We start from the raw sequence: 115,343 nt of genomic DNA on the forward strand, positions 1-115,343 counted from the left end.
ACACAGGTGAATCTCAGCCAGAGAGCTTCGAGGTTGACACAGTAGCACCTGAATTAACCATCGATGAGCTTAAGCCAACAAACGATACTACTCCTGAAATTACTGGTAACACAGAACCAGGAGCGATAGTTGATGTTGTGATCAAAGACAAAGACGGTGAAATTGTCTCTGAAGGTAAAGCAGAAGTTGATCCAGAAGGTAACTGGACGTATACACCGACTGAAGAATTACCAGAAGGTCATTACGATATTGAAGTAACTCCAACTGATAAAGCGGGTAACAAAGGTGATACTTCTAAAGAACAGTTAGAAGTTGATACAACACCTCCTTCTGACATTACTATTGATCCAATTGGTGGTGATGATTTCGAATCGAATGATCCTCAACCGGAAATTACAGGAACAGGTGAGAAAGGTTCGCTAGTGGATATCGTGATCACTGGTCCAGATGGCTTCGAAGAGAAGGCAACTGTTGAAGTTGGAGAAGATGGTAAATGGTCGTATAAGCCAGAAGCTGAGTTGGAAGAAGGTGACTACAAAATCGAAGCTACTCCTAAGGATGAAGCTGGAAACGTAGGTAATCCAACTGAACAAGATTTTGTAATCGACTTGACACCACCAGATATCGATATTGATCCGTGGGAAGATGATAATGATCCTTGGTTAGATATCGATCCTTGGGATGATGAAGAAGCTGCATGGGACGTGAGTGAAGCTGCATCTGTACAGGCAGTATCATTAGTTGCTGAGCCTCAAATTGCTGCATTCTCTGCTTTCGCTGCACGCTCACTATTCGTAGCTGAACCAGTATTAAAAGCAGCTCAAGTAACGGCGGTTGATCCAAGTATTAATTATACTAATGATCCACAACGTACGATTAGTGGTAATACAGTAAATAATCCTAAAGAGGTTGCTGTAGAGATTAAAGATGCTAACGGTGCTGTGGTATCTAGTGGTTTAGCAGTTTTGTCTGCAGGCCGTTGGAGTTATAAACCATCAGAACCTTTAGCAGATGGTATATATACACTTGTAGCCACTGCACGTGATGCTGCTGGTAATACTAGCCGTACAGTTTCTTTAAAATTTGGTGTAGATACACTTTCACCTGATTTGTCAGTTGAAGAGTTATATCCTACAAACGATACTACTCCAGCAATTTCTGGTTCAACTGAACAATATTCTAAAGTTCAAGTCGTGATTAAAGATAAGAATGGAAATACTGTTGTAGATGCACCAGCTTCTGTAGATAGCTCAGGCAATTGGACATTTACACCGCCAAGAGATTTAGCGGATGGAAATTACACAGTTGAAGTAACATCTACTGATTTAGCTAAGAACAAAAAAACTGAAACTCAGCAATTAACAGTTGATACTCAAGCTCCTGATGCTGTGATTATTAATCCAATTACAGATCCAAGTGACTTGAAACCAGTATTAACAGGTAAAGCTGAAGCGAATACTACTGTCGAATTAGTGATTAAGGACTCTACAGGTCGAATTATTGATTCTGCACTTGTTCCTGCTGATCAAAATGGTAATTGGACATATCCAATCAACAATAATTTACCAGAAGGTACAATTATCGTTGAAGCTAAAGCGATTGATGAAGCTGGAAATGTCGGTCCTTCATCAAGCATCGGCTTCGATTTGGATGTAACTCCTCCAGATGCTCCAACGGCAACATTTAATGCAGATGGTTCATTAGTAACAGGTACTGCACAAGCTTTATCAACTGTTAAAGTAAAAGATGCAAACAACAACGTGATTGGTACAACCACTGCGGATAACAATGGAAACTACTCAATTAAGTTGATACCAAGTTTGAATGATGGACAAAATGTATCTGTGACCGCTTCTGACGTAGCAGGTGAATCTGCACCACGTCAAGTGACTGCACCAAACATTCCGTTGGATGCCATTGATAATGTTGCTAAAGCTGGTATCGAGTACGAGTATCCTGTTACAGAGAAATTCATTAAAGATGCGATTTCATATAACTGGTTGATTGGCTTCCTCGGAATTACGCTTGGTAAAACGAGTGGTGCTACAGAGTTTACAATCGGTGCTAATAAAACAGCTGACGTACAGCTTCAAGTGAAGTCTGCATCTTGGGCAACATTGTTTGACTCTGTGAAGATTAACCTTTACAAGCAAGATAGTTCAGGTAAATGGGTGCTGATTGCGAACGACAAGTCTTCTGGTTTATTTGACTTTATTGGAATTTTTGGTGAGTACGCACATATCAACTTAGATGATTTATCTACTGGTAAATATCGTATTGAAATGAGCAACGCTAATCTGGCTTCATTACCAGGTTATGTACAGACTAATTTAGTAATTAAAGAAACTGATACAAGTACAACGCCTGTTGTGAAGTCAATCACTGAAGCGAAAGGTAATGTGATTACTGATCTTGATGCTGTACATGGTAAAGATCTTGTAGTTGCCGGTGCTGTTGTGAAAGCTGTAAATGGTGTTGCGATTAATGGTGCAACAACAATTAAAGGCGAGTTTGGTACATTAACTATCGATGCAAACGGTACATACGCTTATAAGCCAAATGCAAACCTAAACGCGATTGGTAAAACGGATGTCTTTAAATACACGATTACTGATCCTGTAACTGGTAAGTCTGATACAGCTCAATTAGTACTTCAAATTGATTCTAAATCAGGTTCACCATTGGCTTGGAGCAAATTCACACCAGAAGCAAATGCGAATGATGCTGATGCATTGGCGAATGAAACAGCAGGTAAGTTTAATTCTACTTACTTGAATGAAACAGTTTCTGCTAAAGGTTTGGATAAGTTGATCTTTAATGTGTTAAATGACAACAGCCATAACGGTGGTAACGGTGTTGACACAATCAATGACTTCCAATTAGGCAGCAATGTGAAGATTGATGTTTCTGAGTTGTTATCTGATAGTGCAACTGCTCAAAACATTGATAAATTCATCTTTGTCGAGAAAGATGGAAACAATACGAAGTTAAGTATTGATCGTGATGGTGCAGGTACAACTTATAACAAGGTTGACCTAATTACTTTCAACAATACTGATGTTTCACTTCAAGACTTGTTGAACAAAAACCACTTGTTGTTCTAATAGACTAATGTGAAAAAGAGGAACTTCGGTTCCTCTTTTTTTATTCTTGAAAAAAATGGGACATTTAAAATGTCCCATTCATTGTCTATAACTTATTTGAGTAGATTAAGAAAATTTAAATAATGTTGTACGAGGATTTGTTCTTGTTCCAATATTGGTGTATGACCTACACCTTTTAAGATGATAGGCTCTTGAGCATTTTTCAGTAATCCTTTCAGTTCAGCTGCAGCTTCTACATTAATAATTTGATCACGATCTCCCCATATGATGAGTGATGGTTGATCGATTGAACGAGCCGCTAGCGCAAATGTTTCAGGTGTAAATGATTTGGACATGAGAATAAGTTGCTCGACGAGTTTCGTGTTATTCGTAACATTGGATATCATGAGCTTTTCTTGTTCGACTTTCAGTTCGTTCGGTATAAATGGAGGTTGCTGCGTAGCAATTTTAAATAACCGATCAAAATCTCCAGGTCTAGAAACGATAAAATTTTTGAGTAAGTTTGGGTCTTTTAAGTAAGGCGTATTGGCTGATTTAAATACACCTGCACTGTTAATGAGTAGTAATGATTTAGTATCGATTGGATACTGAGCTGCATAAAGTAATGCTACAGCACCGCCCATGGAGTGACCGGCAACATTTAGATTTTGATCAACATGAATGGCTTCCGCAAAGCGACGTAATTTTTCAGTTAGATTTGGAATTGAATAATCAAAATCTGCAGCTACTTTACTATCACCTTGTCCAGGTAAATCAGGGATAATGACGTGATAATGTGGTGTCAGATAGCGAGCGACTCGGTTCCAATTATCCCGACTGCCTGCAAGACCATGCACAAGCATAAGTACTGGTTTGCCTTTGGTTCCACCTTCACTGTAAGCCCAATCGATGTCGGAGACTTTAATGCGCTTGGTATTCAGTCCAGCCCAAGCACGTTCTTGTTGTAAAATATCTTGAATATTTATACTGCTTGGCGCGGCTTGAGTTGTCGATGTAATAGAGATTGTACCGACTGCAATTGAAGCAGCAAGTAAGTGTGAAAATATCCTTTTCATTGTATTTCTCTGTGTATTGTTATTGTGCAAATTTAGATTAAGTGAGTCTGTTATGAAATGCATTTGCTCAAATCAATCATCCGATAAACTATAGGTCAATTATTGATGAATCGATCAGTATCAGCGGAAATGGCACAGTTGATCTTGGCCACAGTATCACAAATTCCTTATGGGAAAGTAGCCAGTTATGGCCAAATTGCTGCGATGTCAGGACTGCCTAAACATGCCCGGTTGGTTGGTCGTGTTTTGAATCAATTAGATGTGAGTAGCGACTTGCCTTGGCATCGTGTCATTAATGCGCAAGGTAAAATTAGTCATCAGCGTTTGGATGATCAAGGTTTTAATTGCCAGCAAGCTAGATTACTTGAAGAGGGAGTTGTGTTTAACAATGGCAAAATAGATTTCAAGATTTTTGGATGGTTCGAGTAGCTCCGTATGACGGTATACGGAGCTATCCGTTATTATTGCTTTACGACAAAAACAGGTACATTGACTTCGGTGATGAGGCTTTGTGCGACACTGCCCATAATTAATTTCTTGAATCCTGTGCGACCGTGCGAGCTGATAACAATAAGATCAATATTAAGATTATCAATCGCTTTCATTATTGTGCGGTGAATACTTTCTCCTTCGAGTATTTTAGTCTCTACATCTATTCCATATTCATTAAACTTTGCTTTAGCTTGAGCTAGGTTATCTTCAATAAATTTTCGTGCTCGTTCAATTAAAAGATTTGACTGCCCATCTGAGAGATATTCGGCTGCGATATAGGGATCGAGTGTCATCACTTGAACAACGGTAATTTTGCTATTAAATGCTTTAGCCAATTCAACAGCATGCTGAACGACGTTGAGTGCTACTTCTGAACCATCCACTGGAACAAGGATATTTTGATAACTCATGTTGTTCTCCTTTTTAACCGTTCTATTTAAAAGTGTATAAGTTCATCATAGACCTAAATTGTTCAAAATAAAACCAAGTGTAAAGCTATGGTTTTTTATATTAAGTTATTGTTTTTGATTTATTATCTTAAAATTTTAGAGATATAAGATGGTAACGAACTATGAAGAATGAAATTTGATTAACTGAATCATAAAAAGATCAATTTGAAAATATTGTGATGGGTAGAGATGTAATTAAGGATGCGTCAGATATCTTTATAAAGTATGGAGTCTATAATTAGAATTAAAAAGTATAAGCCTTACTTTAGCGACTATATTTTGAAAACCCACTCCGTTTGAGTGGGTTTTTTATGTCTTTAAGAGTGATAATGATAAGATATTTGGAAAATAAGCAACTGAATTTTAACAACAATGAAAGATTATCCAGTAAATATCATTCATGATGATTTTGAGAATATTGAAATCGCTTGGGAAGGCGATTTATGGGATCGTCGTCGTCTAGGTGAGCAATTAGAACGTTATGTAGATCGCTTAAATTGTGGTGCTGTTCTAGCTTTAGATGCTCGTTGGGGTGAAGGTAAGACCTGGTTTGTAAGGCATTGGAAAAAGCATTTAGAAGATCAAAGTCACCAAGTTGTTTATTTAGATGCTTTTGCCAATGATTATTTAGATGATCCATTTTTGACGATTGCAGCAGAGATTAGCCATGCTTTGAACGATGCAAATGAGATCGATGATGCTGATATTAAAGATTTTAACTCTAAGACTGCTTCGGTATTAATTTCTTTGGCGGCTGTCATGCCATTAATTGCTGCAAAAGCAGGTTTGCATTTGGTAGGACTAGGCGGTGCAGGTGAAGCTTTACAAGAGGTCTATAAAGAGGGCAAAGATGTATATGACACAGCAAGTGAAGAAATAGCCAATAAAGTTAAAGAGCACATTGAGAAGAAGATTGAAAATCATCATATCGAAAAGCAAACCATTCAAGATTTTAAGCAAGAGCTCGCTGAACTTGCTGCAAAATTAGAAAAGCCATTGGTATTTATTATTGATGAGCTAGATCGTTGCCGACCTGATTTTGCTATTCGTTTAATTGAAAGGATTAAACATTTTTTTGACATTCCAAAAATTGTTTTTGTTTTGGTAATGGATAAAACCCAATTTTCAAAAGTGGTTTGTCATAACTATGGTTATGATGAAAGTCTTGGTGAAGAATATTTAACAAAGTTTATTGATTTTACTGTTGAATTTCCTAACTTAGGAAAGACGCAGTTGTATGAAGAGGTAATAGCACAGCAGTTATATCGTATCGGCGAATTAACATCTGTAGATACTAAAAATGAATTGTTTTTTTGGATTTTAAGTTTGCAATCTAGCAAAGAATACAATTCTAGAGAGTTGGTGAAAAAAATTAATCAATATGCACTCTTGAGAACAAATGATTTCAAGCTTAATCTAATTTTAAATGCTTTCATCTTTGATGAAAATTTTAATATTTCAGCTAATTATTTGCATAAGATAATTGATTATTTATTCAACTATTTAAACGGCGATGAAAATGGATATACGACAAAATCTTATTTTATCCGACAGCAATTATTGAACGAAAAAAATATCGATGACATTATTATTTGCAATTTGTATGAAACACTTTTAGATATAGAAGAAAGATTTAAGACTGTAGGGCAAAAGGATCATAAAAATCAAACTCTTCAAAGGTTCTTGAGCCCTTATTGTATTAGTAAATTAAAAGATATTAAGGATTTTAATTCGATTTGGATGCAATATATAAAAACAGGACTATTTGAAAAATATTGATAATTTTTCAATATCATCGGTCTGCAACTGTTCACGCATTTTTAAAAACTGCTTTTCATCTAAGTCATATAGCTTAAGAGAAAGCAATTTTTTAATATCTTGTTCAGGGAAACGGTATTTAATAATTTTAGCAGGTACACCACCGACGACAGCATAAGGCGGTACATCTTTGGTCACGACTGCACCTGTAGCAACGACTGCACCTTCACCAAGTTTTACCCCTTGCATAATCATGGCACGACTACCAATCCAACAACCATCACCAATGACAGTATCGCCAGCAGGCACAAAACTACGCGTATCAAAAGGAAATGCTGAAATCCAGTCGGTACGGTGTAACTGATTTCCACCCATCATGATGACACACTCAGCGCCAAAACAGACAAAATTGCCAATATAAAGCTGATCGATGGGTTTTTCTGGTGTCGAAGGTTTGTCATGTAGATAACGCACTACACAACGCTCAAAACCTTGATCCCAATAGGCTGAGTAATAACTGTAATTGCCTTTAATATGAATATTCGGATTTTTGACTGTTTTAGAGATAAATTCGAATTCGCACCAGTGATTGACAGGGGAGTTGATCAGCTTTTCAGACATGGTGAAATAAAAGGAGAATATTTCAGGGCATTATATACCAATTAAAACTTACATCCTGAATAAAAACTTTTATATTCATTGAGCATTAGAAGAATGGAAAAGCTATGTTTGTTGAAACAGAATTTAGAGAAGATAGACCTGAAGAAATATATAGAATAATAAAGGAGTATCCTCTTGCATCTTTGGTCGCACAGACTCAAACAGGGTTAATTGCTGAACATATCCCGCTCATATTAGTAGATGAACAAACATTGAGAGGACATGTTTCATTGCAGAATACACTATTCAATCATTCGATTTTGAATAATCAAATACTATGCATCTTTAAAGCAGAGGATGCTTATATTTCACCGAATTATTATCCTTCAAAATTTGAAGATCACAAAAAAGTACCTACTTGGAATTATCAAGTCGTACACATTAATGGTGAAATTCAGTTTTATCATGATCAGAAAACTAAACTTGCAGTATTAGGTCAACTCACCCAACAACATGAACGTATCACGAATGGTAAAAATGCTTGGAAAATGGCAGATGCACCAAAAGATTTCTTGATGGAAATGCTCAACCATTTTGTTGTATTTGAAATTAAAATTGAAAGAATCATTGCTAAATCAAAACTAAGTCAAAATAGAGATGAAAAAGATTTTCGTAATGTTATTACGAAGCTTCATGAAGCTGGAAAAGTGCATCTAGCAAAAACAATGAATCAATTAAAATGAAAATAAAAAACCCCTCATCAGAGGGGTTTATAGCCTAAAATATCAAGAATTAAAGATATTCTACGCTCACAATTTCGTATTCAACTTCACCTTGAGGTGTCGTAATTTTAACTTCATCGCCTTCATTTTTACCCAAAAGACCACGCGCGATAGGGGAATTCACAGATATTTTGTTAATTTTAAAATCTGCTTCGTCGTCACCAACAATTTGATACGTTTTACGTTCTTCAGTATCCAAATTTTCAATTGTGACAGTCACGCCAAAAACAACGCGTCCATTTTGCTCAAGTTCTTTAACGTCAATCACTTGTGCAGCACCCAATTTTCCTTCGATATCTTGGATACGGCCTTCACAGAAACCTTGTTGCTCACGTGCAGCGTGGTATTCCGCGTTTTCTTTAAGATCTCCGTGTTCACGCGCTTCAGCAATCGCTGCTGTAATACGAGGACGATCTACAGTTTTAAGTTGGTGTAATTCTTTCTCAAGCGCTTCTTTGCCTTGAGGTGTCATAGGATAACGTTGCATAGTTGTCCCTCAAAAAAGTAAGTATGAAAAAATACTAAGTCTATAAATGAAAAAAAGCCCGCCACCAAGAGGTGACGGGACTTCTTGGTAGTGTATTAACCTACTGTTTGTAAGTCTTGCAAACGATATACATCCATTGGCAATTTGATTGCTAAAGCTTGGCAAACTGCATCTGCACCATTAAGGGTAGTCGTATGATAGACCTTACCTTGAAGTGCAGAACGGCGGATTGAGAACGAATCCTGCTGAGCTTGTTTACCTTCTGTTGTATTGATAATGAGGTGTATTTCGCCATTTTTCAAGCGGTCCACAATATTTGGACGACCTTCAGTCACTTTATTTACACGTTCACATTCAATACCAGCCGCTTTGATGACATCGTATGTGCCACCAGTAGCAAGTATTTTGAAGCCAAAGTCAGCAAGTTGTTTTGCAATACCAGCTGCACGTGGTTTATCAGAATCACGTACAGAGATGAACGCATGTTTAACTTCACCTTCCGTTGGAAGACCTGGTAAACGCTCATTTGCACCTAATACAGCTTTATAGAACGCTTCACCAAATGTTTTACCAACACCCATTACTTCACCTGTAGATTTCATCTCAGGCCCAAGGATTGGATCAACACCAGGGAACTTGTTGAATGGAAACACTGCTTCTTTAACAGAGAAGTGCTCAGGGATAATCTCTGTAGTGAATCCTTGAGATTCTAAAGATTGACCCGCCATACAACGTGCAGCGACTTTCGCTAAAGACTCACCGATACACTTAGATACAAATGGAACTGTACGTGATGCACGTGGGTTCACTTCTAAGATGTAAACGTCTTCGCCTTTAACAGCAAACTGTACGTTCATTAAACCAACAACACCAAGCTCTTTCGCCATCGCGATAGTTTGACGGCGCATTTCGTCCTGAATCTCTTTAGAAAGAGAGTAAGGAGGGATCGAACATGCAGAGTCACCTGAGTGGATACCTGCTTGTTCGATGTGCTGCATGATACCGCCGATCACCACGTCTTTACCGTCAGATACGCAGTCTACGTCAACTTCGATCGCGTCGTCTAGGAAGCGGTCAAGAAGAACAGGGGCATCGTTAGAAGCTTGAACAGCATCACGTAAATAGCGACGTAACTCTTCATCGTTGTATACGATTTCCATCGCGCGACCACCAAGTACATATGATGGACGTACTACAAGTGGATAGCCAACTTTCGCTGCTTCAGCCATACCTTCTTCAGCAGATTTTACAATGCTGTTGTTTGGTTGACGAAGTTGCAGACGTTGAATCATTTGTTGGAAACGTTCACGGTCTTCTGCACGGTCAATCGCATCAGGAGATGTACCAATAATTGGTGCACCAGCTTCTTCTAAAGCACGAGCCAATTTAAGTGGTGTTTGACCACCGTACTGTACGATGATGCCTTTTGGCTTCTCAATACGTACGATTTCTAACACATCTTCAAGCGTAATTGGTTCAAAGTACAAACGATCTGAAGTGTCATAGTCAGTTGAAACTGTTTCAGGGTTACAGTTCACCATGATAGTTTCATAACCGTCTTCACGCATTGCAAGAGCCGCGTGTACACAGCAGTAATCGAATTCGATACCTTGACCAATACGGTTAGGACCACCACCGATCACCATGATCTTGTCTTTGCTAGACGGGTTTGATTCACATTCGTCATCGTAAGTTGAATACATATACGCTGTGTCTGATTCAAACTCAGCAGCACAAGTATCTACACGTTTGTAAACTGGGGTTACGCCCAAGTTCCAACGATGTTTACGGAATTGTTTTTGTGAAATACCCATCAAGTTCGCAATACGAAGGTCAGATAAACCTTTACGTTTAAATGAACGGATGTTGTCCGCATTTAAATCGCCAAAACCTAAAGTTTTGATTTGGTTTTCTGTTTTGATGATGTCTTCGATTTGGATCAAGAACCATTTGTCGATCTTAGTCGCTTGGAATACATCTTCTAATGTAAAGCCGTGACGGAATGCATCAGCAACATACCAAATACGCTCAGGACCCGGAACACGAAGTTCTTGTAAGATTTTCTCACGCGCGCCTTCAGCACCCACTTCGATTTTTTCATCAAAGCCAGTTGCACCTACTTCAAGACCACGAAGTGCTTTGTTCATAGACTCTTGGAAGTTACGACCAATCGCCATCACTTCACCAACAGATTTCATCTGTGTAGTTAAAGTTGCGTCAGCTTGTGGGAATTTCTCAAAGTTGAAACGTGGAACTTTAGTTACAACGTAGTCAATCGCAGGTTCGAAAGATGCTGGAGTTGTACCGCCAGTGATGTCGTTTTTAAGCTCATCAAGGGTATAACCAACCGCTAATTTTGCAGCGATTTTTGCAATAGGGAAACCAGTTGCTTTTGAAGCCAATGCAGAAGAACGAGATACACGTGGGTTCATCTCGATCACAACCATACGGCCAGTATTTGGACAAATACCAAACTGTACGTTAGAACCACCTGTTTCTACACCAATCTCACGCAACACTGCTAAAGATGCATTACGCATTAACTGATATTCTTTATCTGTTAATGTTTGTGCAGGTGCAACAGTGATTGAGTCACCTGTGTGTACGCCCATTGGGTCAAAGTTTTCAATCGAACATACGATGATACAGTTGTCGTTTTTGTCACGAACAACTTCCATCTCATATTCTTTCCAACCAATTAAAGATTCATCGATCAATAATTGTTTAGTTGGAGAAAGATCGAAACCGCGTTCACAGATTTCAAGGAATTCTTCTTTGTTGTATGCGATACCACCGCCTGAACCACCCATGGTGAATGATGGACGGATAATCACTGGGAAGCCGAAACGTGCTTGAATCTCTAGAGCTTCTTCCATCGATTCAGCGATTGCTGCTTTTGGACATTCAAGACCAATTTTACGCATTGCTTGGTCGAAAAGTTTACGGTCTTCCGCTTTTTCGATCGCTTCTTTCGTTGCACCAATCAATTCAACATTGAATTTTTCTAAAATGCCATGCTCATCAAGGGCAAGGGCACAGTTCAATGCAGTCTGACCACCCATTGTTGGAAGAACTGCGTCTGGGCGTTCTTTCTCAATGATCGCTGCAACAGTTTGCCAAGTGATTGGCTCGATATACGTTGCATCTGCCATTGCAGGGTCAGTCATGATCGTTGCAGGGTTAGAGTTTACCAGAATTACACGGTAACCTTCTTCACGTAATGCTTTACATGCTTGTGCCCCTGAGTAGTCAAACTCACACGCCTGACCGATAACAATTGGACCAGCACCAATAATTAAGATGCTTTTAATATCCGTACGCTTTGGCATTATTTGCTCCTCAATTACTTCTTAGATGCTTCAATAAGTTCGATGAAATGATCGAACAATGGTGCGCAGTCATGTGGACCTGGGCTTGCTTCTGGGTGACCTTGGAAACTAAACGCAGGCTTATCTGTACGATGAATCCCTTGAAGAGTTTGATCGAACAATGATTTGTGCGTCGCTTTAAGGTTTGCAGGTAATGTTTCTGCATCCACTGCGAAGCCATGGTTTTGAGAAGTAATCATCACTGTACCATCTTCGATGTTTTGTACAGGATGGTTCGCACCATGGTGACCATGAGGCATTTTCACCGTTTTAGCGCCAGAAGCGAGAGCAAGAATTTGGTGACCCAAGCAAATACCAAATACAGGTACGTTACGAGTATCTTCAACAATTGTTTTTACAGCTTCAATTGCATAGTCACATGCTGCAGGATCGCCAGGACCATTCGATAAGAATACGCCATCTGGATTTAGAGCAAGAACTTTTTCAGCAGGAGTTTGTGCAGGTACAACAGTTAATTTACAACCGCGGTCTGCGAGCATACGTAAGATGTTGGTTTTGACACCGTAATCATATGCGACAACATGAAATTTTGCTTCTGGTTGGGAGAAACCTTGACCTAATTTCCAAGAACCTTCAGTCCATTCGAAACCGTTTGGATCACAGCATTCTTTCGCAAGGTCTAAACCATTCAGACCGCCGAATGCACGAGCTTTTTCTAAAGCTTCTTCTTCTGTAATATTTTCACCAGCTAAGATACAACCGTTTTGTGCACCTTTAGCACGTAAAATACGTGTCAGTTTACGTGTATCAATGTCAGCGATAGCGACAACATTGTGAGATTTTAAGTATTCGCCTAAAGATTGCGTAGATCGGAAGTTGCTGTGCAATAAAGGTAGGTCACGAATGATCAATCCGTTTGCCCATACTTTATGAATTCGACCTGACTCAGCGTCTTCATCATTACAACCTGTGTTACCAATGTGTGGATAGGTAAGCGTAACAAGCTGTTGTGCATAACTTGGGTCAGTCAAAATTTCTTGATAGCCAGTCATGGCAGTGTTGAAAACGACTTCACCAGTCGTACTACCCGATGCACCGATTGACGTTCCTTTAAAGATCGTACCATCGGCAAGGGCTAAAATTGCTGGGGTGCTCAAACCAAAGCTCCTGAAATTTAGGCTGTAAAAAAGCGAGTAGACGAAAAAAAAGGAAGGCTACTTTAAAACCCACCCTCCTTACATCTGCTCGCTTGAACTTAACACGGCATTATACGCAAACACCTTGATAAAGTCCACGTAAATAAACCTGAATTCGTCAGATATATACCTTGTAATTTGTTTAAAAGTCTGCTTTTTAAACTTTGGACAAAAGTCTAAGAATGTAAGAATTGTTTAATAATTCAAAAGTTAAGTTTTATCACGATTTATCAAAATTTATGTAGACTTACAATTAATAAGCTAAGTTTCTGAAACAGAATAACAAAGCTTCTGAAAAGCTGATTTGTTAAATAGAACAAATGTTGAAGTTGCTCCAAATGCTTCCTAAAAGTTCGAAAAAAGTACTAATTAGGTCAATTTACAAGTATTTTAGAAAGGACTGATTAAATATGGAAAATAGAGGTAAATATTGAATTGCTTGTTAAAAGCGTAGGTTCAATTATTCAAAGATGAAATTGGTAGTTAGCATGCTGGGTTTTAAAAATTAAACCGAGATCGAATTTAAAGAGATTTGACGCTACTTCGGTGTTTGTGAAGAAATATTTAAGAGCAGATTTGGCTGTTCAAGTGATTAAGGACAATTTTGAAATTAGAAATGAATAACAGGAATTACAAATAAAACTAGATATAACACGTTGAGATCAGCTGTATAAAACTTAACTCTAAAAGAGGTGGGAAGAGTCTACAACTATAGAACTGAAATATTGGGGTAAAAAAAATAGTGAGATTAAATCTCACTATTTTTTTTAAAACTGATGCAACCAATCGCGCTTGTTATGGAAGTCAGCCTCAGGACTACTATGCTGCATCGCATAATAATGTTTAGCTTGCGATGTGTTTAATACAGCGGATAAGCCAATAAAAATATCCTGCCATTTCAATTTATGTTTTAACATAAACTCCGTTAGATCAAGGCTCACATTTAAACCATAGTGCGTCTTTTTGAGTGAATTCAGTTCTATGTCATAAGCTGCTTGAGGTGGCATATCTTCAGGGTAACGATACTCTTCAAATTGATACGCTTGCCAAGCTTGAGAAGGGGAGAGATTGACTTCACGATAAAAGTCCTGATCTTTCACCCCAATGAAAATTTCAAAGCAGGTTTCTTCCCAAAGAAAATCTCGTCGTGGATGACCAGCTACAATTTCCGGATAAACTAAGTATTGATTTGGGTCACGTAACCAATAGCCCACATTTAGTGTGTATGGACTCGCTTGTTCAATTGCACCAACCAAGGAGATATCAAAGTAACGGTCAAAAGAATTTAGTTCGTAACTTGCCATTCAATGCAACTCAAATTAATTAGAAAGATGTGCGTGGCGAACAAGATTCGAAAGTTTAGGATTTTGTTTTGCCGCTTTCTTATATAAAAGTGCAATCTTTCCAATGGTTTGAACAACCTCTGCACCAGTGACTTCGGCGATTTCAGTAATGACTGCTGCACGAGCATCACGATCTTCACCGCCAATTTTTACTTTAATTAACTCATGATCATTTAAAGCACGTTGAGTTTCTTCAATGACATTTTCAGTTAAACCTTGACCACCTAACATTACCACTGGGTTAAGTGCATGTCCGATTTGACGCAAACGTTTGCGTTCCTGAATTGATAAAGCCGCCATAAAGATAACCTAATTTTAAAAACGACTTAGTATAGCAAATCAAGAGATCAAACGCTTATGTTTCTCAGAAATAATCGATCAACTTAAATCAAAAAAACATAAACGATAATCTTGAATTAGATACAGATGAATACTGCAAGGGGGATAAAATTCACGTACAATAAAAAGTTAGAAGATTACGTGTATTTAAAGAGTTATGGCAACACGCATTACCAATCAGAAGTTATCCAAAAGTAGTCGTGCGTGGATGAGAGAGCATTTAGATGACCCGTTTGTGAAAAAAGCACAAAAGGAAGGTTATCGTGCGCGTGCTGCATATAAATTGCTTGAAATCCAAGAGAAATACAAAATCATTAAACCTGGTATGACTGTCGTGGACCTTGGTGCTGCACCTGGTAGTTGGTCCCAAATCGCCGGAAAATTAGTGGGTGATAAAGGTTTAGTGATTGCATCAGATATTTTGGAAATGGATGCACTTCCAGATGTGACGTTCCTGCAAGGAGACTTTCGAGAAGAGGAAGTTTTCGAAAAATTGTTAAATATTTTAAATGGACGAACTGTAGACGTTGTAATTTCAGATATGGCCCCCAATACATCAGGTAATAAGGCCGTTGATCAACCTCGACAAATTTATTTGTGTGAACTTGCATTAGACTTTGCCAATAAAGTTTTAGGTCCGAAAGGACAGTTTGTTGTCAAAGTTTTCCAAGGAACTGGTTTTGACGAATTCCGTAAGGAAGTTGTAGACAGTTTTGAAGTATTAAAAACTGCAAAGCCTGCTGCCTCGCGTGCTCGTTCGAAGGAAGTTTTTTTAATTGGACAGGGCCGTAAAAAGAAATCGCAATAAAGTGACTTGCCAAGTCGCTAAAAAATGTGCATTTTGTACCTTTTGAATATTTTATTGCGAAATTGATTTACTCGCTTTTTGTTAAAGGTCACCCAATTTTGGGCATGATCAAATTAGATTGATATGGGAATAAAGCTTTGAGCGATCTCTTTAAGAATGCCGTTTTATGGCTTGTTATACTTGGTGTGCTGATATTAATTTTCAGCAACATTAGTGACCGTGATAAGCCTGCTGCATTGAACTATTCAGAATTTGTTGCAGCGGTTAATGCTGGTCAAATTAAACAAGTTACCATTGACGGTGAACGAATTAGTGGCGAAAAAGTAAATGGTTCTCCATTTGAGAGTATTCGTCCTGCGGTTCAAGATCCTGAGTTAATGCCGAATCTCATCAAAAATAATGTCGTTGTTGAGGGCACTGCTCCGCAACGTCAAGGTTTATTGATGCAGCTTTTGATCGCAAGCTTTCCAGTACTTTTAATCATTTTGTTATTCATGTTCTTTATGCGCAACATGGGTGGCGGTGCTGGTGGTAAAAACGGCCCGATGAGTTTTGGTAAGTCAAAAGCAAAAATGCTTTCAGAAGACCAAATCAAAGTCACTTTCACAGATGTTGCGGGTTGTGACGAAGCGAAACAAGAAGTCGTTGAAATTGTTGATTTCTTGAAAGATCCAACAAAGTTTAAGCGTCTTGGTGCGAGCATTCCTCGCGGTGTCCTGATGGTAGGTCCACCGGGTACAGGTAAAACTTTACTTGCGAAAGCGATTGCTGGAGAGGCTAAGGTTCCATTCTTTAGTATCTCAGGTTCAGACTTCGTAGAAATGTTCGTTGGTGTTGGTGCATCACGTGTACGTGATATGTTTGAGCAAGCGAAACGCCATGCGCCGTGTATCATTTTCATTGATGAAATTGATGCGGTGGGTCGTCATCGTGGTTCAGGTACTGGCGGTGGTCATGATGAGCGTGAACAAACCTTGAACCAGATGTTGGTAGAAATGGATGGTTTCGAAGGTAATGAAGGTATCATCGTTATTGCTGCGACTAACCGTGCTGACGTTCTAGATAAAGCTTTGCTTCGTCCGGGACGTTTCGACCGTCAAGTGATGGTTGGACTTCCAGATATTAAAGGTCGTGAGCAAATCCTGAATGTGCATTTGAAAAAATTACCTTCAGTGACTGGTGTGGATGTCAAAGTATTGGCACGTGGTACTCCAGGGTTCTCTGGTGCGCAATTGGCAAACTTAGTCAATGAAGCTGCGTTATTTGCTGCACGTCGTAATAAAAATACGGTCGATATGCATGACTTTGAAGATGCAAAAGATAAGCTTTATATGGGGCCAGAGCGTAAATCAATGGTTCTTCGTGAAGAAGAGCGTCGCGCAACGGCTTATCATGAAGCAGGTCATGCGATTGTAGCTGAAATGCTTCCAGGCACAGACCCAGTACATAAAGTCACGATCATGCCACGTGGTTGGGCATTAGGTGTAACTTGGCAGCTTCCAGAGTTTGATCAAACCAGTCATTACAAAGACAAAATGTTGAATGAGCTTTCTATTCTGTTTGGTGGTCGTATTGCAGAAGAAATTTTCATTAATCAGATGTCGACTGGGGCTTCTAATGACTTTGAACGTGCAACAAAAATGGCGCGTGCAATGGTGACTAAGTACGGTATGTCTGACAAGATGGGTGTCATGGTTTATGAAGAAGATGCTCAACAGTCATTTATGGGTAGTCTAGGTGGTCGTACTATTTCTGAAACGACTCAACTTGAAGTTGATCGTGAAATTCGCCGTATCCTAGATGAGCAGTACAAAGTTGCACGTGATATCTTAGAAAATAATAAAGATATTGCCCATGCGATGGTAAAAGCTTTGCTTGAGTGGGAAACGATTGATCGTGATCAAATCCGTGACATTATGGAAGGTCGTGAACCTCAACCACCTAAGGTATATGTGGCTGAGAATCCAATTGTAGATGTAACCCCTACAGATGGTCCTTCAACGCCTCCACCTTTACCAGCAAGCTAAAATGAAGGAGCCTCTTATGAGGCTCTTTTTTTTGTGTTGAAATTATCCCTCATGTTTAAATTTTACTTGATATCATGTGAATAGATTTTCTAGGAACATCAATATGCAACTTATCTCTTTACCTAATCAGATTCTTAAATGTGGTGCATTGGAACTTGATTTGTCAAAGCCTCATGTAATGGGTGTGTTAAATGTAACGCCAGATTCGTTTAGTGATGGTGGTAAACACAATAGTGTAGAGGCGGCACTAGAGAGAGCAAAGCAAATGATTGCTGAAGGGGCGAGTGTTATTGATGTAGGTGGTGAGTCAACTCGCCCTGGCGCATCTGCTGTTGATGTTCAAGATGAAGTAGATCGTGTAGTTCCGGTCGTTGAAGCGTTGTCAAAATTGAATGTAGTGATCTCAATCGACACTTCTCAACCAGAAGTGATTAAAAAGGCGGTTAAAGCTGGAGCGCATATTTGGAATGATGTCAGAGCATTAACAAAGCCACATGCTTTAGAAACAGCTGCGGAATTAGATATTCCAGTCATTATCATGCATATGCGTGGTGAGCCAACCACAATGAACCAGTTGGATCAATATGATGATATTACTTTAGATGTGATTTCAGAATTGCAAACTCGATTAGATGCAGCATTAAATGCAGGAATTAAACCTGAAAATATCATGATTGATCCGGGTTTCGGATTTGCAAAAAATGCACATCAAAATCTGAAATTATTAAAAGAGTTGTATAAATTAAATGAGTTGGGCTATCCAATGCTTTCTGCATTATCTCGTAAGCGATTTATTGGTGAAGCTTTAGGTGGTGTACCTGCCCATGAACGTGCAGTGGGTTCGGTGACGGGGCATCTGTTAAGCATACAGCAAGGAGCATGTATGGTCAGAGCACATGATGTAAAAGAAATGGTGCAAGCTATTCAAATTTGGGCAGCAATGAATAGTGTTAGTTAAATTAAAGGCAGATTTAAGACGGTTAAAATCATCAATGAAAATATTAGCTTAGTTATACTTTGATTAAAAGTGAGATTTACTCCTCGTTTTTATTGTTGGTTTAATGTCTAGCTTGTGTTATATAAGCTCGGTTTTTGTTAATGCTATTACTTGAGCTTTAATATGTTGAATGATGTACTTCTCCCGATGTTCGACGATGAATATTATCCTGATATTCTCGTGGCTGAAATTCAGCAACTCATTGAAAAATTCTCAAAGAAGGTATCTAAGGTGAATTCCGATGCTGAGATTTATCAAATCGCCAATGATATTGTGGCGGAAATTAATGAGATGAAACCTCAGTTCGAAGATCTTGATTCTTCTCTTGATGATGCAGCAGCAGACTATATTGCTGAGGCAATGATGATGGTCGTTCAGGAAGAGGGATTCTTAGATATCGAAATGGAAGAACTTGTTTCAAATAGAGAGTGGTAAATCGCTCTCTATTTTTTTGTGTTGTTATTGTTGTGGCTAAACGCTAGGCATAAAAAAACCAGCTTACGCTGGGTTCTTTATTTACACCATTATTCTCTATCAGAAGAATGGTGCCCGAGGCCAGACTCGAACTGGCACGCTTTGAGGGCGGGGGATTTTAAATCCCCTGTGTCTACCGATTTCACCACTCGGGCATGTGCGCAATAATAGAGGACACTTTTAAGCTTGGCAAGAGAAAATCGTATTATTTGCTTTCTTTTCAATCAACTTGCATTTATTAGATTAAAAAATATAAATTTTGGGGCGATGGTTTATGATATTTGTACATTAAATTGTCATCTGATTGCAATTTTAGCTTCATAAATACGGTTTAAGTTCGAAGTTAAAATAACTCGCCAATTCGTAAATAAAATGAAAAATAAAATCTCAAGACGCGCATTAATTAAAAATTCATTGGCTGGATTAGGTGCGATTTCACTGCCTGTTCTGATTACAGCATGTAATGGCGATGGTCAAACCAGCAATGAGCATAAAGTTGATTTTTTGCATGGAGTGGCGAGTGGAGATCCATTACAGGATCGAATAATTCTTTGGTCGCGAATAACACCTACAGATGTGGCGGCAACATATGAATTAGATTGGGAAATTGCACTTGATGAGAATTTTTCAAATATTGTTCAGATGGGGAAAATCAAGACTTCTGCTGCTAAAGACTTTTGCTTGAAAGTCGATGTACTTAATTTGAGTGCCGATACTCGTTATTATTACCGATTTAAATATGGGCAGATACATTCTCCAATTGGTCGTACGAAGACCTTAGCAACCAAGTCCAATGCGGTTAACTTTGCGGTATGCTCATGCTCAAATTATCCTGCTGGTTATTTTTATGTGTACCGTGAAATTGCGAAGCAGGACGTGGATGCTGTGCTGCATCTGGGTGACTATATTTACGAATATGGCAAAGATGGGTATGCAACTGAACAAGCCGAAAAGCTTGGTAGAACACTCAATGTGGATAATCAAAACGAGATTTACCGTCTGGAAGATTATCGAAAACGTTATGCAAAATATCGAACAGATCCTGATTTACAAGCGGTTCATCAACGTCATCCATTTATTCTGATTTGGGATGATCATGAGCTGACAAATGATGCATGGCGAGCTGGTGCGCAGAATCATCAACCTGATTTAGAGGGAGATTTCGTAGCACGAAGAACAGCAGCCCTAACCGCTTATTTTGAGTGGATGCCAATCCGCGAAAAAAGCAATAACGATATTCTTCATATTTATCGTCAGTTTAATTTTGGTGATTTAGTTCAACTTAATATGCTAGATACACGTATGTTGGCACGAGATGAGCAACTGGCTTTTGCTTCATTTATGGATGGTGAAAATCTAAATGTTGAGCAATTTAGAGCGGCATTAATGAATGAGCAGCGACAGCTAATAGGGATAGATCAGTTAAATTGGTTGGCGAATAGTCTTCAGAGTTCTCGTGCAATATGGAATGTATTGGGTCAGCAAGTATTGATGGCGAAAATGTTGGTACCTGCTGAGGTATTACAAATATTAAATGTCGCCAAAAGTGGAATGGTAGATGGCAACTTTTTAATAGAAGCTCAAAAACGTCTCATGGAGTTGGTTGCGATTAAGTTGCGTTATAAAAATAATGATCCGAGCTTAACTAACGCTGAATTATCAAGAATACTAACCGTGATTCCTTATAATTTAGACGCTTGGGATGGTTATTATGCTGAGCGTGAGCGTGTTTATGCTTTGTATGAACAGTATCATAAGAAAGTTGTTGTGTTGGCTGGAGATACCCATAATGCGTGGGAGTCTGCATTACATCAACAAAATGGTGAGAAGGTGGGGATTGAATTAGCAACAAGTTCAGTTTCTTCACCAGGTATGGAGAAATATCTCAATTTACCTGAGAACTTAATGCAACAATTTGAACAAGTGTTTATCCAATTGATTGATGAATTAAGCTTTTGTAATTTGAATCAACGAGGCTATTTAAAATTGAGCTTTGATTCTACGCAATTGAGTGCAGATTGGTTGTTTTTAACAGATATTCATTCACAGAAGTATCAAGTTGATCAACTCAGATTGCACTCAACAACGTATGATACCAATTTGAATATAATTAAAGTAATGCAGCAAGCAAGTTGATCGTAGCGCTACATGATGCTATCGATATATTTTTCTATATCGGTATGCTTGTAGCGCATACACAATTTGTTTTCATAGTTCATCAAATGAACATAAAGTTGCGCATTTTTTTGTTTTTGTTCAATCAATAATTGATGCTGCTTTGAGTTTTTGGATGAAAAGATTAGTTTTAAGTAAAGCTTAAAGTTTTGTTTATAACTCCAGAAAGCCACTCTACGAATTTCTTGAATGTAGTAATAGTTTTCTTTAGAAGTATTTTCTCGGAATAAATTCTCTTTATAAAATTTAACGAAACCAAAATTCATAGCGAAATAAAACAAAATTCCCTGTAAGAACCAACTTTCCATAAAAGCGATATTTAAACTTTGTAAAAGAATGAGGATGGTCAGTTTGAATGGGGTATTTTTAAGTTGCTGGTAAGTTGAGATGCTACTATGCTTGATCTGTTTGAGGATGATTGGCGTAATCAGCATAAAAAATAACATGATACACAACACAGCACTCCCGCCAGATTGAAAGCCTTCTAAAAAAACAATGTGTTGTTTAAGCAAAAGGGTTAACAAATATGAGCAAGGGAGGAAAATCATTAATGCAAGTGCAAGCGGGATCAGTTCTTTACGCTCATCTAGAATCCCTTTGGTCTTTAACTGACTATAGAGCAAGAAGTTTTTTTTAAACGCTTGAGGATATTGTTGTTTTAGTTCTTGAAGATATTGAGCAACTTGCTGATTTTGATTCATTTGAATATGAAATTCTGAAGATGAGTGATTATAGCAGATGAGTTTAAAGAAAATGCAGACATAAAAAAACCAGCTTACGCTGGGTTCTTTATTTACACCATTATTCTCTATTAGAAGAATGGTGCCCGAGGCCAGACTCGAACTGGCACGCTTTGTGGGCGGGGGATTTTAAATCCCCTGTGTCTACCGATTTCACCACTCGGGCTTAACAAGATGGAGGCGGAGGTCGGAATCGAACCGGCGTACACGGAGTTGCAGTCCGCTGCATGACCACTCTGCCACCCCGCCATGTCTTGTTGATGCGTATATTAACAAGCTCTGAAAAAAAAACAATAGTGCTTTTATTCGTATGTGCAGAAAAACAGCATATAACGGAAATTATTTAAAATATTCATGTAGAATGTGCGAAATTGATTCATATCAACACTTGGGAGATGTGCCGTGGCATTAGTTTTAGATGGTCGTGCATTGGCAAAACAAATTGAGGCTGATTTGTTAACTCGCGTAGAAGCGTTAAAAGCAAAATCAGGACGTACTCCAATTCTTGCGACGATTTTAGTAGGTGACGATGGTGCATCTGCAACTTATGTGCGTATGAAGGGTAATGCATGCCGCCGTGTTGGTATGGATTCACTTAAAGTTGAACTACCAAAAGAAACGACGACAGAACAATTGCTTGCTGAAATTGAAAAACTCAATGCAAATCCTGATGTTCACGGTATTCTTTTACAACATCCAGTACCTGCGCAAATTGATGAGCGAGCGTGTTTTGATGCGATCTCACTTGAAAAAGATGTGGATGGTGTTACTTGCCTTGGTTATGGTCGTATGGCAATGGGTGAAGCGGCTTACGGTTCTGCGACACCTGCTGGTATTATGACGATTCTGAAAGAAAACAACATCGAAATCGAAGGTAAGCATGCGGTTGTTGTAGGTCGATCTGCAATTTTGGGTAAACCAATGGCAGCTATGCTTCTCGAGGCGAATGCTACTGTAACGATTTGTCACTCTCGTACACAAGACCTTGCTAGCTTTGTGAAGCAAGCGGATATCATTGTGGGTGCAGTGGGTAAAGCTGAATTGATTCAAAAAGATTGGATTAAACCTGGTGCAGTAGTTGTTGATGCTGGTTTCCATCCACGTGATGGCGGTGGTGTGGGCGATATTCAACTTGTTGGTATTGAAGAAATTGCTTCAGCTTACACACCAGTACCGGGTGGTGTAGGTCCAATGACAATCACAACGTTGATTCGTCAAACAGTTGAAGCAGCTGAAAAAGCTTTAGGTTAATATTATCTCCCTCTCTTGCGCCGTATACGGCTCAGGGAGAGGGTTGGGGTGAGGGTATTGAGTTAGATAAATCCTCTCGCTAACCCTCTCCTTTAAAAGGAGAGGGAATTCTCTTTATTAATTTAGGTTTCGTATTTGAAACTCAAATTTTGTATATTTAAAAATAAAATCCAATGAGCTGTACTTTCCAATTTCCTAAAGCGCCTGAACATTTACTAAAAGCCTTACATGATGTGATTCCAGGTTGTGAACTTCATGCACAGCAATTGCCTGATACACCAATTTCACTTTGGCTCATTCCACCTGTTTTTCCAACCGATAAGCTAGATGATGAAGTTATTCGTCGTATATGGAATGATACGCCATATTGGATTTTCTGTTGGGCATCAGGTTTAGCAATGGCACAATGGTTATTGGCTGAACCGCATCATGTGAAAGACAAAGTGGTTTTAGACTTTGGCGCAGGTTCAGGCGTAGTTGCGATTGCGGCGAAAATGGCTGGGGCAAAACGTGTCATTTGTTGTGACATTGATCAAATTAGTTTGGATGCGTGTCGTGCCAATGCTGAATTGAATGATGTTGAGCTTGAATATTTGGATGACTTATATAAAGCTGAGCAAGTTGATATCTTGTTGGCGGCTGATGTGTTATATGACCAGTGCAACCGTTTCTTCTTAGATGAGTTTTTAAAATTTGCACCCGAGGTATGGGTGGCGGATAGTCGTGTGAAAAACTTTAGTCATCCGAAATATGAAAAGCTTGATGAGCGCAGTGCAACGACATGGCCAGACTTAGATGAATCACCTGAATTTAGAAATGTCAGTTTTTATAAGACACTCAATGAAGTACATTGAGTGTCTTAAGTTTAGAGTGTGCAGTTAAAGCGAACGACTTGTAAGAGACTAGGCTTAGTTTCTAAAGAAAGACGTGTATTGTAGTCTTCATTGCTGTATAGACTTTGAGTGTTTGAGAGTCCGAATGATGTTCGTGATTGGCCAATTTGAACCTGTTGAGTTTCTTGAGTTTTGTAATTGGGATTAGCAATTTCATTTACACTCAAAATGGTGGTTTTATACTGTTGAGTATGTCCTAAAACTTGTTGGCAAGTGCGTTGCAATTTGTGTTCATCAATATTTTGGTTGGCACGTGCAGAGAGGGTATACGAAATAGTGGCAGAATTTTCTGATTTGTTTTCAATTTGATATCCTGTAGCTCCATTGTGCTGTCGCGGAACAGATTGACAGGCTGTAAGCATAAGGGCGATTAAACAAGAGCCAATCATTTCTATTTTTTTCATTATCTGATCCTAATAAGCTGTTTAAATTAGTATGCCATAAGTGTGACAACTTATTGGTACTAATAAACGTTACTAAATACACTTTATTCAGTTTGTTTGAAGTAAAAAAAAGGTCACCGAAGTGACCTTTTTTCTCATCATGCTTAAGCAGATTTAACCGCTTCTAAAAGCTCAGCTTGACGTTTTTTCAACGCTTCTGGTAAACGATCACCAAGTTTGTTAAATAATTCAGTATGGCTTTCAAGTTCTTTGATCCATTGCTCTTTGTCTTGAGAAGTCACAAGGTCAAATTGCTCTTTCGTAAAGTCTGAACCAGTCCAGTTCAACTGTTCGTAAGTTGGAACACGACCAATTGGAGTTTCAACAGCGTCAGCACGACCTTCACAGCGATCGATAATCCACTCAAGAACACGCATGTTTTGACCGAAACCAGGCCATACAAAGTTGCCTTCAGCATCACGACGGAACCAGTTCACGTTGTAAATACCAGGAAGCTTGTTACCAGCAGCTGCAGCTTTCTCGCCAACTTTCTCACCCATTTCTAACCAATGTGTGAAGTAGTCAGCCATGTTGTAGCCAGCAAATGGAAGCATCGCAAATGGATCGCGACGAACAATACCTTGTTGACCAACAGCAGCAGCAGTTGTTTCAGAACCCATTGTTGCAGCTTTATAAACACCGTCAACCCAGTCAAATGCTTCTGAAATTAGAGGCACTGTGTCTGCACGGCGACCACCAAAGATGAACGCAGAGATTGGAACACCTGCTGGATTTTCCCAGTCAGCATCAATAGAAGGGCATTGACCAGCTGAAACTGTGAAACGCGCATTTGGATGAGCTGCTTTTTCTTCACCAGTATGTGGTTGACCTTTCCAGTTCGTTAGGTTGGCAGGTGCTTCTTTAGAAAGACCTTCCCACCATACTTCACCGTTGTCAGTCACGGCAACGTTTGTATAGATCACGTCTTTATGAAGCGTAGCCATACAGTTCGGGTTAGTCTTCGTATTTGTACCAGGAGCTACACCGAAGAAACCTGCTTCAGGATTGATTGCATATAAGCGACCATCTTCACCTGGTTTGATCCAAGCAATATCGTCACCTACAGTTTCAATCTTCCAACCTTCATAACCTGCTGGTGGAATTAACATTGCAAAGTTTGTTTTACCACAAGCAGATGGGAATGCAGCTGCGATGTAATGTTTTTCACCTTGTGGATTTGTCACACCAAGGATGAGCATGTGTTCAGCTAACCAGCCTTGTTGACGACCCATGAATGATGCGATACGTAATGCTAAGCATTTTTTACCAAGCAATGCGTTACCACCATAACCAGAACCAAATGACCAAATTTCACGAGTTTCTGGATAATGAACGATGTATTTTTCTTTGTTGCAAGGCCAAGCAACGTCTTTTTGACCTTCTTCCAATGGTGCACCTACAGTGTGTACACATGGAACAAATTCGCCATCAGTGCCTAGAACGTCATAAACAGCTTTACCCATGCGAGCCATTTTAGACATGCTGACTGCAACATAAGGAGAGTCAGTAAGTTCGATACCAATGTGAGCAATATGAGAACCTAAAGGTCCCATAGAGAAAGGTACAACGTACAAAGTACGACCTTTCATAGAACCGTCAAATAAACCGTTTAATTTTTCACGCATAACCGCTGGAGCTTCCCAGTTGTTAGTTGCGCCAGCATCTTCTTTGTTTTCAGAGCAGATAAAAGTACGGTCTTCAACACGAGCAACGTCAGAAGGATCAGAGTTTGCAAGATATGAACCAGGGTGCTTTTCTTGGTTAAGCGCTTGCATTGTGCCGTTAGCGATCATCAAGTCGATATAACGTTGATATTCTTCTGCGCTACCGTCACACCATTCAATTTTTGCTGGTTTTGTTAGTTTAGCAATCTCTTCCACCCAAGCAATAAGCTTAGGGTGACGAACGAATTCTGGTGCGTTCACTTGGGTCATGGTGAGGCCTATATCAAAAGTGTACAATGTGGTGTACAAATAATATCTAGATGCTGGTTTGCAGACTCTAGATTCAGTATGAAAAAAAGTGGCTGTATTAAAGCATATTTTCTAAAAAAAAATAAGACCAAAGGCTCAAATAGTGCTTAAGACTTGTTTGGTGTTAAGTTTATGTAATTATTTGATATTTTTTTAAAAAATGAGTAATTTCTTTTTCATTTTTAAATTTTATGTTTGGTATTTATAGTTAAAATATTCATTTAAAATAAAAACTTAATTAAAATATGAGATCAATTCTCATCATCGAAAAATCAAATGAACATCATTTAAAAATTACATAAATTGGCTTTTAATTGAGTAGTAAATAGACGAAATTTTAAAGTAATTCAATTTTTAAACTCATAAAATGAATTCAATGCTAAAGCCTTTGTCTATGATTTTTAATGAAAAATCTGGATTTCATGCCACCAATAATGATCAAATTTATGAACAACTTATGCATTATTGGACAGATCTAGGTTTTGAAATACAAGTTTTTGATATTGCTTCAGAAATGAGTGTTCAAGCACTCATCGAAAAAGTTCATCTTCGACATTTAAATCATGATAATCAGGGGGTGATTGTGGTTGCTGGCGGGGATGGAACGTTAAATTCTGTGGCTAATTATTTATTACATCAAACCATCCCTTTGGCAATTTTACCTTTAGGGACGTTCAATTATGTTGCACGGGTTTTGAATATTCCTTTAGATATTCTCGAAGCTGCAAAACTGGTGGTTGAAGGTAAGCCTAAAGCGGTACATGTGGCAAAAATTAATGATGCCATTTATCTAAATAATGCGAGTTTGGGTCTTTATCCATTGTTTATTAAAAAAAGAGAGTTATATAACCAAAAACTAGGGCGTCTACCATTACATGCCTATACTTCTGGCTTAGACGTGTTGATTCGTGATCGTAAAGAATTAAAGTTAGAAATTGAGGTGGATGGTGTAAATTATGCAGTTAAAACCCCTTTATTATTTTTAGGTAATAACCAACTTCAATTAAAAGAAATGAACCTCAATATCGCTAAAACGGCAGAAGAGGGTCGGGTTGCGGGAGTTGTACTTGCTCGCACGGATAAGCTGAGTATTTTTAAAACACTCATCCAACTCGTTCGTGGAAAATTAGATCAGGCAGCAGACGTATATAGTTTTAGTGCGGATCATGTGCGCATACGTTCTCATCAAAAAAAGATGACTGTAGCAATCGATGGAGAAATTATTCAACTGGATTCACCATTAGATATTCATGTTGAAAGAAATGCACTGACCTTAATGGTGCCACAATGATTTTACATTTGTCTGATTTGCATTTTGGGACTGAGCAACAAGATTGCTTAGATGCAATTACTCACTTTGTTGCAGAACATTTGATCGAAGCTGTTGTGGTCAGTGGTGATCTCACTCAAAGGGCAAGATTTTCACAGTTTTATCACTGCAAAAAATTTCTAGAAGAACTTAATGTTCCTTATATTGTGATTCCAGGTAATCACGATATTCCTTTGTTTCATTTATGGCGCAGATTTTTAAGTCCGTTTCATCGGTATAAGTTGTTTTTTGGTGAAATGGAACAGACCTTAGAAACTGAGCATTTTTATATTATAGGAATCAATACAATTCATCCTAAGTACCATACCAAAGGTCGTATTACTGAGTTTCAAATTCAGGAAATTGATCAAAAAATGAAATTGGCTCCTCAAGATAAATTAAAAATTCTGCTTACGCATCAACCTTTCTATAGTGGTGATCATGGTATAAATATGTCTAAAGATCGTCCTAAAAATACTGAAAAAGCTCTAAAGACATGGGCAAGCTCAGGGCTGAATGCAATTCTGCACGGTCATTTACATGTATCTGCTGTTTATGATCTGAATAAGATTTTCCAACTCAATGCTCAACATCAGATATTGGATATTCATGCAGGTACCGCTACATCACATCGTTTACATCATGACTTTTCTAATAGTTTTAATCTAATTGATGAAAAACTGAAGGTGCGTGAATATCGCTTTGATTCGAGATTAAAGAAATTTTATTTAGTTGCAAATCGGAATAAAGGCTAAATTATCGAAATGTCTAAAAAAAATACAAAAAAATAAATTTTTTTTCATTTTCCCCTTGAAGCAATTTTTTCCATCCCCACAAAAGTGACATCAAATAATTTTGGTGGTGATCTAAGGAAATTAAGATCACGACTATTAATCAAAAGACTTAGTCTGATGGAGTATTTTTATGAGCAACATTCGTCCATTACATGACCGTGTAGTAATTCGTCGTGTTGAAGAAGAAACAAAAACAGCTGGCGGCATTTTATTGCCAGGTTCTGCTGCAGAAAAGCCTGCTCAAGGTGAAATTATTGCAGTTGGTAATGGTCAGATCACTGACAATGGCGTTCGCGCTTTAGATGTAAAAGTAGGTGACAAGGTATTGTTTGGTACTTATGCAGGAACAACTGTGAAAGTAGATGGCGAAGAACTATTAATCATGAAAGAGTCAGATATTTTAGCTGTTTTAGAAGGCTAATTGATTCTTTTTAATACTACTCATTTAATCAATCAGATTTAGTAATTTTAATAATATTCGGAGTCAAATATGTCAGCTAAAGACGTTAAGTTTGGTGATTCAGCTCGCACAAAAATGATCGCAGGTGTGAATATCCTTGCAGATGCGGTTAAAGTTACACTTGGTCCTAAAGGCCGTAACGTTGTTATCGATCGTTCATTCGGTGCGCCACACATCACTAAAGATGGTGTTTCTGTAGCGAAAGAAATCACATTAAAAGACAAGTTTGAAAACATGGGTGCTCAACTTGTTCGTGAAGTTTCTTCTAAAACAAATGACATCGCAGGTGACGGTACTACAACGGCAACTGTTTTGGCTCAAGCAATTTTGAACGAAGGGATCAAGTCAGTAACTGCGGGTATGAACCCAATGGACTTGAAACGCGGTATTGATATTGCAGTTAAAGCTGTTGTTGCAGATATTAAAGCAACGGCTAAACCAGCATCTGATTCGAAAGCGATTGAACAAGTTGGTTCGATTTCTGCGAACTCTGATACGACTGTTGGTTCACTGATCGCTCAAGCGATGGAAAAAGTGGGTAAAGAAGGTGTAATCACTGTTGAAGAAGGTTCAGGCTTTGAAGATTCTCTAGATGTTGTAGAGGGTATGCAGTTTGACCGTGGTTATATTTCTCCATACTTCGCAAACAAACAAGATACATTGACTGCTGAATTGGAAAACCCATTTATCCTTCTTGTTGATAAGAAAGTAAGCAACATCCGTGAGTTGATTACTGTTCTTGAGGCAGTTGCGAAAACAGGTAAACCACTTCTAATCATCGCTGAAGATGTTGAAGGTGAAGCACTTGCAACGCTTGTTGTAAACAACATGCGTGGCATCATCAAAGTATGTGCTGTTAAAGCACCAGGCTTCGGTGATCGTCGTAAAGCAATGCTTCAAGATATCGCGATCTTAACTGGTGGTACTGTGATTTCTGAAGAAATCGGTATGCAGTTAGATCAAACAACACTTGAACATTTAGGTACTGCACACAAAGTAACTGTATCTAAAGAAAACACAGTGATTGTTGATGGTGCAGGCGATGCGAATCAAATTGCTGAGCGTGTTCAACAAATTCGTGCGCAAATTGAGGAATCAACTTCAGAATATGACAAAGAAAAACTTCAAGAGCGTGTTGCTAAATTAGCAGGCGGTGTAGCAGTGATTAAAATCGGTGCTGCAACTGAAGTTGAAATGAAAGAGAAGAAAGATCGTGTAGACGATGCTCTTCATGCAACTCGTGCTGCTGTTGAAGAAGGTGTTGTTGCGGGTGGTGGTGTTGCATTAGTACGTGCAGCTAAAGCACTTGACGGTGTAACGGGTATTAACGATGATCAAAACGTAGGTATCAACATCCTTCGTCGTGCGATTGAAGCGCCACTTCGTCAAATCGTATCTAACGCAGGTGACGAACCATCTGTAGTGATTAATGCAGTTAAAAATGGCGAAGGCAACTTCGGTTATAACGCTGCGACAGGTGAATACGGCGATATGCTAGAGATGGGTATTCTTGATCCAGCGAAAGTTACTCGTTCTGCACTTGAGCATGCTGCGTCTGTTGCGGGCTTAATGTTAACAACTGAGTGCATGATTACAGAGATCCCAGAAGATAAACCAGCTATGCCTGACATGGGCGGTATGGGTGGTATGGGCGGTATGATGTAATTCATCCCACAGCCTAAAAAATCCCCGCTTTAAGCGGGGATTTTTTTTGTCATCTGTCTGATAAATATTTGAATACTATTGTAAATATTGAATAAAAGCCTAGTAGAGCACTAATCTAAAGGAACATTAACACCATGATTGGGGGTGATGATGTTAACTGTTCAAGAAAATCAAATCATAGAAGAAATTTATGAGGCTGCCTTAAAGCCACATCACTGGGAAAATGTTTTAAAACAGGTCGTGGAATTTACACAGAGTTCAACGGCGATCTTTACTTACTTTGATCAGCTTCGGCCCGAACAAAATTTTATTTACACCATTAATATCCCGATTGAGGGAATTCAAAATTATCAAACGTATAACTTAGATGTCGTAGACATGCGTATTCATGGTCAGTTAATGAATACCTATGGATTAGAGCATGCCTATCAAATTGATTGTCGATCATATGCTGAAACAGATAATGAGGATTTGAAGAACTTTTATGAATATTGTTTAGTTCCTTCAAACATCTGTTATCTCAGTGGGGTATTGTTAGAGTATGGAAAATATAAATGGGGCGTGCTTGCGGTACATCGACCATCAGATGAAGCTGCTTATGATACTGCTGAATTACAAAGTTTAGAAAGACTCGCAAAACACTTTAGAAGAGCGATTCAAATTCATCGACAAATTAAGCTTCTTCAAAATGATAGAAGTAATTACACCGAAATTTTAGATAAGTTGAATGTGGGTGTGCTCATCGTTCAATCTAATCTAGAAGTGAGATTTGTGAATCAGTATGCGAAGGATTGTTTGAATGATACGAGTATGATTGAAATAGATTTGCATAACAGATTAAAAATAATCGAGCCTTATAATGCTCAATTAAAAAAATTGGTGCAGAGCACATTCAAAAAGAATGAGCGTTATTCATTAGAGAGGCATGATCAAGAAGAAGTTGGGGGTGCAATGCAGTTATATAGCGATCGACATCAATCAGCTTACTTAATCACAGTCTCACCACTTAAGGTGCTGTCAGATTCAATGATCTTAGACAATAATCAAGTTGCATTATTCTTATCAAAAATGCAGGATCGAAAACGCTTGTCTAAAATATTACTGAAGTCAACATTCCAACTGACAGCTCGAGAAATTGAAATTTGTCAGCATTTTATGGACGATCAGCATCTTGAAAATATTGCTTTGAAATGTGGGATTACGCTGAGTTCACTGCGGACATATCTGAAAACGATTTATCAGAAGTTAGGATGCTCCTCACAAGCTGAAATGATGCGGATTTTGATCGAATTTATTGATGCTTTTCAGCATATTGAATAATCCCCCTTTAACGAAGATGTTGAAGGGGGATAAAATTAATTCATTCTGGTCAGTGTAAATGTGCCTTCATCTGCTACGGTAAAGCTTAAACTTTGAGTAGAAATTTGTAATGGTAAGCCTAAATGCGCGTCTGTATTGGATAATCCAGCACAACCATTTGTATCAATGCTGAGGGGCGTGGTAACAAAGAGCTTGTTGTCGCGTAATTGATAACGACCATACTCAATACCAGGACCACCACAAGGTCCGTCATATGGATCTGGTTGATCATCGCCAACAGCATCAACCATAATAAAAGTGTTATTAGAATTAAATACGAAAATTTGTTTACCACTTGAGGACTGCCATGCGCCTACAATTCCACTATTATTTCGAGGAACTCGCGTAAACTCTGCACTTTCATCAGGATTTTCAGCTTCAGAAATCTTAAGTATAGAACCGTCAAAAGATAGTTTCATTGAACGCGATTCCCCATGATCGAGAAGTCCCCAATCTTCATTGGTATCAATCACAGGCGTAGTAATATTTATTGAAGAAGCGTATAAACTTCCACTTAGGGCATCTAGATTTATTTTGGCGTATTCCATGCCATTTGAAGAACTATTAGGCTCGTTCGGGATTGGTTCACCGAGCATATATTCGCCATTCTCTCCAATAAATAACACAATTTCAGACTCATCATTTTTTGCATACCATACGCCTTGAATATCTTTGAGCAGTGAGCTGCTAAAATGTTCTTTAGCTTGCTCTTCACTGACTACTATATTGGAGGCAATTTCAGGAATATTGATAATTTGACCTTGAAGTCGCTCTCTAAAATCACTTGTCGCATTGCTGAAATCAATCGATGTTGGCGAGAAATTTGAAACATCATCTGGGATTTGTATGGTCTCTTTATCCTCATCGATATCCAATGATTGTAAAAAAATCAGTAGATTGATAATTCTCTTGTTACGTTCATCTGCATTTAAATCTTCATTCACGAGTTCATTTGGTGTCACACGAGCTAAACCTTGTACGGTACCAATTTCGATATCACCAATTTTAAATGTAATGACATCTCCATCTCGATATTCAAACTCCCCATTTGCATTGGTCTTCTTCGCATTGTCATTATTGCCATTCACGATATATGTCGCACCTGCTACTGGGCTGTCAGTTAGTATTCCTATTTTAATCTGATCATCATTTTTTGCGGATTTATCCGAACCACCACAAGCTGCTAAACAGGTACTGAGCGCCAGTGTTATAAGAGCTTTTTTCATCATTTCCCCCAAATCATTCGTATTTTTGTACCTCGAATATAGTTTTAAAAAATTGAATATGACTATCCTCAAATTGGGAGGGGGGGATGGCATTAATGCTGCGTAATTTTAGAAGTTTTTTACTTTTGAGAAATTGCGCATATTTTTTTTTGAAAGATCAGATAAGCGGTTCATAGGTGAGGGCTTCATATTTTCTTCTTAATTCGATCAATGTTGATCGTTTCTGTTATTAGTTCTTGTTTTTTTATTCATAGTCACTGAATATCAATTAAATTTTTATATATTTTAATGAAAACACTTTCTAGAATTCTTTTGACGGCTTAACGACTATGTTATCTAAGTTCTTTATTGAACGACCTATTTTTGCTGGCGTACTTGCGATCATTGTCATGGCAATTGGTATATTTGCGGTGATGAGCTTACCGGTAGAACGCTATCCTGATATTGCTCCGCCAAGAATTACTGTATCAGCAACTTACACAGGAGCTGATGCCGAAACAGTTGAGGAAAGTGTCACACAGGTCATAGAACAACAAATTAAAGGAATTGATAACTTACTTTATTTTAGCTCTACCAGTAATGCATCTGGGAATAGTCGAATTAGTCTAAGTTTTGAAAACGGAACTGATCCAGACACAGCACAAGTCCAAGTTCAAAATAGCATTAATGGGGTGATCAATCGTTTGCCTGAAGACGTGCAGCGTCAAGGGGTCAATGTCTATAAATCCTTAGGTGACACCTTTATGGTGGTGGGGTTATATGACACTACGAACCAAAGTAATAATATTGCGTTGTCAGATTATTTGGCTGATCACATTGAACCAGAAATTGCGCGTGTAGAAGGTGTAGGTGAGGTTGATGTCTTTGGTTCTCAATATGCCATGCGTATTTGGCTAGATCCGAACTTATTGAAACAATATCAGTTGATGCCTAGTGATATTCGTGCCGCAATTGAAGCACAAAATACACAAGTTGCTGCAGGTGGAATCGGAGATTTACCGACAGTAGCAGACCAGTATCTTAATGCAAAAGTTACCGCTGGATCACGACTAAGAACAGTCGATGAATTTAAAAATATCATTGTCAAAGCGACTCCTGATGGAAGTTTTATTTATTTAAAAGATGTAGCACGCGTTGAGTTAGGTGCTGAAAATTATCAAGCTTTTAATACCATTAATGGATCACCTTCAGCTGGCTTGGCTGTTTCAATGTCATCTGGTGCGAATGCTCTTGCAACCTCAGCTAAAATTAAAGAAGTACTTGAGGACATTAAGAAAAAACTTCCTGAAGGCTATCAAATTGTCTACCCACGAGATAACACGCCGTTTGTTCAAGAGTCCATTAAAGAAGTTGTAAAGACCTTAGTTGAAGCCATTATCTTGGTCGTGTTGGTCATGTTTATCTTTTTACAAAGCTGGCGCGCAACACTTATTCCAACGGTCACGGTTCCAATTGTTATTTTGGGCACTTTCGCCGTCTTATTTGCGCTCGGAATGACCATCAATACATTGACACTTTTTGCATTAGTTCTTGCGATTGGATTACTTGTAGATGATGCAATTGTGGTGGTCGAAAATGTCGAACGTTTGATGCATGAAAAGGGGCTATCTGCAAAGCAAGCGTCTATCTTATCTATGCAAGAGATGACGGGGGCTTTAATTGGAATTACAGTGGTGCTAACTGCAGTATTTATTCCGATGGCTTTTTTTACAGGATCGACAGGAGTTATATACCGTCAGTTTTCAATTACCTTGATTGCAGCCATGTCACTGTCATTGTTGGTCGCGTTAATTCTCACACCAGCATTGTGTGCGATTATTCTTAAACCTAAACAACAAGAAGCAAAATGGGCGACATGGTTTAATACAAAAATGGAATCATTACGATTGCATTATCTAAAGTGGGTTGAAAAAAGCCTGTCACTAAAATGGATCGTTTTAACCAGTTTTGCTGGGTTAATTGTGATTTTTGCTTTGTTTTATAAGTCGCTTCCAACCAGCTTTATTCCAAGTGAAGATCAAGGTTTTATCAGTGTCCAATTCAGTTTACCTGAAGGCGCACCTATGACAGAAAGTCAGCTTGTTGGTGAAAGTATTCGAGAGTATTTTCTTGAACAAGAAAAACAGAATGTTAGGTTGGTTCAAATTCGTTATGGACGAAATTTTTCAGGAACGGGTCAAAATTTAGGAACAGGATTTGTAGCATTACATCATTGGGATGATCGTCCAGGTGAGGCAAACTCTGCACAATCCATTCGTGAACGAGCGATGGAGTTCTTTAGAAAAGACAGTCGCGCTCGGATTATGGTGAGTTTGCCAGGTTCTGTAAGTGGTCTTGGCGATACCAACGGCATAGAGTTTTGGCTGCAAGATTTAAATGGACAAGGACGACAGTATTTAGAAGATCAATTTCAAGCGCTAGAACGACAGGCAATCAACTTCACGACTTTTGAAAATTTGGGCAAACGCTCTAATCCAGATAAAGCCAAATTGAAAGTGAATATCAATCAAAAGTTAGTGATGGCGAATGGTCTTTCACAATCTGCGATTAACAGCACTTTGGCTGCAGCTTGGGGTGGTTCCTATGTGAACGACTTTATTGATCGCGGACGTATTAAACGCGTCATGATGCAGGGTGATGCCGAGTATCGTTCAAAGCCTGAAGATCTCAATTTATGGTCTGTACGAAACAATCAAAATCAAATGATTTCATTTGGTAATTTTGCCACTGTGGATTGGGATGGAGGCCCTGATGTGGTGACTCGTTTCCAAGGTTATTCCGCGCTACAAATGGAAGCAGACACTGCAAAAAATGTGAGCAGTGGTGCTGCAATGCGTGATATCAAGTCTATGGTTGATCAATTAGATGGGGTTGGGCTAGCATGGAGTGGATTATCGTTTCAAGAGCAACAATCGAGTACACAAGCCATTTGGCTTTATCTCATCTCTGTTGGCTTTATCTTTCTATGTTTGGCTGCCTTATATGAAAGTTGGTCGATACCTTCTGTTGTGATTGCTGCTATTCCATTGGGTATTGGCGGTAATATTATTTTTAGTTGGTTGGTCGGATTTCCAAATGATATTTACTTCCAAATTGCGTTACTTACGACGATTGGGTTGTCATGTAAAAATGCCATCTTAATTGTTGAATTTGCGGCAATGGCTCAGGAGCGTGGAGCTAATGCGATTGCTGCTGCTTTACAAGGTGCAAGTTTACGCTTACGTCCAATTTTAATGACTTCACTTGCTTTTGGTGCAGGGGTTATACCTTTGGTATTTGCATCAGGTGCAGGTGCTGCCAGTCGTCAAGAAATTGGTGTCAGTGTCCTTGGGGGGGTAATTTTCGGCACAATTTTAGTTCTTGTCTTTATTCCCTTTATGTTTGTTATCGTTCGGAATATTTTCAAATATAAATCAAAATCAGCATCTGAAACTTAATATGGTATCCGCAGTACAGCGAATATTGTACTGCGGTTGATCTAATCCATTTTTAAATATTAGTTTTTGACAAGACCAATACGCACTAACATGTTCAATTAGTGTTAGCATGCCTTGCTCAATTCTAAACGATAATAAATGAAGCGATTATGGATCAAATTAAACAAGATCATAAAATTGAAGCATTACAACAAGCATTGATCAATTCTGATGTCGCTCAGATTGATCATATTGCGGATACGATTAATCCTGCAGATTTGGCTTTGTTTTTACAGCAATTAGAAATCGATCAACAAATACAACTTATCCACCATTTAGAAAACGCAGCATATGTATTTGAGTTTTTGCCACTCAATCATCAAGTACAGTTGGTTAAAAAAATGGACGGTAAAAGTACAGTCCAGTTAATTCGTTCAATGCATTCAGACGCTCGAACAGATTTGTACAAAGCTTTACCGGATCAAATTAAAACATTTATTTTTGCGAATTTAGATCGAGAAACGAAGCAGCAAGTTCAATCTTTGGCATTGTATGCTGAGGAAACAGCTGGTGCGATCATGACATCTGATTATGTCACTTTGCCATCAGACATCTCAATGCAACAAGCTTTAGAGATTTTGCGTCATTCCGCCAAAGATACTGAAACCTTATATCTGATCTATATTACCAATCAATTTCAGAAACTTGAGGGTGTAATTTCTCTTCGAGAAATTGTGCAAGCACCTTTGGATAAAACAGTCCAAGAAGTCATGACCACTGAGGTCATTTACGGACGGGTAGATGAGGATCAGGAATCAGTGGCAAAAAAATTAAGCCACTATGATTTTATCGCCTTACCCATTTTAGATCATGATGATCATCTACTCGGTATCGTCACTTATGATGATGCTATGGATGTATTCCAAGAAGAATTTACCGAGGACTTTTTGAAAAGTGGGGCGGTAGAGCTTAAAGAAAATATCAGTATTCGTTCAGCACCAATATTATTTTTATTTAGACAACGTGTTTTTTGGCTAGTGTTTCTGGTCTTTGGCAGCCTACTTTCGAGTATTGGGATCGCCCATTATGAAGACATCATTGCTGCGCATATTGTTTTGGTCTTCTTTTTACCGCTATTGGTTGGGAGTGGTGGTAACGCAGGCTCCCAATCTGCAACCTTGATGGTTCGAGCAATCGCAACTGGTGATGTAAAAGCCAAGGATTGGTTTGTGTTGCTTGGTCGTGAAGCGATGGTTGCTCTATGTTTGGGTGCAACGATGGCTGCAGCTGTTTCAATTCTTGGCTATATCCGTGGAGATATGATGGTCGCTTTAGTGCTTGCGATCAGTATGATGGGTATTGTCATGATGGGCTGTATGATCGGGATGAGTTTACCATTTGTACTCAATAAACTAGGACTCGATCCCGCAAGCGCATCTGCACCCTTGGTCACTTCAATATGTGATGCAACTGGTGTATTGGTCTATTTATTTATTGCTTCACAACTCTTATTCTAAGGCTATGACTGATGGAGTATCTTTGCAGGATGTTGCTTAAATGACAAATAAAAATAAATTAACCCAAGCTGAAGTCATCAAAATGGAACGCGATCTTGCCAAGTTCGCAAACATGATGGATTCCGTCGTAAGAATTCCATTCACTAAACAAGGGGTAGGGGCTGATGCAGCATTGAGCACGATTCCTGTGGCGGGTGACCTAGCTGGATTTGTACTTACGTGTTATGCAGTATTACAAGCTCGAAAAATCGGTGTGCCCCAATCTAAATTGAATGGCGTGCTTAAACTTGCTGTGATGGATGGTGTAGTAGGTTTAATCCCTGTTGCAGGTACACTCTTTGATGTGTTTATTCGACCGAGTCGCAAGGCTTTAGATGTGGTTCATGATCATATTCGTGAAGAGTATCAGATTCATTCAGACCATCATGTGGTACACCCATTTTTACATGAAAACTTAGAGCGTAAACAGCAGAACTCTGCCTTCTGGCGAAATCCTGTCGTGGCATGGATTTGGATTCATATTCCTGATTTACTGGGTCTTCTGTTTTTAATTATTTTTGGTGTTGCCTTATGGTTTGGTGTAACGTTCTTATGGCAATGGTTTCAATCTATTTAAAGTGTTATAGATTGAGTCCAATAAAAAAGCCTCCCTATGGAGGCTTTTTTTAGATGCAGATTAAGGACAATCAAGTTGTTGTAATGCTGCTACACGTTGCTCAATTGTTGGGTGTGTTTGGAAGAGTGCAGCAAGGCTGAATCCTTCTTCACGACCAGATGAAATTGAGAAAGCTTTCATTTCTTTAGGCATTTGATCTGGCATTTCAGTTTCTGCTTGCAAGCGAAGTAATGCACTGATCATGGCTTGTTTACCTGCTAAACGCGCGCCAGCCTCATCAGCACGATATTCACGATAGCGAGAGAACCACATCACAATTGCCGAAGCAAGAATACCGAATACGATATCTAACACGATTGTAATGAGGAAATAGCTCCAGCCCGGTGCTTCACCTTCTTCACGACCAAATACATTGCGATCTACAAAGTCGCCGACGATACGCGCGAAGAACATCACAAACGCGTTGACTACACCTTGGACTAAAGCAAGGGTGACCATGTCACCATTAGCAACGTGACCAATTTCATGCGCCAACACTGCACGTAATTCATCTTTATTCATGCGTTCCAATAAGCCTGTTGAAACAGCGACTAAAGCATCGTTTTTGTTCCAACCAGTTGCGAAAGCATTTGATTGATAAGATGGGAAAATACCAACTTCTGGCATTTTAATACCAGCACGTTGAGAAAGTTGTGCTACTTCATTGAGTAACCATGCTTCCGCTTGGTTGCGTGGAGCATTGGGATCAATTAACTCTGTACCTGTGGTTTTCTTTGCAATCCACTTTGACATGAATAGGGAGATTAAAGAACCCACCATACCAAAGACAAAACAGATCACAAGTAAATTGCCAAGATTCAAGCCACCCGCGCCATGGTAACTACCGACACCGAAGAGTGACAAGATTATGCCAGCTACCACCAGTACCGCGAGGTTGGTCAGCAAAAACAAACCAATCCGCATCATCGAGAAAATCCTCTTATAAATAAAATTTAATAAGCTTTTTGAATTAAAAAACCTACGTCAAATATGCTTTCGAATAGGGAAAATTTCAAGAAAAAAATAAAAAATATAACGAAAAAAATTGAGATTAATTCGAAATATAGATCTTCGCTGATGCTGTGGCATTATTTGTAGAATATGAACCAGCTGGTGCGTCAGTAAAACTGCCATCAGCGGCCACAATAATTTGGCGAGGAGGTGACTTTGGTTTAGATGGTGCAGTCACTTGAGCTGATAAATTCTGATTGTTATAGCTCGGTGAACTTAACTTAGAGGATGCTGAAGCTGCATAACTATTGGTTGGATTTGAGCCTACACCATTGGCGTATAAATTATTGTAACGACTGAGTACACGTCTGACATAGTCTTGAGTTTCACGAAAGGGCGGAATTCCACCATATTTAGCAACATTTCCTTCGCCAGCATTATAACCCGCTAATGCCAATTGCGTATTGCCATTAAAGCGTTTCAATAGCCAAGCCAAATATTTTGCACCAGCGAAAATATTTTGTTCAGGATCATATGCATTATTGACATTAAATCGTTGTGCAGTCGCAGGCATCAATTGCATAAGACCCTGAGCACCAACAGGGGAGCGTGCATGTATATTAAAACCAGACTCTGTGTGCATCACCGCTTTAATGAGTCCTTCAGAAATGCCGTGTCGTTGAGCTGCTTGGCGAATATAGCCATCAAAGGCATTTCGATTTTTACTATGGCTTGGGAGAACAGATGCTTCGTTGCTTCCCCAATTGCTGTAACTATGAATATTGCTATCTGGATAGTAGGTTTTCTTTTCAACTTTAAGATGGTTGTATTTGTTTTTGCGGTTGGTCAGTACGGTAGTGCCGTTTGAATCTTTCAGCTGATAGATTGTTTGACCTGCAGAAGCCTGTGGCGAGAATATTAGAAAATTCACACACCCAAATAACGCTATGACTTTTATTTTATTTGTAGTTTTCATCATTCGAACACTATTTTTGTCCCTAAATGATATGTGGGTGATTTTCTGCAATGGAGATGTCTCTCGACTATGTAATGTTTTTTAACAATTCGTTGTAAAAAAATCAAGTCTTAATTGTTGGCTTAATATCCAAAAAAATTATTTATTTTTATTTATAAACAACTGCTTGACACATATAAGTTATTGAATTTTAAGGATATAGAATAGTGGTTAAAAAATGATCAATCTAAGGGAAAGCACCATCTTATCTTGCCAAAACTTTGTCAACCCCTAAAAAGTCCACAATTTTATCCACAGGTTTTGTGGAAAACTGTGGAAAAGTCCAAAAGATAAGCAATTCGACTAAAAAATGAACCCAAGCGTCCATTTTAGATGTGTGAATAAGACAGTGTTATGAAAAAATAAAAATTAGATGTAAAAAACAGATTCTTTAGATGCGATTAAGCACTGAATCGGCTAAAATTGCGCAGTATTTTTTTTATGGTTAATGTCGTCTATGTACTCGCCAGTTGAATCCAACCAAGGATTTAATTTTAAGCCAGAGCCACCTACAAGTTCTGCATATTATCGTTTATTAAAAAAACTTCGTCGTCAAGTAGGTCATGCAATCCGTGACTACAAAATGATTGAGGATGGCGATAAGGTCATGGTATGTATTTCAGGTGGTAAAGATAGCTATACCATGCTGGACATTCTCCTGCAGTTTAAACGCATAGCACCAATCAATTTTGATGTTGTAGCTGTGAATCTTGATCAGAAACAACCAGGGTTCCCTGAGGATGTATTACCCCGTTATTTAGAAGAAAATAACATTCCGTACTACATCTTAGAAAAAGATACATATAGCATTACCAAAAAGCTTACACCTGAAGGTAAAACCTATTGTGCAGTGTGCTCACGCTTGCGCCGTGGTTCTTTATATGGTTTTGCTCAAGAAATTGGCGCGACCAAAGTTGCTTTAGGTCATCATCGTGATGATATTATGGCAACGTTCTTCTTGAACCTATTCCATGGCGGTAGTTTAAAGGCGATGCCACCAAAACTACTTTCATCGGATAAAAAGAATATTTTGATTCGTCCTTTGGCGTATGTTGAAGAGAAAGACATCATCAAATACGCTGAAATGCGCAAATTCCCAATTATTCCATGTAACTTGTGTGGTTCGCAGGAAAACTTACAGCGCGCAATCATCAATGATATGTTGCGTGAATGGGATAAAGCTCATCCAAAACGTTTACACAGCATTTTTGGCGCGTTACAGAATGTCTCGCCATCGCAATTGGCTGACCGAGATCTTTTCGATTTTGAAGCCTTAGATGGACAACGTGAAGTTGATTTTGATGTAACTTGTTCAACAGCCGAAGGGGACACACCAAATAAGCGTATTAGCATGGTCAATCTCGGTTTTGCTGCTGAGTAATTCGTCTTAATAAAAAAAGCACTTTTCGAAGTGCTTTTTTTATTTCTTAGATTTTTACATTTTAATGAAGGTGTTGAGTCGATTTACAAAATGATGTTTTTTGTCACTTTAGGTCGTAGTACCGATACAAAAAATCATTGACAAACTTGTGAAAAAATAAAGATTTGATGATATTTAGGCGATTAGTTTTATTTACAAAAAAAATCGAACGCAGAGTACAAAAAAACGTATCGCATTTGGAAAATATCATGCTATAACTCTCTCAAGCGTAAAGCTTCTACATGTTGTTATCTTGGATAGGTAACGCAATAAATTGAATAAATACATCGAGGAAAGAACATGCCTGCATTTTTAACTGATGATTGGTTTGCAAACGTTGAGAAACTTACAGCTGAAGCTGGTGATTTGAACTTACCACCATCATTAGCAAATCTAGCATTGAATCTTGTAGTAACAGGTAGCGAAGGAACGACTGAATTAGCGCTTGATAGCGGTAAGATCCAAAAAGGCGCTTCTGCGAATGCTAAAACAACTTTAAACTTAGATGCGGATACTTTACGCAAAGTATTCTTAGAGTTTGACATGGCTGCTGCTATGCAAGCATTTATGACTGGTAAAATCAAAGTTCAAGGCGATATGTCTCAATTGATGGCTTTACAAACAGCGAAGCCAAGCCAAGAACAAAAAGATTTGTTCAAAAAAGTTTTAGAGCAAACTACTTAAGACTTTTTAAACAAAAAAAAGCTTACCTTTAGGTAAGCTTTTTTTTGTTAAATACTCACCAAACTTGGTGTCGTTTTTATATGTTCTAAATAAGCACGAATACGAGTGACGTATTGGATCGCTTGCTTATAACGCGTATTGTGCGATTGATTACGGTAAAGAAAATCATATACCTGTATCCAATCATTCGGATTTTTTCCTTGGGCTTTTAGGCGCTTCATAATCGCATCTGTGGCACCTGGCCCCATATTGTAAGCCACGAGGGCATACCAATAACGATCATGTTTAGGAATATAATCATATTTCGACATCATCAGATCAAAATACTTCGCACCACCTGCAATACTTTGAGCAGGATCAACACGATCTGACACACCCATTGCTTTTGCTGTGTTGTTGGTGAGCATCATGATGCCACGCACACCTGTAGGAGACACAGAATTCGGTTTTAAGAACGACTCTTGGTAGCCTATCGCAGCGAGGAAGTGCCAATCTAAGTCGTATGTTTGGGCTGACTTTTTAAAGCTAGCTTTATAAATTGGCATACGTGTTTTCAGATTGCGCTGAATAGTATCCCAATCATCTTGTTTAACCACGTTGCGGTTGTAGAAAGATGCCATTTGACGGATAGCACCATTTTGCTTGCTTTGACAAACAAAACCGCTGGCAGTATCTGTTAAAGGATCAGCAGCATTTTTAAAAACCCAATTGATTTCTGGATTAAGCCCATTTTTGCGTAAGCTTTCAAGGTCACCACATGATGCGGAAAAACCTGAAAGATTCTTTTGCTCAATGGTCATGATCGATGCTGTGGTCACCGCAAAATGAGCTTTACCTTGCTGCACCATTTTCAAAGCGGCTTCATTACTTTGAACCGTTTTAAAATCGAGTTTTACATTTAAGTTTTGAGCGTAACTGCTCACCAAGTCATAGCCAAAGCCATGTTTGAAGTTACCGTCTTTAAAAACCACGGTGGGATTTGACACGGCCACCACTGTAAGCTTGTTCGAATTTACAATGGAGTTGTATTGGTTGTCGGTCTTTGTTGCATTTAATGCATGAAATGGGATAAATGCTGTAGCGAGGACCATCGCTTTAAACGAGAGAGAAGAAGTTAGTGAATTAAGGCAAAGCCTCGATCCAGTGTTTGAACTACTGCGCATGTTGTCTCCGCTACAAGTAATTTATGCCCAAAAAAAGCAAAAGCAGTACCGCCTTAAACTTTTATTTAAAGTTGATAAATTCAATTAGGGTGGGCGTCATGAACGTCATTCAAAATGACATGTGTGGGTGGATAAAATATTGAAGAAAAGATCTTCGTACAAAAAGTAATCAAGATAAAACATGGGCGCATATTAATGGTCAATTTTACTCATGTCAAATTTTGTACAAAAAAAAATAAAAAACATGGTTTTAAGATATTGATAAATAAAAAGAAAAAACTTTATAAAATTTTTCCATGTAGAAATGCGGTATAAAATGTTGCAATGTGTCGCTATAACGTAAGCAAAATACTCATTTTATCGCCTATGAAATCGAATTTAATTACCCGAAGTGGGCATGACAAATTGGTCGCAGAACTACAATACTTATGGCATGAGGAACGACCTGAAATCACCAAAAAAGTGAATTGGGCTGCCAGTTTAGGTGATCGTTCTGAAAACGCAGATTATCAATACAATAAACAAATTTTACGAAAAATAGACCGTCGTGTTCGTTACCTCGGTAAACGACTTGAAGAGTTGCGGATTATCGATTTTTCTCCTGAACAAGAGGGCAAAGTATATTTTGGCGCTTGGGTAGACATCGAGAACGAGGAAGGCCAACTAAAGACGATTCGGATTGTCGGTGTAGATGAAATTTATGATCATCATCCTCAACATATTTCAATAGATTCACCTATGGCACGTGCAATGTTAGGTAAGCAAGTAGATGATGAATTTGAGGTACATACACCCTTGGGAAAAAAAACATGGTTTATTAATTCAATTCGCTATGAAAAGCTCGAAAATTCATCAAAATAGTAATTTCTGATTTAAAAATAGGCAGGCGAGCAAAATTTCTTAGAAAAGTGTTTGCCAATTTTAAAAAATATTTATATGATAGCCGCCATTGGAAGCGTGGCAGAGCGGTTTAATGCACCGGTCTTGAAAACCGACGAGGGTGTGAGTCCTCCGTGAGTTCGAATCTCACCGCTTCCGCCAAATTTTTAAAAAGCCACTAATCATTAGTGGCTTTTTTTATTTTCTTCATATTCGTGCGATATTAAGACTGATATTTACTGTTTGATTTAATTTTTTGAGCATGGCATAAAAAACCACCCTAAGGTGGTTTCTCTACAGCGTTTAAGCCACTTTTTCTGGAAGATCGAACCAAATCACACGAGCATCTTCTGATGCTTCAATCTGCGCTGGATCAATAAAAGCAATAGCATCTCCAGCATTCACAGTGTGTTCAGCGACTTGAATTGAACCACTAATCACATGTAGATAGCTGACATGTTGTGTTGTAACAACTTCAAGTGAATGACCTTTCTCCAAAACAGCTGTTTTAACCTCCGCATTTTGGCGAATATGCATGGGTGCTTGTTCTGTCGGTCCACAAATCAGATGCCATTTGTTCGGTTGTTCAGCAGGATCGAGTTGAATTTGTTGGTAATTCGGCTCTGCATCGCGCTGATTTGGAATAATCCAGATTTGCAGTAAATGAACTGTTTCATCACCTTGGTTTATTTCACTGTGTTGAATGCCTGTACCTGCACTCATCAGTTGCCATTCACCAGCTTTGATATCACCGTGGTTACCCATACTATCTTTATGTGTAATCGCTCCCTGCAATACACAGGTGAGAATTTCCATATTGTCGTGTGGATGTGTACCGAAGCCTTGATGACCAGCTATGAGGTCATCATTAATGACACGGAGAGCACTGATGCCCATGTGGTTAGGGTCATACCAGCTCCCAAATGAGAAGCTGTGTTTGGATTCTAACCAACCCATTTTTACATGACCACGTGATTCACTGCGATGTAAATAAGCATTCATGATGATGCTCCTTTCATTATTCTTAAAGATGATGTTATTTTAATAGTTTAAAATGAATAAGATAGTAGGTTAGGACAACGTATCGTTCTAATTTTGAAACATAAAAAGGATAAAAAAGCCTGCTTGAAGCAGGCTTTTTAAAATTAGATTATTCTAAGAATTTTACTGTAACGCCAGAACGAACTTTGTTACCCAGATCATTCGCATCCCAGTTGGTTAAGCGGATACAACCGTGTGAAGCTGTCTTAGAAATACTTGATGGGTTAGGTGTGCCGTGAATACCGAACGATTTTTTGCTTAAACCGATCCAGATATTACCTACAGGACCATTAGGACCAGGTGGTAATGAAAGTGGCTTCAAATTTTTACCTTGTACAAAGTTACTTGGTGAATAGCTATACCAAGGGTTTTTCGCTACACCAGTAATTTTGTATGTTCCAGTCGGCGAAGGAGTGTCAGCACTACCGATGGTTGCTGGGAATGAGCCAACCATTTGGTTCTGTTGGTTAAACAAATAAAGTTGTTTAGCGCCTTTATGTGCCACGATTAAATGAATATTTTCTGGAAGTTCATTGCGAATGTTGGTCACAATAAGCTTTTCACCCGCTTTCTTAAATGTCGCTTTAGGATTTAGTTTCTTGAGAAACTCTTCATCCATATGGAATTTTTCAGCCAGCATTTCACTTACACGAGTGTAATAAAGACCTTTCATTTTCGCTTGTAAAGCATAGTCATGAGGAATTGAGGCTGCATAAGGACCTTTTAGGTCTGCTTCGGTAATAATATATTCAACATAAGCAGGTTTACCAGCTTGGCGTGCAACTAGAGCATCCCAAGTTTCTTTCGTCAAAACACCTGTAGCCTTTAAACCATTCATTTGCTGGAATGAAGCAATTGCTTTAAGTGTATTTTTTCCACTTGTACCGTCAATAGCACCTGGTGAAGCATGTGAATTATTTAACATTACATGTGCACGGGCATATACAGGGAATTGACCTTTGCCAATATTTTCATACCATTCAGCATTATTCAGACTGTCTAGCGTCCATGAATTTGCTGTAGCAGGTGCTGATGTAGATGGAGCTGAATTTGTCACTGCTGAAGATGCAGGTGCACTGCCAATGTCCGCAGTGCTATCCTCAGTTCTTTCTAGGTTTTGAAGCGTATCTGCAGCTTGATTTAGATCATTTTGCTCTTGCTGGCTAATTTGGGCTTCAGAGCTAGATTCTACCGCGAGAGGATCAATTGGATCTTGAATAGTATCTAAACTCGTTTTTGTAATTGGAGAAAGCGGTTGTTCAGCAGTACCAGAAGCAGCCAATGCAGTTCCAGACATAATACAACTTAAACTCAAAGCAAGAATTGAGCGAACGAACATGTAATTCAACCTTAAGAATTATTCATATTGATTTATAAAAACACGGATAAAGTATTGCAGAAAAAACACGGATATGCAGTATTTGTTTTGTTTAAATCAAATAAATTCCGATAGTCTCAATCTTTATTTTCATTCTAACTAAATACTTTAAAGTGCAGCTTTTTGGTATGATGAATGGAATTTCAATTTTGCATCGAGAAAGTAAATGACGACCTTAAAAAATGATCGTTTTCTGCGTGCCTTATTACGTGAACCTGTGGACTGCACGCCAGTTTGGATGATGCGTCAGGCTGGTCGATATTTACCTGAATATCGTGCGACACGCGCAACTGCGGGTGATTTTCTTTCTTTATGCAAAAATAATGACTTTGCTTGTGAAGTGACTTTACAGCCGCTTCGTCGCTATGACTTAGATGCAGCCATCCTATTTTCAGATATTTTGACTGTTCCTGATGCTTTGGGCTTAGGACTATATTTTGAAGCTGGGGAAGGACCAAAATTTAAGAAAACAGTCCGTACTGAGCAGGATGTAGCCCAATTACCAAAAATTGATGCTAAATCGGACTTAGACTATGTCATGAATGCAGTGTCGACAATCCGATCAGCATTAGGTGGCCAGGTACCGCTAATCGGGTTTTCTGGGAGTCCATGGACACTCGCGACGTATATGATCGAGGGTGGGTCGAGTAAAGATTTCCGTTACACCAAGCAAATGATGTATGCACAACCTGAAGTTTTACATGCCTTGTTAGATCATTTGGCTGATTCAGTCATAGATTATTTGAACGCACAGATTGAAGCAGGTGTGCAGGCGATTCAAATTTTTGACAGTTGGGGTGGTGCACTTGCACATCGAGAATATCAAGAATTTTCCCTCAATTATATGCACAAAATCGTGAAGGGTTTAAAGCGTGAAAATGAAGGCCGCAAAGTACCAGTAATTTTATTTACCAAAGGTGGTGGTCAATGGTTAGAACCTATGATCGCAACTGGCGCAGATGCGTTTGGACTAGATTGGACAACCCCTTTAAATGTTGCACGTCAAACTGTTGCTGGTCGCGCTGCCCTACAAGGTAATTTAGACCCTGCAACATTATATGGCTCTCCTGCGAGTATCGAAAAGTCAGTAAAATTAATGCTCGATGATGCATATGCTGCTGGTGAAAAAACGGGTTATGTTGCAAACCTTGGACACGGTATCACCCAATGGGTAGATCCTGCGAATCCTAAAGTTTTCATTGATACGGTACATGAGTACAGCGCAAAATATTTAGGCTAAACATTTAGGATGAATGTGTGAGCTTTTTAAAATCATTATTTGAGTTTCATTATAAGGCAGCATCCGCTGCCTTATTTGGTATTTTATTACTGCTAGCCTTTGCTTTGACGGCTTCGATAGGGCATCAAGAATATTATGGATTGTACCGATACGACTACCTCTTGATTTATGCAGTGGTTATTCAGGTCTGTTTACTGCTTTTAAAGTTAGAGTCTTGGGCTGAAGCCAAAGTTATTGCAATATTTCATATGTTGGCAATGGTCATGGAGATTTTCCTGACACATCCACAGATTGCATCATGGCAATATCCGCAACCTGCGGTATTTAAGATTATGACCGTACCACTTTTTGCGGGATTTATGTATTCTGCCGTAGGCAGTTTTTTTGCTCGTTCACTCAGGCTCTATCGCGTAGAAATTGAGAACTTACCTAGTTTTTTCAATATGATGAGTTTAGCGATCTTGTCCTATTTAAACTTTATGACGAAGTTCTTTATCCCAGATATACGATACTTATTGTTTGCATGGAGCGTGTTGATATTTTGGAAAACTAAAATAACGTTCAAGCTTAAATATCATGAGATGACCTTGCCAATGCTTCCTGTGCTTTTGTTGTTGGCATTTATTATTTGGATTGCTGAAAATATCAGTACTTTTTATCAAATTTGGTTGTATCCAACGCAAGTGGAACAGTGGCATATGGTGGGATGGGGGAAACTTGGTTCTTGGTATCTCCTACTAATGCTGAGTTTAGTATTGGTGTTAAAAATCTTAGGTGAACGGAATTCACAGGGTTTGTGGCGATTGAAGGGCGAATAAGTTAATTCATCAAAAAAACTCAATACTTGATGGCATTGGTAAGATTTGTTTTGCGTTCTTGGCTTGATATCGCTATGTTAAAGAAGTTCGTAAAAGAACAAAATTGGAACAATAAAGAACACTTGAGCACATCAAGTTTGGAGTGATGTTATGTATAAAAAATTAGCTTTAGCTGCGGTATTGGCAGTAGGATCAACAGCTGCATTTGCTGACCGTGATGTTGGTTGTGGTATCGGTTCACAAGTTTGGGCAGGTCAGTCTGGTAAAGTTGCAAAAATCTTAGCAGGTACGACCAACGGTTTATTTGCTAACCAATTATTCGGTATTACTTTCGGGACGTTAGGCTGTAGTGGTACAGGTACAGTAACAGCACAAGCAGTAACATTTACAAATGAAAATGCCGAAGCTCTTGCACGTGATATGGCGGTAGGTGAGGGGGAAAGTCTTAACGTCCTTGCAGAGCTTCTGAATATTAAATCTGAAGATAAAGCACGTTTCTTTGCAGTATCAAAAGAAAATTTCTCTGAAATTTATTCAGCGGACAATCAAGATGCATTCCAAGTCCTTGCATCTCTTCAAACTGTTATGTCTCAAGACGAAGTATTAAAAGCTTACGTTTAATTGCGAAAACCCTGTCTTATGGCAGGGTTTTTTTGTTTCATCATTATTAAGTTCATTTTATGAAATTTGCTTTTTTTTCTGCCTTGATTGTCAGTAGCTTTCTGACACATGCATATACTTCTCCAGTTGAACAATATATTGCACAAGCACAACACCATCAGCTTGATAAAAATAAAACTTGGCAAAGATTAATGTATGCACATCAAGCGAAGAGTGAAGTCAGCTATTCAGGATTTTTTTTTAGTGCAAATGGTGCAGATAATTTACAAGATGAGCTGAATGCAAATATTCGTGAATTATTTATAGATCGAGGACAAGATCAATCCATTATATGTCGTTTCCCAGCTCGCTCTGCATGGTTAATAGAACAACTGAAAATAAAACAAGAGGAGCTTCCTAAAGCAGATTGTCCTGCTCTAGAGGAATGGATTGGACAGATTAAACCGTATCAAGCAACATTGATTTATGCGACAGATTTCATGGGAAATCCAAGTTCGATGTTTGGTCATACCTTGCTACGTCTTGATCCTAAAGATCAAAAAGAGCTTAATCTTATTTCTTATGCAGTCAACTACGCTGCGACGGTCGAAAATAGTGATAGTTTTTCTTTTGCTTGGAAAGGCTTAACGGGTCAATATCCAGGTGAATATTCGTTAATGCCCTACTATCGAAAAGTAAAAGAGTATGGTGATTTCGAAAGCCGTGATTTGTGGGAATACGAATTAGCATTAAACCCAGAAGAAACCACACGTTTAGTACAACATATCTGGGAGTTAAAGCATGTCCAATTTCCCTATTATTTTATAAGTGATAATTGTGCCTACCGCTTATTGGGACTCATTGATTTGGTAAAACCCGATGCCAATCTACAAGCACAGTTTAGTCATATTGCAATTCCAGTCGAAACCATCAAAGCGGTGCAGCAGCAAGGCCTCATTAGAGATACTGTTTATCGCCCAGCACTTGAAACGCAGTTACTTCATCAAGCAAAACAACATGGTAATGACTTAGCACATTCGGCACATCAATTAACGCTGGTGCAACCAGCACAAATGCGTGAATTTTTAGCTCAATTTACGGCCAAGGATCAGGCGCGTATTCTTGAGATGGCATATGATCATTTGTATCTACAGCTCATTTCTCAAAAAATCGAAGCGAGTATTGCGCAACCTAAAATACGACAAATTTTGAGTTTAAGAAGCCAACTCCCTGTTGAAAAACAACGCACTGAAGTGGCAAGACCACGAATTGACCCTGTGGATGGGCATCATGCTCGAAAAACATCGATTGAATTTGGACGAGTGCAAGACGATACGTTTGTGCAGATCAACCATCGACAAGCCTATCACGATTTATCTGATCTTCAGGGGGGATACCGACTTGGAACGCAGTTGAAATTTCTTGAGGGGAGTCTTGAGTTTCGGAATGATCAACTCAAGTTGGCTGATTTGGATCTTTTAGAAGTGAATTCTTATAATCCAATTACGCCTTTTAAGACGCCGTTGAGTTGGGGATTTGGATTCGGTTGGAAACAACTCTCAATTGATGATTCTGGAAATTTCAGTGATAGCGAGCAACATGGTGTTTTGAATCTATCAACACAGTTTGGATATAGTTGGGCAGATGCAGATCGTGAACACCTGTGTTATGCGCAGATGCAGAATCATATTCAAGCTGGAAAAACTTTAGAAAAGGGCTGGAGATTGGGGCTAGGGCCAACTGTAGGTTGTCAAAACTTATGGTCAGATCGAGTGAATAGCTTAGTGCAAATTGAAATCCCTTTTTGGGAAGATCAGCAGGCTTGGCAGCTCGGACTACGATCCTCAGTTCAGTATGCACTTAACTCGCAAAGTGCTATCTCTATTCACTGGAATTATCAATTACAAGAACAGCATGATTGGCATCAAACTAGTTTAGGATTTACACGCTATTGGTAAATACACAGTACTAGGAAGTACTGTGTTGAAAGGAGAAGCTTGTTTTTAAACGATTACATTCACATAGTACTTTTTCACTTTCTCAACGACTTCAAATGTTCCAATGAATCCTGGTGGTATTACACCTGCTTGACCTGCAGAAACTTCGATAAAGTGATTTTTACTTTGAATGTGGATGCGAACTTTTCCTTCTATAATTTGAAAGAATTCTTGTTTATTGTCGGCAAATTGAATATTCCAAGCACCAACTTCACATTCCCAAATCCCACATTCCATATGCTCGTGTTCATAAAGACTGTAGGTGTGACGTTCGGGATTGCCTTGGACGAGACGATCAGGACGCGGGAAGTCGACTGATTTTTCTGCGTGTTGTTGACCTTGACCTGCAACATGAAGAGATGTCATATATTCACCTTAAGAAATTGAGCCTTGGAATACGGTCTAAAAAAAACCTCAACAGGGTTGAGGTTTTATGAATTAATAACTTTCTGGAACAGCGCTCAGAAACTCGCGACGTTCATCTTTGTTAGTTTTAAAGTCCCCAACAAATGATACTGTACGAGTAGTTGACTCTTGTTTGCCTACACCACGCATCATCATACACATATGTGCTGAATCAATGACAACAGCTACGCCTCTAGCACCAGTCACTTGAGCCACAGCTTCAGCAATCTGTTGAGTTAGATTTTCTTGAATCTGTAGACGACGGGCAAACATTTCAGTAATACGTGCAAATTTAGATAAACCTAAAACTTGACCTTCTGGTAAGTAGGCAATATGCACACGTCCATAGAACGGCAGTAAATGATGTTCACAAAGCGAATAGAATTCGATGTTCTTGACCAAAACCATTTCACGGTTGTCTGAAGGGAAGACCGCATTGTTGGTCACTTCTTCAAGCGTTTGGCTATAACCTGACGTCAAATACGAAAAAGCTTTAGCAGCACGCATTGGTGTATCTTTAAGACCAGGACGAGTAAGATCTTCGCCAACGGCAGTTAAAATGTTGGCGTAGGATTGCTGCATAGACATAAGACGTGTTCACTTACACAGATGTTGAACAAGGACGGCATTGTATCAGAAAACGATTACAATGCCGTATATTCAGAAAAAATTCCGATTATTGAGTAAATTTTGGATTCTTTTCTGCACGTTTAAGCAGAACTAAGACCGCGCCAGTGCCACCTTGTTTTTCAGGCGCACTGACAAAAGCCAAAACATCACGATGTTGTCTGAGCCAACTATTAACATAGGTTTTTAAAACAGCTTCAGGGCCTTTACCATGAACAATTTTAATGACGTTTTGATTTTGCTCTTTCGCCATCTGAATAATTTGCAATACAGCTGAACGTGCTTCTTCTACGGTACAGCCATGCAAATCAACTGCTTCAAACCAACGTAAATTTCCAGCTTTCAGATCTTCAAATACTTTATGTTGTAAGGTCGCAATTCGATAACTGAGACTAGCCTGACTGCCAACTGGATTGAGCATGGCTTGAGTATCAGACATCACAGTTTCATCAGTATGCATTGGACCTTCAGCAGCAGCACGTTTTGCTAAGGTTTGAGCATCCAATTTCTTTTTGGCTGGTTTCTCAATTTTTGCAATATTGCCATGATCAATTTTTTGAACACCTTGCATTTGCTGACGAAAGAGTTCTAAATCTTCCTCATGCTCTTGTTCAACCGTCTTTTCAATAGGTTTAGGAGCTTCAACACGAGGAGCAGGATTACTGATTTGTTTCTTAAACTGTTTCAGTAAATTAAATTGATCTTTTGATAAAGAAGAATCATGTTTACTCATAACGTGCTTGTGACTTTAAAGTGGAAGATGAATGAATGTGATTATAATCCGAAAATCCCTCAACTTTGTAGTGAGAAGTATTTAAGTTGATTTTAAGGTGTTGGATAAATTGGAGATAACTTAAGGGATAAAGCAAAAAAAAGAGATTGATTATTAATCTAATTTATTTTGAATTTGTTCTAGCTATTGTTGTTGGCATTAATGGAGGCAAGAATGGATTCGGAAATCCATTCTTATGAGATTGAATTATTTTTAGTCGAACAATTTACCGCAGAATATTAGAGTCAAATATTCTGAGGTTCGCCAAACAATGCGGTAAAGGCATGATCAGGACGAGGCTGTTTCATAAAACTTTCACCCACAAGGAAAGTGTGAATGTCATTTTCTTGCATCATGGTGACATCCGCTGAGGTTGCAATGCCGCTTTCCGTTACTAATAAACGAGATGGTGCAAGTTGTTTTTTTAGACGAATTGATGTGTTCAAATCAACATCGAAAGTTTTTAAATTACGATTATTAACGCCTAATAAACAACGATCTGATAATTTGAGAGCACGTTCTAGTTCATATTCATCATGCACTTCAACCAGTACATCTAAATGATGTTCAAATGCAGTTTTCGACATTTCCTCAAGTTGTTGATCTGAAAGACATGCAACAATGAGAAGGATACAGTCTGCATGCAATGCACGAGCTTCAATCACACCATAAGGATCGATTAAGAAATCTTTTCTTAGTGCAGGCAAATCACAGTGAGAGCGAGCAATATGAATGTTCTCATCGGCACCTTGGAAGAAATCAATATCTGTAAGTACTGATAAACAAGCTGCACCCGCTGATTGATACTGTTCAGCTATTTCAGCAGGATTGAAGTTTTCTCGAATAATGCCTTTAGAAGGAGATGCTTTTTTGATTTCAGCAATGACAGCAGGACGTTTGTGTTGTAGTGCTTGAGCAAAACCGCGAACAGGGCTAGCGGCTTGAGCGAGTTCTTCGACGTCCTTATAACTACGTTGTTTTAATCGTGCAGCAAACTCTTCTTGTTTACGGTCAACAATTTTGCCAAGAATAGTATTCGCGATATCTAACATAAGAATGTCCTGACTTAATTAAGCTTCATAATGTTTTATTGTTTTTGTGAATTCAGAAAGCACATCCATCTTTTCAAGTGCCTGACCACCATAAATGATGTCATGTGCTAATGCCACACCTTGTTTATAACTCGAAGTTAAACCTGAGACATAAATACCAGCACCAGCATTCAATGCAATCATACTGGCCGCTTTTTCACCTTTCGGTGATTTTTTCTTACCTAGTGCATCTTTGATCAGTGCCAAACTTTCAGCAGAGCTATCAACAGATAAATGCGTCAATGTTTGAGATTCAATCTCTACATCCTCAGGGAGGATTTCCCACTCAGTAATTTCACCATTTTTTAACTCAGCGACATAGGTGGATGAAGCAAGACTGATTTCATCTAGTCCATCTTTAGAGTGAACAACCATGACGTGCTCAGCACCAAGTTGCTTAAGAACTTCAGCAATAGGTCGACATAATTCTGTTGAGAACACGCCAATTACAAAGCGCTTTACACCAGCCGGATTCGTAAGCGGGCCAAGTAAGTTGAAAATGCTTCTGAAGCCCAATTCTTTACGAGGACCTGCTGCATACTTCATTGCTTTATGATGGTTTGGAGCAAAGAGAAAACCCACACCCAAATCGCGGATACAGCGTTCAGTCTGTGCCATATTTAGGTCGAGATTAATACCAGCTTGTTCTAATAGATCTGACGAGCCTGATTTTGATGACACACCTCGGCCACCGTGTTTGGCAATCGTTGCACCTGCAGCTGCAATCACAAAACTTGATGCAGTTGATACATTAAACAGGTTTTGTCCATCACCACCCGTGCCAACGATATCGACTAAGTATGGAAGATCACTGACATCAATCTTGATCGCATATTCACGCATCACACGTGCAGCAGCAGTAATTTCGTCAATACTTTCGCCTTTTAAACGCAAACCCATCATCAATGCACCGATTTGTGCATCAGTCGCTTCACCATCCATAATGGTGCGCATAACAGCTTCCATTTGAGGCTGTGTTAATTCAATATTTTTCGTAATGTTGTTTAATGCTTGTTGAATATTCATGTCTTGCTCTTACGCATAAATTTCTAAGAAGTTTTGGAAAATTTTGTGGCCATGTTGGCTGAGTATCGATTCTGGATGGAACTGAACACCTTCAACGGGAAGGGTTTTATGTTTCACACCCATAATTTCCTCCATAGAACCATCTTCTTCATTAGTCCAACACGTCACCTCTAAACATTCAGGTAAAGTCGCTTGATCAATGACTAAAGAATGATAGCGAGTCGCTGAGAATGGAGAGGGTAGATTGCTAAAGATCCCTTGATCAGAGTGGTACATGTCAGATAAACGCCCGTGCATGACTTTTTTTGCACGAACAATATCTCCACCAAATGCTTGCCCGATACTTTGGTGACCTAAGCACACCCCAAGCAGTGGAATCTTGCCTGAAAAGTGTTGAATCGCTGGGATTGAAATACCTGCCTCAGAGGGAGAGCAGGGACCAGGTCCAATGACGAGATATTTTGGTTGCCATCGCTCAATATCCTCCAAAGTCACGGCATCATTACGGACCACTTTTACTTCCTGATTTAACTCGCCAAAATATTGGACGATGTTGTAGGTAAAAGAGTCATAGTTGTCGATCATCAGAAGCATTTTAAGCTTAACCTCTTGAAATTTATAATTTAACTTAATTTAGCTTTGTTATTCACATTGATAAGATGCATCACAGGGTGTTGACTGCATCCTTGTCTAGTAACTCAAAGCGATTAAGTGGCAGTTATCATAGCAGATTCTTTTATCAGCGCAGGTTAAATTTTGGGGTTCAAAACATCAGCAATATTGATCACTTAAATCAAATTAATGTGTGAATGAATGGTTCTAGGTGAATAGCGCTAATAAATGAAATATTGATCTGAATCTAAAAGCTCATACGTGTTATTCATAAGTTTTTTTAATCATTGTGTTTGATGAGTGAGATTTGTGTTAAAAACAAACAAACAAAATGCACTCAGTAAATTTATAATTTATAAGATTTAGTCTCGCGGTCGTTCACTTTTACATCATTTATCTAAGATATTTAATTTTACTGAACTAATATGATGCACAAAATTTAGATTTATCATGGCTCGATGTGTATTAATAAAGTTATGATTGAGTTGGATTATTTGTCTTCCAAATAAAAATAAAATATTAAAATTTTTTATTTAATGATATATAAAACAATGTGTTAAACGCATGTGTCTGAAAATTTGATCCATTTTTCTAATTTATAAAAATTTATAAAATATACCGTTTGGTAAATTAGGTAATTAAATCCCTGAATAAACTTGACTTTAAGTTTAATAATTAAACGATCATGCTCTGAGATGCACCATTTTGATACAGGTTGTAAATAAATATTTTTTATTGCGATGAACTGTGCCTGAATATGGTGCATTTAGTTTTAAGCACAGTATAATAGTCGCAAAGCAAAGTGAATAAAGCTGTTAATCTGATAAGGATTTCAAGATTTTAGCTTTGCTTTTAAAAGTTGGTACGGTAATTGCTTTAAAACTACCAACTACTAACACGCACTAAATGTGCAACAAAAAATCATCGGAGCAAAATGAGCATGGCGAACAAGGTCCTACAACTCATCCAAGAAAGTGGCGCAAAATGGGTAGACTTCCGTTTTACGGACACTAAGGGTAAAGAACAACATGTTACTTACCCAGCAGATACTATCGATGAAGATACTTTTGAAGATGGTAAAATGTTCGACGGTTCTTCAATTGCTGGTTGGAAAGGTATCGAAGCGTCTGACATGATCTTACGTCCAGATGCTGAAACAGGTTTTATCGACCCGTTTTTTGCAGAGCCAACTGTAGTGGTGACTTGTGATGTTATTGAGCCATCTACTGGTCAAGGTTATGACCGTGACCCACGTTCAATTGCTCGCCGTGCAGAAGAATATTTAAAATCTACTGGTATTGGTGATACTGCTTTCTTTGGTCCAGAACCAGAATTCTTCGTATTTGACGAAGTTAAATGGGACATCGATATGTCTGGTGCTCGCCATACATTAATCGCTGAAGAAGCTGCTTGGTCTACAGGTAATTCTTACGAATCAGGTAACTCAGGCCACCGTCCACGCGTTAAAGGTGGTTACTTCCCAGTGCCTCCAGTTGATTCTCACCACGATATGCGTGCAGAAATGTGTGCGAAAATTGAAGACATCATGGGGCCAGGTCGTGTAGAAGTACATCACCATGAAGTTGCATCTTGCCAATTAGAAATTGGTGTGAGCTTCAACACAATGGTTCGTAAAGCTGATGAAGTACAACAGTTTAAATATGCTGTTTGGAACGTTGCTCATCAATATGCTAAAACTGCAACGTTTATGCCTAAACCAATGGTTGGTGATAACGGTTCTGGTATGCACGTTCATATGTCAATTTCTAAAGACGGCAAGAACTTGTTTGCTGGTGATGAATATGCAGGCCTTTCAGAAATGGCATTGTATTTCATTGGCGGTATCATCAAGCACGCACGCTCATTAAATGCGATTACTAACCCTTCTACAAACTCGTATAAGCGTTTAGTGCCACATTATGAAGCGCCAATTATGCTTGCTTACTCAGCGCGTAACCGTTCAGCTTCTATCCGTATTCCATACGTTTCTAGCCCGAAAGGTAAACGTATTGAAGCACGTTTCCCAGATCCAATGATGAACCCGTACTTAGGTTTTGCTGCATTGTTAATGGCGGGTATCGACGGTATTCAAAACAAGATTCATCCAGGTGAAGCTTCAGACAAGAATTTGTATGATCTACCTCCTGAAGAAGAAGCAAAAATTCCTACAGTTGCACACAGCTTGGATATGGCTTTAGAAGCTCTTCAAGCGGATCACGATTACCTTCTTAAAGGTGGCGTATTCACTAAAGAAATGCTTGATGCTTACATTGAGCTTAAAACTGAAGAAGTTCGTCGTCTTAATACGACAACTCACCCAGTTGAATTTGATATGTACTACAGCCTGTAATTCGTTCACGAATTTCGCTGTAAAAAACCCGCGCAATGCGCGGGTTTTTTTGTGTTTTGAGTTAAAATAAATGTAGTCAAATATGAGAAATATTTCATGGCAAAGCCACGTAAAAAGCACACGGGATTTTTTCCTTGGAATGATCCAAGTGACCACGAAAAAGGATTTAAGCTCAATTTTTCTGAAGTGACCTATTTGGAAGTTGGCAGAACCATGGAAGGCTATAAACAGGCACAATTTCTTGAACTGAGAAATCCTGATTTGGCTTTACAATTTGATTATCCAAATGAATTTTATATCAGTGCCGAAGGTTTTATTTTAGTAAAAACAGCACAAGGTAAATTTGAAGTGATTGCAAAATCAGACAATGCTTGAATGTGTTAGTCTGCGCCTAAAAAATAAGATTTATTCCTTGTGATCATCCAAGTCATATTTGAGTAAGTTTTCACGCTCATAAGGTGCATCCTCAGCAGGATATCTTAAACTTTCAATATTTTGGCTTTTGGCGATAGACCATATAACACTCTCCCCAGCGGGGATATTAGGGCTGAAATTCTGATATAGCGGATCAACATAAGCATCTGTTGCATTGATTATTGTCCACCCTTTGCTTTCTAAGGCTAAAATAATCTCGCCTAGAAACTGTCCATTAATCGCATTCGTGTGGAGTAACAATACATGCTGAGGAGAGCGTTGAAGGGTTTGCAATGCGAGTGAATCATAATATTCAGCTCGATCAAGAAGATGATCAATATAAGCACGCTTCAATCTTTTAATGTGTGACGTTTTTCCTGCTTTTGGATACGCTAGATATTTTTGATTATAAAACCAGTCACTTGCATCAATACTGACACCACCATGCTGGTAATGATTTTGTTTTAACCAGTTTTGGACTTGATCTCTTTTCGCAATATTATTACCTTCTTTTAGATAGGGATATCTAAAAATTTTCCTAAAGTTTTGTAAATCATGAAAAACCAATTCATTAATTTTAATGCTTTTGATGTAGTCTTTCGCCAAAACTTCAGGTTTATTTAAATTTTCGTGAAAAGCACTGTGATTGCCAACAATGTGTCCGTGTTTATCCCATTGACGTATTAAGTCTTTACCCGCATTGTCACCGATTTTGATGTAATTTGGGAAAATGATAGATTGAATATTTTTGTTTTTTAAATGCGCTAGTATTTGTTGATTAATGTGTGGAGCAGTAGGATCAATAGTTGCATTTAATCCATCATCAAAACTCAGTGCTAATTGACGAGCATGAGCTTGGGAAAGAAATAACAGTGATATAAATAAGTACAAGCTAAATTTAAGCATGTTTAATGAAGTTGTTTACGAATGAATGTTTATAGCATTTTTTTTGGGGGTGCAGTATGAAATGTGTGAGTGTGATGCCTTAAACTAAACCATAGGTTTGGTGCATTAGTTCTAAAGCTTGGGTACACTTGAGAGTATAAAATAATGGTAGTCTGAAATATGCTTGAAAACCGTCAATTTAATCATCAGGAAAAATTAATGTGTCCTGAGTTAAAAAAATGGTTGTACGCCTCAGGCTCACTTACCCAACAACTGACAGATTTAGCTGATGGAACATTCAAAGTTCAACGAATCCAAGAACGATTTCAACGTTTAAATTTTCATGATGCCAGCTGGATGGGTGTATCACATCAGCATACTTCTTGGGTTAGAGAGACTCATTTATTTGGTTCTGAGTGTGAACCGTGGGTAAAAGCGAAATCTATTTTCCCAATTACCAGCCTTCAAAAAAAAGCACGTCTCTTTCAACATATTGGAAATCAGCCTATAGGTCGATTCCTGTTCCAACGCACAGAACCGCAATGCCAACGTCGCGTGATCTTACTTGAGGATGGATGGACCAGACAGAGCTGTTATACTTGGCATGGCTGTAAATTTATTGTCCAAGAAACATTTTTACCAGCATTTGAACGTTTTATAAAAACTCATTGAGCTAGACTTTATGGCAACCGCACAAGCAATCACCTGGCGCGAGCGTTTAAGCGCTTATTACTATTTATGTCGTTTCGATAAGCCAATTGGTACTGAGTTAGTCCTGTGGCCCACCTTATGGGCGCTGTGGATTGCAGCTGGTGGAATACCTGATGTAGTGACACTGCTTGCCATCGTATGTGGCACTATATTTATGCGTGCAGCGGGATGTGCCATTAATGATTTTGCTGATCGTAAAGTGGATGCACACGTAGAAAGAACTAAAAATCGTCCATTAGCCACAGGTGTGATTTCGGCAAAAGAAGCAGTTTGGGTGTTTATCGCACTGGTTGCTGCAAGTGCTTGTACATTGTTCTTCCTGCCTATTGAAACTTTTTATTGTGCTTTAATTGGGCTGGTACTTGCTTTCATCTATCCATTTATGAAGCGCTATACGCATTTACCTCAAGTGGTACTGGGGATGGCATTCTCATGGGGTATACCGATGTCATTTACTGCAATGGGTAAGCCTTTGGATTGGACGTGTTGGCTACTTTATTTCGGTAATTTGGCTTGGACTGTGGCTTATGATACTCAATATGCAATTACGGATCGCGAATATGATTTAAAGATTGGGGTTAAGTCGACGGCTATTTTGTTTGGAAAAAATGATATTAAAATTATCAGTTTATTGCAGGCGATGAGTGTTATTTTAATTGGTACTGCACTATGGCTTGAACACATACTTGTCCCTTTTGGATTAATCGCATTAGTGCTCGTGGTAGGTGATTTCATCTATCAATGGACCAAAACACGTGATAAAGATCCGCAATGGTGCTTCTGGGCATTTAGACATAACCGATGGGTAGGGGTGATGATCTTTATGGGGATTTTTATTGCATTAATTTAATCTTAACATTAAATAAAAATAAACTAATTAAGCATCCTAGTCGGATGCTTTTTTTTATGTTTAATTAAAAGTACTCATGGAGAGTGATAATAATGAATGGAAAGAATTATGAAGAGTACAATTAAAAAAACGGTTATCGCAATGTGCTGTACGGCAGCATTACTCTTAACGGCTTGTAATAGTGATGATGATAAAAATATTTTTCAAGAAAAAGTATTTGTTGCTGAGAAAGCTTATCAAAAAGATAGTCTAGAGCAAGCTTCCAAAATCCAAATTATGACTTATTTAATGCCGAATGTTCTGGGTCAGAAAACTAAGGCTACAGCAATCGTCATGTTTCCTAAGACTGCTCAGCCAGCAGCAGGATGGCCAGTAGTGGTATGGGCACATGGAACAACTGGTGTTGGAGACGAATGTGCACCAAGCAATAATGTACTCAATTCGAATTTTGAAATTTTAGCGAACAATCTTCTTAAAGAAGGTTATGTCATTGTAGCCCCTGATTATGAAGGTTTGGGGGTTAAAGGGATTCATCCTTATCTTCATCTATCTAGTGCTGCACAATCTGCGATTCATGCAATAAAGTCAGTTCACCAAGCATATCCATCACGATTAAATAAATCTTGGATGTCTGTCGGCCAATCCCAAGGTGGTCATGCATCATTAGGAATTGCACAATATGCCAATAATGATCCGTATTACAAAGGGGCTGTAGCGACTGCTCCAGCATCCAGTTTGGGTTACATTATTACCCAAGTCGCACCAAATGCCATTTCAGCGATAGAAAGTCAAAATAGAGATTTGGCAATCGCTATTTATTCAGAGCTATTAGCTTATGCTGCTTATACAGGTGTAGGGATTAAAGCATATGAACCTAGATTTTCATTAGCAACGATATTCCAATCTAGGTCTCAAGCTGTGGCAGAGAAAGCTGAGGGGTCGACTGGTGAAAATGGCCTATGCTTGATGCCATTAATTGATGAGTTTAGAAAAGACATTAAGACTTATTTGGAATCAAATTCAACACAAAAAGTAATGGACTATCCTGGGTTAAAGGTTGGCTTTGAAAATGATCCAGTGGTGAGTAGTTTTTTAAGTAATAATCAGCCTGGAACTCAAAAACTCATGAAACCGGTTTATGTGGTTCAAGGTGAAAATGACACCGCTGTCCCATATCAAGTAACACAACAATTAGTAAATCAGTTAAATGGATTGGGGACTCAACCTCCAATTGTATTAGATATTGTGGCAGGAGCATCGCATACACAAGCGATTGTTGAGAAAAATGATGAGGTTGTTGATTTTATTAAATCGTATTTACCGGTGCGCTAAACGTGACTATGTCAGCTAGGGTGTTGCATCCTAGTTGACACTTAAAGCTAAAGTTTTTTCTATGACTTTATTCTGTTATATTGCCTCGGACTCAATAACACAGGTTTTGTTGATGACTTCATCAAAAAAGAAATTCACCACTAAATTTATTTTATTGGCAAGTCTTGGTCCCCTTATCCCGTTGCTTATCATTGCGATCGCTTTTTTTGCAGTAAAGAGTGATGCAAAGAACAAAGCAGAGTACGATCGGTTACGTGCAGAACAAGCCGCGCGAATTGAAGCTAGAGAAAAACAAGAGCAGCTTGAGCAGAATGCTTCGTCTGTAGCAAAGCCTTTAAACTAATTATTTTTAGCAAGAATATCTTTTTTGAGGCTTTGAACACTTGGGATATCGTTATAGCGAAATACTCGATATCCTGCTTCATAAAACATTTGATCGCGTTCAGCATCTTCTTGTTCCTTACCAAGATGACTTGGATCATCGAGTTCGATAATGGCAATAACTTTAAGCTGATCATCCAGTAAGACAAAGTCAGTCACTTTTCGATTAAATTTAGCTCGAATCTTTAGACTGGGGTTTGTGATTAAAGCGCTAAAAGCGACTTGAGCAAGCACATGGTATTGCGGAAAACTCTCTTTTAATCTAAAAAACATTTTACTTTCAAATGCGGTAATAATGCGTTTGGGGTAAAAGCGTTGTGGCTTTTTAAATAATTGTTGAAAGATAATGGTGAGCAGGGCAAGGGTTGCAATAACACCAATAATTAAGAAAGTAATTTGACTGGATTGAAACACAGGAATTCGTAAATAAAAGTACATATAAGAAAAAACCCACTCGATTGAGTGGGTTTTTAGAATCTTGGCTCTCCAACCTGGGCTCGAACCAGGGACCTGCGGATTAACAGTCCGTCGCTCTACCGACTGAGCTATTGGAGAATCTGGTACGCATTCTATGAGTCAAATGAAGAGAGGTCAAGCCTTAACATTGAAAAATATTAGAAATATGAATCAACTGATTTAAATTTAATCTAAGTGAAACGATCTATAGCTTTTTTAATAAATGGACATACTCTGCTTTGCTTTTCAGTGGATTCGCTTTACGGCATAAACTCATAAGTTCCATAATGGTTTGTTGTGATGATTCCACATTTACCTCGTTTTGAATTTTTTTAATCAGGAGTATGTGTTCAGAGGATAATTCTGAAGTGCAGTGATACAAACGTTCATACATAAGTGTAGGGGCTATTTTATTATGTTCAGATTTTTGAGTGCATTGAAATATAAAGATGAGACTGCCAACAAGTAGAGACCAGAAAATCAGTGATTTAAGCCAAGGTGTATTCATTTTTAGACTTTTTTAGAAAATTAGAATAATTCTATAGCAAATCAGAAATTTAGGGATAAAAAAACCCAAGTCATTATGCTTGGGTTTTTAGAATCTTGGCTCTCCCACCTGGGCTCGAACCAGGGACCTGCGGATTAACAGTCCGTCGCTCTACCGACTGAGCTATGGGAGATTAGATTGGCTCTCCAACCTGGGCTCGAACCAGGGACCTGCGGATTAACAGTCCGTCGCTCTACCGACTGAGCTATTGGAGAATCTGATGCGCATTTTAGGGTTGAAATTACTAGTCGTCAACCAATTATTGTAAAGAAATGAATAGTTTGATTTATTAATACTCAAATTGATGTAAATAACAAAAAAACCATCCTAAAAGGATGGTTTTTTAAACGTAATAAGACGGTTAAATCTTATTTTTCTACGCCAGCTTCTTGACCAGCATATTTCGCGTTAGCGTAATCCCAGTTCACTAAGCTTTCTAAGAAAGTAGAAATATACTTAGGACGAGCGTTACGGAAGTCGATGTAGTAAGCATGTTCCCAAACATCGATCGTTAATACAGCTACTTTACCATGAGCAAGTGGAGTATCAGCATTTGAAGTTTTCATGATAGAAAGTTTACCATTTACTTCATCAGCAACTAACCAAGCCCAACCTGAACCGAATTGAGTTGTAGCAGCAGCAGCAAATTCTTCAGCAAATTTTTCGTAAGAACCGAAAGCTTCGTCAATTTTAGCAGCTAAAGCACCAGTCGCTTTACCACCACCGTTTTTAGCCATACAGTTCCAGTAGAATGTGTGGTTCCAAACTTGTGCTGCGTTGTTGAAGATACCCGCTTTAGAAGCATCACCAGCAGAAGCTTTGATGATTTCTTCAAGCGTTTTACCTTCAAGATCAGTACCTGCAATTAGGTTGTTTAAATTAACAACATAAGTATTGTGGTGTTTGTCGTGGTGGTATTCTAAAGTTTCTTTGCTGATGTGTGGAGCAAGATCTTCGTAACCGTACGGAAGAGCTGGTAAAGTAATCGTTGTCATGTTTTAAGTTCCTTGCATTGTGCTGGGTTTTACATCGAAGTGCACTTATTGTAATAGATTCTCACCATATTTTGCGCATTACTTATAAATAAGAATACAGAATAAAGCGTGAATTAATACGTATAAGCTCACTCCAATTTAAAACGCGTGGTTAAATCAATTTAAATAGGATTATTGAGTTCAACGTAATGATATTCAAGACCAAATTGTTCACAAATTGCTTGACCTAGTCGTTGAACACCATAACGTTCAGTCGCATGATGTCCACATGCGTAATAATGCACATCTAATTCTAAAGCTTGATAAAAGGTACGCTCACTAACTTCACCTGAAATATAAGCATCGCAATTTTGTTCGGCAGCTTTAGTGATAAAGTCTTGAGCACCGCCAGTACAAAATCCAACTTTTTGAATACTTGGTTTATCAGCCATCAAATGAATCGCATCATAATTAAGTTGTTGTGACACAAAAGCTTTGAACTCATCTGGTGTCATTGCATTTTTTAAATAGCCGATATTTCCAATGGGATGACGTTCACTCGGATCAAGTGCTTCAATTTGATCAAGATGAAGTAAATCTGCTATCGCAGCATTATTTCCCAAGCTAGGGTGGCTATCGAGAGGTAAATGATAAGCTAATAGTGAAATATCATGTTGAATGAGTGATTTAATTCGCTTGCCACGCATTCCTGTAATCGGAGATGGCTCACCTTTCCAAAAATAGCCATGGTGAACCAATAAAACATCAGCTTGCAGCTCGATTGCAGCATCAATGGCTGATTGAGAAGCCGATACAGCACAAACAATTCGCTTTACTTCTGTTTTACCTTCGATTTGCAGACCATTGGGAGCGTAATCTTTAAATTCATTGGCCTTTAGGGTCTGATCACACCATTGGATAATGTCGTTTAGCTTTGCCATAATGTTCTTAAGTCTGTGAAAATATAAAGATCAAAGCATATTTTTAATCTTAACTAAAGCCGAACAAAACTATTTTCACAATTTTAGGTATATAAATTTTTTTTGATTACAATATGCATTCATAAAATACTTTTGTCATCAATAAATTAAAATTCTCAGAGGATATTAAAGTGCGCCGGTCCTTTACATGGTTACCATGGGTGTTACTCATTATTGTCATTATTAGTTTTGTCACATGGCAAAAAATAAATCAACCAAAGCCTCAAATAGCAGCTGATGGATATAAAATGCCAGCTGAAAAAGTAGAACCTTTGGTGGACACGACACGTTCTGGGGGAGTAGTGTCATACAATGCTGCGGTAAAGGTCGCAGCACCTGCAGTCGTTAATATTTTTACAACACAAACTGTAAAAAAAGTGGATCATCCGATTTTAAATGATCCTGTTTTTAGAGAATTTTTTGGTGGTCAATTACCTGAACGTTTTGGACAAGAACCAAATGAAAATAGTTTGGGTTCGGGGGTGATTGTTCGACCTGATGGTTATATTCTGACTAATAATCATGTGATTGCACAGGCTGACCAGATTGTTGTGGCTTTGTATGATGGTCGTCGTGCAGAAGCCAAAGTAATTGGAACAGATCCTGATACGGATTTAGCAGTCATTAAAATAGAAATGGACAAACTGCCAGTGCTTCCTTTCAAACTGAGTGGAAATGAAGTTGGAGATGTTGTACTCGCAATTGGTAATCCATTTGGCGTGGGACAAACAGTTACGCAAGGGATCATATCTGCGACAGAACGTTCGGGATTGGGTATAAATTTCTATGAAGATTTTATTCAAACCGATGCTGCTATTAATCCAGGTAATTCTGGGGGAGCACTCATTGATGTTGCAGGTAATTTGATTGGGATTAATACTGCAATTTTCTCGCAATCGGGTGGTTCTTTAGGAATTGGTTTTGCTATTCCTGCTAAAGTCTGCCAGCAAGTTCTGAATTCAATATTAAAAGAAGGCAGAGTAATTCGAGGGTGGCTAGGTATTGGTTTGGCGAATCCGACGCAACCCGATGTATTACAACCTCGTGAGAAGGGTGTAATTGTGAGCAGCGTCTATGAGTCTGGTCCTGCAGATAAAGCTAAGATTAAAGTCGGTGATCGGATCATGAAAGTAAATGATCAGGAGATCAATAATCCATCACAATTGATTAATTATGTTGCAATGCAATCACCGAATACCTCTGCAAAAATTGAGATTTTACGTGAAGGTAAGAGCATCAATACTGAAGTGGTTATTGGTGAACGACCAGCTGAAACCAGCGATCGTAATAGCCAGTATATTCCATTACCTCGTCGTTAAATTAAAAAGCCCCAGGAATATGGGGCTTTTTTATAATTCTTAGATTCTATATTGTTTCATACCTTTGAATGAATCTGAATAAATCTGCTATTTAATAATTAAATACGGTCATGCATTCCTAAGTGACGGTGAGATAGGGTTTTAACACATGCAAAATTGAATCCACTCAACAAGGATTAAACAGTGTGCGAAACAAAAAAAAGCCAGTGGTTCACTGGCTTTTTTGAGAATAAAATTAGCTTTCCTGTTGAATACCCGCAACCAACCAATCTTGACTAGAACCTGCTGGTTTAACGAAATGCCAAACTTCAGCAAACGGTTGTGGAAGGCTATTTAAGTCTTCACTTACCGTACCCGTGAAACGAACGCTGACAACGTATTGACCATTTTCAGTCGCAGAATCAACAACCATAGCATTCAGATTTGAAAACTCAGCTACGTCTTGATCTTGGTTACCCATAATATCGTTATACATCGATTGATAAAGATCAGGCGTCAAATAACGTTGAATCTCAGCAATATTACTTGCCGTATTCATTGATTGAATATGGTTGAAGCGTTGGCGTGCAATGCGTAAGAAAGCAGCTGGTTCAGTTCCGTCAGGTAGCTGACTTCCACTAGACATTGTTGCTGCACCAAAAGGAGCTTGTGGTGCTTGACCAAATGGCGCTTGAGATGCAGCTGTGCCACCGCCCACAGATTGACCAAAAATATTGGTATTGTCATTAGACACTGAAGGGCGAGGTGCAGCAGTTTGACCAAACGGTGCAGATTGTGGACCTGAACTGTTTGGTGCATAAGGGTTGTTAGCCGCTAATTTTTTTTTTGCTCCGAATTTACGGAAGATGAAGAACGCAGCAGCAGCAATAATCAACAACCATACCCAACTTGGGATACCACCATCTTCCTCAGGTTGTGCAGCAACTTCTGCTTGACTTGCTGGAACAGTATCATCATCTGCTAAAGCATTTGCTGCGACTGCACCAATTGCAGCACCAGCAACACCAGCAGCGACCATACCACCCACACCAGGACCAGACTTTTGAGGCGCAGTCGCTGGAGCAGCAGGTTGTTGGGCAGGAGTAGCTTGACGTGGTTGCTGATATGATTGGGTTGGAGCAGCAGAACGGCTCATACCATGGCTTTTACCACCACCAGCACGTTTTGCTTCTGCAAAAGGCGCTACCATGAGTGTCGCCATTAAAATACCCGCAACTAAACTACGCTGTCGAACTTCCATCTAAAATTCCTATTTTAAAAAGTTAATTTCACACTGTATTTATGCAGTCTTTTGGCTTAAATTTCAACTTAAACCTCATTTTTTTTCAGTATTCATACACAGTGTATAGTTAAATAAATTGATCAGCTGAATTAATGTTCATCCGCTAAGCTCATCGCTTCAGTTAAAGCTTCATGTAGACGGGCAACGGCGATAATGCGAACACCAGGAATATCCTTTTGTGGTGCATTCGCTCTAGGGACTATAATATATTTAAACCCGTGCTTAATTGCTTCCTTCAACCGTTCCTGCCCGTTAGGTACGGGACGAATCTCTCCCGATAATCCCACTTCGCCAAATACAGCCAATTGCTGAGGGAGTGCTTTTGCTCTCAAACTTGAAGCACAGGCCAATAAGACGGCGAGATCTGAACCTGTTTCAGTAATTTTTAAGCCACCAACAACATTCACATATACGTCTTGACCAGAAGTTTGAACACCACCATGACGGTGCATGACGGCGAGTAGCATATTCAAACGGTTTTGCTCAAGACCCAATGCAACACGGCGAGGTTGACCATGCGCGTCATCTACTAGGGCTTGCACTTCAACTAAGAGTGGACGTGTGCCTTCTCGACTAATCATGACGATAGAACCAGGAATCGCTTCATCATATCGGCTAAGAAAGATGGCTGAGGGATTGGCAACCTCTCTAAGCCCTTTATCAGTCATCCCAAAAACACCGAGTTCATTGACTGCACCAAAACGATTTTTAACAGCTCGAATCATTCGATAACGTGAATCAGATTGACCTTCAAAATAAAGTACGCAATCGACCATGTGTTCTAAAACACGAGGGCCAGCTAAAGCACCTTCTTTGGTCACATGACCCACAATAAATAAAGCTGTTCCGCTGTTCTTCGCAAAACGTGTCAGAAGGGCTGCAGATTCTCGAATTTGAGAAACGCCGCCTGGCGCAGACTGTAAAGTTTCAGTGTATAAAGTTTGAATCGAGTCTAAGATCGCGACAGCAGGTCGTTCATGCGCTAATACTTCGCAAATACGCTCTACGCACGTCTCAGCCATCACTTTTAATTGATCAGTTGGAAGATCCAAACGATTGGCACGTAATGCAACTTGAGATAAAGATTCCTCACCAGTGACATATAGGGCGGAACTTTTCGCGGCAGCCATATGGGTTGCCGTCTGCAAAAGAATTGTTGATTTACCAATACCAGGGTCACCACCGATCAGTACAACTGAACCAGTAACAAGCCCTCCGCCTAAAACGCGATCAAATTCTCCAATCCCTGTTGCTAAACGTGTTTCGTGAGAAACTGAAACTTGATTCAAAGTAGTGATTGATGCTGCTTGACCAGCATAACCGCCTGCAATTTTTGGATTTGCGCGATGCGTAATCGCTGGGGCAATGGTGACTTCAACTAAACTGTTCCATTCTCCGCATTCTGAGCATTGACCTGCCCATTTAGGATGATCTGCGCCACATTGTTCACAGCGATATACACTTTTTGCTTTAGCCATAACTTGATATAGGTTTTGTGATTTTCTATATGCTGAGCATACTGAGTAAAGGTCGCGAAAACAAAAAAATATTGATCAAATTTAAAAACAATAAGAAAAGTCATGACGTGTGCTTTAACGAGATATTGAATTAAAGCGATCATGAATTAATTTATACTCATATCAAGAATCGACTGAGTTATTTGATATGCGCTTGTACGCCCAACATATTGATGCCATCGCACGTGAAATACAGCGTGATGTGCTGTTTATTCATTTTGAGAATTACACGGATGATCAGAATGAGGAAGAAAATATTCGAGATCTTGTGATTACATGGCTTGAACAACATGAAATTGAATTTGAGCCATGTCTAGGTTTGTCAGGTGAGGATGAAATTGATAGCTATCTGGGTGACCTATATCTAGATATTCCTTTTGATGAGCAAAATAAGCAGTATCAGCTGGTTAAAAATTATCTTGAAGATGAACAAGGCAATATGAAAATTGAACATGTTCTATTTTTTGTATTGAGCTTAGAGGTTGCGGAAGAAATTGCAAAGGATCAAGAGGAAAAACAAAATTTGAATGATCAGAAATTTTCGTGAAAAGATAAAAAAGCCTCATCAATGAGGCTTTTTTATTGGTTTAATTCTATTAATTTGTTTAATAAAGCTCACCAGATTTTCGACGTTCAATAAAGTCTTTAGATTCTTTTGCAATGACTCCAGAAAGTAATAATAAGGCAATTAAGTTTGGTGCTGCCATTAAACCATTGAAGGTGTCTGCGAAAAGCCAAACTAAATCAAGTGTGACGAGACAGCCTACAAATACCGAAGCAATATAAATGAGACGATAGATAAATACTGACTTTTCACCCAGTAAATAGGTGCAACATTTTTCACCGTAATAACTCCAACCTAAAATAGTTGAATAAGCAAAAAAGATGATTCCGAACGTAACAACCCAGCCCCCAAATCCTGGTAGTAATTTGTCAAAAACACTAATGGTCAAAACAGCCCCAGTTTGATCACCAAATGTTTGTCCTGCCATGATGAAACCCATAACAAGAACAATACCTGTAATTGAGCACACAATAATCGTATCAATGAATGTACCTGTCATTGAAACTAGGCCTTGACGGGCAGGGTGATCAGTTTTAGCTGCTGCCGCTGCAATTGGAGCAGAGCCCATACCAGCTTCGTTTGAAAATACACCACGGGCAACACCGTAACGAATCGCTGCACCGATGGCTCCACCTGCTGCTGCCTCGCCTGTAAAAGCATAGGTGATAATCATTTTAAGAGCTGGTAATACCAATTCTAAATTATTCAAAATAATAATTAAGCCGCCGATGATATAACCCAGGGCCATGACAGGAACAATAATTGAGGATGCTTTCGAAATAGATTTGATGCCACCTAAAATCACCAAAGCAGATAAAATCGTAATAATGATGGCAGTGGTGAGCGTGCTTATACCCAAACTATTTTCTACTGCTAATGCCACTGTGTTTGATTGAACTGAGCTACCAATACCAAAGGATGCCAATGTACCAAATAATGCGAAGAGGACAGCGAGCCACTTCCATTTTGCACCAAGTCCTCGTTCAATGTAGTACATTGGACCACCAGACATTTCACCTTTTTCATTTTTTACACGATATTTGACTGCCAGAACACCTTCACCGTATTTGGTTGCCATACCGAAAAATGCAGTCATCCACATCCAGAAGACAGCACCTGGACCACCCAGCACACAAGCTGTCGCTACCCCTGCGATGTTACCTGTACCAATCGTGGCTGAAAGTGCAGTCATGAGTGAGGCAAACTGTGAGATATCTCCCGAGTCTTTTTTATCGGGGTGTTTCCCAAACACTTGTTTGAATGCTAATGGAAGCATCCTGAATTGCCAAAAAAGTAGACGGAATGTTAAGAAAACACCTGTCCCAACAATCAGCACCAGCATATAAGGTCCCCAGACTAAGCCGCTGAGTGTTTCCATGATTGATTGTATTTCTTGCATAAATTACCTTCTTATTTTCCTGATTGTTTTTTACATGCATGATCAAGCAAGGGATATGCCATACTTTTGTGCGATCAAACACATCATTCCTTTTGATTATTTTTTGCACTTATATTTTTTACATATAACAACAAGATTTTCAATATTTTACTCAAAATAAGATAAATAAATATGATGAATAAGTGATCATTTTGGCGATATATAAGAAAAATGAATTAATACTTTAAACTAATTAGAAAATATTGATCGTGCTAATTTTCTTTTTGAAATCTGATTTTTTTCAGTTAAGTTGTGCCGATTAATATATTTGGTGAATTTGAAAATGTCAGATCAAAATATAAATTCGCCTCAGCAAAATGGTGAATTACAACGAAGTCTATCCAATCGACATTTGCAGTTAATTGCAATTGGAGGCGCAATTGGAACAGGTTTGTTCATGGGCTCTGGGAAAACAATTAGCCTAGCTGGTCCTTCAATCCTTGTAATTTACATGATCATCGGTTTCATGGTTTTTTTAGTGATGCGAGCACTAGGCGAATTGTTGCTTTCAAATTTGCAATATAAGTCTTTTATTGATTTCGCCACGGATTTAATTGGACCATGGGCAGGTTACTTTGTGGGCTGGACCTACTGGCTGTGTTGGATCACCATTGGTATTGCAGATTTATCGGCGATCATTTATTACCTTCAGTTCTTCAATAATGGGATGCCTTTTAGCCCTGAAGAAGGGGTAATGATTAGCATCGCTGCAATCGTATTTATCATGGGATTGAATCTTGTTACGGTGAAACTGTTTGGTGAATTAGAATTCTGGTTTGCTTTAATCAAGATTATCGCAATTGTGGTTTTAATTGGCGTTGGCTTTTGGATGATATTTACAGGTTTCACTTCTACATCAGGTGAAATCGCAGCATTCAGTAATATTTGGTCACACGGCGGGATCTTCCCAACAGGTGCAATCGGTTTCTTGGCAGGCTTCCAAATCGCAATTTTTGCTTTTGTGGGTGTAGAACTGGTGGGTACAACCGCAGCTGAAACTAAAGATCCTGAAACGAATTTGCCGAAAGCTGTCAATTCGATTCCTATTCGAATCATTATTTTCTATGTTTTATCGTTGCTGGTGGTGATGTCGGTTACACCATGGAATACGATTGATCCGAATATTTCCCCATTTGTAAACTTGTTTAGTCAAGCAGGTATTGCAGCCGCTGCTATTATTATGAATTTGGTTGTATTGTCTTCAGTGATGTCATCGATGAACAGTGGCGTATTCTCAACCAGCCGCATGCTGTTTGGCTTATCGCGCGAAACTCAAGCACCTGAAGCGTTTGGAAGACTGAATAAGCGAGCTGTGCCAGCGAATGCCTTGTATTTCTCAGCAGTATGTTTGTTACTAGGGGCAGCACTGCAATACTTCGTACCGAATACGGTGGAAGCATTTACTTTAGCGACAACACTTTCCACCATTTTATTTATTTGTGTATGGTTGATGATCATTTGGAGTTATGTGGTCTATTACAAAACACGCCCAGAACTTCATGCCAAATCGAAATTTAAACTACCAGGTGGATTGGTGACATGTGCGATTGTTGCTATATTCTTTATTGGTATGATTGGAGTATTGGCTTTAGAAGATGATACTCGCCGTGCATTGATGGTGAGCCCGATTTGGTTTGCTATTCTGATCATTGGTTATTTTGGTTTTTATAAGAAAAAATAAAAACTTATAAATGATTTACAATTTAAGTCAAAAGAAACGTCAGTAAAAACTGGCGTTTTTTTATTTCTGTTGCGTTAAATACTTTGGTGAATTAGATGATCAAGGTATACTTCTATAAATTTTACTGATAGGTGTAGGTATGCGTATTTTGATCGGAGTTATCAGTGCAGCCGTTGTTTCAATTTTGGCTGGATGTGGTCAGACTGGTGCATTACAACTACCCAGTGATCCAAACTATGACAAGCGAGCACAATATTTAATTTATAAAAACAGTGATCACCCAAGTCAGGATCAAGCTGAACCTAAAGCAGATGCTGTACCTACTCAAGATTAATATTCATTTATTTTTTTTCTCCAGCGCAATTTAGAAAGGATACATCCATGAGTTTCCCTCGCATTCAAGGGGTTTTGCACGCAGAACAATGTTCATTGGATCAACTTGCTCAGCAATTTGGTACACCACTTTATGTTTATTCAAAAGCAACTTTTGAAAAACATTATTTGGATATGGATCGTGCTTTTAATTTTATCGATCACCAAATTTGTTTTGCAGTGAAGTCAAACTCAAATATCGCTGTTCTAAATGTGTTGGCGAAACTTGGTTGCGGGTTTGATATCGTGACTGGTGGTGAATTAGCACGTGTTTTACGCGCAGGTGGTGACGCTTCTAAAATAGTCTTCTCTGGTTTGGGCAAGTCTGAAGCTGACATTCGTCAAGCATTAGAAGTGGGTATTGCTTGTTTTAATGTGGAATCATATGCAGAGCTTGACCGTATTCAAAAAGTTGCAGCAGAACTTAATGTAAAAGCTCCAATTTCACTTCGGGTAAATCCAGATGTTGATGCCAAAACACATCCATATATCTCGACTGGTCTTAAAGAAAATAAATTTGGTATTCCTTCTGATTCGGTATATGAAACTTATCAGTATGCAGCAAGTTTAAGTCACTTAGATATCGTAGGAATTGATTGTCATATTGGTTCACAATTGACTGAAACTCAACCTTTTGTTGATGCACTTGATCGTGTCATGAACATGATTGAAGCATTGAAAAAATTAGGGATCAACCTCAAACATATTGATATTGGTGGTGGTCTTGGTGTGACTTATAAAGATGAAGTTCCACCGACAGTTGAAGAATATGCAAATGCTTTACGTCCTGCATTAGAAAAACTTGGTCTTAAAGTGTATATGGAGCCAGGGCGTAGTATTTCGGCGAATGCTGGCGTATTGGTGACGAAAGTTGATCTTTTAAAACCAACCAATCATCGCAATTTTGCAATTGTTGATGCAGCAATGAATGACTTGATTCGTCCTTCTTTGTACGAAGCTTGGATGGATATCCAAGAGGTTAATCAAAATTCGAAAACTGAGAAAAAAGTTTGGGATGTGGTTGGTGCGATCTGTGAAACAGGTGACTTCCTCGGTAAAGAGCGTGAACTTGCGATTCAAGCGAACGATCATTTAGCTGTTTTGGGTGCAGGTGCTTATGGTTTTGTGATGAGTTCAAATTACAACAGCCGAGGTCGTGCAGCAGAGGTGATGGTTGACGGTGATCAAGCACACTTAATTCGTCAACGTGAAACGATTGAGTCTCTGTGGGAACGTGAGTCCTTATTGCCTTAAGGAGACAATAGATGTTGCTAGAATTTACTAAAATGCATGGTCTAGGTAATGACTTCATGGTGGTTGATTTAATCAGCCAACGTGCTTATCTAGATCCTGTCATGATTCGCCGGTTGGCTGACCGTAATTTTGGCATCGGTTTTGATCAGTTATTAGTTGTTGAAACACCAGATCATCCAAACGTTGATTTCAAATATCGCATTTTTAATGCGGATGGTTCTGAAGTTGAGCAATGCGGCAATGGCGTTCGTTGTTTTGCCAAATTTGTTCATGATCGTCATTTAACCAATAAAACTAAATTCAAAGTGCAAACAAAGGCGGGGATTGTCGAGCCTGAGTTGGGTGCGAATGGATGGGTTCGTGTGAACATGGGGTATCCGAAGTTCTTACCGAACCAAATCCCATTTCTAGCAGAAGCTCCAGCTGCTTTATATGATTTAGCTTTAGCGGATAATGAGACGATCAGCATCGATGTGGTCAATATGGGAAATCCGCATGCAGTGACTATTGTTCCAGACGTGTTAACTGCTGATGTTGCTAAAATAGGCCCGCAAGTGGAGTCGCATGAACGTTTTCCTGAGCGTGTAAATGCTGGATTTATGCAGATCGTTGATGAAAAACATGCTCGATTACGAGTTTTTGAACGTGGTGTGGGAGAAACATTGGCTTGTGGTACAGGTGCATGTGCTGCTGCTGTCTCAGGAATGCGCCGTGGTTTATTGTCTAGCAATGTGGAAATCGAACTTGCAGGCGGTAAATTGCTGATTGAATGGAAAGAGGGAGATGTAGTTTGGATGACTGGTCCAACTGCAACGGTTTATGAAGGTCGTTTGGATCTACGTTATTTTCAATAAAACTTATTTCCTGAGTAAAAAGCCCTGAAATTCAGGGCTTTTTACTTTATGATTTGTTGGAATGCCCATGAGTATTGATGATTAGACATCGATTCAACAGAGAGAAAGCCAAATGCAATATGGCGCAATGCAATTGCTGTCAATGTGGTTGAAAGAGAGAAAGATTCAAAATCAATCTGAGCATACGCTTGAGGCGTATTTTCGTGATGTGTCTGGTTTTATTGACTTTTGTTATGAAAAGAAAATTGAATTAAATCAAGTTGAAGCATCTGATTTACGAGAATATATGGCTTATAAGGTTGAACAACATCAACTCAACAGTGCAAGTTTACAACGTCATTTAACAGCCATTCGTCAATTCATGAAATGGGCTGTGGAAGGGAAATATGTATCGAATAATCCCATTCATGATTTTAAGTTAAAAAGACAGCCAAGGCCTTTGCCGGGTATGGTTGATGTCGAAACGATTCAGCAAATCTTGGATCAACCTGCACCTGAATCCTCTCAAGATCATCTCTTGTGGTTAAGAGATAAAGCTATTTTGGAGTTGCTTTATTCAAGTGGTTTACGATTAGCTGAAGTACAAGGATTGAATATTCGAGATATCGATTTTACACGACAATTACTTCGAATTACGGGTAAGGGAAATAAAACTCGGGTTGTTCCTTTTGGTTTGAAAGCGAAAACGAGTTTAATCGAATGGCTTAAAGTCCATCGTATCTGGTGTGGGGAAATTGAGTTAGATTCCCCAGTTTTTATTACTAAAAAAGGGAATCGATTGACGAATCGACAGATTGAAAATCGAGTCAAATTGCAAGCACAGAGAGCGGGCGTAAATGTGGATTTACACCCTCACTTATTGCGACACTGTTTTGCTAGTCATCTGCTTTCAAACAGTGGTGATTTACGAGCAGTTCAAGAAATGCTAGGTCATAGTAATCTATCTACGACACAAATTTATACTCAGTTAGATTTTGATCGTTTGGCTCAAGTCTATGATAAAGCTCATCCTAGAGCCCAAAAATCTTAATCCTCAGTATTAAGTATATTGAATATACTTAATACTGTACTGAATGATAAAGTTATCTGTTTAAAGTGCTGGTGTGTGTATAGGTATCATACGTGCGGGATTCACTTTTTGGAATGCGACTGCGATTTCAAATAAAGTCGGCTCATCAAATTCACGAGCAATAAACTCGATGTTAACATTCATAGGATAACTACTGCGACTTGAGTTCACTGATTTAGCAGGCATAGATAATGCAGGAAAACCACTAAACGGACTTAGGCGATTATTTGTACCTGTGGTCGGGCTACTTCCTAAATTGCCAGCAAACCCAGTAATAGAAGGGTAGGCTAAAGCGTCGTATTGTAAGCCTTTACGAGTACCATCTAGTTCAACATTATTTAAAGCGCTATTCATGCGTAAGCGCACGAAAGGACTTCTTTCAGTGGTGTTGCGCTCATAATTCTCAATATATGATGCACTTGTTGGATCAGAATTATAGCCGCTGAAGTTACGGATCATTAGTTCACTAGCGAGTAAATCTTCATACGATTGGTAAATACTTCTTGTGGTCTTTAGATATTCTGTAAGTGATATTTTAAATTCAGCACTTGAAAGACTCGAATAACGTGTCAAAATTGTATTTAGATCGCTTATTGTAACTATTTCTACAGTCGCTCCTGCCTCTTCAAGTTTAGTAATTGCGTTATCCATTGCTTCTTTAACGAGATTGTAGTCTTCTTTCTGTTGAGTGGTTGAACCTTCGGAAGGGTAAAGTGCTTGTACTATACCAATACGCTTTCCTACAAGACTTACAGTGTCATGAGGAACGTAGCTATTCGGTTGATTAATCAATTCGCTGTAAGCAGACTCTGATTTTAGAAGAGGAGAAGTACGTGCAAATTCACTACGTTGATTTGAACTTAATGAGCTATCAAATCCGATCATTGCATCCATTAATTTTGCACAGTCAATAGCTTGTCTACACATTGGTCCAGCAGTATCTTGAGTTGGTGCCAGTGGAATAATTCCATCTTGGCTCAAAAGACGTAAAGATGGTCGTAAACCGACAAGACCCTGTACTGATGAAGGCACACGAATTGACCCTCCCGTATCAGTTCCTATTCCCACCATTGCAAAACTTGCAGATATGGCAGCGCCAGTTCCTGATGATGAACCACCTGGGCCTTTACTTAAGTCATACACATTTTTAGTTTGATCACCTATAGTTGATTTTCCACCAAAGCCGAAAGCGAACTCATCAAGATTGGCTTTTCCTAAAATGATTCCGCCATTTTCTTTGATATTTTTTATGATATAGGCATCATCATGTGGAAAATTATCTTTTAATGCTACAGAACCTGCTGTGTTCGCCATATCTACAGCATCAATATTGTCTTTAGCGAGTACAGTGACACAGTGAAGAGGTCCTGAAAGTTTCGAATTTTTTGCAAATTGTTGGTCGAGCACTTCTGCTTCTTTAAGTGCATTTGGGTTTAAAGAAATAATGCTATTGAGCTCTGGACCTTGTCGATCGTAAGCTGATATACGATTTAAATATCCTTGCACAACATCAACACAAGATGAACCTTTGGTTAAAATCGAGTTATGCAAATCACTAATGGTTGCTTCTACAGGATTAAACGGGACAGGCGGCGGCGTGTTAGAATTATTTGTGCTACTTTCATTGTCACCACAGGCTGTTAAGAAAGTTGCTATCGTGACAACAAGCAGAGTTTTTTTAAATGTGATCATGTGCATTCCCCAGATTAAGTTCAAACTGGTTAAGCAATGAATGTGCCACTCTAAAAATAAATGAAATTTACAGTTTTATGCTCCAGAAAATAGCTAATAACCATTGATATAAATAAAATGCGTTAATTTAATGCGAATAAAATTATTTGAAAAATAATGTATTGTTGGGATTGAGCTTTTGAAAGCTGCGCTTTTAAAAATAATTTTCCCTTAAACTTTAGCTTAAATTTTTCGAATTAATTTTTTTTAATACGATTTTTAAGGTATAACTTTAATAGATGGATTTAAGTTGTATACAAATTAAAAAATATTTTGCAGGAATGATTAGGTCAAGCCATGATTGACAATATTGATCAAAAGTATCAGCAACTCTCTTCAGCACAAAAAGACATTTTTGCAGGTTATGGTTTACGTCAGGTGAAACATTTTGTGGAAATCAATTTACCGATGATTGAGGCCGCTCTCCCCAACAATGCCTATGTGCAGGGTATTAATACTGAAGGAAAAATCCAAGCGATTGATCCAATAGCATCTAAGACTTATTTGTGGATTTCTGATCAGCAATGGCAAGAAAGACCTATTGCAGATCAAGGAGTTGATTTGAAAGAAGACTTTATTGAAGTTTGGAAAATTTTTGAACTAGAACAATATCCTATTATTGAATTGAGTCACGTCCATCGTGATTACTTGGCGGCGCTCAATCAAGTTTGAAAAAAATCATTTAAAAAACAGGGCTAATAATTTTAGCTCTGTTACTTTATAGAAAATTAAATTTACCCGTTTCCAACAACTCAATACATAAAGATAAAATTATTGATTAAATAACGTTCAATTTTGTTTCATATATTTATTCTGCTCATTCGATTCAGTCAAATTCTTTACACTTGTCTAATAATTTTGAATTTTTTTGGAGAGGGGTAAATGATTAAATTTCATGAAAATAATATCCATGCCGCCATTTTTGATATGGATGGCACAATGTTTGATACGGAGCGACTTCGTTTTCAAACGTTGAAGCAAGCATCATTAGAACTCATTGGTGTCGAATTTACAGACGCCTATTTATTATCTTGTTTGGGTTTAAGTGCTCGTAGTGCCGAAAAACTGGCAAATCAGCAATATGGTCAAGAAGTACCGTATGCGGAAATCAGAAAGCGAGCAGATCAGCTAGAACTTGAGCATGTAAGAAAATACGGAGTGCCGATTAAATTTGGACTCATGCAAGTTCTTGAACGTTTAAGAAAGTCCAATCTGAAAATGGCAGTAGCAACTTCGAGTCGACGTGAAATAGCTGAAGAGTATTTAATCAATGCCAATGTATATAAGTTTTTCGACATTATCGTATGCGGCGATGAGGTTGATAATGGAAAACCACACCCAGAAATTTTCTTAAAAGCTGCTGAGCAACTGAACATTGATCCAACTTTATGTTTAATGTTTGAAGACTCAGAAAATGGAGTGATGTCGGCGTTTGAAGCGGGTGGATTAACGGTATTACTTCAAGATATCAAAGAACCTAATTCAACCATGCTCGAAAAAGCGAATTTCTTTTACGAAAGCATGCATGATTTTCTGGAAGATTTGAATCAATTTACACCAAAATTAAAAATGCCTGCTCTATTTGACTCTTTTCCTCAGACTTTAAATCAGCATGTCGTGGGGATACATGGTTTTGGGGCAATAGGTGGTGGCTATATTGCCCAAGTATTGTCTCATTGGGATGGATATACTCGACCAAAACAGATCTATGCTTCAACGCGGAATTCGCTCTATAGAAATAGTGTAAATACATTTGGTGGTTACAGTATCCGTTATGGGCAACACTCTCATGACGAGCGAATAGACAATATAACTGTCATAGATGCATCAAATATTGAAATGATGCAGCACATGTATATTGAATCAAGTTTAATTGCACTGTGTTTACCTGAAAAGGCAATCGAGCAAGAGGCTAAAACCATTGCTCAAGGGTTGTATGCACGTTATATCCATTTTGAAGAACAGTTGAATCCTCTAACAGTTTTAATTGTTTTGAACAAAGTAGGCGCAAAATCATTAATTGAACAACAGATTTGTAGTGCTTTGCATGAAATTACGGATGCGAAGACGGTCAATATCATCATGTCGCAGCACTATTTTTGCGATACAGTAGTCAATCGAATGGTAGCGAAAATTACAGATCAAAAATTATTTAGACAGTTAAAAATCAAATACAACATTTTTAGGCATGTGCAGGATGAGCATGATTTAGACGTGACGGATGTGGATGAAGGGACGCGTTTAAATGCTGAACAAGAACAATTGGCTACTCAGTATATTGACGATCTATACGAAAAATTCAAATCGGCGCATATTCTACAGAATCTAGAATTAATCTTATTTCATGCCGAAACAGATATGCCACTTTATGTGGAAAATAATAGTCCTTTATTGGCAAAAATGCGCCAAATGATTCTGGTTGAAGAGATTGAAGAGATACAGTTAATCAAAAATCGCATGTGGAATGGTGTGCATGCAATGACAGCATGGGCTGCAAGTTTTCGACAATATGAAACGATCGGGATTGCACTGTCTGATGAGCAAATTTCTAAATTTATGTTGGCAGTACTCCATGAGGTTAAAGTTGGATTAAAGGATCTACTACCACATCGAAAAGAAAATTTAGAACTATTGGCAAAGAGTTTTATCGACTCTTGTGAGACGGCTTATAAAGACCCATGTGATCGAGTGGCGCGAGACCCATATCGTAAGTTAGGTTTTGGTGAGCGGGTACTATCTTCATTGGCATACAATTTTCAACGTGGTAAGCCTTATCAGGAAATTTTCAAAGGGCTTGTATTGGGTTATGCATACGTTATATTGAAGCAAAATCAACGACTTGAAGGTGTGATTCGGTATTTTGCGCAGCAACTTAGTCAAACTGAATTGGAGCTTGAGGATCAATTGTATTTGCAGGAAGAGCTGAAACGAAGACTCAAAATTTGTGATCCTAAATTGAGTGAATCAGTGGATCAGCATGTACTTTTAGAAAAAATTTTGAATGAAAAAATCGAGGTTGAAAAAACTTAAAGCATTGAACATTTAACTTTTTAACTTGATCAAAATGGATAATCGGTCCGATCTGAAAAGTCAGTCGGATCGATTGCTTAATGGTATTAAATTGATTGCAGGGGCAGTTGATAGCTTTGTTTAATGATTTGACTGGGTAAATCCGTTTTCACACTGGTAATCCCATTTTTTTTGGTTAAGTGTTCTGACTGAAATTTACGATAGTTCTCCAAATCAGGTACGACAACTTTTAACATCGCATCACATTCGCCCAAAATAATATAGCACTCCATGACTTGAGGGAGTTCTTTCATCGCTTCAATAAAAGTATCGATGGTTTCAGCGTCTTGTCCCACCAACCAAATACGCGAAAATAGAATAAGTTGTAATCCGATTTTTTGAGGATCAACAATGGTTGTGTATTGCTGGATGACTCCAGCATCTTCGAGAATTTTTACGCGTCTTAAACAAGAGGATGGTGATAAGCCAATCTCTTTGGCTAAATCATTATTTTGAATTCGACCGTTGGTTTGAAGTTCATGAATGATACTTTTATCGATACGATCTAATTTAACTGAAATTGATTTAGATATTATTTTCATATATTGGAATTAAATTCTAAAAATTAAAGAATAAATAGAATATTTGAAATCCTATTTTATGTAAATTCGAAGATACTTTTTTTTCATTTTCATTAATGATGGAAGAAAGAAAATGTCTACCTATTGGTTATTTGCTTTGACAGTTATCCCTCTTATTTTTACGCCTGGTCCGGATATGTTATTTATTCTGTCACAGGTAATGGGTAAAAATGCGAAAGCAGGCGTTATGGCGACTTTAGGGGTGTGTTTGGGTTATTTCGTCCATTCTTTTTTAGTCGTTGTGGGTATTGCGGCTATCATTATTTCTTTCCCTATTATTTTTGAAACGATCAAATGGTTAGGAATCTGTTATTTGCTTTATTTGGCATTTAATTTGATTCGATCTGCGCTTAATCACAAAAATATTGAAATTAAACAAAGTCAGGTCATTAGTCCGATTCGACGCGGTTTTATAACATCCTTACTTAATCCTAAAGGTATGCTTATTTATTTTGCGATTTTGCCTCAATTTATTAACCAGCATACCTCTTCGATTATGGGACAGGGGATTGTCTTATCCCTAATCTTCATTGGATTATGCTTAATTATTTATTCATCATTGAGTTTTGTATTTGCATTTTTGACACAGAAAACAGGGATAAATGAAAAACGTCAAAAATGGATTGATGGAGGTTCGGGAGTGATGCTTTCATTGGCAGCAACATGGCTCATTGTGAATTAACATTAAAAAAGCGCAAACTGATTTTTGCGCTTTCTATTCAGCTGGAATAGAATTTGATTAAATTACACTCAAAAAGAATGGCTATTATTGTTTTTTTTAATGTCTGTTATGACATTTTTTACCTAAAATTTGGTGATTTACGCCAACACATTTCAACGTAAAATAAGAGTCTACTGCATCAATTCAACTGATGTAGTTAATAAATTAAAAAAATATTAAAAATCAAAGTTTAATTTTTTACAAAAAATATTGAAAAGCTGACAAATTTATTAACAAAATAATTTTGTGAACGCTCCGTTCAACGAAAATTACGCTTTTTTACAGCAGTTTTGTGAATTGTGACTTGACCGAAATGCCAAACACATTGCAAGATAGGACACCTAAAAATTTTAAATGAAGAGTTATTATAACTTTTCTGAATATTTACTTCTGTTAAAACAGCCGAGGATTACATGAAGGCTCTTGTTGCTGTAAAACGTGTGGTTGATGCCAACGTTAAAGTTCGCGTAAAGCCGGACAATAGTGGGGTTGACCTTACTAACGTTAAAATGTCAATTAACCCATTCTGTGAAATCGCAGTGGAAGAAGCGGTTCGCTTAAAAGAAAAAGGAACTGTTTCAGAAATCGTTGTTGTTTCTATTGGTCCTAAAGAAGCGCAAGAACAAATCCGTTCTGCAATGGCGCTTGGTGCAGACCGCGGTATCCTAGTTGAAGCTGATGACAGCCAACTTGGTGCTTTAGAAGTTGCGAAGATTCTTAAAGGCGTTGTAGACGCTGAACAGCCACAACTTATCCTTCTTGGTAAACAAGCAATTGATGACGACTCTAACCAAGTTGGTCAGATGCTTGGTGCATTACTTGGTGCTGGTCAAGGTACATTTGCTTCAGAAGTTAAAGTTGAAGGCGATAAAGTACAAGTGACTCGTGAAATCGACGGTGGTTTACAAACTGTTGAACTAGCACTTCCAGCGATCATTACGACTGACTTACGTTTGAATGAGCCACGTTATGCTGCTCTACCAAACATCATGAAAGCACGTAAGAAACCGCTTGATACTAAATCTCCTGCAGATTTTGGTGTTAATCCTGCAACTAAGCTTAAGACTGTTAAAGTTGAAGCGCCTGCTGAACGTAAAGCTGGTGTTCAAGTGAAGTCTGTTGATGAGCTTGTTGAAAAACTAAAAAATGAAGCGAAAGTGATCTAATACAGAAGGATAAAAATCATGAGTATTTTAGTAATCGCTGAGCACGACAACAAAGCACTTAACGGTGCAACTTTAAACGTTGTAGCTGCGGCTCAAAAAATCGGTGGTGATATCACTGTATTAGTTGCTGGTTCAGGCGCTCAAGCAGTTGCTGATGAAGCTGCTAAAGTTGCTGGTGTAAGCAAAGTTCTTTTAGCTGATGATGCTGCATATGCAAACCAATTGGCTGAAAATGTAGCGAAGCTTGTTGCTTCAATTGGTACAGGTTATTCACACATTCTTGCGGCGTCTACAACGACGGGCAAAAACGTACTTCCACGTGCTGCTGCACTTCTTGATGTAAGTATGATTACTGACATTATTGCAGTTGATGGTCCTAAAACTTTCAAGCGTCCAATCTATGCTGGTAACGCGATTGCAACTGTAGAGTCTGGTGAATCAGTTGTTGTTGGTACAGTTCGTGGTACAGCGTTTGATGCAGTTGCTGCTGAAGGTGGATCTGCTGCGGTTGAAGCTGCCACTTCTACTGGTGATGCGGGTATTTCTAAGTTCTTATCTGAAGAAATCGTAAAATCAGAACGTCCAGAATTAACAGCAGCTCGCATTGTTGTATCTGGTGGACGTGGTGTAGGTTCTGGTGAGAACTACCATAAAGTACTTGATCCATTAGCTGATAAGCTTGGTGCAGCTCAAGGTGCATCTCGTGCAGCAGTTGATGCTGGTTTCGTTCCAAACGATATGCAAGTTGGTCAAACGGGTAAAATCGTTGCGCCAGACCTTTATATCGCTGTAGGTATCTCTGGTGCGATTCAGCACTTGGCAGGTATGAAAGATTCTAAAGTGATCGTTGCGATCAATAAGGATGAAGAAGCTCCAATTAATGCAGTAGCTGACTACTGGTTAGTAGGTGACTTAAATACAGTGGTTCCAGAATTGGTTTCTAAAATCTAATTCCTGAACACAGTTTAAAAATGCTCTTGTGCAAGCAGTGAAAGCAATGTTTTACTGCTTTGTGTAAGGGCGTTTTTTTATGCAAAAATTTTAAAAGTACTCGACAATCGAAACTAGAGTATTTCATTTGTATGAAAAGTGATAAAATCACAGTTTGCTTTTTCTTCTGTTTTTAATCATGCCCTTTTCCAAAGCCGTCCATATCCTGTTCATTAGTTTTCTGCTGATTGCGCTTTATCTTGGTATTTGTATTCATACTGCCTTGAATGCACCGCCTGAGGTGACTCAGTATTTATTTAGTGAGTCAGGTGCTTTTGAAGTCATGAGTCCATGGTTATGGTACTTGCTGGCAGTGCTGTGTTTGCTTAATGTTGAAATCAAACCCCATACCCGAGTATTTACGGCTATAGCAGCGACATTGTTGGGATTACGGGAAATGGATTTTCATAAGCAGGTGTTTGAAATGAGTTTTATCAAAACTAATTTCTATCGTAGTGCTGAAATTCCGCTCATGGATAAGCTACTCGGATTTATTTTATTGCTCGGCATTATCTTTGTCTTTCTGGTATTGGCGAAAAAATTGGTTCAAACCATACAAAGCATGAAAGATTCATTGAATATTGCACATTTTTTTATTTTCCTCACCATTGCCTGTGGCGGACTAAGCAAAGTGCTGGATCGCACGACCTCAACCCTGAAAGATGAATTCGGCATCCAGTTGGTGCTGCATACTCAAATCATGATTATGACCATTGAGGAAGGGGTGGAGATGTTATTGCCAGTTCTATTGATTGTGGCTGTGCTGAGCTATCGTAAAGTACTGAACCAGGCACAATAAAAATATAGAAAAAATTATGAAGATGCGCCAGTTGATTGGCGCATTTTTTTTGTACTAATGTATTTCTCAAAATTTTGGATTTTGAAAAATCCTGTCTGGATGCGCTAATTTTTGGTTTTGAAATAACAAGAAAATGATCGCTAAAATGAAGATAATTAACAAGGTTAGGCTGAATATTTCGACACAAAAATACAAGTGTTTATGCTATAATTTAGGGCTGTATTTTAGTTTTAACTCAGTCGTTTGAGTTAATGATTTTGCTAGTTTTACGACATATAAATACAAGCCAAAATTGGCTTGTAGAATAAGGAGTATGCATGAGCGTATCGGAAATTAGACCGATTGCCATTGAGGATGAACTTAAAAGCTCATATCTCGATTATGCGATGAGCGTGATTGTGTCACGTGCATTGCCCGATGTACGAGATGGTTTAAAACCTGTTCATCGTCGTGTGCTTTTCGCAATGCACGAATTAGGCAATGACTATAACAAAGCTTACAAAAAGTCTGCACGTGTAGTCGGTGACGTGATAGGTAAATACCATCCTCATGGTGACTCTGCTGTATACGAAACAATCGTTCGTATGGCACAAGATTTCAGTTTACGTTATCAGTTGGTTGATGGTCAGGGTAACTTTGGCTCTGTCGATGGTGACAGTGCAGCAGCGATGCGTTATACCGAAGTGCGTATGCGTAAATTAACGCATGAACTGTTAGCTGATTTAGAAAAAGATACAGTAGAGTGGGAAGATAACTACGACGGTTCAGAGCGTATTCCACAAGTTATGCCAACTCGTGTGCCAAATTTACTCATTAATGGTGTCACGGGTATTGCTGTAGGTATGGCAACCAATATGGCGCCGCATAATATGACTGAAGTGGTCAATGCGTGCTTAGCCTATGCCAATAATCCGAATATCAGTATTGAAGGATTGATGGAGCATATTTCGGGTCCAGACTTTCCTACAGGCGGTATCATTTACGGTAAATCAGGTATTGTTGATGCTTATCGTACTGGTAAAGGTCGTTTATTTATTCGTGGTAAGTACCATTTAGAAGAAGACCAAAAAACAGGTCGCACAACGATTGTATTCACTGAAATTCCATATCAAGTGAACAAAGCAAAAACGATTGAACGTATTGCTGAACTTGTGAAAGAGAAGAAGCTCGAAGGTATTTCAGAGTTACGCGATGAATCTGATAAAGAAGGTATGCGTATTGCAATTGACTTAAAGCGTGGTGAGAACGCTGAAGTAATTGTCAATAATTTATTCCAAAATACTCAGCTTCAAAATTCATTCAGTATTAATATGGTTTGCTTGGATAATGGCCAGCCAAAGCTGATGAATTTAAAGGATATCATTGCTGCTTTCATTCGCCATCGTCAAGAAGTTGTAACACGTCGTACGATGTTCGAATTACGTAAGGCACGTGAACGTGGTCATATCTTGGAAGGTTTAACGGTTGCTTTAGCAAATATTGATGCCATCATTGAAACCATTAAAACCTCTGCGAATCCGCAAGAAGCACGTGAACGTTTGCAAGCAGGAGAATGGTCTGCAGGTGGCGTAGTTGCTTTATTAGAAAAAGCAGGTTCAGTTTCTGTTCGCCCAGATGAAATTGAAGGCGAAGATCCTAATAAACCGTTTGGATTATCTGGCAATATTTATCGTCTCTCACCAACTCAAGTGGGTGCAATTTTAGAATTACGTTTGCATCGTTTAACTGGTTTAGAACAAGATAAGCTGCATGCAGAATATTCTGAAATTTTGGCACAAATTGCAGAGTTGACAGCAATTCTTAATGATTTTGAATTGTTGATGAATGTGATTCGTGAAGAACTTGCACTTATTCTTCAGCAATATGGTGATGAGCGTCGTACTGCGATTGTAGAATCTCGTGTAGATTTCTCTCGTGAGGATTTAATTCCAGAAGAACAAGTTGTTTTAACCGTTTCTCAATCAGGCTATGCGAAAACACAGCCACTTTCTGATTATGCTGCGCAACGTCGTGGTGGGCGTGGTAAATCAGCAACGTCTATGAAAGAAGATGATTACATTCAACATTTGATTGTGACATCTAACCATGCAACAGTTTTATGCTTTACCAATGTCGGTAAAGTCTATCGCTTAAAAGTTTTTGAAGTGCCTCAAGCTTCTCGTGGTGCAAAAGGTCGTCCTATGGTGAACTTATTGCCATTAGATGAAAATGAGACAATTACTGCTATTCTGCCAGTGATTGATGCACCGAAGAAATTTAAAGAACGTCTAGCCGATTTCCGTCAGTTTGTTAAATCTCATCAAGCTCAATTACAGCAAAACGAAATCATTGCTGCACACTATGATGCATTAGAAAAATCATTTGCTGATCTAGCAGATGGTGACGATCTATCGGACGAATTGCGTACACATCTGAAAGAGTTAGGAGTTGAATTATCAACTACAGATCTTGATGATGAAGTAGTAGTTGAATTTGCTGAGCTTGCAGAAAACTTACGTAAAAACTTCTATGTCTTTATGGCAACTGAATACGGTACGATCAAGCGAGTTGAACTTGAGCAGTTCTCTAATGTACGTTCAAATGGTTTACGTGCAATCGAGTTAGCTGGAGATGACCGTTTAATTGGTGTTGCGATTACTGATGGTGAACAACAAATTATGTTGTTCTCGAATGAAGGTAAAGCGATTCGATTTGCAGAAACTGATGTACGTGCAATGGGTCGATCTGCGAAAGGTGTACGTGGTATGCGTGTCACCATTGGATTGGCTCAAGCGGAAGAAATTGAAGATAATGATGTAGATTCAGAAGATGAAGATACGGATTCTAATTTCCTAAGCCGTATTGTTTCATTAGTCGTTGTTCCGGAAACAGGTGAAGTGCTTTGTGCTTCAGCAAATGGTTACGGTAAGCGTACGCCAGTGGATGACTTCCCGACCAAGAAACGTGGTGGTAAAGGCGTCATTGCGATCAAGACATCTGATCGTAATGGTGAGCTAGTTGGTGCGGTAGCGATCGATGTCAGCAAAGAAGTCATGCTGATTTCTGATGGTGGTACGCTAGTACGTACTCGTGCATCTGAAATTGCTCAGACGGGTCGTAATGCACAAGGTGTACGTTTAATCCGCTTAGGTGAAAACGAGACATTGGTTGGTGTTGAAGCGATTGAAGCTGTTGAGGAAGATGATTTTATAGAATCAGTTGAAGGTGAAGAGGCTTCAATTGAATCTAATGAATCAGTAGATACTCAAGAAATTGATACGACTGATAGCGATGAAAAATCTACAGATGAATAATTTGTAGGAATTAAAAAAGGACGCTGAAGCGTCCTTTTTTAATTAACAATAGTCTAAAAAAGAATTTTAATTAAAAATGAAACTCAAATTTAATTATAGCTTGCTGATTGTAATAGCACTGTTTATAACAGCATGTAGTGAACCCTTTCATTTCAGCTGAATGAAGGAGAGAGGGGAATCTGAGGAATATTGTTCATAAACAAAACATTCAGCTGTAAATACTGATGCGCTTTATAATGGTGAGATGTTTTAAGTGTTCGCTTGAAATGAAAGACAATACAACGAAATAGTCATAATAAATTTTGTCAGATTGAGAGCTGTTGTAGTGAGCGATTTAAACTTACTAACTACGGTGTCTCTCAAAATATAGTAAACATAAATCTCTGATAAATGTAGAGCTTATTGAAAAAATAGCTTTAGTGTGAAAACAAGATTGAAATTATTTAAGTTGAATATACTGCAAGCTATGGTTATCTGTGGTTAAATGCCATCATTTTATTGTGTTTCACTCTGAAAGGAAAAATCATGCGCGCGTACAACTTCTGTGCTGGTCCTGCTGCATTACCTACTGCTGTATTAGAAAAAGCTCAAGCTGAGATGCTTGATTGGCAGGGTAAGGGCCTATCAATCATGGAAATGAGTCATCGTAGTGCAGACTACGTCGCTGTTGCTGAAAAAGCAGAAGCAGACTTACGCAAGTTGATGAATATTCCTGAGAACTACAAAGTGCTTTTCTTACAGGGTGGTGCTTCTCTACAATTCTCTGCGATTCCATTGAATCTATTAGGGAAAAATAACAAAGCAGATTATATCCATACTGGCATTTGGTCTGAAAAAGCTTTAAAAGAAGCAAAACGTTATGGCGAAATTAACGTGATCGAAGCTGGTATTAAAGATGCAGATGGTAATCTTGCAATTTCTGATGAAAGTACATGGAATTTATCTGCTGATGCTGCCTATGTTCATTATGCCGATAACGAAACGATTGGTGGTATTCAATTTAAAAATATCCCAACTACGGATAAACCACTGGTTGCAGATTTATCTTCTAGTATTTTGTCGGCACCAATTGATGTTTCAAAGTTCGGTCTTATTTACGCGGGTGCGCAAAAAAATATCGGTCCTGCTGGTTTAACTTTGGTAATCATTCGTGATGATTTATTAGACCAAGCAAAAGAAGAAATTCCGAGCATTTTGAAGTATTCAGCGCAAGCGAAGAATGATTCTATGGTGAATACACCGTCTACTTATGCTTGGTATTTATCAGGCTTAGTATTTGAATGGTTGCTTGAACAGGGTGGTGTAGAGGCAATTCATCAAGTGAACCAGCAAAAAGCTGAATTGTTGTATGGTTATATTGATTCAAGTGACTTCTATGCAAATCCAATTGCGAAAGAATATCGTTCAATTATGAATGTACCATTTACATTGGCGAAGCCTGAACTTGAAAAGCAATTCCTGAAAGAAGCAGAGGAAAATAATTTATTAAATCTTGCAGGACATCGTTCAGTAGGTGGTATGCGTGCGAGTATTTACAATGCAGTGCCACTTGAGGGTGTACAAGCTCTTGTGAAATTTATGGATGATTTTGCGAAGCGTAATGCTTAAAAATCAGTTTGTAAAAAAGCCTGTCATATGACAGGCTTTTTTTTATGCACTAAAACGCAGATGAAAGTAATCAACACTAATTTATTAAAATGCTGGAATAAGATTGGTAAAGTGGAAAATAAAAGCAGCGAGGAAAACACCTAAGAAAAAGAAACAGTAAGCACCCTTGTCTACTCGAATACGAGGGCGTGCTTGTTCCATTAAGCCTGTTGATTGTTCCGGTATAATTTTCATCTAGGAGCCTAAATATTACTTTATAGTTAAATCCTATTTATTTGATGTATTTTTAGCATAAATATTCGCCTGAATCCATATATTTCCACGAATATATTGACCAATTTCGAAATTTTTATAATTCTCATCCTTAGTCGCGATACGAATAAGTGTAGCAGGTTGGTTTTCTTCTAAAATAAGTGTTACATCATAAAGTTGATAAAATTGATCGTTGAACTGCATTTGGGTCTTGCCAACCACTTTTCCTTGGAACCAGGCCTCATCTTCCTGACCCATGGTTTCACCGTACAAGTAAGCCACCATTTTCGAAAAATCGACCGTTACAGGTTCTTTATCGGCATCTGATTTAGGTTCCCAAGCATCAATCAGCTGCTGTAAATTATCTGGCGCTACACCATTGTGTTCACTCAAAATTTCATTTAAAGCACGATGGTGTTTAATTGAAGCTGGATCATCCACAACAATTTGTTCTTGATCAGCAACTTTTTCTAGCTCATAAGCCCACGCATTTAATTGGACTTTATAAGATTGATTTTTTTGGTATTGAATTTGGTTAACACTGTATAAGCTATCAAAAGCATAAACCACACTATTATCACTAACTTTTAATTGTAACACTGCTTGCGTGTTGGACTTACATGTAATGATGCGTTCAATCGTCGCGTTCAACGTATAAGGACTATCAAAAGTAGGGAAGGCTGTTTTGACTGCTTTAGGTTTATTGTCTTCTACAGCAATGACTTGAACCAATTGGATAGGTTGTTGTTTAGGTCCTTGAATTAGCCAAACATTCGGATCCATATCTTGTTCTTCAGCACAAATCCCCATCGGCATGACAGGTGCATTTAGTGCTTCACTCAACCATTTTGGAACCTGAACAGTCGGATCATCAGTTAACAGCGCCCAATGTTCTACATGGCTACCAAAGCTTTGATCTTCTATCGTAATAATTTCAGGTTTGTTTTGATTGTTCATATGCTCATTCTAAGATTGAGTGAATTACTTTATGTAATATCGAGGATAATTGATATTTTTCAAGTCTTGAATTGTTTTTTCTTTATGCAATCCAAAAGTTTAACGTGGCATAAATGAAAAAGAGCACCTAAGTGCTCTATGGGAATCATGAGTTAGAACTTAAATGTAACATCTGCAATGAATTGACGACCGATTTCAGGACTTGGTGTTGGTGTCACTGAGGATGTATTGGAAGAAAAATACTTATTTTTACGGTTAAGTACATTATTAATGGTTAAACCAAAAATAGTTTGCGTATTCTTTGAACTCGGTATTGTGTAGGTAGTACGCATATCCCAATTCAAAGCATTTTTCGTTTTGTATGCAGTGTAAGTGTCATATTTCATACCATCGAGTTCATAGACAAATTCAGTTTTACTGGTACTCAGGGTTTTTTTCATACCTGGTGTCCCTGCACGATAGCTAAGATAATGATTAATATTTAAAGGAATATTATTAAAACCAATATTCCAATCTAGTCTAACTGTCCATGGAGTATTGAAATTATCAGTGGGTTTATCTTCAGCATTAATCAGTTTGCCATCATAATAAATTTGTGATGTACCTGTGTAGTAGTTGCTTTCATAGCTATCAAAATTACGATTTGTATCTGTCATATCGGCATTTAGGCTTAAATAATGCACAGAATTTTTAAATACAAGTGGTTTAATATTTTTTAAAGAGAAAGTTAATATTTCAGCTTCAGATTTTCCTGAGTTGTTATAAGACTTATTACCTTGCTGCTGGCGTAATTGGTCTTTGTTCTCTCGCTGAACATATTTTAAACCAATATTGATGTTCCAAATATTGGTGTTAAAAGCAAATACAGATTCATCTGAAAACGGCGTATCCAGCTCTGACCTTGATTTGAAGGATGGCATAAACGTCGGGTCGAGTTCCCAATCTTCAGAAAGACTATTTCTCTTAAATTTTGTCTGTAATCGACCTCGTTGAGCTTGTAATTCGTTGGCGAATGCGTTTAAACCATAATAGCGATTCCAACCAGCCGTGATAAATAATTGATCATTGCCAAATGGCTTCAAAACAAATGAACTACGAGGTGCAATATTGGTGTTTTGAGTCAGTGAATCATAATCAGCTCGTAAGCCTAAACTAGATTGAATAAATGGATTAACATAAATTGAATCTTCGAGATATGCATGCCAACGATCTTGGCGTACATTGATTTGTCCTGCATCATATTTAAATCGTTGCGTTAAATATTGCCCGTCAATTGAATTACCTTCGTCACAAGCATCATAACGACGACCATCAGAAGTGTAACAGTTTAAGTTTTCAATATTTTTCGAAGCGATAGTAGTTGTGTAATAATTATTAGAAACTTCAGGTCTTTCCCAATACGCTTCATAATGACCATAACCTGCACCCATTTTGAATTGGTGTGATGAGTTCGCAAAGTTTATTGGTTCAAATAGGGCTTTGATTGAGTATTCGAGTTTTTTTTCTTCTTGTGATAATGCACCATAGTTTCCATAAGATTGCGTACTTAAATTCGGATTCCAATTCTTTGTTGAAGATCGAGCCCACACATACGCATCTTGCTCTGCCTTTCGCGAGTTTTTTTGTGTTTGAAAATTAAGTTTTTGTTCTAACCGAACAGCATTTAATTTATTTTTTAAATTGATATAAATACTTTGACTATCAGATATTTGTGTGTTTTCTGAGTTTAAAAATGTAGCATTGAAGTACTCACCTTTATTTTCAAATAGCTGAGTTCCTATTTTTAATGAGGTTTTATCTGAAGGTGTATAGAAGAGTTCGACACCATAATTGCTCGCAGCACGTGTTTGGTCTAATTCTGCTGGCTCAATAAAATTCGTTTTTAATGGAATTAAGGAATGTCGAAAAGAGCCAAAAGCATTGAAACCTAATTGGTCTGTGAGATTACCATACAGTGTTGCACTGACTCCTTGTTTAGTAAAGAAAGGTTGATTTTTTTCACTGTTGGAGGTTTCAAATTCCTGTTGGCTTTCTGGATCAGGAAAGTTGATTTTAGACCAAGAATCAGATGTATAATCATAGGTAATATTACCGTGAATTTTGCCTACCTTAGTTTTTGGTGCGCAGGTTTCTGCACTCACTACACCGCCAGTAAATTCACCATATTCAGCGCTCACATTGCTATCAAGCAGTTTAATATTACAAATCAGGTCTGCATTGACTGCAACAGCTTGACTAGAGCCGAGTAGTTCATTATTTGAGTTCGATGTTGTTGCACCCACAGGGTTAATATTATTGTTAATGCTCATCCCATTGATTAGAAATTTATTTTCATAGGGTAAACCGCCATTGATGCTAATTTCGGCTGGGCTAAGTTCACCTTGTTGTAAGCCACTTTTAAAATTATTACCAAATTGCACATTAGGATTTACTTTTAAAAAATCAGTAATGTTCTTAGAACTATTGGGTGTCTTGTCTAAGTCATCCTTCGTATAAAGGGTTTTTCCAACTTCTTGTTGCTCAGTTGCATTCGTTACAATTGTATTGAGTTTGATTGAATCATCATTAGCTGTTGAATTTATTTCTGTTTCATTTGCACAAACTGTAGTTGAGAGAATCGTAAGAATGGCTAAATTTAATTTTGAGCGTACAAATGACATGATTTAACATTGAGAGAATAAAAACGATAGCGATTATCATTTAACAATACTTATTTCACAATATTAATGAGAATAATTATCAATACTATATTCCGATTAACATAATATAAAAAAGCGATAGTTAAAAATTGGAACAAAAAGCCCCAATACTTTTCAATTAAGATCAATCCACAGGATGATCAAGATTTCTAAAATATTGGGGTATTTAAAGATTTTTACTCTGAAACGAGTGTTTCAAGTAAATGGGGCGCTAATTTATTTAAAATATAGCAGAATAATTCAGCTGTTTTCTGTGTGTCATACAAAGCAGAGTGGGCTTCTTTACCATCAAACTCGATGCCAGCTTGAATACATGATTTAGCCAAAACAGTTTGTCCGAACATCACAGCACTCAAAGTCACCGTATCAAAAACCGAGAAACTATGAAATGGATTTTGATTCTTAGTTCCAGTACGTGCAATTGCCGCTTTTAAAAAACCAAGATCAAAATGAGCATTGTGTCCAACTAGCACAGCATGTGTGCATTGTTGTTGTTTGCGTACCTCATTAATTGCTTTGAACATACGTTTAAGTGCAGACTTTTCATCTTCTGCCATCGCTACACGCATTGGATTAAAAGGATCAATGCCAATGAAGTCGAGTGAGCGACGATCTAAATTTGCACCTTCAAATGGATTGATGTGTGCATGATGCGCTTGACCAGGTACAAACTTTCCAGATTCGTCGTAAATGATTGGAATACATGCTATTTCAAGCAATGCATCGGTATCCGCATTAAAACCAGCTGTTTCCACGTCAACAACCACGGGTAGGAACCCGCGGAAGCGTTGACCGATGACAGGTAATGTTTCAGTGGTCACACTTTTCTCCATTGAATTGTTTTACCTGCATAAAGAGGAATGATCTGTTCGCCATCTAAATATTCAAGGCTTTCAGGAATCACTTGATCTTCTTTGATCAATGTAATGGTTTCAGTATTACGAGGTAAACCATAGAAGTCTGCACCAAAGAATGAAGCGAAACCTTCAAGACGTTCAATTTTACCGGCCTGATCGAATGCTTGAGCATACAATTCAATTGCAGTTGGAGCGCTATAACACCCAGCGCAGCCACATGCATTTTCTTTCGCATTTTTAGAGTGCGGAGCGCTGTCAGTACCTAAGAAAAATTTAGGGTTGCCACTTGTTGCGACTTCTAACAAAGTTTGCTGATGTGTCTGGCGTTTTAAAATTGGCAAACAATAGAAATGCGGTTTAACACCACCAACCAACATGTCATTGCGATTGAATAACAAATGTTGTGGTGTAATCGTTGCTGCCACGTTGCGATCTTGCTCAAGTACAAAATGTGCAGCTTCGCTTGTGGTGATATGTTCTAAAACTAATTTCAATTTTGGAAATTGTTTAAGCAGCGGTGCTAAAACTTCATCTAAGAAACGTTTTTCACGATCGAAAATATCAACATGATGATGTGTTACTTCGCCGTGGAGTAAGAGAGGAACTTGATGTTCTTCAAGTTGCTCAATGACGCTATACACTTTACGTATATCACTAACGCCATTATCAGAATTCGTGGTTGCTCCAGCAGGGTAAAGCTTAATTGCATTTACATATGGAGATTTTTTAATTTTTTGTACTTCTTCAGGAGAAGTATGATCCGTAAAGTAAAGCACCATACGAGGATCGAATTTTACATTTTCAGGAACATGCGCCATGATTCTTTCACGATAGGCATGTGCCTCTTCCACAGTTTTTACAGGTGGAACTGTATTTGGCATACAGATTGCGCGATGAAATTGCTTCGCCAAATCAGGAACAGTACGTTGAAGTGCTAAACCATCTCTTAAATGAGCGTGCCAATCATCTGGCTGGATTAAAGTGATCGTATTCAAGGCAAGTCTTACTGAAAAAATAACATAGATGATAATCGATATTGCTTGAAATTGATAACGACAAAAGCCGATAAAAGGGGTTTTACATCTATTTGTGCTGATTAATATAAAAATGAAGCATACGTTGGATGAATGAGTCATTATTCATCTAGGGAACAATGATAGATTTTCATGTCCAAATAAAAAACCGCGCTCAAAGCGCGGTTTTTTTAGGACTAAACTAAATCTTAGTTTTTGTCTTTAAGTTGTGGAACAGCAGAACCTGTACCTACAGCAAGTAAACCTGCACCAGTATAGATTCCTAACTTAGCGCGTGTATCTGTAATGTCTAGGTTACGCATGGTTAATTGACCAATACGATCCATTGGCGTGAATACAGAATCACCTTTTTCCATAGTTAAGCGTTCAGCTTCATATGTAAGGTTCTCAGATTCAGTGTTCATAATAGTGTAATCGTTACCACGACGAAGTTCTAAAGTCACAGTACCTGTGATTGCTTTAGCAACCCAACGTTGAGCAGTTTCACGAAGCATAAGCGCTTGTGAGTCGAACCAACGACCTTGGTAAAGTAAACGACCTAAACGTAAACCGTTGATGCGGTACTGTTCAATGGTATCTTCGTTATGAATACCAGTCACAAGACGTTCGTAAGCAATGTGTAGAAGTGCCATACCTGGAGCTTCATAAATACCACGAGATTTCGCTTCGATGATACGGTTTTCGATTTGGTCAGACATACCTAGACCATGACGACCACCGATACGGTTCGCTTCAAGAATTAACTCAACTGGATCTTCAATACGTTGACCGTTAAGTGCAACAGGGAAGCCTTCTTCAAATGTGATTGAAACTTCTTCAGGTGCGATTTCAACGTCTTCTTTCCAGAAAGCAACACCCATAATCGGTTCAACGATTTTGATACCAGCATCAAGATGCTCAAGATCTTTCGCTTCGTGAGTTGCACCAAGCATGTTTGAGTCTGTTGAGTATGCTTTTTCTTTTGACATTTTATAGTCAAAACCGTTATCGATGAGGAACTGTGACATTTCTGCACGGCCACCAAGTTCATCGATAAATGTTTGGTCTAACCAAGGTTTGTAAATTTTAAGTGCTGGGTTCGTTAATAGACCATAACGGTAGAAACGCTCAATGTCGTTACCTTTATAAGTAGATCCGTCACCCCAAATGTTGACGTCATCTTCTTTCATCGCGGTAACAAGCATTGTACCTGTGACTGCACGACCAAGTGGCGTTGTATTGAAGTAAGGTACACCACCTGTAGAGATATGGAATGCGCCACATTGAATTGCTGCAATACCTTCTAATGCAAGTTGTAAACGGCAATCCACTAAGCGTGCTTTAACAGCGCCATAAGCTTCAGCTTTCTTTGGAATAGCATCGTAATCATCTTCATCTGGCTGACCTAAGTTTGCTGTATACGCATAAGGTTCAGCACCTTTTTGTTTCATCCACAATAGAGCTGCAGAAGTATCAAGACCACCAGAGAAGGCAATACCAACTTTTTTGCCTACAGGTACATTCTGTAAGATAGTTGCATTATCAGACATTGTTCATCCTAACGATAGAATATAGGCACCTAGAAAATTGGTAACCTGAAAAATATATTTCTTCAATTGTAGCACTTTTCATTGGTAATTTTTTTTAAAAAAAGATACGTGGTGCAAAAATATTAGAATAAGTAGCAATATTTCGTCGAAACTCAGAAGTAATAGGTAGTGCTTAATCTAATTCATGATTTCTTCTTGAAAAGAATACAGCGCATTTATGAAGATTTTTATGCATCAATTTATTTTATTGCAATTTTTCAAAGCGAACTTAGTGAAAAATATTTTTTGTAAGTGATTGAATATTAATATCTAATTTCATAGTTGGTAATTTATTATAGAAAAAGAAAAAAAATTGCCATAAACAGTTATGAAAAAAGAAGTATAGTTTTATGCAACAAGTTGCAAAGCCCATAAAATAAGGAATTGCCATGACAACTCGCTATGCAAATATATTAAAACCTCTCGATCTTGGTTTCACTACCCTCAAAAATCGTGTCGTGATGGGATCGATGCATACCGGTCTAGAAGATCGTTTTTATAATTATCCTAAATTAGCAGCATATTTTGGTGAACGTGCTAAAGGGGGCGTAGGTCTCATCATTACAGGTGGTATTTCGCCTAATCGTCAAGGCTGGCTCCTTCCAGCTGGTGGCACAATGAATACCTTAGGTGATGTTGCCCCACACCGATTAGTGACACATGCAGTTCATAAACATGGTGCAAAAATTTTAATGCAAATTTTGCATTCAGGGCGTTATGGTTATCAACCTTTTGTGGTTTCTGCAAGCCCAATAAAATCGCCGATCTCACCATTCAAACCACGACAAATGTCAGAAAAACAAATTTTGGATACGATTCAAGATTATGCGGCTACAGCAAGTATCGCGAAAAAAGCTGGCTATGATGGTGTTGAAATCATGGGATCAGAAGGCTATTTGCTGAACCAATTTATGAGTCGTCATGTCAATCAACGTACAGACCAATGGGGGGGTGAAATAGAAAACCGTATGCGCTTTGCAGTTGAAATTGTTAAGGCAATTCGCGCGAAAGTTGGCGAAAAATTTATCATTTGTTTCCGTTTATCTATGCTCGATTTAGTTCACGACGGTAATACAATGAATGAAGTGATCACCGTCGCTAAAGCGCTAGAAGAAGCGGGTATCACATTATTGAATACAGGTATTGGTTGGCATGAAGCTCGTGTGCCAACAATTGTAACCTCTGTTCCTCGTGCGGCATTTGTAGATTATACCGCAGAGGTGAAAAAACATGTGTCTGTGCCTGTGATTGCATCCAACCGAATCAATATGCCTGAAACTGCCGAAGCTATTTTGGCTGAAGGTAAAGCCGACATGATTCAAATGGCTCGACCATTATTGGCAGATGCTTTCTGGGTGAATAAAACGGCAACTAATCGTGTTGATGAAATCAATACGTGTATTGCGTGTAATCAGGCTTGTTTGGATCATACTTTCAAAAATAAACGTGCCACATGTTTAGTGAATCCACGTGCAGCCTATGAAACTGAACTGGTTTATTTAAAAACCAAGAAGCCAAAAAAAGTAGCTGTTGTGGGTGGTGGTGTAGCTGGAATGTCGGCAGCGACCGTTGCTGCCAGTCGTGGTCATCAGGTTACTTTATTTGAAGCCACTAATGATGTAGGGGGACAATTCAACTTAGCGAAAGTTGTTCCTGGGAAAGAAGAATTTCATGAAACCATTCGCTATTTTAAAGTCCAAATTGAGCGCACTGGGGTTGAACTTCGTTTAAATACTAAAGTTAATCGTGAACAGCTTGAGCGTGAAGGCTTTGATGAAGTGATTGTTGCGACAGGCGTTGTACCACGTGCATTGAAGATTGAAGGAAGTGATGCACCACAAGTTTTATCTTATGCAGAAGTATTAAGAGGTGCGCCTGTGGGTCAAAAGGTAGCAGTAATTGGTGCTGGTGGTATCGGATTTGATGTGTCAGAGTTTTTATTAAAACCTGAACATCAGCCACAGCCACAACCTTTGGCAGAATGGAAACGTGAGTGGGGAGTTGATCCTGATATTCAGTATGTTTCTGAAGGTGGTTTACAACCTGCTGAAGTGGATCATCCAGTTCGCGAAATATATTTATTGCAACGTAAGACAACGCCTTTGGGTATAGGATTAGGTAAAACCTCTGGTTGGGTTCACCGCGCCCAATTAAAAAAACATCATGTGAAAATGTTGCGTGGCGTTCAATACAAATCAGTGAGTGATGAAGGTCTGTGGATCGAAGTTGGTGGGCATGATCAATTATTACGAGTCGATACTATCGTTGTTTGTGCAGGGCAAGAATCTGTTAAAGAGATTATGCCATCAGAGACTGAAACAACTTTAGCAAAATATCACATTATTGGTGGTGCAAAGCTTGCTGCTGAGCTTGATGCTAAGCGTGCGATTCGTGAAGGTGCTGAAATTGCAGCCAAAATTTAATAAATTTGAATCATTTGGTGAAACTATATTCACTTGAATGGTTTGATTGTAATTTTTACTTGTCATGATATGAAAAGCTTCGTATTATGGCGCACATGGAAGCGTGGCAGAGCGGTTTAATGCACCGGTCTTGAAAACCGACGAGGGTGTGAGTCCTCCGTGAGTTCGAATCTCACCGCTTCCGCCAAATTCAAAAAGCCCTGACAAATGTCAGGGCTTTTTTCATTCTATATATTCAAGCTTTTTATTCGAGTGTTTAATCACCAAACTTATTTGGGATGACCAGTAACCTTTTTTTGAGTTGATCATCTTCAACCAGCCTGACTTCAGCATCTAAGTTATAGAGTTGATGAACTAATTGCTTTGTTAAAACATCTTCTGATTTTCCTTGTGCAATGATTTGACCATCTTTCATGGCAACTAGAAAATCGGCACAGCGTGCAGCAGTGGCTAATTCATGTAGAACCATCACTATGGTTTTACCTTGTGAGGCTAGAGAGCGGACTAAATTTAAAATATCGGCTTGATGACCGATATCGAGCATACTGATTGGTTCATCTAAAAGAATTAAAGGAGTTTGTTGTGCGAGGACCATTGCGATCCATGCACGTTGACGTTGACCTCCTGATAGATTGCTTAAATTTTGATTTTTTAATTCGCTTAAATGGGTCGCAGACAAGGCGTCATCAATCGCTTTTTGGTCTTCGATGTTGAGTCGTTTAAACCAACCTTGGTGTGGAAAACGACCGAAGCGCACTAACTGCTCAACTGTCATGCCGTTGGGTGCAGTTACATGCTGTGGAAGTAATGCAAGTTGTTTAGCGAGCAACTTTTTACTGAGTATATTCAGTTGATTTTTTTCCCAAATGACTTCGCCTTGATCATAAGGATGAATTTGAGCAATACATTTTAACAAGGTCGATTTTCCACAGCCATTTGGACCAATGAGGACGATGACTTGACCCTGCTGAAATTCAGCATTGATACCCTTCAAAACTTGATGATGATTATATCCAGCACTTAATTGATTGATGATTAAACTCATGTACGACTCATACTTCTAGAATGACGATATAACAACCACAACAACAGTGGACCACCAACCATGCCACTAATAATGCCTGCGGGAATTTCGACAGGGGCAAGCAAATTTTTTCCAAGTAAATCAGCACTTAAAACCATTAATGCACCAATACACATGGTTGGGAAAATCGGAAATAAATGATGAGGAAATGATTTAAATGCGATGATTGGTGCGGCAATAGCCACGAATCCAATGGGGCCCGCAATACTGACAGCGGTCCCAGCGAGAAACGCAGCAATAATAATGAGCATCAGTCTAATTTTAGGTAAGGGTTCTCCTAGACTATCAATGACAGAATCAGGGAGAACCATTGCACTAAATAGTCGCCGCCACAGCACAATAATACTGACAAGCAGCATGATAAAAATCGAAGTTGGTAGCAAGCTGCTGTAGCTTCGACCAATCAAACTACCACTACTAAAAATTAAAATATTACTGGTGTGCATTACTGGCAGTGTCGCAAGGATAAGGTCAAAACTGGCTTTCATGAGTGTTGCAATTCCGACCCCGATGACCAAAATACGATACCCCTGTGTTCCTACGCCGCCTGAAGCAATTAAAATAAAAAAAACACAGAAGATCGCACCCATTAATGCTTGCCACCATTGACCTAACATACTAGAACTTGAGAGGAGAATGGTGAATGCCAAAGCAAGCACTGCACTGTCACTGATACCAAAAACATCTGGGCTCGCAAGAGGGTTTTTGGTGATAATTTGAAGAATGAGACCAGATAAGGCGAGTGCAGCGCCAATCAATAAAGCTGCCAAAAGTCGAGGTAATCTAATCTTTTCAACGAGAAGTTGATGTGGAGCTGACGCATTGCCTGTCAATACATTCCATAGCGTATTCAAATTTAATGTGATTTCGCCGTAAATCAGGCTAAATAAACTAAGTGATATCAGTAAAATCGCAATGATTATCCAAGCCTTTATCGCTGATTTTTGTTTTAAACGACTCAACAGAGAAGACATATTATTTCTCCGCTTGAATGATATTTTGTAAGTTATTTTGACGCACCATCCATATCAAAATAGGCGCACCTAATAAGGCTAAAAGAATACTGACAGGGGCTTCGAAAGGTTGCACGACTGCACGTGCAATAATATCCGCGATCAGCAACAACAACATGCCAAATAGTCCGCTATAGATGAGTTGTTTCTGAATACTCTGAGCACCAATAGCTCGTGCAAAGTAGGGTGCAATCAAGCCTAAAAAGGCAATTGGTCCTGTTAATGCAACGGCACTTCCAGTTAATAAAACCACAGCTAAAATGCAGAATGCATCAAGTGGTTTCGTATTTAAGCCTAAGCTATTCGCCAGTTGATCACCAACTAAACTAAGACCTAGAGGGCGTATTACCAATATAGCGATGATGAGTCCGATCGCCATTAAAATTAGTGCAAGACCAAGATATTGAATATCGACGCGATTGAGCGAACCCAAAACCCAAAAACGATAGTCGTCTAAACCATTTTGGAAACTCAGAAGAATGGCAGCCATAAAACCTTGGAATGTACTGGTGATCGCCAGTCCAGCCAAGACTAAACGTGTAAGTGAGCTTTGATCTGTCATTTGACGAGGGGTAATGGCAAAAACCAATAAGGCACTCACTAATGCACCAACTAGCGCCCAAAAAAATAGTCCGAAGGTATCCATTTGAAGAACAATGGCCAAAACAATGGCAAGAGATGCACCACTATTAATTCCGATTAATCCACTATCAGCCAAAGGGTTTTTAAGCAAGTTTTGAAGGATGACGCCTGAGATCGCTAAAGCTAATCCGACACTCACCGCCGCAATAGTACGTGGAATTCTAATTTCCAATAGGGGAGTGATTGGTTCTAAGGACCATTGACTTAGTGCCTGAAGAATAAGTTGCAAACTGTCTGTAAAGTAGGGCTGACCAGCGCCGTACGCGATCGATAAAACAGTGCAACATAAAATAATCAAGCTAAGCACGATTCCCATTAGCGGGAATCGGTCAAGTACAGTTGTAGCATTCGTCAGCATGTTAATTGCGGAGATGCATCAATACATCATCAATGGCATGTCGAGCAGCATGTGGTCCACCTATGCCAGTCCACATAGATGCATCAACCACGAAATAATGCTTGTTTTTTGCAGCATTAAGACGTTGGAATTCTGGTAATTTTTCTAGTTCTGCCAGTTGCTTATCTGCGTTTAGATGACTGCCAATGATGAGCCAGTCTGCATCAATTTGATCAAAACGCTCTCGACTGATTGGAGGCGTATGGCTTGCACCTGGTTGTTGCTGATGTTGAGGTCGTGTTAAGCCAATATCTTTTAAAACTTGGCTCGCAAATGAATCATTTAGCATATACACAGGTCCATTGGCTGTCCAACGAATGACACTGACTGATTGACCTTGTTGAGCATGTAATTTCTGTTGAGCTTCTTGCGCATATTGATCGTACGCTTCTAGAGCTTTTTGGGCTTGTTGTTCTTTGTTTAATAAATGAGCTACCTTTTTGAAACTGTCTTTCCATGGCTCGCCGCGTGCAAAACTGACTGCAGTGGGTGCAATTTGCTGCAATTGATTAATCATTTGTGTATCAATCATGCTTCCAGCAATAATTAAGTCAGGTTGTAACGTGAGAATTTGTTCCATGCTCGGTTGTCCAAAGTTACCGACGGAGGCGATTTGTTGTGTTTCATTTTTGAGGTAATCTGGAAAATTACTTTGACCTCGAACATAACTACTGCCTATAGGTTTTATTCCAAGCGCAATAGCACTATCCAAATCAAGTTCACTTAAAACCACAACACGTTGTGGCTGTACAGGAATTGTGACTTGACGACCTAAAGCATCTTCAATTTGTCGTGTCGTATTTATTTGAGATTCAACCGTCGCTTTATTGTCTCGTGAAGAAGGTTCATTTGACTGAGAGCATGCTGTGAAGAGAGTGATAGCACTCAACATAATTGCAATTTTATATTTCATATCTTTCTACATATTTCATTAAAATAATTCTATTCACTTATTCAACGGCATCCATCACTTGATGGCGTTCCTCATGATAAGCCTCTTCGTTGTGACCTTGCTTCCAATAAGGCACAGCATATAAATTGCTTTTGGGTAGCTGAAAGTTTTGTCTCAGTATTTTACGAAGTTCAACCACCGTTGAATTTTCACCCGCCAGTGATACTGAAATATCTTTATTTTTCCAGTCTAAGTTTTGCAAAGAATGACGGATGTTATTATTCAATTCATGAGGGCCTTTGCACCAATGAAGCTTAATGTGTTCAGGTTTATTCAGATGTATTTGGTCTGAATCATCTTCGATTTCGATCCAAACTTCACCATGAGCGTCTTTTGGTAATTGTTCAAGAGAGGCAGCGATCATCGGGATTGCTGAAAGATCTCCAACAAAAATCCAATATTCTGCATCGATTTTAAAACGTGCTGGTCCTCCTGGACCGGCTAGACCTAACAGATCACCTGGACTCGCATGCTTTGCCCAATCAGCCGCTATACCAAAATCTTCATGTCTTACAAAATCGATGACTAAAAGTTGCTGTTCTTCATCGAAATCTCGAACAGTATATGTCCGCGTAATTGGTTTCTTTCCATTTGGCCACGTAATTTTGCCTAAAGAATTTCGAAACGGGAGGTCAGGTGCTTGTTGATCAGGGTTAGGAAAAAACAATTTGATGTGCGCACCACCATCACATTTTGCATAACCTGTGAAATCTTCACTTTTAAACTTAATACGCTGTAAATGAGTGGAAATTTGTTCTGTTGAATGGACAGAAATATGTCGAGCTAGAGGAGGAGATTGTGTCGTCATTATTTAATCTTCTGTACTTATCAATGGAGTGAAGATCGTCGATACAGTAATACGTGCGTCAGTCGACAGATTTGAATGGTTATTAATCTAAATCAAACAAATTAAATTTGCAAATGATAATCATTATATTTAATAATCTTTTTGTGCCAAAGTGTAATCACAAAATATGAAGGTTCGGATATTTTGTAAAGCTTTGATTTTATAATGAAAATTAAATATATGCGGTTGTCTTATGCAAATCAATGAATCCCATGATCTATTAACTCGTGCACAACACAGTATGTGGAAAGGACATCATTATCATGGCAGTTATCCTTTTCATACGGCGGAGTGGTTGGTGATTGAGGGACCATTAGATCGAGAGCTTTTTCAAAAAGCAGTTTATCTCACATTAAAGGAAGCTAAATCGCTTCATTGGCGAGCTTTAGTTCAGGGCGAACACGTCTATCGAGTAGATGATGTGACGATACGGAAACCTAGCTTCGTTGATTTATCTCAGCTTGATGAGGAGGAAATTTTAGCGTGGGCTGAAAAAGAAGTAGAACCAGCATTTAATTTAGAATCGGGTCATTTATATGATTATGTATTTGCACACTTAGGTGAGCAAAAGTATGGATTATTTTTTAAAGCGCATCACGTTGCATTAGATGGCTACGCTTACGGACTGATGATTAGCCGATTTATTGATTATTATCAATCTCTCAAAAATGGTACTGAATTAAAAATTAAAGGGTTCGATCATTATGAAAAGTTTATTGCAGAAGAACAGCACTACCTTCACTCTGAAAAAGCTAAAAAAGATTTAGACTTTTGGAAGGCTAATTTTTCGTATGAGAAAGCCCCTAAGAAACGACTTAAACAAAAATTAAAAGAACCATTTTCACAAGGGCCGCGTTATGAAGAGGTAATTGATTGGCCTACACAGCTACAATTAAATGCGTTAGCAACTGAATTAAAATTGCCCAGTGCTCTTATCGTCATGGCAGTGATGATGAGTTATTTAATAAAACAGTCTAAAGATCCTCAACAATGCTTTGGGGTACCTTTTATGTCTCGGTTGGGTACTTCATCTATGCGTATTCCTTGCTTAGTCATGAATATCCTGCCATTAAGGTTGGGCATTACTGGACAAGAAAACTTAAAAGAAATCATTTTATTATTAACGAAAAGGTTTGCCGAAATTCGACCGCATCAGCAAAGCTATTTTGAGCAAATGCGATTTGTATTAGAAGATTTTGATCCCTATGAAAATATCTTGTTTGGACCTATTGTGAATTGGATTCCTTATCCTTTACCTGAACATTTCGAAGGGTGTAAGTTAACAAAAACAACCATATCCGCTGGCCCAATTGAAGACTTTGATACCGCGATTACCAATAAGTTTGTTAATGGTATTGAGCGTTTGTATCTCGCTATTGACGGCCATAAAGAACTTTATGATGTGCCAAGTCTCAAAGCTTATTGGTATGATTTTATGGGGATGATGAAAACTTGGTTAGCTCAACCAGAACTTGTTTTTGAACAACTTCAAATTCACAAACCACTGCCAGAATAGTCTGGCAGTTTATCCTTTGAATGAGGCAATAGGGCTGTTACACGCCTAGAGTTGCTCCACCATCAACCACTAATTCGTGCATTGTGATTTGGCGTGCTTGCTCTGAAAGTAAAAACATCACGGCATTGGCAATATCTTCAGCCTCAGCAATCTTTTGCAATGGAATACCATTTCGGAATTGTTCTAGATTTCCGTTGACAATGCCTGCTGGAGGGCGATCCTCAGTCCATAGTTGTTTTTGCATTTGTGTAAGGGTTGAGCCAGGTAAAACTAAGTTACAGCGAATATTGTGAGGCGCGAGTTCCAACGCGAGATTTTTAAAATAGTGACTCACTGTAGCTTTGGTCGTTGCATACAGACCCATATTCATTCTTGGAATGAGGGCTGCATTTGAACTGATGCTCACAATCGCACCTTCTCTTTGCGGAATCATTTGGTGAGCGACCCAACGACTAAGTTCGGCAGGGCCAATGAAATTTATCGACAAATTTTCATGCCATTGTTCAACAGATGTATTTAATAAAGATCCAATTTCTAAGACCCCCACAGCATTCACTAACCCCGTGATCGTACCTTTAAAAAGTATCGAATTTTCAATGTGCTGAATAATCTCATTGGTCTTACGAATGTCACAGCTGATGTGGTCTAGATGGTTGAGTGATGCTTCAGGAATTAATTTAAAAAGTTCCCATTGATTGATGTCAACAATCCGATCAATTGCGATGACTTGATGATCCTTCTGCAATAGTTGACGACAAATTTCAGCACCAATTCCTCTGGCTGCACCCGTCACGATATATAAACCCATTTAAGTATCCTTTAATTTTATTAACAAATTGAAACGATAATCATTTTCAATTGGGAATAATAATTATTATATTGGTTGCGTTCAACTCCTAGAGGTTGTCCTTTTGTGAATGTTGAAAGTTTGATGCACGCAGTGCGAACAGATAATCGTGAGAACAAATATGTTGCCAATAGAACCGTCAGTTTTTCAAAATATGATAGGCATAAAAAAGGAAGAGTTAATTGAGGAAGATCAACCTGGCTTCGTGTTCGCAACGCCAACGGGAACCATTTCAAGTAAAAAGTTAGTTGAACATATCGAATTTGATCGAGCTTCTCATTTAAATTTTAATCAGCAGCAAGCACAGTGGCTCGAACAAGCAAAATCTGCACTACAAAAAAAAATCGAATTAACAGCGAATAAAGATCTTATTTTGGTCGGGAGCTTGCCTTTTGATCATCGAGATTTACCAGAAATCTCGATTGCGGAAGCAAAAAACACATTTGTAAATGAGCGCATTGATCAATCGGCTCAGTCTTCTCTTAATGATCAAGTGCAAGCGACTCTCATCCCAGCACAAGAGGAATACATTGCTGGTGTCGTTAAATTGGTTGAATTGATGAAGTCATCACCGCTAGAAAAAGCAGTATTGGCTCGGGCAATTGATCTTAAAACCCAACACAAAATTAATATTATTGATTTATTTTACCAGTTGTTGGCCTCTAATCCTGATGGCTATACATTTGCATTGGCCCAAAACCCAAAACAATCTGGTTGGTTTATGGGGGCAAGTCCAGAACTTCTCGTTGCGAAGCAAAATGATTATTTGTTTAGCCATCCAGTTGCAGGAACATTAGCACGTCATTCAGATCCAACACTGGATCAACAACAAGCTGAAAAATTGCTTGCTTCGCAAAAAGATCAGCATGAACACGCCGTAGTTATCGAAGCCATTGCAGATCAACTCGCTCCCTTGTGTAAAACGCTCAATATCCCAAAATCACCTTCACTGATTAAAACAGAGGCGGTTTGGCACTTGGCGACCAAAATTCAGGGAACGTTGAAAGATCCAGAGCAACATATCTTTGATGTGGTCTCAATTTTACATCCAACGCCAGCAGTCTGTGGACAACCAGCCCCTATGGCTCGCCAGTTGATTTCGGAACTAGAGCCTTTTAACCGTAACCTTTTTGCTGGAACCATGGGGTGGTGTGATGCCCGAGGGAATGGTGCTTGGGCAGTGAATGTACGTTGTGGGCGTATCTTTGACCATTATGCGCGTCTTTATGCGGGTGCAGGAATTGTTGAAGCTTCACAGCCGAACAGTGAACTGTCAGAAACCATCGTGAAATTTAAAACGATGTTAAATGCATTGGGTTTAGATTCTCAGCACTTAAATCATGGGGAATAAAATGAATGCAAATGTAAATGACGAGTCTTTGCTCTGGGATGGCATCGTGCCATACCCAGAAGATTTCGTAGAACGGTACATTCAAAAGGGATATTGGAAAGGTCAAACCATTTCTGAATTTTTTCAAGAATCAGCCCAGAAATTTGCCAATCAGGTGGCATTGATTTGTGGTGATCGCCAGTATTCTTATCAAGAGCTGAATCAAAATATTGAACAATTTGCAGTCTTCTTGACTAAACAAGGCTATGGGCTGGCAGATGCTGTTGTGATTCAAATGCCAAATATAGCAGAGTTTTTTATTGCTTATTTTGCAGCTTTGCGGATAGGGATGCGACCAGTGATGAGTTTACCAGCACACCGTCATGCCGAAGTAAGTCATTTTATTCAGCAAACAGATGCCAAATTGTATATCTGTGCAGATAAGCATCTAGGCTTTGATTACAGATCCTTAGCGCAAGAGTGCCAGCGCAGATGTCCGACTTTACAGCAAGTGATTGTCGTTGGTGATGCAGGCGATTTTGATCCTTGGCCGAATCTTGCATCGTTTAAAAATCATATGGTTTCAAAGCCCAAATTAACGGCTCGCCATGTGGCTTTTTTTCAACTTTCAGGGGGCAGTACTGGCACACCGAAACTTATACCACGAACACATGATGACTATTTGTATAGTGTTCGTGCCAGTGCAGATATTTGTGAACTTGATACAGAAAGCCGTATGCTTATGGTGCTTCCTGTAGCACATAATTTCAGTATGAGTTCGGCTGGTTCATTGGGGCTATTTTATGCAGGTGGAACACTTATTTTAGCGAAAGATCCTTCTCCCCAAACTGTATTTCCACTCATTGAATCGCACAATATCACGCATGTTGCTCTTGTCCCTGCATTAGCAGCAACATGGGCTGAAGCTGTTCAAAATGGCGGAACAAATATTTTTAAAAAATTAACGGCCTTACAGGTCGGTGGAGCAAGGTTGCCAGATGCTTTAGCTGAAAAGTTGATTGATCAATACCAATGCCGATTACAACAAGTATTTGGTATGGCAGAAGGCTTGGTGAATTACACGCGTTACGATGATCCGAAAGAAGTCATTATAGGTACCCAAGGTTCCCGTATAAGTCCAGATGATGAAATAAAAATCGTCGATGAGGAGGATCACGAGCTGCCATTGGGTGAGGTGGGGCATCTTTTAACTCGCGGCCCTTATACCATTAGAGGTTATTATAGGGCTTCAGAACATAATCGAAGTGCTTTTACCTTAGATGGATTTTATCGCACTGGTGATTTAGTACGATTAACGCCAGAAGGCAATATTATTGTTGAAGGACGAAGTAAGGAACAAATTAATCGTGGCGGTGAAAAAATCGCGACGGAAGAAGTCGAACAGGTTTTAAATCAACACCAACAAATCATCTTGTCTGCCTTGGTTGCACAACCAGATCCAAAGTTAGGAGAAAAAAGTTGTGCATTTATTCAATGGCGACCTAACGATCAAGATGCATCAGAAACAAGGCTGAAACTGCAAATTAGACAATTCGTTCAAGCATACGGTCTGGCGACCTATAAGATCCCAGATCGCATCGAATTTATTGAAGAAATGCCTTATACGGCATTAGGGAAAATCGACAAGAAACAACTCAGAAAACGCCTCACCGAAGACACGATTTAACTAAGGAAATAAAATATGGCAATCCCACGTATTGCAAGTTATCCCATGCCATCTGCTCAAGATTTTCCAGTTAACAAAGTTGATTGGACTTTAGATGCGTCACGGTCGGTTTTATTGGTACATGATGTTCAGCAATATTTTTTAGATTTTTACGATCAGACCCAAGCGCCCATTCCCACATTAATCCGAAATTGTAAAGCCCTTATTGATCAGGCACATGCACTAGGAATTCCAGTCTATTACACCGCACAACCTGGAGATCAGACGCAAGAACATCGTCAACTATTAACGGATTTTTGGGGTAAAGGTTTGTCAGCTGATCCAGCATTGACCAAAATTATTGATCCACTTCAACCAAAAAATGAAGACACCGTGCTGACAAAATGGCGCTATAGCGCATTTAAAAAAAGTGATTTTGAGCAGCAAATCAAACAAGCCAATCGCGATCAATTAGTGATTTGTGGAGTATATGCCCATATTGGTTGCTTATTAACAGCTGCCGAAGCATTTATGTTGGATATTCAAGCATTTATGGTGGGTGATGCCTTGGCGGATTTTAGCCGAGAAGAACATGATCTTGCACTAAAGTATGCGACTGGGCGCTGTGCAAAAGTCATGGATACTCAGACTGTGATTAACGCCTTAGGTCAGGGGCAATGATCATGAATGAATTAAGCATGATTGAGTTAAAAAATATGGTCGCTCATCAATTGAATTTACCTGTAGATGAAATTCAGCAGGAGGATAATTTATTTATGTTAGGACTTGATTCAGTCAGTCTTATGACGCTGGTTGGATTGCTACGTGAAAAAGGCTTTCAAATTGAATTTCAAGATCTGGTGGAGGAGCCAACGTTGAATGAATGGAGTGATCGTCTTAGATTGGATAGAGATTGATGTAAGACTAATGTGCATACCTTGAAAATCAACACATGCACAATCAACGGCCCTAGCCAAAGTACTTATAGCCAAAGGCCATTTTCGTTAAATTATTCGCTAACGTGAGTGGATCTTACATGCAATTAGAAAAATACTATTCTGATCAACAATGGAAAAAAATCCAAAATTTTGCCGAAACAAAGCAAAGCCCTTTTTTAGTTGTTGATTTAGATCAAGTGCAAACTCAATTTATTGAGTTGCAAAATAGCTTTCCAAAAGCCCATATTTATTATGCAGTGAAAGCAAATCCAGGTCGTGAAATTATTCATAAACTTGATCAACTTGGCTCATGTTTTGATGTTGCATCAATTTATGAGTTAGACAAAGCGCTTGAATGTGGAATTCATCCAGATCGTATTTCATACGGTAATACTATTAAAAAAGCTTCAGACGTTGAATACGCTTACCAAAAAGGAATCCGTTTATTTGTCACTGATGCTGAAGCAGATCTCGCCCAAATAGCCGAATTCGCACCGAACTCTAAAGTCTTTGTCAGGGCAATGGTAGAGTCAGGAGGTACAGCAGATTGGCCACTATCACGTAAATTTGGATGCCATCCAGATATGGCGGTTGATTTAATGGTGAAAGCTAGACAATTGGGTTTAATACCCTTTGGCGTGTCATTCCATGTCGGTAGTCAGCAACGTGATGTCACTGTATGGCGTTCAGCTTTAACGATAGTGAAGCAAATATTTAATACTTTGAAAGAACAATACGGTATCAGTTTACAATTAATCAATTTGGGTGGTGGTTTCCCAGCACATTACTTAGCTGATGTTGACAGTATTCAAAGTTATGCGCACGAGATTCAACGCTATCTTGATGAACACTTTGATGATCAGGTGATATTATTTTTGGAGCCAGGCAGATCGTTGGTGGGTAATGCTGGTGTGATTGTTTCAGAGATTGTTCTTATCGCCAATAAATCAGCACATGATGATAAACGATGGGTCTACACGGATGTGGGCGTCTTTAATGGACTAATTGAAACTTTAGGTGAGATGATCAAATATCCTATATACACACCTAAAATGCATTCAGCACCTGAGCATTCAAGTGTTGTGCTTGCAGGCCCGACCTGTGATTCAACTGATATCATGTATGAAAAAGTGCCTTATCAGTTACCTAAAAACTTGAGCATTGGAGATCGACTCTATTGGTTAAGTACTGGAGCTTATACAACCTCTTATGCTTCGGTCGAATTTAATGGTTATCCACCTTTAAAAACGTTCTATTTAGATTGATTTAAGAAATGGTGCTATGTGGTTGGTAGTCAGTCGCTCAAGCTGCGAGCCACATAGCCTAACCCTCCCAGAAGCGTTATCATAATGCTAAAATCTTGATGGGTAGGCTCATGAAAATCGTTGCAGATGAAAATCTCGCATTCACAGATTATTTCTTTTCAGAATTTGGCGATATTGATAATAAAGCTGGTCGTACCTTAAAGCATGAAGATGTGGTCGATGCTGAAGCCTTATTAGTACGTTCTGTGACGAAAGTGAATTCTGCGCTCATTCAAAATACTGCATTAACCTTTGTGGGTAGTGCAACGATCGGAACAGATCACTTGGACATTCCAGCAATTGAACAACAAAATATTCATTGGTCAAATGCTGCAGGATGTAATGCCCAAGCTGTTTCTGAATATGTTATTACTGCGTTATTAGCTCTAAATCCTCATCTTCTAGATGCTGAACAAGATTTCACTTTAGCCATTATTGGGCTGGGTAATGTCGGTTCACGACTCGCACATATGGCGAAACTATTGGGATGGAGCGTCATCGGGGTTGATCCTTTTGTACAAAGAGAAAATATTCAGCAAGTCACTTTAGATGAAGTTTTTTCAAAAGCAGATGCAATTTCTATCCATGTGCCATTAACCACTTCAGGGATGCATGAAACCCGACATATGTTTAATGCTGAGACCTTAAAAAAGCTTAAACCATCTACAATTTTAATTAATTCTGCCCGTGGGCCAGTCATTGAAGAACAAGCTTTGATTGCAGATATTCGAGCAACAGGTCGTAAAGTTGTACTAGATGTCTTTGAGCATGAACCAGTCATTACGGAAGAGTTACTGGATCTTGTGCAATTGGTGACACCTCATATTGCGGGGTATAGTCTTGAGGGTAAAGCGCGTGGTACCCAGATGATTTATGATGCTTTCTGTCAGCATTTCGGCCATCAACCTTCAAAACAGTTCGAAACCCAATTGCCTACATGTGAACAATATTTTAACAATAGTGATCTCAAGCACACGCTGAAAACTCAATTAA

Annotated in this window: 99 protein-coding genes and 8 tRNA genes (1 of these 107 running past the window's edge); 57 read left to right on the forward strand and 50 right to left on the reverse strand. The window is 38.7% G+C overall.

Features of this window, described 5'->3' with window-relative positions; translation table 11 throughout:
• On the forward strand, window positions 1-3,104 hold a 3,104-nt coding region (locus AC1M89_RS00005), incomplete at its 5' end, for a BapA/Bap/LapF family large adhesin (RefSeq protein WP_481613673.1).
• Between the two features lie 92 nt (window positions 3,105-3,196).
• Here AC1M89_RS00005 and AC1M89_RS00010 read toward each other — a convergent pair.
• Window positions 3,197-4,159: an alpha/beta fold hydrolase gene (locus AC1M89_RS00010; RefSeq protein ID WP_481608266.1), complete on the reverse strand. Its 963-nt coding sequence runs from the start codon at window positions 4,157-4,159 to the stop codon at window positions 3,197-3,199.
• A 105-nt stretch (window positions 4,160-4,264) separates the two neighbouring features.
• Between AC1M89_RS00010 and AC1M89_RS00015 the strand changes: the two genes are divergently transcribed.
• Window positions 4,265-4,588 (forward strand): MGMT family protein, encoded by a 324-nt coding sequence (locus AC1M89_RS00015; RefSeq protein ID WP_481596726.1) that lies wholly within the window; start codon window positions 4,265-4,267, stop codon window positions 4,586-4,588.
• A 32-nt stretch (window positions 4,589-4,620) separates the two neighbouring features.
• Here AC1M89_RS00015 and AC1M89_RS00020 read toward each other — a convergent pair whose 3' ends face one another.
• A complete protein-coding gene (locus tag AC1M89_RS00020) occupies window positions 4,621-5,061 on the reverse strand; it encodes a universal stress protein (RefSeq protein WP_481596727.1) in 441 nt (146 codons plus the stop codon).
• A gap of 411 nt (window positions 5,062-5,472) precedes the next feature.
• Here AC1M89_RS00020 and AC1M89_RS00025 point away from each other — a divergent pair, with 411 nt between their 5' ends.
• A complete protein-coding gene (locus AC1M89_RS00025) occupies window positions 5,473-6,879 on the forward strand; it encodes a KAP family P-loop NTPase fold protein (RefSeq protein WP_481608267.1) in 1,407 nt (468 codons plus the stop codon).
• Here the strand turns inward: AC1M89_RS00025 and AC1M89_RS00030 are convergent.
• Entirely contained in the window at window positions 6,862-7,479 is a 618-nt protein-coding gene (locus AC1M89_RS00030) for a CatB-related O-acetyltransferase (protein ID WP_481596729.1), read from the reverse strand. The genes AC1M89_RS00025 and AC1M89_RS00030 overlap by 18 nt on opposite strands.
• A gap of 104 nt (window positions 7,480-7,583) precedes the next feature.
• Here AC1M89_RS00030 and AC1M89_RS00035 point away from each other — a divergent pair, with 104 nt between their 5' ends.
• On the forward strand, window positions 7,584-8,201 hold the full coding sequence (locus AC1M89_RS00035) for an FMN-binding negative transcriptional regulator (protein ID WP_481608268.1): 618 nt from the start codon (window positions 7,584-7,586) through the stop codon (window positions 8,199-8,201).
• A gap of 49 nt (window positions 8,202-8,250) precedes the next feature.
• Here AC1M89_RS00035 and greA read toward each other — a convergent pair whose 3' ends face one another.
• From greA to yhbY, 5 genes are all read right to left on the reverse strand, one after another.
• Window positions 8,251-8,727: a transcription elongation factor GreA gene (greA, locus tag AC1M89_RS00040; RefSeq protein ID WP_035266896.1), complete on the reverse strand. Its 477-nt coding sequence runs from the start codon at window positions 8,725-8,727 to the stop codon at window positions 8,251-8,253.
• A 95-nt stretch (window positions 8,728-8,822) separates the two neighbouring features.
• Window positions 8,823-12,056, reverse strand: a complete 3,234-nt coding sequence (carB, locus tag AC1M89_RS00045) for a carbamoyl-phosphate synthase large subunit (protein WP_180028121.1) — start codon at window positions 12,054-12,056, stop codon at window positions 8,823-8,825.
• A gap of 14 nt (window positions 12,057-12,070) precedes the next feature.
• On the reverse strand, window positions 12,071-13,213 hold the full coding sequence (gene carA, locus AC1M89_RS00050) for a glutamine-hydrolyzing carbamoyl-phosphate synthase small subunit (protein WP_481613674.1): 1,143 nt from the start codon (window positions 13,211-13,213) through the stop codon (window positions 12,071-12,073).
• Between the two features lie 806 nt (window positions 13,214-14,019).
• Entirely contained in the window at window positions 14,020-14,556 is a 537-nt protein-coding gene (locus AC1M89_RS00055) for a DOMON-like domain-containing protein (RefSeq protein WP_180028122.1), read from the reverse strand.
• A gap of 15 nt (window positions 14,557-14,571) precedes the next feature.
• Window positions 14,572-14,895, reverse strand: a complete 324-nt coding sequence (gene yhbY, locus AC1M89_RS00060; RefSeq protein WP_035266903.1) for a ribosome assembly RNA-binding protein YhbY — start codon at window positions 14,893-14,895, stop codon at window positions 14,572-14,574.
• Between the two features lie 196 nt (window positions 14,896-15,091).
• Between yhbY and rlmE the strand changes: the two genes are divergently transcribed.
• The 4 genes from rlmE to AC1M89_RS00080 all read left to right on the forward strand — a co-directional run bounded on the left by rlmE (window position 15,092) and on the right by AC1M89_RS00080 (window position 19,201).
• Complete coding sequence (gene rlmE, locus AC1M89_RS00065; RefSeq protein ID WP_035266905.1) at window positions 15,092-15,742, forward strand: 23S rRNA (uridine(2552)-2'-O)-methyltransferase RlmE; 651 nt, start codon at window positions 15,092-15,094, stop codon at window positions 15,740-15,742.
• Between the two features lie 137 nt (window positions 15,743-15,879).
• Complete coding sequence (ftsH, locus tag AC1M89_RS00070) at window positions 15,880-17,769, forward strand: ATP-dependent zinc metalloprotease FtsH (protein ID WP_035266907.1); 1,890 nt, start codon at window positions 15,880-15,882, stop codon at window positions 17,767-17,769.
• Between the two features lie 103 nt (window positions 17,770-17,872).
• The gene (folP, locus tag AC1M89_RS00075) at window positions 17,873-18,727 is read left to right on the forward strand and encodes a dihydropteroate synthase (RefSeq protein WP_481586561.1); all 855 of its coding nucleotides are present in this window, start codon (window positions 17,873-17,875) and stop codon (window positions 18,725-18,727) included.
• Between the two features lie 162 nt (window positions 18,728-18,889).
• A complete protein-coding gene (locus AC1M89_RS00080) occupies window positions 18,890-19,201 on the forward strand; it encodes a DUF5713 family protein (protein ID WP_035266912.1) in 312 nt (103 codons plus the stop codon).
• 108 nt (window positions 19,202-19,309) lie between these two features.
• Here AC1M89_RS00080 and AC1M89_RS00085 read toward each other — a convergent pair.
• Window positions 19,310-19,395: transfer RNA gene (locus tag AC1M89_RS00085), tRNA-Leu, on the reverse strand.
• 217 nt (window positions 19,396-19,612) lie between these two features.
• On the opposite strand from AC1M89_RS00085, the gene AC1M89_RS00090 reads away from it, so the two are divergent.
• Complete coding sequence (locus AC1M89_RS00090; RefSeq protein ID WP_481613675.1) at window positions 19,613-21,376, forward strand: alkaline phosphatase D family protein; 1,764 nt, start codon at window positions 19,613-19,615, stop codon at window positions 21,374-21,376.
• A gap of 8 nt (window positions 21,377-21,384) precedes the next feature.
• Here the strand turns inward: AC1M89_RS00090 and AC1M89_RS00095 are convergent, their stop codons facing one another.
• From AC1M89_RS00095 to AC1M89_RS00105, 3 genes are all read right to left on the reverse strand, one after another.
• Window positions 21,385-22,116 (reverse strand): hypothetical protein, encoded by a 732-nt coding sequence (locus AC1M89_RS00095; RefSeq protein ID WP_180028125.1) that lies wholly within the window; start codon window positions 22,114-22,116, stop codon window positions 21,385-21,387.
• 119 nt (window positions 22,117-22,235) lie between these two features.
• Window positions 22,236-22,321, reverse strand: a tRNA-Leu gene (locus AC1M89_RS00100).
• A gap of 9 nt (window positions 22,322-22,330) precedes the next feature.
• Window positions 22,331-22,404, reverse strand: a tRNA-Cys gene (locus AC1M89_RS00105).
• A gap of 153 nt (window positions 22,405-22,557) precedes the next feature.
• On the opposite strand from AC1M89_RS00105, the gene folD reads away from it, so the two are divergent.
• Together folD and AC1M89_RS00115 are read left to right on the forward strand one after the other, a co-directional pair.
• Window positions 22,558-23,406: a bifunctional methylenetetrahydrofolate dehydrogenase/methenyltetrahydrofolate cyclohydrolase FolD gene (folD, locus tag AC1M89_RS00110; RefSeq protein WP_481595648.1), complete on the forward strand. Its 849-nt coding sequence runs from the start codon at window positions 22,558-22,560 to the stop codon at window positions 23,404-23,406.
• 173 nt (window positions 23,407-23,579) lie between these two features.
• Entirely contained in the window at window positions 23,580-24,260 is a 681-nt protein-coding gene (locus tag AC1M89_RS00115) for a class I SAM-dependent methyltransferase (protein ID WP_481612882.1), read from the forward strand.
• Between the two features lie 11 nt (window positions 24,261-24,271).
• Here AC1M89_RS00115 and AC1M89_RS00120 read toward each other — a convergent pair whose 3' ends face one another.
• Together AC1M89_RS00120 and AC1M89_RS00125 are read right to left on the reverse strand one after the other, a co-directional pair.
• The gene (locus AC1M89_RS00120; protein WP_035266928.1) at window positions 24,272-24,703 is read right to left on the reverse strand and encodes a hypothetical protein; all 432 of its coding nucleotides are present in this window, start codon (window positions 24,701-24,703) and stop codon (window positions 24,272-24,274) included.
• A 143-nt stretch (window positions 24,704-24,846) separates the two neighbouring features.
• Complete coding sequence (locus tag AC1M89_RS00125; protein WP_481588545.1) at window positions 24,847-26,676, reverse strand: phosphoenolpyruvate carboxykinase (GTP); 1,830 nt, start codon at window positions 26,674-26,676, stop codon at window positions 24,847-24,849.
• A gap of 406 nt (window positions 26,677-27,082) precedes the next feature.
• Between AC1M89_RS00125 and AC1M89_RS00130 the strand changes: the two genes are divergently transcribed.
• The 5 genes from AC1M89_RS00130 to AC1M89_RS00150 all read left to right on the forward strand — a co-directional run bounded on the left by AC1M89_RS00130 (window position 27,083) and on the right by AC1M89_RS00150 (window position 32,263).
• Complete coding sequence (locus AC1M89_RS00130; RefSeq protein WP_481589682.1) at window positions 27,083-28,006, forward strand: diacylglycerol/lipid kinase family protein; 924 nt, start codon at window positions 27,083-27,085, stop codon at window positions 28,004-28,006.
• Entirely contained in the window at window positions 28,003-28,779 is a 777-nt protein-coding gene (locus tag AC1M89_RS00135; RefSeq protein ID WP_481613676.1) for a metallophosphoesterase family protein, read from the forward strand. The genes AC1M89_RS00130 and AC1M89_RS00135 overlap by 4 nt, the downstream gene beginning before the upstream one ends.
• A 169-nt stretch (window positions 28,780-28,948) precedes the next feature.
• Complete coding sequence (locus AC1M89_RS00140; protein ID WP_004810787.1) at window positions 28,949-29,239, forward strand: co-chaperone GroES; 291 nt, start codon at window positions 28,949-28,951, stop codon at window positions 29,237-29,239.
• Between the two features lie 69 nt (window positions 29,240-29,308).
• Window positions 29,309-30,943: a chaperonin GroEL gene (gene groL / locus AC1M89_RS00145; RefSeq protein ID WP_035266940.1), complete on the forward strand. Its 1,635-nt coding sequence runs from the start codon at window positions 29,309-29,311 to the stop codon at window positions 30,941-30,943.
• Window positions 30,944-31,093: 150 nt separating this feature from the next.
• Window positions 31,094-32,263: a LuxR C-terminal-related transcriptional regulator gene (locus tag AC1M89_RS00150; RefSeq protein ID WP_481613677.1), complete on the forward strand. Its 1,170-nt coding sequence runs from the start codon at window positions 31,094-31,096 to the stop codon at window positions 32,261-32,263.
• Window positions 32,264-32,298: 35 nt separating this feature from the next.
• Here the strand turns inward: AC1M89_RS00150 and AC1M89_RS00155 are convergent, their stop codons facing one another.
• Window positions 32,299-33,528: a hypothetical protein gene (locus AC1M89_RS00155; RefSeq protein ID WP_481588542.1), complete on the reverse strand. Its 1,230-nt coding sequence runs from the start codon at window positions 33,526-33,528 to the stop codon at window positions 32,299-32,301.
• Between the two features lie 329 nt (window positions 33,529-33,857).
• Here AC1M89_RS00155 and AC1M89_RS00160 point away from each other — a divergent pair, with 329 nt between their 5' ends.
• The 3 genes from AC1M89_RS00160 (at window position 33,858) to AC1M89_RS00170 (ending at window position 39,077) form a co-directional block, all read left to right on the forward strand.
• Complete coding sequence (locus AC1M89_RS00160) at window positions 33,858-36,965, forward strand: multidrug efflux RND transporter permease subunit (RefSeq protein WP_481613678.1); 3,108 nt, start codon at window positions 33,858-33,860, stop codon at window positions 36,963-36,965.
• Window positions 36,966-37,123: 158 nt separating this feature from the next.
• On the forward strand, window positions 37,124-38,461 hold the full coding sequence (gene mgtE / locus AC1M89_RS00165; RefSeq protein WP_481613933.1) for a magnesium transporter: 1,338 nt from the start codon (window positions 37,124-37,126) through the stop codon (window positions 38,459-38,461).
• Between the two features lie 40 nt (window positions 38,462-38,501).
• The gene (locus AC1M89_RS00170; protein ID WP_481613679.1) at window positions 38,502-39,077 is read left to right on the forward strand and encodes a DUF4112 domain-containing protein; all 576 of its coding nucleotides are present in this window, start codon (window positions 38,502-38,504) and stop codon (window positions 39,075-39,077) included.
• A 60-nt stretch (window positions 39,078-39,137) separates the two neighbouring features.
• Here the strand turns inward: AC1M89_RS00170 and htpX are convergent, their stop codons facing one another.
• Both htpX and AC1M89_RS00180 read right to left on the reverse strand, forming a co-directional pair.
• Entirely contained in the window at window positions 39,138-40,043 is a 906-nt protein-coding gene (gene htpX / locus AC1M89_RS00175; RefSeq protein ID WP_035266954.1) for a protease HtpX, read from the reverse strand.
• A gap of 124 nt (window positions 40,044-40,167) precedes the next feature.
• Entirely contained in the window at window positions 40,168-41,025 is an 858-nt protein-coding gene (locus tag AC1M89_RS00180) for a lytic transglycosylase domain-containing protein (protein ID WP_481595671.1), read from the reverse strand.
• Window positions 41,026-41,539: 514 nt separating this feature from the next.
• Between AC1M89_RS00180 and ttcA the strand changes: the two genes are divergently transcribed.
• Together ttcA and AC1M89_RS00190 are read left to right on the forward strand one after the other, a co-directional pair.
• The gene (gene ttcA, locus AC1M89_RS00185) at window positions 41,540-42,463 is read left to right on the forward strand and encodes a tRNA 2-thiocytidine(32) synthetase TtcA (RefSeq protein WP_035266955.1); all 924 of its coding nucleotides are present in this window, start codon (window positions 41,540-41,542) and stop codon (window positions 42,461-42,463) included.
• A gap of 339 nt (window positions 42,464-42,802) precedes the next feature.
• Window positions 42,803-43,186, forward strand: a complete 384-nt coding sequence (locus AC1M89_RS00190; RefSeq protein ID WP_092765941.1) for an SCP2 sterol-binding domain-containing protein — start codon at window positions 42,803-42,805, stop codon at window positions 43,184-43,186.
• A 47-nt stretch (window positions 43,187-43,233) separates the two neighbouring features.
• Here AC1M89_RS00190 and AC1M89_RS00195 read toward each other — a convergent pair whose 3' ends face one another.
• Window positions 43,234-44,349, reverse strand: coding sequence for a transglycosylase SLT domain-containing protein (locus AC1M89_RS00195; protein ID WP_481607122.1), 1,116 nt, complete (start codon window positions 44,347-44,349; stop codon window positions 43,234-43,236).
• A gap of 366 nt (window positions 44,350-44,715) precedes the next feature.
• Here AC1M89_RS00195 and greB point away from each other — a divergent pair, with 366 nt between their 5' ends.
• The gene (gene greB, locus AC1M89_RS00200) at window positions 44,716-45,210 is read left to right on the forward strand and encodes a transcription elongation factor GreB (RefSeq protein ID WP_180028138.1); all 495 of its coding nucleotides are present in this window, start codon (window positions 44,716-44,718) and stop codon (window positions 45,208-45,210) included.
• 90 nt (window positions 45,211-45,300) lie between these two features.
• A tRNA-Ser gene (locus AC1M89_RS00205) sits at window positions 45,301-45,390 on the forward strand.
• 141 nt (window positions 45,391-45,531) lie between these two features.
• Here AC1M89_RS00205 and AC1M89_RS00210 read toward each other — a convergent pair.
• Together AC1M89_RS00210 and AC1M89_RS00215 are read right to left on the reverse strand one after the other, a co-directional pair.
• On the reverse strand, window positions 45,532-46,230 hold the full coding sequence (locus AC1M89_RS00210) for a pirin family protein (RefSeq protein WP_481613680.1): 699 nt from the start codon (window positions 46,228-46,230) through the stop codon (window positions 45,532-45,534).
• A 148-nt stretch (window positions 46,231-46,378) separates the two neighbouring features.
• Complete coding sequence (locus AC1M89_RS00215; RefSeq protein ID WP_481608275.1) at window positions 46,379-47,608, reverse strand: L,D-transpeptidase family protein; 1,230 nt, start codon at window positions 47,606-47,608, stop codon at window positions 46,379-46,381.
• A gap of 205 nt (window positions 47,609-47,813) precedes the next feature.
• On the opposite strand from AC1M89_RS00215, the gene hemE reads away from it, so the two are divergent.
• From hemE to AC1M89_RS00235, 4 genes are all read left to right on the forward strand, one after another.
• Window positions 47,814-48,887: a uroporphyrinogen decarboxylase gene (gene hemE, locus AC1M89_RS00220; RefSeq protein WP_481613681.1), complete on the forward strand. Its 1,074-nt coding sequence runs from the start codon at window positions 47,814-47,816 to the stop codon at window positions 48,885-48,887.
• A 17-nt stretch (window positions 48,888-48,904) separates the two neighbouring features.
• Window positions 48,905-49,705, forward strand: a complete 801-nt coding sequence (locus AC1M89_RS00225; RefSeq protein ID WP_180028684.1) for a DUF817 family protein — start codon at window positions 48,905-48,907, stop codon at window positions 49,703-49,705.
• A 150-nt stretch (window positions 49,706-49,855) separates the two neighbouring features.
• Window positions 49,856-50,326 carry a DUF3015 family protein gene (locus tag AC1M89_RS00230; RefSeq protein ID WP_035266978.1) on the forward strand — a complete coding sequence of 157 codons (471 nt, stop codon included), beginning with the start codon at window positions 49,856-49,858 and terminating at the stop codon, window positions 50,324-50,326.
• A 59-nt stretch (window positions 50,327-50,385) separates the two neighbouring features.
• Window positions 50,386-52,263: an Lnb N-terminal periplasmic domain-containing protein gene (locus tag AC1M89_RS00235; protein ID WP_481613682.1), complete on the forward strand. Its 1,878-nt coding sequence runs from the start codon at window positions 50,386-50,388 to the stop codon at window positions 52,261-52,263.
• 45 nt (window positions 52,264-52,308) lie between these two features.
• Here AC1M89_RS00235 and AC1M89_RS00240 read toward each other — a convergent pair whose 3' ends face one another.
• From AC1M89_RS00240 to AC1M89_RS00265, 6 genes are all read right to left on the reverse strand, one after another.
• Window positions 52,309-52,668, reverse strand: coding sequence for a cupin domain-containing protein (locus AC1M89_RS00240; RefSeq protein ID WP_481586572.1), 360 nt, complete (start codon window positions 52,666-52,668; stop codon window positions 52,309-52,311).
• A 72-nt stretch (window positions 52,669-52,740) separates the two neighbouring features.
• Window positions 52,741-53,289: a GTP cyclohydrolase I FolE gene (gene folE / locus AC1M89_RS00245; RefSeq protein ID WP_171076769.1), complete on the reverse strand. Its 549-nt coding sequence runs from the start codon at window positions 53,287-53,289 to the stop codon at window positions 52,741-52,743.
• Between the two features lie 94 nt (window positions 53,290-53,383).
• On the reverse strand, window positions 53,384-54,067 hold the full coding sequence (locus AC1M89_RS00250; protein WP_481596743.1) for a Smr/MutS family protein: 684 nt from the start codon (window positions 54,065-54,067) through the stop codon (window positions 53,384-53,386).
• Between the two features lie 284 nt (window positions 54,068-54,351).
• The gene (trpC, locus tag AC1M89_RS00255; RefSeq protein ID WP_481586573.1) at window positions 54,352-55,158 is read right to left on the reverse strand and encodes an indole-3-glycerol phosphate synthase TrpC; all 807 of its coding nucleotides are present in this window, start codon (window positions 55,156-55,158) and stop codon (window positions 54,352-54,354) included.
• Window positions 55,159-55,176: 18 nt separating this feature from the next.
• Window positions 55,177-56,223, reverse strand: coding sequence for an anthranilate phosphoribosyltransferase (gene trpD / locus AC1M89_RS00260; protein WP_035266991.1), 1,047 nt, complete (start codon window positions 56,221-56,223; stop codon window positions 55,177-55,179).
• A 9-nt stretch (window positions 56,224-56,232) separates the two neighbouring features.
• The gene (locus AC1M89_RS00265) at window positions 56,233-56,817 is read right to left on the reverse strand and encodes an anthranilate synthase component II (RefSeq protein ID WP_092765952.1); all 585 of its coding nucleotides are present in this window, start codon (window positions 56,815-56,817) and stop codon (window positions 56,233-56,235) included.
• 952 nt (window positions 56,818-57,769) lie between these two features.
• Here AC1M89_RS00265 and glnA point away from each other — a divergent pair.
• Window positions 57,770-59,185, forward strand: coding sequence for a type I glutamate--ammonia ligase (gene glnA, locus AC1M89_RS00270; RefSeq protein WP_171076768.1), 1,416 nt, complete (start codon window positions 57,770-57,772; stop codon window positions 59,183-59,185).
• A 96-nt stretch (window positions 59,186-59,281) separates the two neighbouring features.
• Entirely contained in the window at window positions 59,282-59,560 is a 279-nt protein-coding gene (locus tag AC1M89_RS00275) for a hypothetical protein (protein ID WP_481595635.1), read from the forward strand.
• Between the two features lie 30 nt (window positions 59,561-59,590).
• Here AC1M89_RS00275 and AC1M89_RS00280 read toward each other — a convergent pair whose 3' ends face one another.
• Window positions 59,591-60,505, reverse strand: coding sequence for a polysaccharide deacetylase family protein (locus AC1M89_RS00280; protein ID WP_481613683.1), 915 nt, complete (start codon window positions 60,503-60,505; stop codon window positions 59,591-59,593).
• Window positions 60,506-60,664: 159 nt separating this feature from the next.
• Between AC1M89_RS00280 and AC1M89_RS00285 the strand changes: the two genes are divergently transcribed.
• The 4 genes from AC1M89_RS00285 to AC1M89_RS00300 all read left to right on the forward strand — a co-directional run bounded on the left by AC1M89_RS00285 (window position 60,665) and on the right by AC1M89_RS00300 (window position 63,720).
• Window positions 60,665-61,156 (forward strand): chorismate--pyruvate lyase family protein, encoded by a 492-nt coding sequence (locus AC1M89_RS00285; protein ID WP_481608279.1) that lies wholly within the window; start codon window positions 60,665-60,667, stop codon window positions 61,154-61,156.
• A gap of 10 nt (window positions 61,157-61,166) precedes the next feature.
• Window positions 61,167-62,045: a 4-hydroxybenzoate octaprenyltransferase gene (gene ubiA, locus AC1M89_RS00290; RefSeq protein ID WP_481608280.1), complete on the forward strand. Its 879-nt coding sequence runs from the start codon at window positions 61,167-61,169 to the stop codon at window positions 62,043-62,045.
• A gap of 108 nt (window positions 62,046-62,153) precedes the next feature.
• Window positions 62,154-63,377: an alpha/beta hydrolase family protein gene (locus AC1M89_RS00295; protein ID WP_481613684.1), complete on the forward strand. Its 1,224-nt coding sequence runs from the start codon at window positions 62,154-62,156 to the stop codon at window positions 63,375-63,377.
• Between the two features lie 112 nt (window positions 63,378-63,489).
• Complete coding sequence (locus tag AC1M89_RS00300; RefSeq protein WP_481608281.1) at window positions 63,490-63,720, forward strand: hypothetical protein; 231 nt, start codon at window positions 63,490-63,492, stop codon at window positions 63,718-63,720.
• Here AC1M89_RS00300 and AC1M89_RS00305 read toward each other — a convergent pair.
• From AC1M89_RS00305 to AC1M89_RS00330, 6 genes are all read right to left on the reverse strand, one after another.
• Window positions 63,717-64,196, reverse strand: coding sequence for a DUF2726 domain-containing protein (locus tag AC1M89_RS00305; protein WP_481613685.1), 480 nt, complete (start codon window positions 64,194-64,196; stop codon window positions 63,717-63,719). The two genes, AC1M89_RS00300 and AC1M89_RS00305, sit on opposite strands and share 4 nt — an antisense overlap.
• 41 nt (window positions 64,197-64,237) lie before the next feature.
• A tRNA-Asn gene (locus AC1M89_RS00310) sits at window positions 64,238-64,313 on the reverse strand.
• 505 nt (window positions 64,314-64,818) lie between these two features.
• A tRNA-Asn gene (locus AC1M89_RS00315) sits at window positions 64,819-64,894 on the reverse strand.
• Window positions 64,895-64,900: 6 nt separating this feature from the next.
• Window positions 64,901-64,976, reverse strand: a tRNA-Asn gene (locus AC1M89_RS00320).
• Window positions 64,977-65,129: 153 nt separating this feature from the next.
• A complete protein-coding gene (locus AC1M89_RS00325) occupies window positions 65,130-65,756 on the reverse strand; it encodes a superoxide dismutase (RefSeq protein WP_092765960.1) in 627 nt (208 codons plus the stop codon).
• A 161-nt stretch (window positions 65,757-65,917) separates the two neighbouring features.
• Window positions 65,918-66,676 (reverse strand): Nif3-like dinuclear metal center hexameric protein, encoded by a 759-nt coding sequence (locus AC1M89_RS00330; protein WP_481588532.1) that lies wholly within the window; start codon window positions 66,674-66,676, stop codon window positions 65,918-65,920.
• Window positions 66,677-66,846: 170 nt separating this feature from the next.
• On the opposite strand from AC1M89_RS00330, the gene AC1M89_RS00335 reads away from it, so the two are divergent.
• Window positions 66,847-68,034 (forward strand): trypsin-like peptidase domain-containing protein, encoded by a 1,188-nt coding sequence (locus AC1M89_RS00335; RefSeq protein ID WP_481613686.1) that lies wholly within the window; start codon window positions 66,847-66,849, stop codon window positions 68,032-68,034.
• Between the two features lie 235 nt (window positions 68,035-68,269).
• Here AC1M89_RS00335 and AC1M89_RS00340 read toward each other — a convergent pair whose 3' ends face one another.
• Together AC1M89_RS00340 and radA are read right to left on the reverse strand one after the other, a co-directional pair.
• Complete coding sequence (locus tag AC1M89_RS00340) at window positions 68,270-69,274, reverse strand: Tim44 domain-containing protein (protein ID WP_481596768.1); 1,005 nt, start codon at window positions 69,272-69,274, stop codon at window positions 68,270-68,272.
• A gap of 131 nt (window positions 69,275-69,405) precedes the next feature.
• Window positions 69,406-70,794, reverse strand: coding sequence for a DNA repair protein RadA (radA, locus tag AC1M89_RS00345; RefSeq protein ID WP_035267023.1), 1,389 nt, complete (start codon window positions 70,792-70,794; stop codon window positions 69,406-69,408).
• A gap of 187 nt (window positions 70,795-70,981) precedes the next feature.
• On the opposite strand from radA, the gene AC1M89_RS00350 reads away from it, so the two are divergent.
• On the forward strand, window positions 70,982-71,380 hold the full coding sequence (locus AC1M89_RS00350) for a hypothetical protein (protein ID WP_481613687.1): 399 nt from the start codon (window positions 70,982-70,984) through the stop codon (window positions 71,378-71,380).
• A gap of 58 nt (window positions 71,381-71,438) precedes the next feature.
• Here AC1M89_RS00350 and AC1M89_RS00355 read toward each other — a convergent pair whose 3' ends face one another.
• Complete coding sequence (locus AC1M89_RS00355) at window positions 71,439-72,797, reverse strand: alanine/glycine:cation symporter family protein (protein WP_481613688.1); 1,359 nt, start codon at window positions 72,795-72,797, stop codon at window positions 71,439-71,441.
• 322 nt (window positions 72,798-73,119) lie between these two features.
• Between AC1M89_RS00355 and AC1M89_RS00360 the strand changes: the two genes are divergently transcribed.
• The 5 genes from AC1M89_RS00360 (at window position 73,120) to AC1M89_RS00380 (ending at window position 78,027) form a co-directional block, all read left to right on the forward strand.
• Window positions 73,120-74,517, forward strand: coding sequence for an amino acid permease (locus AC1M89_RS00360; RefSeq protein ID WP_481613689.1), 1,398 nt, complete (start codon window positions 73,120-73,122; stop codon window positions 74,515-74,517).
• 139 nt (window positions 74,518-74,656) lie between these two features.
• Complete coding sequence (lptM, locus tag AC1M89_RS00365) at window positions 74,657-74,851, forward strand: LPS translocon maturation chaperone LptM (RefSeq protein WP_481613690.1); 195 nt, start codon at window positions 74,657-74,659, stop codon at window positions 74,849-74,851.
• Between the two features lie 47 nt (window positions 74,852-74,898).
• A complete protein-coding gene (gene lysA, locus AC1M89_RS00370; protein WP_481591278.1) occupies window positions 74,899-76,143 on the forward strand; it encodes a diaminopimelate decarboxylase in 1,245 nt (414 codons plus the stop codon).
• 11 nt (window positions 76,144-76,154) lie between these two features.
• Window positions 76,155-76,997 carry a diaminopimelate epimerase gene (dapF, locus tag AC1M89_RS00375; RefSeq protein WP_092765969.1) on the forward strand — a complete coding sequence of 281 codons (843 nt, stop codon included), beginning with the start codon at window positions 76,155-76,157 and terminating at the stop codon, window positions 76,995-76,997.
• A 112-nt stretch (window positions 76,998-77,109) separates the two neighbouring features.
• A complete protein-coding gene (locus tag AC1M89_RS00380) occupies window positions 77,110-78,027 on the forward strand; it encodes a tyrosine recombinase XerC (protein ID WP_481609378.1) in 918 nt (305 codons plus the stop codon).
• Between the two features lie 60 nt (window positions 78,028-78,087).
• Here the strand turns inward: AC1M89_RS00380 and AC1M89_RS00385 are convergent, their stop codons facing one another.
• Entirely contained in the window at window positions 78,088-79,758 is a 1,671-nt protein-coding gene (locus AC1M89_RS00385; protein ID WP_481613691.1) for an amidase family protein, read from the reverse strand.
• A gap of 336 nt (window positions 79,759-80,094) precedes the next feature.
• Here AC1M89_RS00385 and AC1M89_RS00390 point away from each other — a divergent pair, with 336 nt between their 5' ends.
• Together AC1M89_RS00390 and mtlD are read left to right on the forward strand one after the other, a co-directional pair.
• Complete coding sequence (locus tag AC1M89_RS00390) at window positions 80,095-80,469, forward strand: hypothetical protein (RefSeq protein WP_481588525.1); 375 nt, start codon at window positions 80,095-80,097, stop codon at window positions 80,467-80,469.
• A 210-nt stretch (window positions 80,470-80,679) separates the two neighbouring features.
• Window positions 80,680-82,827 (forward strand): bifunctional mannitol-1-phosphate dehydrogenase/phosphatase, encoded by a 2,148-nt coding sequence (mtlD, locus tag AC1M89_RS00395; protein WP_481613692.1) that lies wholly within the window; start codon window positions 80,680-80,682, stop codon window positions 82,825-82,827.
• Between the two features lie 86 nt (window positions 82,828-82,913).
• On the opposite strand, the gene AC1M89_RS00400 is transcribed toward mtlD, so the two are convergent.
• A complete protein-coding gene (locus tag AC1M89_RS00400; RefSeq protein WP_092765973.1) occupies window positions 82,914-83,408 on the reverse strand; it encodes an Lrp/AsnC family transcriptional regulator in 495 nt (164 codons plus the stop codon).
• Between the two features lie 112 nt (window positions 83,409-83,520).
• Between AC1M89_RS00400 and AC1M89_RS00405 the strand changes: the two genes are divergently transcribed.
• The 6 genes from AC1M89_RS00405 to serC all read left to right on the forward strand — a co-directional run bounded on the left by AC1M89_RS00405 (window position 83,521) and on the right by serC (window position 92,024).
• Window positions 83,521-84,129: a LysE family translocator gene (locus AC1M89_RS00405; RefSeq protein ID WP_035266421.1), complete on the forward strand. Its 609-nt coding sequence runs from the start codon at window positions 83,521-83,523 to the stop codon at window positions 84,127-84,129.
• Window positions 84,130-84,581: 452 nt separating this feature from the next.
• The gene (locus AC1M89_RS00410; RefSeq protein ID WP_035266425.1) at window positions 84,582-85,334 is read left to right on the forward strand and encodes an electron transfer flavoprotein subunit beta/FixA family protein; all 753 of its coding nucleotides are present in this window, start codon (window positions 84,582-84,584) and stop codon (window positions 85,332-85,334) included.
• A gap of 18 nt (window positions 85,335-85,352) precedes the next feature.
• The gene (locus tag AC1M89_RS00415) at window positions 85,353-86,285 is read left to right on the forward strand and encodes an FAD-binding protein (protein WP_481609379.1); all 933 of its coding nucleotides are present in this window, start codon (window positions 85,353-85,355) and stop codon (window positions 86,283-86,285) included.
• A gap of 178 nt (window positions 86,286-86,463) precedes the next feature.
• Window positions 86,464-87,123, forward strand: coding sequence for a hypothetical protein (locus AC1M89_RS00420; RefSeq protein WP_481613693.1), 660 nt, complete (start codon window positions 86,464-86,466; stop codon window positions 87,121-87,123).
• 317 nt (window positions 87,124-87,440) lie between these two features.
• Window positions 87,441-90,416: a DNA gyrase subunit A gene (gene gyrA, locus AC1M89_RS00425; RefSeq protein WP_481609381.1), complete on the forward strand. Its 2,976-nt coding sequence runs from the start codon at window positions 87,441-87,443 to the stop codon at window positions 90,414-90,416.
• A 525-nt stretch (window positions 90,417-90,941) separates the two neighbouring features.
• On the forward strand, window positions 90,942-92,024 hold the full coding sequence (gene serC / locus AC1M89_RS00430) for a 3-phosphoserine/phosphohydroxythreonine transaminase (protein ID WP_035266433.1): 1,083 nt from the start codon (window positions 90,942-90,944) through the stop codon (window positions 92,022-92,024).
• Window positions 92,025-92,108: 84 nt separating this feature from the next.
• On the opposite strand, the gene AC1M89_RS00435 is transcribed toward serC, so the two are convergent.
• From AC1M89_RS00435 to argG, 6 genes are all read right to left on the reverse strand, one after another.
• Window positions 92,109-92,258, reverse strand: a complete 150-nt coding sequence (locus AC1M89_RS00435; RefSeq protein ID WP_171076764.1) for a hypothetical protein — start codon at window positions 92,256-92,258, stop codon at window positions 92,109-92,111.
• A 33-nt stretch (window positions 92,259-92,291) separates the two neighbouring features.
• On the reverse strand, window positions 92,292-93,233 hold the full coding sequence (locus AC1M89_RS00440; protein ID WP_035266435.1) for a hypothetical protein: 942 nt from the start codon (window positions 93,231-93,233) through the stop codon (window positions 92,292-92,294).
• Window positions 93,234-93,385: 152 nt separating this feature from the next.
• On the reverse strand, window positions 93,386-95,893 hold the full coding sequence (locus tag AC1M89_RS00445; RefSeq protein WP_481613694.1) for a TonB-dependent receptor plug domain-containing protein: 2,508 nt from the start codon (window positions 95,891-95,893) through the stop codon (window positions 93,386-93,388).
• Window positions 95,894-96,108: 215 nt separating this feature from the next.
• Complete coding sequence (gene rnt / locus AC1M89_RS00450; RefSeq protein WP_035266446.1) at window positions 96,109-96,765, reverse strand: ribonuclease T; 657 nt, start codon at window positions 96,763-96,765, stop codon at window positions 96,109-96,111.
• The gene (gene pyrC, locus AC1M89_RS00455; RefSeq protein ID WP_481595616.1) at window positions 96,750-97,784 is read right to left on the reverse strand and encodes a dihydroorotase; all 1,035 of its coding nucleotides are present in this window, start codon (window positions 97,782-97,784) and stop codon (window positions 96,750-96,752) included. The genes rnt and pyrC overlap by 16 nt, the downstream gene beginning before the upstream one ends.
• A 227-nt stretch (window positions 97,785-98,011) precedes the next feature.
• Window positions 98,012-99,352 carry an argininosuccinate synthase gene (gene argG, locus AC1M89_RS00460; RefSeq protein ID WP_481613695.1) on the reverse strand — a complete coding sequence of 447 codons (1,341 nt, stop codon included), beginning with the start codon at window positions 99,350-99,352 and terminating at the stop codon, window positions 98,012-98,014.
• A 428-nt stretch (window positions 99,353-99,780) separates the two neighbouring features.
• On the opposite strand from argG, the gene AC1M89_RS00465 reads away from it, so the two are divergent.
• Complete coding sequence (locus AC1M89_RS00465) at window positions 99,781-101,814, forward strand: FAD-dependent oxidoreductase (RefSeq protein WP_481591288.1); 2,034 nt, start codon at window positions 99,781-99,783, stop codon at window positions 101,812-101,814.
• 97 nt (window positions 101,815-101,911) lie between these two features.
• Window positions 101,912-102,001: transfer RNA gene (locus tag AC1M89_RS00470), tRNA-Ser, on the forward strand.
• 69 nt (window positions 102,002-102,070) lie between these two features.
• On the opposite strand, the gene AC1M89_RS00475 is transcribed toward AC1M89_RS00470, so the two are convergent.
• From AC1M89_RS00475 to AC1M89_RS00495, 5 genes are read right to left on the reverse strand one after another with little or no spacing between them, the layout of a single operon-like run.
• Window positions 102,071-102,859 (reverse strand): ABC transporter ATP-binding protein, encoded by a 789-nt coding sequence (locus AC1M89_RS00475; RefSeq protein ID WP_481595614.1) that lies wholly within the window; start codon window positions 102,857-102,859, stop codon window positions 102,071-102,073.
• On the reverse strand, window positions 102,856-103,872 hold the full coding sequence (locus tag AC1M89_RS00480; protein WP_481613696.1) for a FecCD family ABC transporter permease: 1,017 nt from the start codon (window positions 103,870-103,872) through the stop codon (window positions 102,856-102,858). The genes AC1M89_RS00475 and AC1M89_RS00480 overlap by 4 nt, the downstream gene beginning before the upstream one ends.
• Window position 103,873: 1 nt before the next feature.
• On the reverse strand, window positions 103,874-104,911 hold the full coding sequence (locus AC1M89_RS00485; RefSeq protein ID WP_481613697.1) for a FecCD family ABC transporter permease: 1,038 nt from the start codon (window positions 104,909-104,911) through the stop codon (window positions 103,874-103,876).
• Window position 104,912: 1 nt separating this feature from the next.
• Window positions 104,913-105,863 carry an ABC transporter substrate-binding protein gene (locus AC1M89_RS00490; protein ID WP_481613698.1) on the reverse strand — a complete coding sequence of 317 codons (951 nt, stop codon included), beginning with the start codon at window positions 105,861-105,863 and terminating at the stop codon, window positions 104,913-104,915.
• 37 nt (window positions 105,864-105,900) lie between these two features.
• Window positions 105,901-106,710, reverse strand: a complete 810-nt coding sequence (locus tag AC1M89_RS00495; protein WP_481588514.1) for a siderophore-interacting protein — start codon at window positions 106,708-106,710, stop codon at window positions 105,901-105,903.
• A gap of 232 nt (window positions 106,711-106,942) precedes the next feature.
• On the opposite strand from AC1M89_RS00495, the gene AC1M89_RS00500 reads away from it, so the two are divergent.
• Complete coding sequence (locus AC1M89_RS00500) at window positions 106,943-108,265, forward strand: condensation domain-containing protein (protein WP_481613699.1); 1,323 nt, start codon at window positions 106,943-106,945, stop codon at window positions 108,263-108,265.
• Window positions 108,266-108,302: 37 nt separating this feature from the next.
• On the opposite strand, the gene AC1M89_RS00505 is transcribed toward AC1M89_RS00500, so the two are convergent.
• Window positions 108,303-109,073, reverse strand: coding sequence for an SDR family oxidoreductase (locus AC1M89_RS00505; RefSeq protein ID WP_481608297.1), 771 nt, complete (start codon window positions 109,071-109,073; stop codon window positions 108,303-108,305).
• 160 nt (window positions 109,074-109,233) lie between these two features.
• On the opposite strand from AC1M89_RS00505, the gene AC1M89_RS00510 reads away from it, so the two are divergent.
• The 6 genes from AC1M89_RS00510 to AC1M89_RS00535 form a co-directional block, all read left to right on the forward strand.
• Window positions 109,234-110,463 carry an isochorismate synthase gene (locus tag AC1M89_RS00510; RefSeq protein WP_481608298.1) on the forward strand — a complete coding sequence of 410 codons (1,230 nt, stop codon included), beginning with the start codon at window positions 109,234-109,236 and terminating at the stop codon, window positions 110,461-110,463.
• 1 nt (window position 110,464) lies between these two features.
• Window positions 110,465-112,129, forward strand: coding sequence for a (2,3-dihydroxybenzoyl)adenylate synthase (locus AC1M89_RS00515; protein WP_481595608.1), 1,665 nt, complete (start codon window positions 110,465-110,467; stop codon window positions 112,127-112,129).
• A 15-nt stretch (window positions 112,130-112,144) separates the two neighbouring features.
• Window positions 112,145-112,789, forward strand: a complete 645-nt coding sequence (locus AC1M89_RS00520; protein ID WP_481593150.1) for an isochorismatase family protein — start codon at window positions 112,145-112,147, stop codon at window positions 112,787-112,789.
• Between the two features lie 2 nt (window positions 112,790-112,791).
• Window positions 112,792-113,025: a phosphopantetheine-binding protein gene (locus tag AC1M89_RS00525; RefSeq protein WP_481593149.1), complete on the forward strand. Its 234-nt coding sequence runs from the start codon at window positions 112,792-112,794 to the stop codon at window positions 113,023-113,025.
• A gap of 119 nt (window positions 113,026-113,144) precedes the next feature.
• Window positions 113,145-114,311: a type III PLP-dependent enzyme gene (locus AC1M89_RS00530; protein ID WP_481613700.1), complete on the forward strand. Its 1,167-nt coding sequence runs from the start codon at window positions 113,145-113,147 to the stop codon at window positions 114,309-114,311.
• Between the two features lie 110 nt (window positions 114,312-114,421).
• A protein-coding gene (locus tag AC1M89_RS00535; RefSeq protein ID WP_481595606.1) for a 4-phosphoerythronate dehydrogenase crosses the window boundary here: on the forward strand, window positions 114,422-115,343 show its 5' portion. Its footprint extends 146 nt past the window's final position; 922 of the gene's 1,068 nt are visible here — the first part of the coding sequence; the start codon lies at window positions 114,422-114,424; its stop codon lies off the right edge, out of view.

It is taken from the genome of Acinetobacter sp. ANC_7635 (genome assembly GCF_056779945.1).

What these genes read in the sequence shown, in the direction of transcription:
- AC1M89_RS00295 (WP_481613684.1), top strand. Translation starts at nt 62,154, where the DNA reads ATGAAGAGTACAATTAAAAAAACGGTTATCGCAATGTGCTGTACGGCA.
- folE (WP_171076769.1), bottom strand. Translation starts at nt 53,289, where the DNA reads ATGCAGCAATCCTACGCCAACATTTTAACTGCCGTTGGCGAAGATCTT.
- AC1M89_RS00530 (WP_481613700.1), top strand. Translation starts at nt 113,145, where the DNA reads ATGCAATTAGAAAAATACTATTCTGATCAACAATGGAAAAAAATCCAA.
- AC1M89_RS00390 (WP_481588525.1), top strand. Translation starts at nt 80,095, where the DNA reads ATGATTGACAATATTGATCAAAAGTATCAGCAACTCTCTTCAGCACAA.
- folP (WP_481586561.1), top strand. Translation starts at nt 17,873, where the DNA reads ATGCAACTTATCTCTTTACCTAATCAGATTCTTAAATGTGGTGCATTG.
- AC1M89_RS00010 (WP_481608266.1), bottom strand. Translation starts at nt 4,159, where the DNA reads ATGAAAAGGATATTTTCACACTTACTTGCTGCTTCAATTGCAGTCGGT.
- dapF (WP_092765969.1), top strand. Translation starts at nt 76,155, where the DNA reads ATGTTGCTAGAATTTACTAAAATGCATGGTCTAGGTAATGACTTCATG.
- ubiA (WP_481608280.1), top strand. Translation starts at nt 61,167, where the DNA reads ATGGCAACCGCACAAGCAATCACCTGGCGCGAGCGTTTAAGCGCTTAT.
- AC1M89_RS00195 (WP_481607122.1), bottom strand. Translation starts at nt 44,349, where the DNA reads ATGCGCAGTAGTTCAAACACTGGATCGAGGCTTTGCCTTAATTCACTA.
- AC1M89_RS00465 (WP_481591288.1), top strand. Translation starts at nt 99,781, where the DNA reads ATGACAACTCGCTATGCAAATATATTAAAACCTCTCGATCTTGGTTTC.
- AC1M89_RS00135 (WP_481613676.1), top strand. Translation starts at nt 28,003, where the DNA reads ATGATTTTACATTTGTCTGATTTGCATTTTGGGACTGAGCAACAAGAT.
- AC1M89_RS00215 (WP_481608275.1), bottom strand. Translation starts at nt 47,608, where the DNA reads ATGTTCGTTCGCTCAATTCTTGCTTTGAGTTTAAGTTGTATTATGTCT.
- AC1M89_RS00400 (WP_092765973.1), bottom strand. Translation starts at nt 83,408, where the DNA reads ATGAAAATAATATCTAAATCAATTTCAGTTAAATTAGATCGTATCGAT.
- AC1M89_RS00330 (WP_481588532.1), bottom strand. Translation starts at nt 66,676, where the DNA reads ATGGCAAAGCTAAACGACATTATCCAATGGTGTGATCAGACCCTAAAG.
- AC1M89_RS00030 (WP_481596729.1), bottom strand. Translation starts at nt 7,479, where the DNA reads ATGTCTGAAAAGCTGATCAACTCCCCTGTCAATCACTGGTGCGAATTC.
- lysA (WP_481591278.1), top strand. Translation starts at nt 74,899, where the DNA reads ATGAGTTTCCCTCGCATTCAAGGGGTTTTGCACGCAGAACAATGTTCA.
- gyrA (WP_481609381.1), top strand. Translation starts at nt 87,441, where the DNA reads ATGAGCGTATCGGAAATTAGACCGATTGCCATTGAGGATGAACTTAAA.
- trpC (WP_481586573.1), bottom strand. Translation starts at nt 55,158, where the DNA reads ATGTTAGATATCGCGAATACTATTCTTGGCAAAATTGTTGACCGTAAA.
- AC1M89_RS00515 (WP_481595608.1), top strand. Translation starts at nt 110,465, where the DNA reads ATGAATGCAAATGTAAATGACGAGTCTTTGCTCTGGGATGGCATCGTG.
- AC1M89_RS00385 (WP_481613691.1), bottom strand. Translation starts at nt 79,758, where the DNA reads ATGATCACATTTAAAAAAACTCTGCTTGTTGTCACGATAGCAACTTTC.
- AC1M89_RS00115 (WP_481612882.1), top strand. Translation starts at nt 23,580, where the DNA reads ATGAGCTGTACTTTCCAATTTCCTAAAGCGCCTGAACATTTACTAAAA.
- AC1M89_RS00120 (WP_035266928.1), bottom strand. Translation starts at nt 24,703, where the DNA reads ATGAAAAAAATAGAAATGATTGGCTCTTGTTTAATCGCCCTTATGCTT.
- ttcA (WP_035266955.1), top strand. Translation starts at nt 41,540, where the DNA reads ATGTACTCGCCAGTTGAATCCAACCAAGGATTTAATTTTAAGCCAGAG.
- AC1M89_RS00500 (WP_481613699.1), top strand. Translation starts at nt 106,943, where the DNA reads ATGCAAATCAATGAATCCCATGATCTATTAACTCGTGCACAACACAGT.
- AC1M89_RS00155 (WP_481588542.1), bottom strand. Translation starts at nt 33,528, where the DNA reads ATGAAAAAAGCTCTTATAACACTGGCGCTCAGTACCTGTTTAGCAGCT.
- AC1M89_RS00080 (WP_035266912.1), top strand. Translation starts at nt 18,890, where the DNA reads ATGTTGAATGATGTACTTCTCCCGATGTTCGACGATGAATATTATCCT.
- AC1M89_RS00415 (WP_481609379.1), top strand. Translation starts at nt 85,353, where the DNA reads ATGAGTATTTTAGTAATCGCTGAGCACGACAACAAAGCACTTAACGGT.
- AC1M89_RS00285 (WP_481608279.1), top strand. Translation starts at nt 60,665, where the DNA reads ATGCTTGAAAACCGTCAATTTAATCATCAGGAAAAATTAATGTGTCCT.
- AC1M89_RS00300 (WP_481608281.1), top strand. Translation starts at nt 63,490, where the DNA reads ATGACTTCATCAAAAAAGAAATTCACCACTAAATTTATTTTATTGGCA.
- AC1M89_RS00325 (WP_092765960.1), bottom strand. Translation starts at nt 65,756, where the DNA reads ATGACAACGATTACTTTACCAGCTCTTCCGTACGGTTACGAAGATCTT.
- AC1M89_RS00355 (WP_481613688.1), bottom strand. Translation starts at nt 72,797, where the DNA reads ATGCAAGAAATACAATCAATCATGGAAACACTCAGCGGCTTAGTCTGG.
- AC1M89_RS00015 (WP_481596726.1), top strand. Translation starts at nt 4,265, where the DNA reads ATGAATCGATCAGTATCAGCGGAAATGGCACAGTTGATCTTGGCCACA.
- trpD (WP_035266991.1), bottom strand. Translation starts at nt 56,223, where the DNA reads ATGAATATTCAACAAGCATTAAACAACATTACGAAAAATATTGAATTA.
- AC1M89_RS00025 (WP_481608267.1), top strand. Translation starts at nt 5,473, where the DNA reads ATGAAAGATTATCCAGTAAATATCATTCATGATGATTTTGAGAATATT.
- rnt (WP_035266446.1), bottom strand. Translation starts at nt 96,765, where the DNA reads ATGGAGAAAAGTGTGACCACTGAAACATTACCTGTCATCGGTCAACGC.
- AC1M89_RS00485 (WP_481613697.1), bottom strand. Translation starts at nt 104,911, where the DNA reads ATGCTGACGAATGCTACAACTGTACTTGACCGATTCCCGCTAATGGGA.
- AC1M89_RS00170 (WP_481613679.1), top strand. Translation starts at nt 38,502, where the DNA reads ATGACAAATAAAAATAAATTAACCCAAGCTGAAGTCATCAAAATGGAA.
- AC1M89_RS00405 (WP_035266421.1), top strand. Translation starts at nt 83,521, where the DNA reads ATGTCTACCTATTGGTTATTTGCTTTGACAGTTATCCCTCTTATTTTT.
- AC1M89_RS00275 (WP_481595635.1), top strand. Translation starts at nt 59,282, where the DNA reads ATGGCAAAGCCACGTAAAAAGCACACGGGATTTTTTCCTTGGAATGAT.
- htpX (WP_035266954.1), bottom strand. Translation starts at nt 40,043, where the DNA reads ATGATGCGGATTGGTTTGTTTTTGCTGACCAACCTCGCGGTACTGGTG.
- AC1M89_RS00475 (WP_481595614.1), bottom strand. Translation starts at nt 102,859, where the DNA reads ATGAGTTTAATCATCAATCAATTAAGTGCTGGATATAATCATCATCAA.
- AC1M89_RS00230 (WP_035266978.1), top strand. Translation starts at nt 49,856, where the DNA reads ATGTATAAAAAATTAGCTTTAGCTGCGGTATTGGCAGTAGGATCAACA.
- AC1M89_RS00510 (WP_481608298.1), top strand. Translation starts at nt 109,234, where the DNA reads ATGTTGCCAATAGAACCGTCAGTTTTTCAAAATATGATAGGCATAAAA.
- groL (WP_035266940.1), top strand. Translation starts at nt 29,309, where the DNA reads ATGTCAGCTAAAGACGTTAAGTTTGGTGATTCAGCTCGCACAAAAATG.
- AC1M89_RS00190 (WP_092765941.1), top strand. Translation starts at nt 42,803, where the DNA reads ATGCCTGCATTTTTAACTGATGATTGGTTTGCAAACGTTGAGAAACTT.
- AC1M89_RS00280 (WP_481613683.1), bottom strand. Translation starts at nt 60,505, where the DNA reads ATGCTTAAATTTAGCTTGTACTTATTTATATCACTGTTATTTCTTTCC.
- AC1M89_RS00505 (WP_481608297.1), bottom strand. Translation starts at nt 109,073, where the DNA reads ATGGGTTTATATATCGTGACGGGTGCAGCCAGAGGAATTGGTGCTGAA.
- lptM (WP_481613690.1), top strand. Translation starts at nt 74,657, where the DNA reads ATGCGTATTTTGATCGGAGTTATCAGTGCAGCCGTTGTTTCAATTTTG.
- AC1M89_RS00525 (WP_481593149.1), top strand. Translation starts at nt 112,792, where the DNA reads ATGAATGAATTAAGCATGATTGAGTTAAAAAATATGGTCGCTCATCAA.
- AC1M89_RS00480 (WP_481613696.1), bottom strand. Translation starts at nt 103,872, where the DNA reads ATGTCTTCTCTGTTGAGTCGTTTAAAACAAAAATCAGCGATAAAGGCT.
- AC1M89_RS00445 (WP_481613694.1), bottom strand. Translation starts at nt 95,893, where the DNA reads ATGTCATTTGTACGCTCAAAATTAAATTTAGCCATTCTTACGATTCTC.
- yhbY (WP_035266903.1), bottom strand. Translation starts at nt 14,895, where the DNA reads ATGGCGGCTTTATCAATTCAGGAACGCAAACGTTTGCGTCAAATCGGA.
- AC1M89_RS00340 (WP_481596768.1), bottom strand. Translation starts at nt 69,274, where the DNA reads ATGGAAGTTCGACAGCGTAGTTTAGTTGCGGGTATTTTAATGGCGACA.
- AC1M89_RS00150 (WP_481613677.1), top strand. Translation starts at nt 31,094, where the DNA reads ATGTTAACTGTTCAAGAAAATCAAATCATAGAAGAAATTTATGAGGCT.
- AC1M89_RS00350 (WP_481613687.1), top strand. Translation starts at nt 70,982, where the DNA reads ATGCGCTTGTACGCCCAACATATTGATGCCATCGCACGTGAAATACAG.
- AC1M89_RS00095 (WP_180028125.1), bottom strand. Translation starts at nt 22,116, where the DNA reads ATGAATCAAAATCAGCAAGTTGCTCAATATCTTCAAGAACTAAAACAA.
- argG (WP_481613695.1), bottom strand. Translation starts at nt 99,352, where the DNA reads ATGTCTGATAATGCAACTATCTTACAGAATGTACCTGTAGGCAAAAAA.
- AC1M89_RS00420 (WP_481613693.1), top strand. Translation starts at nt 86,464, where the DNA reads ATGCCCTTTTCCAAAGCCGTCCATATCCTGTTCATTAGTTTTCTGCTG.
- AC1M89_RS00305 (WP_481613685.1), bottom strand. Translation starts at nt 64,196, where the DNA reads ATGTACTTTTATTTACGAATTCCTGTGTTTCAATCCAGTCAAATTACT.
- AC1M89_RS00160 (WP_481613678.1), top strand. Translation starts at nt 33,858, where the DNA reads ATGTTATCTAAGTTCTTTATTGAACGACCTATTTTTGCTGGCGTACTT.
- AC1M89_RS00440 (WP_035266435.1), bottom strand. Translation starts at nt 93,233, where the DNA reads ATGAACAATCAAAACAAACCTGAAATTATTACGATAGAAGATCAAAGC.
- glnA (WP_171076768.1), top strand. Translation starts at nt 57,770, where the DNA reads ATGAGCATGGCGAACAAGGTCCTACAACTCATCCAAGAAAGTGGCGCA.
- rlmE (WP_035266905.1), top strand. Translation starts at nt 15,092, where the DNA reads ATGGCAACACGCATTACCAATCAGAAGTTATCCAAAAGTAGTCGTGCG.
- AC1M89_RS00265 (WP_092765952.1), bottom strand. Translation starts at nt 56,817, where the DNA reads ATGCTTCTGATGATCGACAACTATGACTCTTTTACCTACAACATCGTC.
- AC1M89_RS00140 (WP_004810787.1), top strand. Translation starts at nt 28,949, where the DNA reads ATGAGCAACATTCGTCCATTACATGACCGTGTAGTAATTCGTCGTGTT.
- AC1M89_RS00520 (WP_481593150.1), top strand. Translation starts at nt 112,145, where the DNA reads ATGGCAATCCCACGTATTGCAAGTTATCCCATGCCATCTGCTCAAGAT.
- AC1M89_RS00380 (WP_481609378.1), top strand. Translation starts at nt 77,110, where the DNA reads ATGCAATATGGCGCAATGCAATTGCTGTCAATGTGGTTGAAAGAGAGA.
- AC1M89_RS00090 (WP_481613675.1), top strand. Translation starts at nt 19,613, where the DNA reads ATGAAAAATAAAATCTCAAGACGCGCATTAATTAAAAATTCATTGGCT.
- AC1M89_RS00130 (WP_481589682.1), top strand. Translation starts at nt 27,083, where the DNA reads ATGAATTCAATGCTAAAGCCTTTGTCTATGATTTTTAATGAAAAATCT.
- mtlD (WP_481613692.1), top strand. Translation starts at nt 80,680, where the DNA reads ATGATTAAATTTCATGAAAATAATATCCATGCCGCCATTTTTGATATG.
- AC1M89_RS00410 (WP_035266425.1), top strand. Translation starts at nt 84,582, where the DNA reads ATGAAGGCTCTTGTTGCTGTAAAACGTGTGGTTGATGCCAACGTTAAA.
- hemE (WP_481613681.1), top strand. Translation starts at nt 47,814, where the DNA reads ATGACGACCTTAAAAAATGATCGTTTTCTGCGTGCCTTATTACGTGAA.
- AC1M89_RS00250 (WP_481596743.1), bottom strand. Translation starts at nt 54,067, where the DNA reads ATGAGTAAACATGATTCTTCTTTATCAAAAGATCAATTTAATTTACTG.
- AC1M89_RS00055 (WP_180028122.1), bottom strand. Translation starts at nt 14,556, where the DNA reads ATGGCAAGTTACGAACTAAATTCTTTTGACCGTTACTTTGATATCTCC.
- AC1M89_RS00490 (WP_481613698.1), bottom strand. Translation starts at nt 105,863, where the DNA reads ATGAAATATAAAATTGCAATTATGTTGAGTGCTATCACTCTCTTCACA.
- AC1M89_RS00435 (WP_171076764.1), bottom strand. Translation starts at nt 92,258, where the DNA reads ATGAAAATTATACCGGAACAATCAACAGGCTTAATGGAACAAGCACGC.
- greA (WP_035266896.1), bottom strand. Translation starts at nt 8,727, where the DNA reads ATGCAACGTTATCCTATGACACCTCAAGGCAAAGAAGCGCTTGAGAAA.
- AC1M89_RS00020 (WP_481596727.1), bottom strand. Translation starts at nt 5,061, where the DNA reads ATGAGTTATCAAAATATCCTTGTTCCAGTGGATGGTTCAGAAGTAGCA.
- radA (WP_035267023.1), bottom strand. Translation starts at nt 70,794, where the DNA reads ATGGCTAAAGCAAAAAGTGTATATCGCTGTGAACAATGTGGCGCAGAT.
- AC1M89_RS00495 (WP_481588514.1), bottom strand. Translation starts at nt 106,710, where the DNA reads ATGACGACACAATCTCCTCCTCTAGCTCGACATATTTCTGTCCATTCA.
- AC1M89_RS00125 (WP_481588545.1), bottom strand. Translation starts at nt 26,676, where the DNA reads ATGACCCAAGTGAACGCACCAGAATTCGTTCGTCACCCTAAGCTTATT.
- serC (WP_035266433.1), top strand. Translation starts at nt 90,942, where the DNA reads ATGCGCGCGTACAACTTCTGTGCTGGTCCTGCTGCATTACCTACTGCT.
- AC1M89_RS00240 (WP_481586572.1), bottom strand. Translation starts at nt 52,668, where the DNA reads ATGACATCTCTTCATGTTGCAGGTCAAGGTCAACAACACGCAGAAAAA.
- greB (WP_180028138.1), top strand. Translation starts at nt 44,716, where the DNA reads ATGAAATCGAATTTAATTACCCGAAGTGGGCATGACAAATTGGTCGCA.
- AC1M89_RS00235 (WP_481613682.1), top strand. Translation starts at nt 50,386, where the DNA reads ATGAAATTTGCTTTTTTTTCTGCCTTGATTGTCAGTAGCTTTCTGACA.
- AC1M89_RS00035 (WP_481608268.1), top strand. Translation starts at nt 7,584, where the DNA reads ATGTTTGTTGAAACAGAATTTAGAGAAGATAGACCTGAAGAAATATAT.
- carB (WP_180028121.1), bottom strand. Translation starts at nt 12,056, where the DNA reads ATGCCAAAGCGTACGGATATTAAAAGCATCTTAATTATTGGTGCTGGT.
- AC1M89_RS00210 (WP_481613680.1), bottom strand. Translation starts at nt 46,230, where the DNA reads ATGAATGCTTATTTACATCGCAGTGAATCACGTGGTCATGTAAAAATG.
- AC1M89_RS00360 (WP_481613689.1), top strand. Translation starts at nt 73,120, where the DNA reads ATGTCAGATCAAAATATAAATTCGCCTCAGCAAAATGGTGAATTACAA.